Below are 115,343 nucleotides of genomic sequence, written 5' to 3' on the forward strand. Positions count from 1 at the left end.
CTGCAAACCTCTTTAATGGATTTATTTCTCTGCAATCCCATCCAAATGACGAGCCATACGGCTTGTTGGGCTGGTAGCCGACGCCTTCTGATACTCGCTTTAGATGTTTCATAGAGAGCTTGCTCTATCCATTCAAGTTGAATGGCATTAATTACAGACTCATAATTTTTGCCATCTTCAATAGTATCATGAGCTAGAACTAACTCTTCAGCCAACATAGAAAAATCCCCACTAACAAAGTTAGTGGGGATTATCATACGATCCCAGGATCGTTCAAGTCTCTAAACCGATCGGCATTACTCCTTTTAGGGGGATGTTAAGCAGCCATCATCCGCTTTCGGATGACATGTGTACTGTGGAAGCCCCTTCATTCATGGAGGGGAGGACGTCCACGTCTTTGTCGGGCGTTATCATTGATGTTGCCGATAAACCAGACTTTGTATAAATCTCCCCTACTGATGGCTTCGCCACGCCTACTCAGTGCCTCATTAACGAGGGGCTGTCGCCTATCCCAGTATGAAAAACGGCAAAGCGCAGTCGGCAACCACACAAAATACACTCAAAAGGATATGGCTTTGTTGACGCGCTCATTAAATCATATTAATTGATATGATTTAATGAGCGCGCTAGTGTTGGTATTAAATGTGAAACATATAGGAATTTATACATGTTACTAATAAATTCATTAATCAAGGCGGAATATGCTCATTCTATATCAAGAGTGGAAGGTAACAGTGAGTTTGGCTCTAGTGTTCGTGGTGTAAGACACATTCCCAATACAAACATGCCCTTGTCTAATATTTTTGGTGGAAAACCAGAGATATCCTTGCCATTGGGTTGGAAGGGCGAACCTCCTTTTGGTGCGCCAAATATAGAAGGGATGGAATCGGTGGAAACCGATAAATTTGCTGAAGGTGAAAGTCATATCAGCATCATGCAAACCCAAGATGGCCAAAGATTGGTTGCCAAAATTGAACGTTCTGTGGCCGAAGGACATTTGCTACAAGAACTTGAAGCCTACCAGCATATTTATGACGCTGTTGGAAAACACCCCAATCTTGGTAATGTTTATGGTATGGCTATTGTGCCTTACGGTAGTAGAAAAGAAGAAGCCCTGCTGATGGATGAGGTGGACGGACGAAGAGGGTCTGAGACATTCATGATTTTGGCAAACAACTTTAAAAAAGGAAAAATTTCTAGTGAAGAATATTGGGGAACGATAAAGTTTATTGCCCTCAGGCTTCTAGATGTGACTGCTCATCTTAGCAAGGCAGGTATTAGCCACAACGATATCAAGCCTGACAACATTGTGTTTGACAATAAAACAGGAGAACCAATCGTTATCGACTTAGGGTTGCATTCTCGCTTTGGTGAGGAAGTTAAAGGTTTTACCGATTCATTCAAAGCACCAGAACTTCGGGCTTGTAGTACTTCAGCATCAGAAAAAAGCGATGTGTTTTTGGTTGCATCTACTTTACTAAATGGTATTGAAGAGTTCGAACTTAGCTCTGAACGTAAGCCAAATCAAGCGGGTTTTGCTGGTATAAAAACTGCCTACACTCGATTTTTCAACACCACCCTGAACTTAGACCCGCATCTTAGAGCGGATGCTACTTCAGCCAAGCAGCATGAGTTTTTGACAGATGGCATTATTGATGAGAACGCTGCCAAACAAGTTTTGACGGATTCCTTGGCTGAGCAAACGGTACTTACATCTAATAGAAAGTCTCCATTGAAGGAAAAAAATCTTCAAGATGCCTGCAGCACCTTAAGGGAGCATCTGAGTACCATCAGCACAAACAGAATACAACACAATACTGTTTTTTCCGACTTAGTTACATTTTCGACGCTACGGAATAAAGCAGAATCTCAAGGTCTCTCGAGTTCCGGTAAATTTCGTTCACTAGATAATCTGATAACTAAAACGAACAAAGTAGTGGTTGATTACGTAAAACGAAACTTGGTGAATGCTGGCACTAACTCTGGTGAACTATCCATAAAGTTTCAAAACGGCATCGTAACAAAAAGTACGCAATCATTTTTAGTTAATATTGAGAGAGGTCTTCAGACGCCAAGTTCTTTTGCTGATATTCGCTCGTTAGAAAGAGAGCAACAGTTGGTCGAAACTATGTTTACTGTTCTATTAGCATCGACTGAAAAAGACAAAGCACCAATTAGAGCAGAAGTATACTCTTTACTTAATCAGCTTGCTGAAGTGAAAAAGGCACTTTCATCACGAGTTGGTACTTTGAAAGTAGATCAAGCTAATGCAGCAAGTAGTGTAGTGTCTTTACTGGATACCTCACAGGAATGGTTTACACAAGCGAAGAAAGCATTAGAGAATTTCGACAAAGTAACACCTCGTGTTAAATTTGGAGCTAATGAGAGCGTGCAAGCTCATCAGCAGATGGTTTCTGCTCATGCGACGTTGGCGTTACAAGAAGTCTCCAAGTCTATCGGTAAAATCAAACAGTTTGCTCATGATGCAAGGCCGTTGCTCATCGCTTTGGGAGAGCGTCCACTTGCTGATCAAAGCCTGACTTTTCAGCGAGAGAGGCTCCGAGAGGTTGCAACTGTCGCAGAACGATTGAGTCGTTTGGAGTTTGAATGGGTTTAAAAACAGCATCAAACTGACGGCTGTTTAATTGTATTAGGGTCCAATGGAAGAACCGCCAAGAAAGTAAACTACTTTAACATTCATAAGCTTATAAAAACGTCTACTTTTTGATAGGCTAAGTTTACAAATTTTGGGGTTGTTCCATAAGCCCCGTTAAAGAGACAAACGGCTTTTTGTTGTTTGTTGCAGTCTTTATTATTGCCAGATTAGGCGTGCTGTTGAAAAATCAGAAAAGATCTCACCCAAAGTGTTTTGCGCGGAACAGTTGGCTTGAATTGAAAAGTCTTTAATTGCAATTGAAAAACCCGATTAATTTCACACAAAATATGGATATCGATACTGTCCTTTTTCCAGATTAACTCAGTACAAATAGCAACTTCAGGATACAACCAAAAGACTAAAGTAAGTGTGATTTACTTCTTTAGAGGGCCGGATGGCAAACGCTTGAATGATTGCTAACTTGTTATTGTTCGATAAGGAGAGAGATTTATGTGCGACTGCGCGCAAGCAGCGAAAGCCAAGTGGGTTATGAGCAGCGCAAGGAGTATATGGTTAATAAAACTCACTCGCTTCCATGTCTTACCATTAAGACATCAAACTCTTGGCGTTTATCATCAGGGGAGTCTGTGTAAAGATGCCCAGAAGTTATCCATTAGATTATTATTTTGCGATCAAATACTGCCTAATTATCAGTTCAATACACAACTTTTCTTAACTTAATCACATTGATTGACCTAACCCGACATAGGCGGCAGAGATTGGCTGATGCTTGTACGCAAGATAGATAAATTGCGTATATCCTAACTACATAATATTGCTACAAACAGCTCCTTTGGTGAGTGTATGGATGAATATGGTTAGGATGACTCTAGCGATTTGGTTGCCGCTACTTCTATGGAGTGTATTTTTTTCTTCTCAAACTATTGCTCAAAGCCAAGCTGCAAACTCTTCTCCGCTAAAAGTCGCGTACTGCGTCGATTGCGTGCCTTTTCAATATCAAAATGAGCAAGGTGAGGCTTCTGGGCTGATTATCGACTTATGGAAAATTTGGACAGATAAAGTTGGGCAAGAAATAGAATTTGTGCCCTACATTTGGGATGAAACCTTAGCGGCTGTCGGGCGTGGTGAGGCTGATATTCATGCCGGTCTTTATTACAACGAGATCCGAGACGAGTTCTTGGACTATGGCACTTTGTTAGCTCGCACTAGCTCACATATCATATTGAGAAATGATCAACCTTCTTTCGATACGCTCAAAGCGTTAGAAGGGGTTAAAATTGGGGTAATAAAAGGGGACTTTTTAGAAGGCTATCTTAAGCGGAGGTTGCCTGAAGAAAACATCATTACTTATCCTAGCTATCAACAGCTGATTACACAGTTAAAAGCAGGAACCTTAGATGTGTTCTCTGCCGACACCCTAACCGCAACCTATCACCTGCAAAAAGACGGTATTCTTGATCAGTTCAATTTAGAGCCAGCGCATATATTGTTTTCCGATACGTGGAGAGCGGCGGTAGCAGAGGGAAATGCTTCCGTACTGGATATTATTAACCAAGGCTTTGACCTTGTTTCCCAAGAAGAACGCATTGCCAACTTTCAGAAGTGGAACCCGTCTTCTGTCATGCAAGCGAATGGCCGCAGCACTCGATCAACGGCTCCTCAAGAGATTGAAAACGATGAAATAGTGAGAGTATTTATCGCTATCGCCCTGATTTTAGGCCTCTTGATGTTTTCGTTGGCATTCATCTTACCCAAGTTTTTGTCTAATGAATTAATGGCAAAGTATGTAGCATCGCGAGCCTTTACTTATTCAATAATTTCGACAACTTGCGTTATTTCTTGTGTGATTCTATTTCTGGTTTGGCACACCATTGAGCAGAACAGAAAAGTGACACTGCGCAGTGTTGAGCAAGATCTTGTGTTTGTATTAGAGCGAACCAATGACAGTTTAGAGGATTGGGTAAAAGACAGTGAAACCTTGCTACATAGTTTGGGCAAGCACCCCCACCTTGTTTCTCTCACAGAGAGGTTGCTCCAGATACCACAAAACAAGCAAAGTTTGCAGGACTCACAGGCATTAAATGATATTCGAACGTTTTTTGACCAGCATGAGGAGGATTTTGGTAATGTTGGCTTTTTCATTATTAACAAAGACAGAGTCAGCATTGCTTCTAGGCGCGATACCAATTTAGGCACGGAAAATCTCATCGCGATACAGGCTCCTCAGCTACTTGATAGAGCATTTCAAGGAGAAGCGGTGTTTATTCCGCCCATCCTCTCTGACATTGACATTCAATCAGAGAAAATGGGCGAAGTGTCCACCAGACTTGGTGCTTTTAATATGTTTTTCACTGTCCCGATTCAAAATGATAATGGGGACGTGATTGCGGTAATGACACAAAGGTTGTTGCCAGGGGGGAGGTTATCGAAAATCATGCAACATGGCAGTATCGGCCGGTCAGGTGAGAGCTATTTGATTAATCTCGATGGAGGAATGATTACCGAAAGCCGATTTATTGATTCACTGGAAGAGATTGGCTTGTTAACAGCAGGGCAAGATCAAGATACCTTACTGGCACTAAAAGACCCAGGAGGAAACTTGATAGAGGGATTTGTGTCAGCTAGCCCCACTCAAGACCAACCCTTTACACTTATGGCGCAGAGTGTCATGGCGATGGGAAAATCCGCCCAAGGAAAAGTAAACCCTCACATTAAGTCGAATGTTGAAGGTTATAGAGATTATCGAGGCGTGCCGGTTCTTGGCGTTTGGAGCTGGAACCAAAACCTTGGTGTTGGCATAACCACTGAGATAGACAAGTCAGAAGCACTTGAATCTTTCTATCAAATGCGACTTTACCTATTTTCCACTGCGTTTGTAGCGCTGGTGTTAGCGGTAGCATCAAGCATGCTTACTGTGACAATAGGACAGAGAGCCACCAGTTTTATGCGTCGCTCGAATGAAGAGTTGGAGAGTCGCGTTGGTGAACGCACCCTTGCATTAAAAGAAGCAGAGCAACGCTCTCGAACGATCTTCGAGAATACCAAAGATGGTGTGATTGTGATTAATGAACTGGGCACAGTACAAGAATTTAACCCGGCAGCAGAGAGCATTTTTGAATATCAACGAGAAGAGGTTGTGGGGAAAAATATCAAAATGTTAATGGGAGAGCCACATCGAGACAAGCATGATGGCTATTTGAAAAAATACGCCCAAACCAAAGAGGAGCATATTTTAGTTCGCAACACCGAGTTGGAGGGCAGGCGTTCAACCGGAGAAATATTTCCGATCGATCTTGCTGTAAACGAGGCGCTTTCGGCGGGAGAAACCATTTTTGTCGGGATTATACGTGATATTACCGAGCGTAAAGAGGCAGAAAAAGAGTTAAAAGATCGAGAAGAGCGGCTGTGGGATTTGTATGAAAACGCGCCAGTTGCATACGCATCCATCAATCTTGAGGGAGAGTTTGTTAAACATAATAAAGCGTTCTCAGAGCTATTGTGTGTTGAAAGAACGGATATTAAAAATGTCAACTGGCACGATGTTATTTCCCCAGACTTCATCGAGCATAAAACCTTATTTGACAGTGTATGCGATGGTGAAAACCTGTTTTGTCATGAAATCCCAATCGTCCGGCGTGACGGAGAACATATAATTACTGAAGTGTCAGCGCTACCAAGCTTCAATGATAATTCTGAGTTACAAGAAATTAGAATTACCATGACGGATATTACCGACAGAAAGACCGCAGAGGAGGCGTTAAAAGAAGCGAAGAAAACGGCAGAAGAAGCGACTAAAGCAAAATCTGATTTTCTGGCCAATATGTCGCATGAAATTCGCACCCCTATGAATGCCATCATAGGAATGTCTGGGCTCGCTCTAAACACGGATCTAGATAATAAGCAGAGAAACTACATTGAAAAAGTCAATCGTTCAGCAGACAGCTTGCTTGGCATTATCAATGACATCTTGGACTTTTCCAAAATTGAAGCCGGTAAGCTGGACATAGAGTTTATTGATTTCCATTTAGAAGAGGTTATGGACAATCTGGCCAACATAGTGGGCATTCGAGCCGAAGAGAAAGGGCTTGAGCTGTTATTTGACGTTTCAGTGGATGCGCCCACTATGTTAATTGGTGATCCGCTGCGTTTAGGACAGATTCTAACTAACCTTGGCAACAATGCGGTGAAATTTACCGACCAAGGCGAGATCCTTGTATCGGTGACAGTGAAGCAGTTAGACGATGAGTCGGTGACTTTGCACTTTTCTGTCAGGGATACTGGTATCGGAATGACATCTGAGCAACAACAAAAGCTGTTTGAATCGTTTAGCCAAGCAGACACATCGATTACTAGAAAATATGGCGGTACAGGTTTAGGCCTTACCATTTCTCAGAAATTAACTTATATGATGAATGGAGAAATTTGGGTAGAAAGCGAGAGTGGAAAAGGCAGTACGTTTCATTTCACCGCTAGTTTTAAATACCAAAAAAATGTCCCGATTGGCCGAGTGAAACCCGAGCTTCCGGAGCTGAAAGGCCTACATGTATTAGTGGTTGATGATAATGCGACCGCTAGAAAAATCTTCACTGATATTCTTTCCTCATTTGATTTTCATGTAACAGCCTACAGTTCGGGCTCGCAAGCAATAGAGCACTTTGAGCAGGGCCTAAGGAGCGTTGATCTTGTCGTGATGGATTGGCAAATTCCAAATATCGATGGGGTTGAAGTGACAACGCGAATCCATGAAAAACACCCTGATGTGCCAGTTATTTTAGTGACCGCTTTTGGTCGTGACGAGGCACTAGAAGCGTCAAAACGAGCCCGATTTGTACGAGTGCTTAGCAAGCCTATTTCAGCCTCAACCATCCTTGATGCAATCATGGAAGCCTTCGGCCATGATCCTGAAAAACGGGAACATATGCGAGCAGCAGTCGATGATCTTGATGCAGCAACGAAAATTCGCGGAGCTAAGGTCTTGCTCGTTGAAGACAATGATATTAATCAGGAACTGGCAATGGAGCTTTTGTCCTCGGCTGGCGTAGATGCCAAAGTGGCTGAAAATGGGGAAATAGCGTTAGAGATGCTCGATAAAGAAGCGTTTGACGGTGTATTGATGGATTGCCAGATGCCAGTTATGGATGGGTATACTGCAACGAGGCTGCTACGAGAGAAAGAAGAGTTTAAAGATCTTCCCGTTATTGCCCTGACCGCCAATGTGATGTCAGGTGATATAGAAAAAGTCATTAGCGCGGGAATGAATGCTCATATAGGCAAGCCGATTAACGTGCGTGAGCTGTACACAACCATGGCAAACTGGATCACCCCTTCTAACCCAGCAGGAGAAACGAGTATTCAACAAGACTCTAGTGAAGAGGTTAGCAGTTTTGAACCCTTGCCAGATTTACCCGGAATCGATTTGGTGAAGGGATTAGCGATAGCAAACCAAGATCAGAAACTGTATCGGAAACTACTGCTGAAATACAAAGACTCTTACAGCAATTTCGCCGAGACCTTCAATCAATCACTACAATCAGAAGACAGTCAAGAGCCGCAAAGATTAGCCCATACTTTGAAAGGGGTGGCTGGAAACATTGGAGCGACCGCTGTTCAGGCTGCCGCTGAGAAATTAGAGAGTGAATGTAAAACAAATAGCGCGCCGCCTGCAGACGTTTTAGACGCTCTTTTATTAGAGCTGAATAAAACGCTCAGTGGTTTATCAGATCTAGAGCAGGCTTCAACGAATGTGAAGACTGATGGGGAGTTTGACCAAGCAGTTTTCACCGCTTTGATTTCCCAGCTAAGAGAGCTGTTGGAAGACTATGATACGGAAGCCATGGAGATTGTTGATGAGTTAGCGTCAATGCCTTTGGAGCCGCAAATAAATGCCATCGTAAAAAAGATAAGCAATGCGATAAGCGAATATGATTTTGAGCTCGCCTTGTCATTTCTTGAACGATTAAATAGTGATGAATAGCAGGCAATTAGGCGAAATCTATACTTGTGAATACGCTTTTGTGATCACTACAAGAAAGAAAATGGATTTAGGAGTCAGTTATGGATAAACAGATAGTGCTTGTGGTCGACGATACCCCCGACAACATTGATGTGATGAGTGGTATTCTTCGTCCAGACTATAAAGTGAAGGCTGCGCTTAGCGGAGCCAAAGCCTTAAAAATAGCAGCGAGCACGCCTAAACCTGAGATCATCTTGCTTGATGTCATGATGCCAGAAATGGACGGTTATGAAGTTTGCAAAAGGCTAAAGGCAGACTCAATAACAGCAGATATTCCAATTATATTTGTCACTGCAATGAACGCCGAAGAGGATGAAACTTACGGTTTAGAGCTGGGCGCTGTGGACTATATCACTAAGCCTGTTCGACCATCTATTGTCAAAGCTCGTATTAAAACTCAGTTAGCCCTCTATTATCAGAATCGCCATTTAGAAAAAACCGTGCAAGAGAGAACAGAAAGCCTGATAAGCACTCAGTTGGAAATCATTCGAAGGTTAGGTCGAGCGGCCGAGTTTAAAGACAACGAAACGGGCCTTCATGTTATTCGTATGAGCCATTATTCTCGACTGATGGCGGAATCTATGGATGATGTGTCGGAGAAATGGAGTAACTTGGTGTTTAACGCTGCTCCAATGCATGATATTGGAAAAATTGGCATTCCTGATTCGATTTTGCTTAAGCCAGGAAAGCTTGATGACCAAGAGTGGCAGCTAATGCGCAAGCATCCAGAATTTGGCGCGCATATTATCGGTGAGCATGAATCAGAACTTCTTATCATGGCGCGGGAGATTGCTCTGGCTCATCACGAAAAATGGGACGGCTCAGGTTATCCTTATGGATTGAAAGGCGAAGACATCCCACTGTCGGCAAGAATCATTGCCATAGCGGATGTTTTTGACGCATTAACGACTGAAAGGCCCTATAAAAAAGCTTGGTCAGTGAAAGAGGCTGTTGCTTTAATAGATGAAGAATCTGGCAAGCATTTCGATCCTTCGCTCGTCGCTATTTTTCATGAAGTGATGCCAGAAATCCTGGATATAAAAGAGCAGTATGCAGAAGCGCAGCAAGCTGACAATTAGAAGGCGCACGAAAAGTTTTTACCTTCACCTTTGGCTATTTTTGATTGTGCCTGGATAAGATCCCTACCTTGTAATCCATTTTACAAGTGCGAACTTATCGTGAATAGCAATCATCAATTGTTCAGACTCAAGAGTGTTTTCTTTTCAAACTAGTTACATAAGTTTGACCACCAGTTAGTTCATCTACTATTACTTGTCTATTGAGGGAATCAAAGTGATAGCACATGGACCTTATAAAGAAACTATTTTTAGTGGCAGTTGGACTAATTAGCTATTTATCTAGTGTGCGCGCAGATGAATACATCTTTGCTTCATTAGCCAACCATCCTGAACAAACGATTAGCACCAAAATCATAACGCAAATCTATGGTCAACTTGGTTACGACATAGAGGTGACGCCTTTACCTGGGTTGAGAGCTCAAAGCGCTGCCAATTCAGGCAAGGTGGCCGGTGAAGTTGCTCGGATCTGGGAATATGGCGATCAAACACCCAATGTTATTCGTGTTCCAACCGCCTATTATTCTCTTAAAACGGTAGGGTACGCTCTTAGCAACAGTGGAATCAAGGTAAATAATAAAGAAGAGTTAAGCCAGTATAAAGTGGTTATTATTCGAGGGGTTAAGCATACCGCTGGAATAACTCGAGAAATAAAAAAGAGCAGTATTGAAATTGTTGATAGCCCAGAGGCTATGATTCAATCTGTGTCTAGTGGGCAAGCGCAAATTGCACTAACAACCCCTCTACTTGGCAGCATACTTGTCAAACAATTAGGTGAGAATAAGATGGAGCTAGTTGGCCCTTCTCTTGCTCAGCTCGGACTCTATCATTATATCCACAAAGATTATGCTGAACTGGTTCCGATCATTAACAAAAAAATTATTGAGCTAAGAGACAGCGGTGAGCTGGACACCATGATAGCAAAATATGAAGCAGAAGTGCTTAGCAATTGGCCAGAGTGATCTTGCGCTAATGTAGACGATAAACAAAAAAGCCCTAGTCTTTCGACTAGGGCTTAGAATGTGGCGGAGAGATAGGGATTTGAACCCTAGATACGCTATTAACGTATGCCGGTTTTCAAGACCGGTGCTTTCAACCACTCAGCCATCTCTCCGTTGTTGAGGCGCATAATATAGGGGTTAGAACTTGTTGTAAACCCCTAATTTCATTGAATGCTTTAATTATGAGCAGAATGTACAGTCAATCGATTATAAATTACTTAATTAGCCCAAATTAGAGGTGAAGAGTGCAGCCAAAATGCTGCACTCTTCGAGTTTAAGAGGAGGTGCTTGGAGTCATTGATGGCGTTTTGTGCTTTTGATGACTGTATATCACTAAGCTAAACAATGCTGCTGTACTCATGATTTTTATTACTAGTGCTACTTGTGGCCAAACGAGTATCAGTCCTAGGGCGAGCAAGATTGCTCGATACAGCCCTTTTATCTCACCTTCTAAATAGCCTTCGAGCGCACCAACAAAAGCGTAGGTACCCAGTATGGCAAATACGCCTGCTTGGATAACAGACACGGGGTCCCAGCTCACTATGTTGGTATAAGCAATAAGAAGCGGCACCAGATACAAACCTTTGGCTATTTTCCACGCTGTAAATCCTGTTCGCATTGGCGGAGTGCGAGCAATGGTTGCGGCGGCAAAAGCAGTTAAACACACAGGTGGCGTGACATTACTGTCTTGTGATAGCCAGAAAATGATCAGGTGAGCAGAAAGTAGTGCTAGCGTAATGGTTTCGATGCCAAGGCTCTGCTCATACAAGGTTTGCATAAAGTCAGCGGGGACCTGTGCAATTAAGCTGTGCGCCATTTCAAGTGACATAGGTGCGTTGAGTAAATCTACTTTATCGGGAGCGCTCAGCATAAAGATGGCGCTGGCTTTCTGCGGCAACTGTCCTGAGACCATCAGCTCTAAAAGCTGCTTCTCCGCGAGGAGTTGGTAAAGCGCAGGGGCTGACAGTGTGCCGAGCACGATATAAGAGGCAGTGACAGGCAGTCCCATGCCTAAAATCAGTGATGCGAGAGCGATTAAAGTAATCATCACGAGTAAATCACCGCTGGCCCATTGCTGTATCATCAGCGAAAAAGTATTACCTATACCCGTTGTACTTATTACGTTAACCACTAAGCCAATACCGGTTAGCAATACAGCCGTCGTCGCCATATTTTTCGCACCTTGTGCCAGCGCTTCGAATATGGCCTTTGGTCCCATTTTGTGGTGTTTGGACAACCAAGAAGAAACAATCACGGATAGTATCGCGAGCCCTGCGGCGTAGGTTGGCGTGAAGCCTTGAATAAGCAAGACTACCAGTACCACAAGTGGGATGAGGTTGTGCCAGCCAGACAAGAGAACCTGCATAAATGGCTCGCTTTCTGTCGATGTTTTTTGCACGCCGCTGCGTTTTGCTTCAATGCGAACAAAAAACGCGACGGAACAAAAATAAATCACCGCTGGTAGAAGTGATACAAGAATGATATCTCCGTAGGGTACTTGCGTGTAAGAAGCAATAATAAACGCGCCAGCGCCCATGACCGGAGGCATAAGCTGGCCTCCTGTGGACGCGGCGGCTTCTACGCCAGCGGCAAACCGAGCGGGAAAGCCCGCTTTTTTCATCAAAGGGATGGTAATAACCCCAGTAGATACTGTGTTGGCGACACTTGATCCAGACACTGAACCCATTAAGCTTGAGCCCAATACGGCAACAAAACCTGGGCCGCCTATGATTTTTCCAGCGGCAGCCTTAGCCACGGCAATGATGTAATCACCGACCCCAGAGCGGACCAAAAATGCGCCAAATAAGATGAACATAAACACAAATGACCAACTGATGCGCGAAATCGGGCCAAACATACCTTCTGATGAATAGAAGCTGCGATAAAGCAGAGTTTCAGCGCTAAGCCCTGGGAAGTGGAACAAACCTGTGGCCCAGTCTCCCCACCAAACTACATAGCTCAAGCATAGGATGATCAAAACGGGAATAAACCATCCCATAGTCCGGCGTATCAGCTCAGTGATAATCGCGATTGCCAGCAGTGAAAATACCCAGTCGCTGGTGACAAAGTGCATCCCTCTTTCATAGAGCTTGTCTTCGCCAAAAGGAAGATAAAGTACACAGCTCACTATGGCCGCAATAAGAAGCACATCAATCCAAAGCGCAATCTTACTCTGCTTGAGAGAAGGATGAGCGGGGTAGAGTAGAGTACATATTATCGCAAAGCCACCGAAGTGAATGGCTGAAGTCCATAGTTCAGGTAAGCTTGCTGTAAGGTTAAACCAAATGTGGGCTAAGGATAGCGCCACACAAAATAAGGTAATGCACTTACCCACCATGGGTAAGTGGCTGCGGGTGGAAAGTTCAAACTTTTGCAGCTCTTGCTGCATCGAATTAGTGGTGTCCATATTTGCCTCGCTTGGGAATAACCAAAAAGGGCTTAACGAACAATAAGTTCAGGTGAAAGATCTATACCCATTTCACGGTAGTAACGAGCCGCGCCGGGGTGCAAAGGAACAGGTAAACCAGAGGCGCCTCTTTCCAGTGCCATCACTTTCGTCGCTTTATGGATGCCTTGTAAGAAAGGGAGGTTTTCATAAATTGCTTTAGTTAACTGATAGACATCTTCTTCAGAAACATCTTCGCGCACAGCTAAAAAGTTAGGCTGTGCAATGGTTGTGATGACTTTATTGACACCCGGATAAGTGTTGGCAGGAATGTCGTATTTTGACCAAATATTGTATTGCTTATTGGCTTGTTGGATTTGCTCATCGGTAAAGGATAAAATTTGGATGTCGTTACCCAGCGCAGCAAAGGCTTGAGTTACGGCGCCAACAGGGACGCCCGCCGGCGTGTTCATTCCATCAATTGTGCCGTTTTGTAGCGCGCTGGCACTGCCACCATAGCCCATGTAAGCAAGTTTAAATTTTTCAGGGTCAATCGCTAGGCTTTGCATGATTTGTCGGCCGGAGTTTTCTGTACCTGAGCTTTTTTTGCCAATCGAGAACTTTTTATCTTTTAACTTTTCCAGATCTGCCATTGTGCCTGTTGGGGTAAGATCGGACCGAACGATAAAATGTTCAACGTTTTGCCATAACATGGAAACCGAGCGCAGCTGAGTTTGGCTTCCCGCGTTTTCATAAGGTCCTTTACCTTGCCATGCCCAAGCGCCATAAAGTCCCTGAAGAATCGCAAATTGCGCTTGATTATCGTTGAGCAATTTGATGTTTTCACCAGATCCTGCTGAGCTAATCGCTGCTAAAGAGAAGTGTTGCTTTGGGGCAAGTTTGACTTTACTTAAGGTCGCTAGGGCAACACCAACAGGATAGTAAGTGCCCCCTGTGGATGCGGTAGCAAGAATATAACTGCGGTCGTTGGCAAGAGTTGGCTGACTAAGGCCAAAGACTCCAAGGATAATTGCTGTGGTTTTTAGTATGTGTTTCAACATTATGGTCATGCTCCGTATGATTATAATTATCGAAATCAGGGTAGAGCAAACACAATGCCAACTCTTAAACCTTTGTATTTATGATGTTTTTTTATTTTCAGTCACTGAAATGAGCCATTTGTTGCTTGTTTGTTAATTTACTATAAGCAAAAAATGGCTTATCAGTTTGGATAGCCTATGCGCTGACTAAATAGCCTTTGAGGTTTCATTCAATCTATTTGTCTAATAGTTAAGATGAATAGATAAGCCATTTTATGCCGATAGTATCTCGATAATGAAATGACGTAGTTTAGTCAATATAATCACTTCGATTTAATGCGTATTTGAGCATTTTCTGATTGAGTGTGCGTCTGGGTAAATCCAATTCTTGCATTACATCACTAATGCATCCATGGTGACGGTTAAGAGACTCATGCAGAACCTTTTTTTCGAAACTCTGCATTTGAATTGCAAGTGATACCCCTTGCTGCTTGGTTGGGTTTGCTGTTGTAGGTTGGCTGGATAAAATCTCACCAACGGTCACTGAATCATCGAGCGCGAAGCGTATTGCAACATTGCGCAGTTCACGAACATTTCCCGGCCAGTGGTAGCTTAACAGGGCATCTTGGTCTGCGCGACTTGCCCCCCGAGTATTGGAATTTGCTTGCTGGGTAAAGTGGTCAAAAAGTAGCAGGGCATCTTCCTCTCGTTCCTTGAGTGGTGGCAAATAAAGCTGAGCGACATTAAGTCGATAAAATAAGTCTTGGCGAAATTCGGGGTGATTAAGCAGTGGTTGCTTGGCGGCTGAAATAATGCGCAGATTCACATGATGTGACTGATTACTTCCCACGCGCTCTAGCGTATTTTCTTGAATAACTCTCAATACTTTCACTTGCATTGCGGTTGGCATACTCTCTATTTCATCAAAAAATAAAGTGCCTTTATCGGCGAACTCCAGTTTGCCGACTCTTTTTTTTGCTGCACCAGTAAAAGCGCCGATTTCGTGGCCAAATAACTCACTTTCAAACAGAGTTTCAGGGATAGCCCCACAATTGACGGGGACGAAAGCATGTTTGCTGCGAAGGCTATACTGATGCAGACATTGAGCAACTACTTCTTTTCCACATCCTGTATCGCCGTATATGATGACATGGGTATCTATGTTAGCTACCTTGTGAACTTGTTCACGAAGCTCTTTCATTACCGCACTTTGGCCAATAAGTGTTTGCTCCATGCCTTGAAGGTTTTTTAGGTAGCTTTGTCGGCTTTGCCAGTGCTGTGAGCTTTGATAGTGAGTGATAGCTTGAGAAATAGTGTCGGATAAACGCTCTGGCTCAAAAGGTTTTTCGATAAAATCAAACGCCCCCTTTTGCAGCGCTTTCACCGCCATATCCACATCTCCATGACCAGTAATTAATACAATAGGAATCGATGGGTTGACGGCTTTAACCTGTTGCATCAAATCTAAGCCGCTTTGTCCCGGCAAGCGCACATCACTGACGATGGCGCAGAACGAGTTGTCCTTAATGCTACCTAAGGCCGTCTCTGCGGTTTCAAAACTCTGTACATCAAATCCTGCTAAGTCTAACCACTGCTGCGTGGTGTGACGAACTACAGGATCGTCTTCAATTAAGGCGATTTTTTGTTCGGTGACGACTTCCATATGGTCCACTACTGATTTTTTTCTTCACGTTAAGCAAATCTATCGATAACGAAAAGGGCAGATATCGCATTTTAGGTAATCTCTTTGAGGAACCACATTGCCAAGAAAAGCATGAGAGTCATCGGTTGAGTAAAGCGTAAATGGAACACAGATAAAAATATTTGATAATAAACACACTATAAGATGCTGATACACCAATGCTGACTTTGAAATAGATTACCCTAGCATGATGGCTTCATGGACTGAAAAAAGGAATGAGCTTTATGTATGGTCGGAGGCTTTTGGTTGCAGTGATCTTAGTCGGCGTGTTAATGGTGCTGATGCAGACGCTAAGCCAAAAAATTATCTATCAATGGAAAATAGAAACCACACAGAGAAACGCTGAAGACCGTTTTCTTGGTTATATAAAAAGTGTTCGCCGAACCTTGCAGCGCTTTGATTACCTACCATTTTTAGTCACTAAAGATGATACAAGCGTAAGGTATTTAAAAGGCCAAGAAGATCTATACCAAGAGCTGCAAGCACAGTTAATAACGCTTGATAAAGCCGCAAATACGAGAGGCTGGTATCTCCTTAATACCAAGGGTCAAATAAAGCTCTCAAGTGTTGATAATCAGAGATTGAGGAATCATATCGCCAAGCAAGTAACGGAAAAAGTAATGCTTAATAGTGGGGCGGTATCGCATGTCGCAGGCAGCAGTGATTATTTGGTTGCGGCGCCACTTTATGATGGCAGTGAGATCATAGGTGTGATTGTTGTTCAAGCGGATTTGAATATGTTGATTGAGCAGTGGTTTTCTGAAGGAGAGGCTATTTTGGCCCACCAAGCTTCAAGCTCTCTTTTTCTCTCCAGTGATACGCTTTTCTCTTCCTCTTGGTTCGAAGGCTACTTTACTCATGGATCATTTAGTGAATATCAGACCTTGTACGATGGAACGCGGATAGAAATTTGGCAGATAAAGGCTGAGCGGTATTTAGTGCAGAGTGTCCTCTTGGATGACTTAGATTGGCGCCTCGTTTATCTAACTCCTTTAACTTCTCTAAATCAAACGGTACTTTGGACAAGTTGGAGCTTAGTTTTTATTGGTCTGATGATTTTTTTGCTGGTGGTTGTCTCGCGTCAACGCAAACAAAAAATTGCGGCCTACCAAAAAATGCAAGAATGGATCAGAGCCTCTGAGCACAGGTTAAGTCAGATGATCAATAAAACCCATGTTGGTTTGATATTGGTAGATAGCCAAGGCCAGATTAAGGTGATTAATCCTATGGCAAAGCGCTATTTTAGTTTGTCTGAATCCATGATCCGAAATATACGTGTCTGGCAACTGTTTGAAAATGGGAGCTCGGATACGACCATACTGAGTTTACTAAAGAATTTAAACACTCAGTCTTATTTGATTGACCTTAACCAAGTAGAGACCTTAGGCCAACGGAGCGATGGTAGTCTATTTCCGGTTATTTTGTCGGTAAATGCCCTTTCATGGAGTGATGAGCGATTGTATTTATGTACGGTTATTGACATCAGCAAGCGCAAACGGGCAGAACTGGCCCTAAAACAAACTAATCAATTATTGCAGTACAAGGTCGAAGAGCGAACTTTGGAGCTGGAGAGCGCTCATCAAGAACTCGTCGAGTCCAGTAAAATGGCGGCGTTGGGTAGAATGTCCAGTGCGATTGTGCATGAATTCAATCAGCCGCTGACCGGGATGAAAACCTTGTTCTCAACCAATAAGTTGTTACTTGAAAAAGGTGCGTTCGACCAAGTTAAAGACAATACAGTGTTAGCTGTCACCCTAATTGAACGCATGATTTCCATGACTCGCCAGCTTAAATCATTTGCCTTTCAGCGTTTAGAAGCCCCTTCTCCAGTCAACTTTCACGATGCTTTGCAAGAGGTCTTAACAACTTTTCAACCAAAGCTGAAGCATGTTGAATTTAATATTGATATAGAGGCTGGAGTGAATAGTGTTTTAGGAGAAGAAGCTCGATTGCGTCAGGTATTGGGGAATCTATTGTCCAACGCTATAGATGCGGTTGCTGACGTAAGAAGCCCAAGTATTTCTATCCAAGTTATCGACCGAATAGAGCAGGTTGAATTTAAAATCAGTGATAATGGTGTAGGTGTTGATGACGATAAGCTGGAATCTATTTTTGAGCCTTTTTACACCACGAAAAAGATAGGGGAAGGACTTGGCTTAGGCCTTGCCATATCAGCCAATAATACTCGTGATATGCAAGGTAAGTTAATGGCTAGCCGCAATTATCCTAGCGGTATGGTATTTATCTTAACGATGAGTAAAAGCGATAAATAATATTATGTATTTCAGATAGCAAAAAAGAGAGCCTAAGCTCTCTTTTTCTAGGTGTATGGTCGGACTGAGAGGATTTGAACCTCCGACCCCCGACACCCCATGACGGTGCGCTACCAAGCTGCGCTACAGTCCGATGCGATTAATGTACCTATTTTTTTTCTTTAGGTCAAATACTAAGATAAGGATTTAGTTACTTTTCGCATAAAAACGCTGTAATTCAGTTAAACCCTGCATTAGTACCGGTAAAGTAGGGTTTTTATCTTGCAAACGTTGGTAGTTTCCATCGTACAGCTTGTAGTTACCGAACTTGTCGATTACCGTTGTATCTTTGTTGGTTATTAGGGCTAGCTCTCGAGTGCCGCCAGCAAGAATCCATTTTCTAGGGCTTTCATCGAATAAACTTTGTCCACTGCTAAAATCAGAAGGATTAGAGGATACGCCCAGTAAATCCTGTAATAGAGTCACGGACAAATCGAGGTGACTTGTTCTGTGATCATAAATCGCTGGTACTTTACCTGGCCAGTGGATAACCATAGGCACTTGGAGTTGGTAACGGCTGTAGTTACTATTCGAGCCCCAACTGTTGGTTTTTGTCTCGTTAAATTCAGTACCGTGATTTGAGGTTAAAATCACCACTGTCGATTCGCTGATACCGAGTTGCTCTATTTTATCAAATAAAACGCCGAGCTCTTCATCAGCATGGGTGACAGAGGCGTGATATCCGTTTTGCAGTTTATCGAACGTTGAATGGTTACCTTTATCATCATAAGCGCTGAAGTTGTCAACCGTAGTCAGCTCGATAAAGCTGAACCAAGGGGACTTCTTGCGCTGTTCTACCCAATCTGCCCAAGCACTGATTGCTTGCGTATCAGGGGAGCTTGCATCATTAAATGCGATGCCTGTGAAATTGAGACCACGGAAAATAGTTTCGCCATACAGAGCGTCATCAAAGTTATCTCCGCTGAATAGTCCGAAACTGTAGTCTTTATCCAGCAGGGTATCTAAAAGAATAGGTCGAGAGCCTTGCATCTTGATGCTGCTAACATAGCTACTTGGTAGTCCATAAAAGAGACCGAACACACCGAAGGTATCGTTACTTGAGCTGTAATGATTGGTGAAAGACAGATTTTGCTCTGCAAAGTTTGCTGCATTGGGCATCCATTCTGATGTCATCACATCGCCACGCAAATTATTGACGCTCACAATTAAAACGTTTAGAGAGTTAGCTCTGCGGTTAAACTCAAGCTTTTCAAGCGGGTAGCGCACTAGCTCAGCATGTGCTTGATTTTCTTTTAAGCGCTGTAAATACTCTTCTCGGTCAAGCAAACCATGACGTTCCATAAATGACTTAGCCGTCATTGGATAGGAAAGAGGGAAGTTCGCTTTCTGGGCGGTTATCGGATTGTAGAAGTACGCATCCGCCCAGACATAGATGAGATGGCTAGTGATGAAACTAACGAAAAACAGTACTGCGATAGGGCGGCCAATGTGCTTGTGGGATAGTCTGCGCTGTTTTCTCCACACCCATTCAGATAACGCCAGTTGCAGAAGGAAGATCAGTGGCAACACCACGAATAGATGCTGCAAATCAATATTTATCGAACTGCCTTCTTCGTTGAGTAACACTTCCCAAACCACAGGGGTTAGGTGGAGATTTATTTTTTGGTAGGCTTGCGTATCCACAAGCAATACTGTCAGCCCAAAGGTGGCAAAACATACCGCGACTAATCGAAACAATTTTCGAGAGGGGATCAAAAAGGTGAGAGGGAATAGAACCAAAAGATAAAGCGCAAACACAAGAAAGCCAAAGTGACCTACCCATGATATTGCGAGGTAAAATTGACCGAGCAAGGTTTCCGGCCAAGGAGATTCAGTGATATAACGGGTGCCAATGAGCATGGCTGCAATGATATTGAAAAAGGCAAACCAATGCCCCCAACCAACCAGACGCGAAACGCGTTCACCGTATGTGTTTCCGTTATCTACCATGTAATGTTCTATTGTCCGTTTGTTATTCTAGTGAGTGCTTTCTTCAATAGAAGACAACAATGCCTGAGCAAATTTTTCAGCAAGTGCTTTTCTTTGTGAAGTATTAACGTTTTGATTTAAGACATTGGTAGCGATATTACCTGCAATCATTAAAGATAGCTCAGGCCCAGCCCCGTGTTTGTCAAGAACAGTAGCCACCTCTGATAAGATAGTTTCTACTTTGTCATCGCTGTATTTAGATGTGATCGGCATAAAGACTCTAGTGGTGATAGTAAAGCGACTTATGATAACCTACAATGCCCCGCAACTGAAACCTACACGACGATAAAAATTTACTATGAGCCTTCATCTTTCAAATGTAATTTTGCATCAGTTACGAAAAAATGACTCTGACGAACTTATTGTTAACTTTAGAACGGAATGTCTAGAAAACGACACGTCCACTGAAAATTTAGTGGCTGAGCTTCACAGAGTCTTCAATTCCAAAGCAGGCAAAGGCTTTGGTAGTTTTAAATCTGACAGTGAATTTCAAATCTGGTTGCATGAGCTTCGCAAAGGTGGAAGGAACTTCTATGATTTTTCGCAACTTAGTGCAAATCGTCTTAAAAATGAGTTGAGCAAATACCCCTTTGCAGACGAAGGCATATTAGTGGTTGCAGAATATCAGTCACTGGCAACCAATTATCTGTTTGTTGCTATTGTGCCATCCAACCAGAGCCTAAAAGTAACAGAGGGTCTTGATATTAGCGCGACGGATTATTTAGACCTTAGCAAAATGGATATAGCGGCCCGTATTGATTTGACCAGTTACGAGACGGATAAAGAGTCTAACCGTTACTTAGCTTATATAAAGGGGCGTGTCGGCCGTAAAGTGGCTGACTTTTTCTTAGATTTTTTACAAGCAGAAGTCGGGCTAGATACCAAACAACAAAATCAAGTTTTGATGCAAGCAGTTGATGACTTTTGCACTGACTCAAAGCTAGAAAAAGAAGAAGTGATCAGCTACAAAAAACAAGTGGCTGATTATTGCAATGAACAGATCAAAACAGGTGATGAAGTTCAAGTTCGAGAACTATCTGGAGAATTACCCCCGACCCATGAAGGCACCAGCTTTTTAGATTTTACCCAAGAGAGAGGGTATGAGTTAGAAGACAGCTTCCCGGGGGAGCGAACGGCGGTTAGAAAGCTAACAAAATATGTTGGGGCAGGCGGTGGGCTCAATATGAGTTTTGACAGTATGCTACTCGGTGAGCGCATATTTTATGATCCAGAAACCGATACTTTAACCATTAAAGGGACGCCGCCAAACTTGCGCGACCAATTGACTAGAAATCAAGGGTAAGCCGTTACCCTTTTCAGCATTCCTCCCTGCGAAAATAATAGTTAATGGCACTTTTAAATATCTTTAATATGTGCCATTACGATTTATCAACACTTCTCATACAGTTTAGCCATAGAAATCTCGTAGAAACCACTATTTTAGTCTGTTCAATCCCACTGAATTTTCGGTAAGCATGGTCATATTTAAGTCAATTTTCGCTTGCTGATGTGATAATTAACTCATAATGGATAAAAATATAAACATGCATGCGTGCTTTATTGATATGTGTGTTGAATGATATGGTGCAAATATGTAACCTGCCGCGTATATAAAAATTACATTAAACCATTCAATTCATGGATACGGCTTATTCCAACACGGACGCATTTTTTCAAAGTGCAGTAGAAAGTTCTCAGATATTACTGAGGTTAATGGGCATCACATGTTCTCTTCCTACTCAGCAGCAAGGGAAATGTCTAAAAAGCTGGCTAAAAAAAACTTCAGATAAGACAGATGGTCAACTGAGATTAAAAAAACTCAGGGAAGAAAAGCTAACGACTGCCCACCTTCCTCTTGCCTATCAAACCAAGGATGGAAAGTTTGTTGTGCTCGCTCGGCTGTCAGAAGATCAAGCCTTGATCCAAAAGGCGGATGAGTCGACACCTGAGGTGATTTCAAGACAAGACTTAAAACAGCAGTGGGCAGGCCAAATTATTCAGTATCACCAGAGCGGTGGAAAGTTTGATATTAGTTGGTTTATTCCTGAGTTTGTTCGCCACCGAAAGCTATTGGGAGAGGTGCTGTTTTTTTCACTCTTACTGCAACTGTTAGCCCTCATCCTGCCATTATTTTTTCAAGTCATTATGGACAAGGTCCTGGTTCACAATGCGCTATCTACCCTTGACGTGTTAGTTGTGGCGCTACTTGTAGTTGGTTTGTTTGAGGTGATCTTAAAAGGGTTAAGAGAATATTTGTTAGCTCATACGACCACACGAATAGATATACGGCTCGGTGTTAAGTTATTTAAACATTTACTCGGCCTGCCTTTACTTTATTTTAAAAATCGGCATGTGGGAGCCATCGTCACTCGGGTAAGAGAACTAGACAGTATACGCAATCTTCTAACTGGCGCGGCGCTGACGTTATTAGTCGATGCCAGTTTTACCTTTGTATTTATCGGTGTGATGTTCTACCTCTGTGCGCCGTTAACTTGGTTAGTGATCGCAACACTGCCAGTATATGCGTTTATCGCATGGGCAAGCTCAGGCTCTCTTAAACAGCGTATTGAGCACCAGTTCAGCTGCGGCGCTAAAAATACGGGCTTTTTGACCGAGTCGCTTAATGGCGTAGAAACAGTTAAAAGCCTCGCCATCGAGCCTAGATTTGAACGAAAATGGGAAGGGCAAACTCAAGAGCTGGTCGAAGCGAACTTTTCTCGTCAAAGTTATCAAGCGCAAATCAGTCAGTGGGTCACGTTAGTTCAAAAGCTAACGACGGTCGGTGTGCTTTGGATTGGCGCGCAGATGGTTATGTCATTGGAACTGACTATAGGTCAGTTGATTGCGTTTAACATGATGGTGAATCATGTCAGTCAGCCACTGGCCAAGCTAGTTGAGCTTTGGCAGCAATTTATCCAAACGCGAGTTGCTGTCGATAACCTTGGTGAAATGCTCAATTTGCCAGCAGAGCAGGAAATGGGCCGACATGCATCAAATCAGCCGTTTCAGGGTCATATACAGTTTCGCCAAGTATGGTTTCGATACCAGCCTCAATTAGCCCCGGTGTTAAAAGGACTGAGCTTGGACATTCGTCCAGGGGAGTCAATCGGCCTGGTAGGGCCTTCTGGATCAGGAAAAAGTACCATCACTCGCGTGATTCAAAAGCTCTACTTGGCGGAAAAAGGCCATGTTCTGATTGATGGTGTTCCAATTAACCAATGGTCATCACCGGCGCTGAGAAAAAATATTGGTGTGGTGTTACAAGAAAACTACCTATTTCACCGCAGTGTGCGAGAAAACATTGCCATTCGTAGGCCAACAGCCTCTTTTGAGCAGGTAGTTGAAGCTGCAAAGCTTGCAGGTGCTCATGAATTCATTATTAAAATGCCCAAAGGTTATGACACCTTACTAGCAGAGGGCGGCTCCTCTTTATCTGGGGGCCAAAAGCAGCGTATCGCGATCGCCAGAGCTTTGATGACCAAACCAAGAATATTGATCCTAGATGAGGCCACGAGCGCCTTAGATGAAGAATCTCAACAAGTGGTGAATCAAAATATGGCAGCTATTTCGCGTGGCAGAACCGTCATAACGGTCGCGCACCGTTTATCTGCGGTTCAAGGTTGCGACCGTATTGCGGTGATTGAACAAGGTGAAGTCACAGAGCTTGGCACCCATGAGAAATTACTCGATCAAAAAGGATGTTACGCCAGACTCTGGCATATACAGCAATCAAAACAAAAGGAAACTAAAGTGAGTGAGCAAGTGCAATGATAAATATAATAAAAATGGCACTCAAAGCCCAAAAGCGTGAGCTTCAATCGCCAAAACGCCCCCAACATGAATACGAGTTTTTACCTGCTTATCTCGAAGTGATTGAGAAGCCGCCTTCGCCCTGGTCTAGACGTGTTGCGTTTACCATTGCGACATTCTTGCTAGTGACCTTGGTTTGGTCGATTGTTGGCCAGCTCGACATCCATGCAAGCGCGCAAGGCAAAGTTATGGTGTCGAGCCATAGCAAAGTTATACAAGCGTTAGAACAAGGTGAAGTCATAGCGATTAATGTTAGAAATGGTCAGCATGTTCGCAAAGGCGATATTCTCATTCAGCTTAACCCAGCAGGCGCCGATGCGGAGTCGAGCCGATTGGCCGAGCAAAAAATTCGTTATCAGTTGGACAAGTCGAGACTTGAGGCGCTGCTTTCAGACGCTCCACTAGAGCGCTTTAACCCTACACCAGATGCCAATAGTGAGCTGATTGTCATCAGTCGTCAGCATTTGCAAAGTGAGTACACTGAAACGACTCAATTGCTGGAAAAAATTGAAGCTGAGCAGAATGTTAATCGAGCAGAGTTAAAAGCGAATCGCCAAGCCATCGCGGCGCTCAATAAACTTAAACAAAACATCACTACGCGACTCAATGCGCGTCAAGCACTGATGGAAACAAACTCGATTGCTCGGGTTGAGTTATTAGAACAAGAGAGAGAACTATTAGATGTAGAGCGTGATCTGAGTAACTTACAATCTCAAACCGAGGTACTTAGCGCGCAAGCAGCAAGTCTTGTTGAACAAAGAGAGACGCTTATTGCTCAAAAGCGGCTAGAGTATTTTGATGAGCTTAATCAGGTTGATGGTCGAATTGCAGAGCTTGAGCAAGAACTTGTCAAGGCTCGTGAGCGCCAGCGCATTCAGGCGCTTCGCTCTCCAGTAGATGGCGTAGTGCAGCAACTGAGTATTCATACACTTGGTGGGGTGGCATCTCCGGCCGAGCCTTTGATGGTTATCGTGCCAAAGGCTGCTGACCTCGAAGCTGAAGTCAATGTTCTCAATAAAGACATTGGTTTTGTCATGGCTGGCCAAGCGGTAGAAATCAAAATCGATAGCTTCCCCTTCACTAAATACGGCACCATTTCAGGTGAGTTACTGCACGTATCCAAAGATGCGGTAGAAGATGAGCAGCTAGGGTATGTGTTTCCTGCCCGAATTCGTCTCAACAGCAACCAAATTTTAGTTGATGATAAGTGGGTAACACTTGGAGCGGGTATGAGTTTGAGTGCTGAAATTAAAACCGGAACCCGCCGCATTATCGATTACTTGCTAAGCCCTTTGCAGCAGTATCAATCTGAAGCCATGAGGGAGCGTTAATGAACCCTCAACATCATATCCGGCTAACGGGCTTACTATGCCTAGCTTATGTAGCGAAACATTTTGATAAATCGGTGGAAATAAATCATCTGCAGCACAAACTTGGAGAGTCTGTCAGTGAGTTAGATTCGACGCAATTGTGTCGCTGCGCGTTGTGGGTTGGCCTTAAAGCGAAACAAGTCAGTTTGCGATTCGAGCAGCTCAATACCACACCGCTGCCCGCTATTGTTGAGCTTGATAATCAATTTTACGTTTTGCTTAAGGTCACAGATTCGGATGTCACCTTGTATTGCGCTAGAACCAATCAAGTACGACGCTATTCTAATGAGAATTTTCAGGCGATTTGGCAGGGTAATACCTATTTGCTTGCCGACGGAGAGTTAACCACTGCACAGACATCCTTCAGTTTTCGCTGGTTTTTACCTGCCCTTAAAAAGCATGTCATCCAAGCGAGGAAAGTCATTTGGTTGTCACTCTTTATTCAGTTGATTGCGCTTGCAACTCCGATTGTATTTGAAAATGTTATTGACAGGGTATTAGTCAGTCGCAGTGTGTCCAGTTTGCATGTTCTGGGTATCGCCCTGTTGGGCATGGCAATTTTTGAGCCCTTATTTAACTATATGCGCAGCTGGATGTATGCCAATCTTGCCAGCAAGCTTAATGCTGATCTTAGTGCAAGGCTTTATTCGCACTTAATTGCCTTACCTCTGAGCTATTTTGACCGCAGGCAAACAGGGCAAATTACCGCCAGAGTGCGTGAAATGGACCAAATTCGCCAATTTCTCTCCGGCTCTGCGTTGACCATTGTGCTCGACTTGATTTTCATCGGGGCGTTTATTGCGGTCTTATTTGCCTATGCACCGCTGCTGACTTGGGTCGTGCTTGGCTCTTTGGTGTTGTACTTTCTATTTTGGTTAGCTGTGGGGCCAGCTTTGCGCGCAAAAGTCACCAAAGAGTATGAAACAACGGCAGACAATACCGCTTTTTTGACCGAATCAGTAACTGGAATTGAAACGGTCAAAACCAATGCGTTGGAACGCAGTTTTGAAAAGCGTTGGCAAGCTAACTTGGCGAGGCAACTTAAAGCGGGTTTTCGCGCTCGGGTCGTTTCGATTTGGGCGGAGCAAGGTATTGGTTTGATCCAAAAATTTACTGCTGCACTAACGCTTTGGTGGGGGGTAAAACTGGTTTTAGAAGGTGAACTCTCGCCCGGTGAGCTAGTGGCGTTTAACATGTTGGCAAGCCAAGTTACCCAGCCTATTTTACGCTTAGCACAGGTTTGGCAAGATTTTCAACACACCTTAATCTCACTGCGCCGCGTTGGGGATATATTAGATGAGCCTCAAGAGGCGGGCAGTGAAGGCTTAGCCTCGATCCCTCAAATGAAAGGTGAAGTGGTTTTCCATCAAGTTCGTTTTCGTTACGATACAGATTCTCCTGAAGTATTGAAAAATCTCAGCTTGACCATCAAAGCGGGGGAGTTTGTCGGGATCACAGGTCGTTCTGGATGTGGTAAGAGTACTTTAACCAAGTTGTTGCAGCGCTTGTATACGCCAGACTCAGGCCAAGTGCTGGTTGATGGTATGGATCTCGCTATCGCTGATCCCGTTGAGCTAAGACGCAACATGAGTGTCGTGCTTCAAGAAAGCTGCCTATTTGGCGGAACCATTGCCGATAACATAAAGCAATGTGTACCTAATGCTACGGATGGAGAAGTCATTCACGCGGCTAAATTGGCGGGCGCTCATGATTTTATTATCGAGCTATCTGGAGGTTATAGCGCACAGGTAGGAGAAGGGGGCAGTCGCCTTTCTGGTGGGCAAAGGCAAAGAATCGCATTGGCGCGTGCATTAATGACTAACCCCAGAATATTGATCCTAGATGAAGCCACCAGTGCGCTCGATTATGAGTCTGAGGCAGCCATTGTGTCACGCCTACCCGAAATCACCAAAGGCCGAACCGTGATCAGCATAGCGCATCGTTTATCAACATTAGCCCATTGCCATCGGGTGGTGGATATCTATGAGTTAGTAAGGAGCTAAATATTGAATAAGTTAATTATCACGTTTTTTTTTGCTTTTATGGTGTTTTTTTAGTTAAAAACCAAAGTGACAAAAGCTGCTATTTGTTTATGGAAGAACATGAAAAGGAAAATATTGTTTCTCAGCTTGGAGACTACATATTAGGGTCAGACTTTTCTAACATGTCTGTTGATGATTCAAAGCTTCTCATGGCAATTAAGCATAGATACGGAGTAGGTATTGAAAAAAATTTGTTCAAATCCAAAGAATTATTACTTTCAATGGAAGATAAAGGAAGCGATAAAACTAAAGCTGCTAAGTATTATATGCTAGGTACGCAAATGTACTCATGCGAAAATGGCACAGGATCAGAGTTTCTAGCTTTAGCCAACGAATATGGTGATTTGAAATCAACATTCATACTGCCTTTTATTCGGTTTTACGATTCTAAATTCAATATGGATATATCTGAATATGTGAAATCTATTAGAGAGTCGATGTTCCTTGGTAATGACTTCTCAGTGTTCGAGTATATCTATCTTCAAGAAAAATATAACGAGAAAGAAAAGATAGAAGAGTGGGTCTCTGTATTTAATAAATCAACACTATTACATGATTGTGAATTTTATAGATTTATTAAAAATGGTGATGGCTTAGGTGGATTAGCTGTTGATTGGGATATTAAGAAAGATATTCTAAATAGATATTGGAAATATTACTTAAATAAGTGCGAATAAAAAGGAAGAATTAATGTCAACGTCACAGCAACTAGATGTCGCCCTTGATGCATTGGGTGCTATAGGTAATCACACAGAAAATAGAGGATTGACAAAGGAGCTTACTAACGCATGTCAAGCAGTAATGAACGACCCCAGTATTGATAACTATGAAAAGGTTATAAAAGCAATGGAAAATGCTACTACCAAGAAAGGCCAGAGTATGAATGACCTCGTTGGTGCTAGTGGAGTTCCTGGAACGATAATTGAGAGGTTAATGGATGAAATACTTAAGAAAGGCTCAAATTTATTCCAAAAGTATAATAGGACCCACAATCCTTTAGAAAGACTCGAAGATTTTATTAATCAAGATAAGGCTCGGAATAAGCAGCTTTCTGATTATTGTAAAGGCTACGGTGAAAAATACGATGCCCCTCTAGGTGAGCTGACCCCAGCCCCCTCTGCCCCCAGTTCACCTTTGGTATTAGATTTGGATAGTAATGGCATCACGACAACCAGTTTGGAAAACGGCGTTTATTTTGATCATGATGGTGATGGAAAGCGAGAGCGTTCTGCATTTGTAGGGCCGGATGATGGTCTATTAGTATTCGATGCAGATGGTGATGGCTCAATTACATCAGGAAAAGAGTTATTCGGTAATAATACAAAGTTACGAGACGGTACATTTGCGAATAATGGTTTTACAGCACTGAGTCAATACGATGAGAATGATGATGGTCTTATCGATAGCCAAGACGGTATTTTCAGTCAGCTAAACGTTTTCAGGGACCTGAATCAAGATGGTATTAGCCAGAGTGAAGAGCTATGCTCACTAGAACACTATGGTGTCACATCATTAAAACTAACTTATAACGACTCGCAATATGTCGATGATAATGGAAATGAGCACCGGCAACAGTCGTCGTACACCACATCAGACGGTAGCATAAATGATTTAAACGATGTCTGGTTTCAAATGGAAAAGTCAGACTTTATATATTCGGAAATCGTTATTCCTGAAGACATTCTTAAACTTCCCAACATTAACGGTATCGGGTCTCTTCCTTCTCTACATTATGCCATGGCAAAAGATGAATCAGGCCGCCTTAAGTCACTGATAGAAAGCTATCAAATAGGCACTACAGATCAGTCTTCTTCAGAGATGCTTACTGAAATTATGTTTATATGGGCGGGTGTGAGCGGTGACTACACACGTTACCATCAGAGCAAAATTGATATTCGAAAGGTAAAAACCTTGGAAGCCTTTTATGGCTATAAGATTGATAAACCAAGAGGTACTGGAACTCAATATACGAGGCTACTGGAAGGGATATTCGAAAATTTAAAAGGAGAGATTGAGCTGCGGTTGATTGGAATTGAATCCAACTTATTCCAAGAAGTAAAGTGGGTACAAGCGAATTCCTCAGGACAATTGTATGGAGACTTTTCGATCGTGGCTAACTCACTAATTGAACTGGCATCACTACAGACATCAGAATCATTCAAGGAAATCAATCAGTTTTTTGAAACAGTGTCGACGGTAGATGATCTTTATTCTAATAATCAAAAAAACCTTTACTCTTACCTATTTGATTATTTGAATACTAACTTAAATGAGCTTCCTACAGGCTTTGATAAGCTAATTCAAATATCCAAAACAAATGCATCTGTATTTAAAGTTGGAACTAATACAGATGATGAACTAGCGGGTAGTAATACTAATGATTTTATTGCTGGTTTAGAGGGGAACGACATTATTTCTGGAAGCAGCGGGAGTGAAATAATACACGGTGATGCTGGTAACGATACCTTGCATGGTGAAACGGGTAACGATGAGCTGTTTGGTGGTGAAGGTAACGACACGTTAACGGTCTCTTACAGTGGCAATAACACGTTAGATGGTGGTGAAGGCGATGATACGTTGAAGGTAACTCGCACAACGAATGACCGTCATCAACGTAATGTAGCTCAAAACGCAGTGAATCGTTTGATTGGAGGCAAAGGGAGTGACCGACTGGAAGGCAGTTCGGGGTCAGAGACATATGTGTTTGAACGTGGTGATGGACAGGATGTGATTAACGATTTTGACCATTACAGTCGGAGTTCTTCTTCTGGTTTTAATAAGACAGACCGTATTGTGCTGGGCCGAGGGTATCGCGCATTCGGAGTTGAGTGTCCGCAGAGACGGCAATCATATGGTGTTGTTGATAGGCGGACCGGAGTCGGGTGACAGTATTACGATAGAGAACGTGTATACAGATGGGCGCTATTGCATCGAGGAAGTGGTGCTGTCAGATGGGACCAAATTCTCACCTATGACATTACCCGAGTATATGCCGCCAGCGGCAGAGCCTGATTTACTTGTACAGGCCATGAGCGGGTTTGACGTTTCTGACAATGAGATAGCAAACTCCCCTCTCAGCAATATAAACACCGCTGAAAGCTTATTAGTGAGTGCGCCTCAAAGAGCGGTTGCCTAACTTTCATAAAGTGTTAATTGGGGCCACAGTGAGATGTGGCCTTTATTATGGATGGTTAAATAGCTTGAACTCTATGATGAAAATCGGACTAGGTCGAAGAAATCACGACTTTGGCCTGCTATTCTTGCTCATTGCGTATATGCTTGTAATTATGCAATTTATTCGAAGAAGAGCAAGGTATGGAAGGTAAGGCGCTCAAGTTAGCTTGGTTGGTTGTGGCGATCTGGATTTTAGGTATTGCAACATTAATGTTTGCCTATCGCTCAAGCGTAACCACAATGAATCAGGTCAGTGAGCTAAGCAACAGTATTGATGAACTCAAGTATTCTATGTTCCAAGAGCCTTCTTACCGAGCGAGCCAGACTGGAGAGCAAGCGCTTAAACTGCAATTGATACACGCTTTGCGCTTGCAGATGGCGGCGACTTACGAGCAAAATTGGTTAACCCTTGATATGGGGCAGCTGCTTTACACTACCGACCAATTTATAGAGCAGATGAAGACGTTTTTGAATAATGAACTTGAGCTGATTGCGCTGGTTGACCAGATCCAAACACTCCGTGCCAAGTACCAAAAAGATTCCAAACTATCGAATTATTACGCGAAAGTAGGCACGAATGTATTGGCTGCGCTGTTTAGTTCTAGTGAATCAAATCCCAAAGTGTTTAGGGAGCTTGACCAACTCTATGTGCAATCGGACAAGTTACCTGCGCTACAGAAAAAGCATTTACAGCATATGCTCTCGAAAACATCGTCATTGCTGGGTACTTACGCCCAAGGTAATTATGTGATTGAAAAAATCATGAATAATTCAATTTACTCTCAGATCGCCTTGGTAGAACGTGAGTTTCATGATCAGCAAAATCAGTTGGTTATCGGTGGTTTAGTGTTCAGTGGACTGTGTTTACTCGCCTTGTTTGGTGTCAGCTATCGTGTGTCTTCAGTTCAGCCAATACCAAACCAACCCATTGGCGCAAAGCAAGAACCAACACAAACAGACGATCAACGGACCGAAACCCCAAAAGTGGAAATTATAAACCAGAACGAGGCAGTGGCTATGGGTAATGATGAAAAGGGAGTTTATGAGCCCGAAATTGATTTAAAAGCCATGTTGGAATCACTTGGCGATGATTATGAGTCGGTGTGTATGTTGTTGCAAGTATTTGTTGATGATCACACTGGTGATACAGAAAAAATTGCCGAGCTATTGCATGACTCACCAGAAGAGGCATTACGCAAAGCGCATAGTCTCAAAGGGGTGGGTGGTAACCTTGGGGCCAAGAAGCTGCGAGAGGCAGCAGGTAATGTTGAGCAAGCTCTCAAAGACGGCTCGGGCTCAGTTACTGAACTTCTCGCCGAGCTTAAATTACGATTAGATAAAGCCATCGATGAAGCGCAAGAGTTTCTCAATCAGCAACAAACTGGCGGTTAGCGAGAGCGAGTCTAGCTTTTCTCCAATACAATAGTGAAATCACCTGTTGAATAGTCATCAATCAACCTTACCTTGGGCGTGATTGTGTGGCAAAAGGAGAGTACGTCGTTTTTGTCATACGCTTTGAGCAAGGTTGGTTTAAGAAATACATCCTTATTGAGCAAGTTAAAGATGACGACTTCTTTGGCCGCTGCATACATACGGGTAATCATACGCTCTAGGTAATCATTTTGACGCGACTGATAGTTAAGTGAACCACTGGCGATAATAATATCAAGTTTAGGCAATGGTGTGTGGCTAATATCAGCGAGCCGAAAACGGCACTGAGCAGATCCAATACGTTTTTTTGCTCGTTTTAGAAATGGCCAATGTTGATCAATGCCTAGGTAAAAAGCTAAGTGTTTATCTTGGCTGAGGTAGTCGTACAGCTCACCTAATCCACATCCTAAATCCAACACTCGTTTATTTGAGAAATCGGCGCTGTTGGCGATAGCTTTGAATCGTATTATCTGTTCCTTCTTGCTCGACCAGCCCTGCATTTTATAATTTAAGCTGCGCGCATTTAGGCTTTTATTACGATGAAATAGATACACGTTTAATCGATCGAGAATATGCATGATGGCCTTATTTGAGTGTCAGAACATAGTCGTTATGCACAAATATAGTATGAGAAAGACGCACTCTATAAGCCTATATCATGTGGGTAGATGATTGAAATTATTTAATAAGCTGAGTGGATAAAAAAGGGGGGAGGGGAGTTAAAGAACCAGATAAATGCCTGATAGCACTTATCTGGTTATAGGGTGTTAAGCGCTTTGCTTGACTAATTCGCCGCTGTCATTGGTGTGGTTAGCCGTCGCTGTCGGCTCACATTTATCAATAAACCAGCCCATGTATGAGGTCACTATGGTAACCAAAATACACACAAAGCTTAGCCACATGAATGGAGCATAAGATAGGGTCGCGACGCCAAGGATACTCGCCATGTAGATACCATTGTCACTCCAAGGCACCATACCAGAGGTCAGGGTGCCACCAAATTCGGCGTTTCTGGATAGATTTTTACGCTTGAATCCTAGGCGGTCATAGTTTTTGGCACAAATTTTCGGTGTTAGGATCAAAGAGACATACATAGCTGAGCCAAATACGTTACCAAGGAAGGCCGTTCCTATGGTGCTGGTTGCCAGTGAACCTGCGCTTTGTACTCTGCGCTCGAAAAGCTTAGCAATGGTTTCTAGCACGCCGACTTTATCTAGTAAGCCACCAAAGCCGAGACCAAAGACAATCACAGCTACAGAGCCAAGCATTGAAGACATGCCGCCTCGGTTTAAGATGGAATCAATGAAACCGACACCAGATTCAATGTGGAAAGGGGCCCAGGCAGTATTAAAGGCTTGTAAGAAGTCTACATCTTGGATCATGACAGCCCATATTATCCCAAGTAGAGAGCCAAAACTGATCACTGGGAAAGAAGGCATACGCATGGCTAGTAAGCCAAGCACTATGACAACAGGAACGAACGAATAAGGAGTAATGTAAAATTGATTGTCCATTGCTTCGATAACAGACTGAACTTGCGTCATGTCTACATTACCGGCGTAGTGGAAACCAAATACAGTAAACATGATGCCAGTGATGATGTAGCTGATAAGCGCGATAGGCAGCATACCTTTAATATGTTCCATCACTTCAACGTTCGACATGGACGACGCCAGGATAACCGAATCTGACAATGGTGACATTTTATCGCCAAAGTAGCAGCCAGATAGAACAGCACCTGCGGTAATAGGCGCAGGTACACCTAAACCTTGACCTATACCCATCATAGCAATACCAGCGGTTCCTGCTGCGCCCCAAGATGTACCAGTCGCTAATGCAGTTAGCGAACAGATAACCATAGTTGCTAGCAGGAAGATGGAAGGATGAATTGCTTTAAGGCCATAGTAGATAATGGTGGGGACAATACCACCTGAAATCCAAGTGCCGACCAAAGCCCCTACAGCAAGAAGGATTAAGACAGCGCCAAGACCGTTGGAAATACCATTGAGTGCTGCTTTTTCAAGATCTTTATATTGGTGGCCAAGCCTTACGCCGAGCACCATGATCACGAACCAACCTATGTAAAGAGCCAACTGAATCGGCAAGTCGAGTTGGGCTGTGAATGAAAAAGCCATCAGCAAGAATAGACCTAATGCAATGATCACTTGCATTAGACTGGGTAAGCGGGGAGTGAGTTGCGTCATGCAGATCCTCTTATATGTATTATGTCTCATAGGTTCCTTGTGAGTTATTTGGGAACGTATTGAGAGTACTTACTCATTTTTAGTAGGCGAGCACTTTACATTAGCTAGAATAATATTTCGAATAAATACTACTCCGATGTGATTTAAATCTACCAAGACATTTTCATTTGGTTAAATATATTGTAAACCCTTATTGTTTTTATTATTAAATGTAAAATGTTTGTTTCATTTTGGTTTTATTTTTGTGTTTTTTGGCTGAGTGGTGATTGCTTTCGCTTTTGGATTTGAGTTCGAAGAATGTTCTTTATGATCGCCACAGCCTATAAAGTCAGAAAAATAGACACAAATAAATCAAATTTCTCTTGAGATTTTGCTTAGAAAGTTGAAGTATTGAATCGTTTCCTAAATTAATATTGCACACGGAGAGTTGAGAAATGAGAGTAGGTTTAGTCGGTTGGCGCGGCATGGTTGGTTCAGTACTCATGCAACGCATGGTTGAAGAAAACGATTTTGACCATATTGAGCCGGTATTTTACAGCACATCTCAAGTTGGTATTCCCGCTCCTGTGTTTTCGGATCGTCAGCTCGGTTCAGACTCAGGTTTACTGCAAGATGCCTATGATATTGACAGCCTAAAGCAGCTTGATGCTGTTGTGACGTGTCAAGGTGGGAGTTACACAGAGAAAGTGTATCCTGAGCTCAAAAAAGCGGGTTGGAAAGGGTATTGGATTGATGCCGCTTCAACCTTACGTATGGCGTCAGATTCAATCATCACATTAGACCCAGTTAACTACACCCAGATCCAACAAGGTATTCATCAAGGCACTAATACCTTTGTTGGTGGTAACTGTACTGTGAGTTTGATGCTAATGGGTTTAGGTGGACTGTTTGAGAAAGGCTTGGTGGAATGGACCAGCGTGATGACCTATCAAGCGGCTTCTGGCGCAGGTGCTCAGAATATGCGCGAGCTTATTTCTCAAATGGGTGTAATCAATGATTCAGTCAGCTCCGAGCTTGCCAACCCATCAAGTTCCATTCTCGACATTGATAAACGCGTGGCTGACACCATGCGCTGTGAGTCTTTCCCGACCGATAAGTTTGGTGTGCCATTGGCTGGTTCTCTTATCCCTTGGATTGATGTTAAGCGTGATAATGGCCAAAGCAAAGAAGAATGGAAAGCTGGCGTTGAAGCGAACAAAATTCTCGGTTTCCAAGATTCTCCAGTGCCTATTGATGGCACTTGTGTTCGTATCGGGGCGATGCGCTGCCACTCACAGGCGCTGACTATCAAACTGAAGCAAAATCTTCCTATGGACGAGATCGAGGAAATGATTGCGACCCATAACGATTGGGTAAAAGTAATTCCAAATGAGCGTGATATCACTGCTCAAGAGTTAACTCCAGCAAAAGTGACGGGTACTTTATCTATCCCTGTGGGTCGATTGCGTAAAATGGCGATGGGAGATGACTTCCTCAATGCCTTTACCGTGGGCGATCAATTGCTTTGGGGTGCAGCAGAGCCTTTACGTCGCACACTAAGAATTATATTGGCAGAGAAAGCCTAAGTACTAAAAAACTATCAGGGTTGATATTTATCAGCCTTTTTTTATTGGTTAACTATTCGCTTGTCTGGTTCTGCAAGTTCACCGCCGCAATGCTTGCAATGGATTGCATCTGAGTCGTGTCCCGCTCGGCTGCAATTAGGGCACTTAACCAAAGTTTTATGAGCGTTCATCTCTTTGTTTAATTCTGCTGTGATAATACCAGTTGGAACGGCAAGAATTGAGTAGCCCAATAACATGGTGAGAGAGGCCAAAGCTTTACCCAGATGTGTCTGAGGTACAATATCGCCATAACCAACAGTGGTAATAGTGACAATCGCCCAATAAATACTTTTGGGGATACTGGTGAACCCATTGGCTGGCCCTTCAATAACAAATATCAGTGAGCCAAAAATGGTAACGAGTATTCCGACTGTGCTGAAAAAGATCAGGATTTTTCTGCGCGCCATTAAAAGAGAGCGCAGCAAGATATTTGAATCTTGTAGGTAGCGGACCAGTTTTAACACCCTGAAGATTCGCATTACCCGCAGCAAGCGAATCACACCCATAAATGATGCCCCGGGGAAGAAAAAGGCAAGATAAGTGGGCAAAATAGCCAGTAAATCAACCACGCCATAAAAACTTTTCGCATAAGCGCTAGGCTTTGGTGAGCAATATAGCCTGAGGAGATATTCGATACTAAATAAGGCAGTGAAGGCATACTCTAAATATCGCAGCTCCATCTTCCATGGGGAGGCAATGCTTGGCACAGACTCTAGGACAAGCACAGCAAGAGAGGAAAATATGGCGACAATCAGAGCAATATCAAAGGCACGTCCAGCTTTAGTGTGAGTGCCGAAAATGATGATATATAAATAGTGTTTTAATGCGTGACGCGGCATGAGAGAGCTACCTTTTAATCAATAGCATCAATCATACCTTTATCAGTTTCATCAAGCCAACCCGGGGAATAGGTTTCGCAGTCCGTTAGCAATAAATTCAATACCTAAAGCACCAAGGATCAGACCCATAATACGGGTGATAACGTTAATGCCAGTTTGTCCTAAAAATCGAACGATCAGTGGTGCAGAGCGAAACAGTAGCCATGAGCAAAAACAAAATAAACCGACGGTAATACTGATACCTACAGTGTCAATGGCAGTGGGGTAGCGAGCGCCATACACTATGGTGGAGCTGATTGCACCAGGTCCAGCCATAAGAGGCATGGCTAGTGGGACGACTCCGATTTGCTCGCGGCTAACGTACTCCGACTTTTCTTGTTTGTTTTGTTTATCCTCACCCAACTTACCACTCATCATGGAAAACGCGATGCTGAGTAACAAGAGGCCCCCAGCAACGCGAAATGAGTCAAGAGAAATGCTGAACATATCAAGTAGTAGCTGGCCTGCTAATAACGATATGATCAAAATGATGGCCACGGCAAAGTTTGCTGTGGTGGCGGTTTTGTGTTTTTCCTCTGCCGTCATATGACCCGTCAGAGAGACAAAAACCGGCATGATGCCAACAGGGTTCACTGCGGCGACTAGGCCTAAAAAGAATTGTAAAAAAATCGCGAATTCGAATGTCTGCATTGTCTGAGCCTAAGCATAAGAGAAGTTAACTATCTGTAACATGCGGAATATAGTTGAAATTTCATTTGTCCACGAGTGAAAAAAGCTAATTATTGGCAAAAATATCGACCTAGGTGCCTTCTTGGTCTTTTTAGCGCTGATTTGCCTTTATACAGGTTTTAACATTTTGTACATTTCTTGTCACAGCTTCCATCATTGCCGCATTTATATTCGGCCCTGAAATCTCTGTCTGTTGCACGACAATAATGAGTTACATGTAACTAGCACTTTTGAAATTGAAATTTTTTTACAACCCCTTGGCTAGAGATCAGCTAAATTAATGATGCACTGAATGATTTATGTACTTTCTCGCATGATCCGATTATCTACAAGTGTTTGGTTAAACGCTATTTTTTACCTTGTTGCTAAGTAAGTCATCAAAGACTATTTCTGAACTGATCTGAGTCAATTTTTTTCACCACCTGAAATAATATAATCAGTCGTGAAAGCTATTTACTAACAAAGAAAAGCGATGTTAAGCAGTTTATGCGTGCTAAGTGTTGTTAATAAAAAGTTTTTATAATTTGTTAATTTTAGGAGATTCCCTATGCCTGTCACTAATATGGCCGAACTCAATGCAATGGTCGCACGCGTGAAGAAAGCGCAGCAAGAGTTCGCAACATACTCTCAGGAACAAGTCGACAAGATTTTTCGTGCAGCTTCTCTAGCAGCAAACCAAGCACGTATCCCGCTGGCGCAACAAGCGGTGGAAGAATCTGGTATGGGCATCGTTGAAGACAAGGTGATCAAAAACCATTTTGCTTCTGAGTTTATCTACAACAAATACAAGGATGAAAAAACCTGCGGTATTCTTGAACAAGATGACAACCTTGGTACTATGACTATTGCTGAACCAGTCGGCATTATCTGTGGTATTGTGCCAACCACTAACCCAACTTCGACTGCTATATTCAAATCACTCATCTCTCTTAAAACTCGCAACGGCATCATATTTTCTCCTCATCCACGTGCGAAAAACTCAACCAATGACGCGGCTAAACTCGTTTTAGATGCGGCAGTAGCTGCCGGTGCTCCAAAAGACATTATTGGTTGGATTGACCAGCCATCAGTGGAACTGTCGAACGGTTTGATGAAGCATGATGACATTGCGCTTATTCTTGCAACGGGCGGCCCAGGTATGGTGAAAGCTGCCTATTCTTCTGGTAAGCCTGCGATTGGTGTGGGTGCGGGTAATGTACCAGTGGTTATTGATGAAACCGCTGATATTAAACGCGCTGTGGCATCTATATTAATGTCTAAAACGTTTGATAACGGTGTTGTTTGTGCATCAGAGCAAGCAGCGATTGTGGTTGATGAAGTATACGACGAAGTGAAAGCGCGCTTTGCCTCTCACAAAGCTTATGTATTAACCAAAGCCGAAGCAGAGAAAGTACGCAGCGTTCTTCTTATCGAAGGTGCGTTGAATGCTAAGATTGTTGGCCAGCCTGCTCCTGCGATTGCTGAAATGGCCGGTGTTTCTGTTCCAGCAGATACCAAAGTACTTGTCGGCGAAGGCTTAGGTAAGGTGTCTTATGACGATGCTTTTGTTCACGAGAAGCTCTCGCCAACGTTAGGTCTATTCCGTGCAGATAACTTCGAAGATGCGGTTGCTCAGGCTGTGACTATGGTTGAGATTGGCGGTATTGGTCATACATCTGGTCTATACACCAACCAAGACACTAATGCAGATCGTATCCGCTATTTTGGTGACAAGCTGAAAACGGCGCGTATTTTGATCAACATCCCGACGACTCACGGTGGTATTGGTGACTTATACAACTTCAATGTTGCGCCTTCTTTAACGTTAGGCTGTGGTTCTTGGGGTGGTAACTCTATTTCTGAGAATGTCGGTCCTAAGCACTTAATCAACAAGAAAACTGTAGCTAAGCGAGCTGAAAACATGTTGTGGCATAAACTACCTAAGTCTATCTATTTCCGTCGCGGTAGCCTTCCTATTGCCTTGGGTGATTTAGAAGGTAAAAAACGTGCTTTCCTAGTCACAGACCGTTTCCTATTTAACAATGGTTACGCGGATGATGTCGTTAGCCTATTGAAAGCACAAGGAATGGAAGTGCAAACTTTCTTCGATGTAGAAGCGGACCCTACGTTATCTGTGGTAGAGAAAGGCGCTGAAGCCATGAAGGGCTTCCAGCCAGACACCATTATCGCACTCGGTGGTGGTTCACCAATGGACGCGGCGAAGATCATGTGGGTAATGTATGAACACCCAGATACACACTTTGAAGAGCTTGCTATGCGCTTTATGGACATTCGTAAGCGTATCTACAAGTTCCCTAAAATGGGTCAAAAAGCCGAGCTTGTTTGTATCACCACAACGTCTGGTACAGGTTCAGAAGTCACACCGTTTGCGGTGGTAACTGACGATAAAACAGGCGCTAAGTACCCACTAGCGGATTACGAAATTACGCCAAATATGGCAATCGTAGATGCTAACCTAGTCATGAATATGCCTAAATCGCTTACTGCGTTTGGTGGTTATGATGCGGTGACTCACGCTTTAGAAGCTTATGTGTCTGTTCTGGCCAACGAATATTCAGATGGTCAAGCACTGCAAGCACTTAAGATGCTCAAAGAATATCTGCCATCAAGCTATGCAAATGGTGCTAATGATCCTATTGCTCGTGAGAAAGTGCATAACGCTGCAACCATTGCAGGTATTGCTTTTGCGAATGCCTTCTTAGGGGTTTGTCACTCAATGGCACACAAAATTGGAGCTGAGTTCCACTTGCCACATGGTTTGGCTAACGCACTACTGATTTCTAACGTGGTACGTTACAACGCGAACGATAACCCAACCAAGCAGACCGCTTTCTCTCAATACGACCGACCACAAGCACGTCGCCGTTATGCAGAGGTGGCCGATCACCTAGGTTTGAGCCAAGAGGCCGACCGCACTGCTCAGAAGATAGAGCGTTTACTGGCTTGGTTGGATGAGCTAAAAGTAAACCTAGATATCCCAATGTCTATTCAGGCAGCAGGGGTAGCTGAAGCCGACTTTGTGGCCAAACTTGACGAGCTTGCGGTTGAAGCATTTGATGACCAATGTACTGGTGCTAACCCTCGTTACCCGTTGATCAGTGAGCTTAAAGCGGTATTGCTAGATTCTTACTATGGTAAAGCTTTTGTTGAAGGTGAAACCTTCGAAGGTACAACGGTAATTAAGAAAAAAGCCGACCAAAAGGCAGCGCCTAAAGCGAAAAAAAGCAAAACTAACGCATAAGTAGGTATGGGTTATGAAATATGAGATAGGTGTTCGCTAGCACGAACCAACCTAATTAACGGTAAAAAGCAAGCCCCAGATTAAAGTCTGGGGCTTTTTATCATCTATACCTTTTGCCAGTGACTTTTAGCACAAAGTGCCACTGCATCTTTTAAGATCAAAGCTTGACGCTCAAAGAGAGATGATGAGGGGGTACCTTTTTCCTCAATGATGTCCTGACAAAGCTCTGGTGTGATGGGCGAGAGCAGCCAAACAAGCTCGCGCACAAGATTACTTACCACTAGGCAGGTTTGTTTCGCTTTGACTTCGGGTTGCTCTTTGTTAACCAGCCACGGTGCTCTTTGGTGGAAGAAACCATTTAGCTCGGCCAGTACCCAATTTATCTCTTTGGCCACTCGGTGAAGATCACGAGTTTGATAAGCGTTAATAATGTTCTCGAGCACTGGAATGACCTGGTTGATGAAACCAATGCACTCTTTATCAAATATCAGCGATAATGCCAGTGTAGGCGTGCCCTAAGTGTGGCTCTCCGTTGGCGTAAAATATCGGGGTCGTAATAAACTTTGTTTTTGAAGATTTAGATAAATTTAGGTTAAAACTGTAGTTAGTATTCATTGGCCGATCTCCTTGTTTTTCAATGCTAAGGTTGAAAAGAGAGGCCAGATATCACTTGGTTTTACCACCTTCCCAACCGTGTATTAGGGAATGGTGATGCAGTGATTGATAAACTTAGAACACGCAGACCATCCCTCGCAGCATTCGCTGTGAAGGCATGTTCATCATCATGCTTGTGGTTAAAGCGCTGTAGTTGGCTGGAGTAGTTTTAGTGTTCATGGCTCTAAGCTAACAGACTTGTTAACTGTGGGCAATCTTTGCTTGTTAAAATTTAAAAAAGGCTAATTGATAATCAATTAGCCTTGATATAGAAGTAAATGTCGTTGCTTTATAATGGTTTATCTATAAACTGTAGCTATGTTTTTTTTAGTAGTAGATGCTTCTTTAAGCTCAAAGCAGGTAACTCCATTCTGGTTATAAGGTTCTTTCATAAGAATAAATTGGGTACCAGGCTTATAGTTGCGTTCATTTTCTTCTGTATCACCTGCGCCTATGTTGAAAGGTTTACCTTCTATGATATACCTGGCTCGTAACTGACCTTTATTCGCAGGGTCGTCGCTCGAATGATACTTGCCTTTACCAGTAGAAGTGTATCTGTCAGTTATCCCTTTTGTAGTGTTGCATGACATAATGAAGCCTATTTGGAACTGCTCACCTCTTTTTATGGTTCCGATTCCTGAATGTGGGTTATACATGGTCCCTCGGTATTGAGTGCCTTGCTCTCTCTTCTGAACATCAAACATGAATTCTAATACAGTGTCAGGACCTTTTTTTAAGGCGCTGACAGCATAATTTAAGTCTTCTTGTGACGCCATAATGTATGGGGAGTCTTTGTGGCTTCTGTTCCATTCAGCATGTGCTTCGCCTCGAACTGAGGAGGCTGGGGCGAGCTTAGTTTCTAGCCGCAGGCCAAATTGTTTCCTAATACGATTGTTTATTTCTTTTGCACCGACGTTTGTTCCATAAATAGCGGTTAAGCCTTTGCGTGTACCTTCTATCTTATTTAGATCTTTCTTTAGCGTTGAGATTTCCTGGTTTATTGTTTCTAAGCCTTTTTCAATATCTTGTTTTTTAGCTTCGAGTATCGCTGGGGCTTTGCTAAATTTGTCAAAATTTTCTCTCTTTTGTTCGATGAGATCGTCAATTTTAGATGAGTTAATAGTTTCTAGCTTTCCATATCCCCAGTGTTCAAATGCAGAAGTAAGATTCTTTCGAGCTTGTTCTGCCTCTTTTGTATGTCGTTTACCGTGAAGAAGTCTCATACATGTGTCGTTATTCTTAAATCTACTTTTGCTCTCGCCGCGAAACTCCCAATTACCGTTAACCTTTTTTAGCCTTACTGTACCTTGATAATCTTTAATATCATCTCTAACTTTACAAATTGATTTATAATCTCTAAGCAGAGTCTTCGCGGTAGCAATATCCTTTTCAATTTTTGAGATATTCTTTACCAGTAAATCACGGTTTTTTTCTTTAGTGTTTATAGTTGCACCTATCTTATGCAAACTAAGCCTAAGGCTAGCTAATGTGCTATTGCTCATTGAAAGTATTCCAGTGTCTTTAAGTGATATATTTAACGTTTGTTGCACTAATCCTAGACGAAAGAAATCTCAAGTTAGTAATGAAAACTTTGGAATTATCTGGGGAGAGTATGTAAGCAATAGAACGGGGTTAGAGCTAAAGTAACTGAAGTAATTCAGTTTTTGGGCTTTAGACAATTACTTGGAAGACAAAATAAAGGGTTAGCACTAATGCTAACCCCTATGATTATTTTTCCTCTTCTGGGAGCTTGACGTTGAGCTCTAGGACGGAAATATCATCGTCTTTATGCTCAAAAGATAAATCGACCATGGATGGATCAATGGCAACGTATTTCGCAATGACTTTTAGAATATCTTCTTTAAGTTGCGGTAAGTAGGACGGTGCTGGGTCACCTTGACTGCGACGCTCCGCGACAATAATCTGCAAGCGCTCTTTGGCTAAATTGGCAGAAGTTTTCTTCTGTGGTCGGAAAAATTCAAGTAATGACATTTAGCCTCCAAATAGTCGCTTGAAGATACCTTTCTTCTGCTCAGTTAAAAAGCGGAAGTCGATCTGAGAGCCTAATAGGCGCTCTACAGTATCATCATAGGCCATTCCTGCGTCTGTCTCATTATCGAATATGACAGGTACACCTTTGTTTGAAGCGTTAAGCACCGCTTGGCTTTCTGGAATCACCCCAAGCAGAGAGATATGCAGAATTTCTTCTACATCTTCGACACTCAACATATCACCTTGCGTCACTCGTGCAGGGTTATAGCGAGTTAGCAGAAGGTGCTGCTTCACAGGCTCCAGCCCTTCTTCAGCGCGGCGAGATTTAGAGTCAAGAATACCCAGAATCCGGTCTGAATCTCGCACAGAAGAGACTTCAGGGTTGGTTGTGACAATGGCTTCGTCTGCAAAATAGAGTGCCATCAAGGCACCTTGCTCTATACCCGCAGGAGAGTCACAAATGATAAAGTCAAAGCCCATTTCATCGAGTTCATCAAATACACGGCGGACTCCGTCTTTGGTTAACGCGTCTTTATCACGAGTTTGAGAAGCAGGTAGGATAAACAAATTATCGGTGCGTTTGTCCTTGATGAGCGCTTGATTGAGAGTGGCTTCACCATTAATTACATTAACAAAATCGTAAACTACGCGGCGCTCGCAGCCCATAATTAAATCTAGATTTCTAAGACCGATATCAAAATCGATAACCGCGGTTTTTTTACCTTTCAGAGCGAGACCCGAAGCAATTGCAGCGCTTGATGTAGTTTTGCCTACACCACCTTTACCTGATGTGACAACAATAATGCGTGCCATTATTTGTTCCTTATTTTCTTAAACTGTTAACGACTCGAATTTAAGCGAGTCGTTTTCTAAACTGAACATAACTTTTTTTTGCCAATATTCGTCTGCGAACTGCTCTGTGAGCCAATAGTGGCCAGCTATTGACATCAATTCAGCATTAAGTTTGTCGCAGATGATGACAGCGCCTGTATTACCGCTAGCGCCTGCAATGGCGCGGCCACGCAATGTGCCATGAATATGGATTGAACCATCTGCAATGACTTCCGCTCCTTCGCTGACATGACTTAACACCACTAAATCACTGTCTTTGGCATAAATTTGTTGGCCTGAGCGTACTGGCGTACGGACGATTTTGGTTGGCGCCATAGTTGCGGGCGCTTGAGAAGGCGACTTACTGGCGGACATAATCGCAAACTCAGCGTCAGATGCGAAGTTTTGTGTACGTTTGTCTCGGCAGCCAGTCACGCCTACTGGAATCATACCTGCTTGGGCAATGCCATTTTTGAGCCGTGGAAAATCAATATCGCCTGCCACTTTTGAAATGTTAATGACAACAGGTGCCTGCGCAAAAAAAGCCGGAGCTTGCTCGACCTTATCGCTGAGAAACCGAATTGTATTTTCTACATGGTTATCAGAAAGGTGTAAAACTGATAGAGTAAAGCTACTTCCTTTCAGATCGGGTGAATTCGACATCTTATTTGAGGACCTCTTAGGGCGTTGCCTGAGACTAGGGGTATCATGTTATATTCCCGCACAAAGCACAGCAAGAACTCTTGTGCTCAATTGGTTGTTTTGCTCTCAAAATTAGCGAAACATTGACGTTATATACATTCAAATAGAAAAAGGCTTTTCATGCTTTGTGCAATTTACAAAAGTTCTAAAAAAGAAGGCGCATATTTATATCTTCCAAAGAAAGGGGATTTTTCACAAGTCCCTGACACATTGATGCAAATGTTTGGCAAACCTACCATGGTAATGATGGTGAATTTGGACGGACGAGAGTTGGCTCAAGTCGATATCGATAAAGTGACTCAGTCTCTTAAAGATGATGGCTTTTTTCTTCAAGTGCCACCGCCGCCAAAGAATCTACTAGATGAATACAAACAACAAAAGGCGCGCCGACAACCAGACTAATTTCTCTCATCTATAATAGGGAAGTTGCCGGCGAATCATAATGTTGCTCAAGGAGGGCAATGTGAAGAAATTATTGTCAGTCATACTAGGTGCGACGATTGCAAGTTCAGTATGGGCAAGCGATCAGAGTTTTGAACAATACGTCGAAGGGTTAAAAAATGAAGCGCGAAGCAAAGGCATCTCGGAGCAGACGATTAATGCTGCCTTTGCGAATGTGGCATACAAACCTCGGGCGGTGACTGCTGACCGTAACCAACCAGAAAAGCGCTTAACCTTGGATGAATACATTCCCAAAGCGGTGCCAGATTGGAAAGTCAAACAAGCGAAAGAGCTGTATGAGAAACACAAAAAATCGCTCTATAAGGTAGGTGAACAATATGGTGTTCAGCCTCGTTTTATCGTCGCGCTTTGGGGTATCGAGAGTAACTTTGGCACCTTTACTGGTAACTACAGTGTGATTGATGCCTTATCGACCATGGCTTATGACGGCCGCCGAGAGGAGTTTTTCCGCAAAGAAACCATGGCTGCACTGACGATTTTAGATGAAGGGCATATTAAGCCGGAAGATATGAAAGGCTCATGGGCAGGCGCTATGGGTCAGTGCCAGTTTATGCCAAGTTCTTTCCTTTCTTATGCTGCTGATGGTAGTGGAGATGGTAAGAAAGATATTTGGGAGAATGAAGCAGATGTATTCGCTTCTGCGGCTAATTATTTGAGCCAATTTGGCTGGACAAATGAGCACACTTGGGGGCGTCAAGTTAAGCTGCCCAAAGGTTTTGACACCAGTATTCAAGGGCGCAGTGAAGAGAAAGGGAAGTATTTACAGGAATGGAGCCGACTTGGGGTGACTCGCTATGACGGACGGCCATTACCTAAATTAGATGAGGATATCAAGGCATGGTTGATCGCGCCAGATGATGCAAATGGGCGTGTTTACTTGGTTTACAATAACTACAACGTACTGATGAAGTGGAATCGATCGTATTATTTTGCTTTGGCGGTGAGTCATCTCGCTGATAGAATTGTGCTTTAGATGTTAATGCAGGAGCTCTTTAGGGCTCCTTTTTCAATTTTGGGGACTTCGTGTTAGCCGATCGCGCCGCGCAGATGATAGTGTTTGCAACACTATTGACGCATAAAAATTTTACTCAAGCAGCAAAAAGCCTTGGTTTTTCTGTTTCTCATGTCAGTAAGCAGCTTGCTTTGTTGGAGGATTCGTTAGGCGTAAAACTTGTTCAACGTACGACGAGAACCTTCACCCCAACAGCCGAAGGCGAGCAGTTTTTCCTCCATTGTCAGAAAGTATTGCAAGCGGTCACTGATGCTCAACAGGAAGTCGAGGTGCAAAAGGATGAGGTTGCGGGTTTGATTAGAATTGGCCTGTCTCAATCTTTTGCGACACTTCATATACTCCCCACTATTGACGAACTGCGTATTCAGCATCCTAATTTACAAGTTGAGTTACACCTATTCGATAATCGGATAGACATGCTCCAAGACGGGTTAGACCTCTGGATCACTAACAATGAAATCTTACCAGAAGGTTATGTTGCGCAGCGGTTGGCTGACAGTCAGTTTGTCGTGGCCGCTTCGCCTGAATATTTGATTAAGCATACGAGCCCAATACACCCTAATGATTTGGTTGACCATAACTGTATTATCTATCGAAGCTGGGAAAGAGATTACACCTCTTGGCTGTTTTCCAAACAGAGTGAACAGCTTACCGTTAAGGTATCAGGAAATTATTCGGTTGATTTGGCCAGTGCGGTTCGAGATGCCGCCGTAGCTGGTTGGGGAGTGGCATACCTAGCCACTTATCTCATTGGTGATGAGTTTAAACAGGGCAAGCTTATCCAGCTGCTTCCTGATTGGACACCTAATCAAAACATGCCATTTTACGCGGTTTATCCGAGCCGCCGTCATTTGTCTCCCAAGATCACCGCCGTGATCGATTTTATCAAACATAAGATAGGTTCTCCCTGTTATTGGGATGAACAATTACTCCCTTATATCCATCGTTCATAGTGATATTATTATCCTTATTTAGATAAACATATTTTCCATATGGAAAATAAAGCCAAGAGGCAAACGTTTATCTTTATATAAAACAAACAGTTAATTTAAGTGTTAGGTTTTTTGATATTTCGCAAAATCTGAGTATTAACATCTCGAGTTTGCATCTTATATTTTACTCAATATCATCCGGCGCCATTCTCTGTACTCTTTCGTCGGATATTGTTATGAACTCGATCCTAGGAATCTTCGCCATCCTTGCTATCGCTTGGCTTTTGTCTACTGATAGAAAAAATATAAACCTTAGAACTGTGTCACTGGCCTTTGTTCTTCAGGTCACTTTTGCATTATTAGTGCTGTATGTACCCGCAGGTAAAGAAGCACTTAATAGTGTGACCCAAGCGGTATCTAATCTAATTAACTACGGACAGGAAGGAATTGCTTTTCTGTTTGGTGGCCTTGCAACGGGTGGTTTTACATTTGCCATTAATGTCTTGTGCATAATTATCTTTTTCTCTGCCCTTATTTCAGGGCTTTACCATATTGGCCTAATGCCGAAAGTGATCAATATTATTGGTGGTGGGCTGCAAAGGCTTTTGTCTATTGGCCGCGCAGAATCGCTGTCTGCAACAGCCAATATTTTTGTAGGTATGATTGAAGCGCCTTTGGTTGTTAAACCCTACTTGCGTTATATGTCAGACTCGCAGTTTTTTGCTGTGATGACAGGTGGCCTTGCTTCTGTTGCTGGTGGTACTTTGGTTGGCTACGCATCTTTGGGCGTGGATCTTAATTTTCTTATCGCAGCGGCATTTATGTCTGCGCCAGCAGGTTTGTTGATGGCTAAAATCTTGGTGCCCGAAACTCAGCAAATTAGCCCAGATATGGAGCTTGAAAATGTCGACTTGCCACGCGCGACTAATGTGGTTGAGGCGATGGCAGATGGAGCCATGTCAGGACTTAAAATTGCTGTGGCAGTAGGCGCAACTCTACTTGCGTTTGTGAGTGTCATCGCGATGCTCAATGGTATCTTGGGTTGGTTTGGCGGCCTTATAGGAATGGAGCTGAGCTTTGAGCTTGTGCTTGGCTACTTATTTGCGCCGATTGCTTGGCTCTTAGGTATTCCATGGAATGAAGTCATCACAGCAGGATCGCTTATTGGTACTAAAGTCGTGGTTAATGAGTTTGTGGCATTTATCCAATTAATGGAAGTACAAGACCAACTGAGTGAACATTCACAGGCAATTGTTATTTTTGCTTTGTGTGGCTTTGCGAACATTTCAACTATGGCCATGCTGATCGGTGGGTTGGGTAGTTTAGTGCCTGAGCGTCGGAGCTTTATTTCAAAATACGGCTTTAAGGCCATTGCAGCAGGTGTGTTAGCTAACTTAATGAGCGCAGCCGTTGCGGGTGTGGTTCTCGGGTTATAAGACATTAAAAAGCCGCTTGGAAACAAGCGGCTTTTTTAGGTAAGTGCTTCAAGCTGGGTAATGTTGTTGATGGCTTCTTGATTAGTTGTGCCACAAACAACAGGGCAAGGCTTAAATTCATGGCAAACTTTAGGTCGCTCTGGACGGCCAAACAAGTTACATAAATTATCTTTATTGAGTTGAATACAGCGAGTTCCCGCAGGTTTGCCATTTGGCATACCCGGTATGGGAGAAGAAATACTCGGCGCGATACAACAGGCTCCACAGCCTAATCGGCAATCCATACAGTGATCCTCGATGAAATTGAAGGCGCAGTCTAGCAAAAATTGACCTTAGAAGCATATTTGTATGTTTAAACACGCTTTTAAATTTAACTCTGTCAGGTGGTAAGCCGCATCATTTATCCGGGGTGAAACCTCAATAGATCATTTTACTTTCTATTATTAATAAATTTGTTAATTATTCATTTGTTCCACTAAACTTTAGGGTTAGGGGAACGCCAGTCGTGTTCGAATTCAGTATAACTTGGGACAGCAGTACGATGAGCAGCAGTAGCTTTTGGACCAAACCTTTAGGCATCGCCGTCATGGTGCTAGGATTGTGCGGCGTGGTAATGATTGGTATTGGGGTTCATTCCATTGTTGACCACCAAAGTAAGCAGGCCCGTAAAGAATTACTGGGTACTTGGCGCGAAGCCAATGTTGCGAGTTATTCTGCAAACCGACTCAAAGTAGCCAATGAAGGTGTGTATTGGAATGGCGATCTTATCAGTACTCATTTTTCTTTCGATGGTGCTACGCTCGAATTCAAACACGGCAACAAAAGACAAGAGTACTATCTCGATCGTTTAAAAGGCACTTTGGTTCACATCAATGGTAATTACAAAGCCCAGTATTTAAAGCAAGGGTATCACGGTCAATACACCCAAGGGCGAAATTGAATTTTACCTGCCATTTTTACCTCCAAGCTTGCACTTTATCTGCCATAACGGTATAAAGCCCTCCCTTTGTCCGATATCTAAATAATGTTTATGAGCCTGCCATTTTGGGAAAGTAAATCTCTCGAGCAAATGACCGAACAAGAGTGGGAAGCACTTTGTGACGGTTGCGGTAAGTGTTGCCTACATAAACTCATGGATGAAGACACAGAAGAAATCTATTACACCAATGTGGCTTGTAGTTGGCTAAACAGTAAAACGTGTTCGTGTAAAGATTACCCCAACCGTTTCTCATCAGGTGAAGAGTGCACTAAGCTAACTCGTGATGATATCGATGATTTTACTTGGCTACCCCACACCTGCGCCTACCGCCTGCTAGCAGAAAAACAGCCTCTTCCAGAGTGGCACCCACTGATTACTGGTTCCAAATCCGCCATGCACGCCGCCGGAGAAAGCGTGCGCAACAAGGTGGTTTATGAAATTGAAGTAGTGAATTGGGAGGACCATATTTTGAACTTACCTGATAGACTGAACCCTCAAGAATAACTTTACGCTCACATTCAGCGGTAATTATCCGAGTGTTTTGCTTACATTTAACAAAGTGTTTAGAAGTATTGACCACTTATTAGTTTTAAACCTTTATTGATTTTTATCATATTTAACCAAGGCCGACTATACTTTAACGTAGGCGATTGTTCCTCTATGGTGTCGTTTATTATCGGTTGGACAGGTGTGTTGTGTATGAAAAAAGTGGGAAGACGTGCTTTCTGGACGACATGCAGTCTTGTAGGACGCGGTAAATCGTCTACGATCAGGCGATACCAAAGAGGTAGTGTGCTTATTGAACTGAGTCTAGTTGCTTCTTTCTTTTTCTTGTTATTTTTTACCATAGTAGATCTTTCTGTATACAACCACGTCAAACTTACTATGCAAAATGCTGTCCGTGAGGGAGCACGTTATGCAGTTACTGGACGTGCTGATCTGGATCCAGAAGGAAATGGAAATCGAGAGGCAGCGGTAACAACAATGATTTCAAATGCTTCCAATGGTTATTTAGGTAAGGTTATGAATGAACATGAGGGTATTCGTGTAGAAGATATTGATGGTAATCCGTTATCTGGTTTTGGTGCATCTGGAGAGATAATTGCTATACACCTTGATTGTGAGTGGGCGTCTTTTAGCCCTCTAGTTTACCCGTTCGTTGATGGTGGCAAGTATTCCTTCACTGTAAGTACTGCCATGAAAAATGAGTCATTTTAAAGGTAGTGAATCATGAAATACAATGTTCGGCAAACCGGATTTGCCGCAGTAGAGATGGCTATGGTTACGCCCTTTATGCTATTACTTGTTGGTGGAATTATTGAAATTTCACAATTTTTCCAGGCAAACAGTATTTTAACAGGTGTAACTCGAGAAGGTGCAAACCTAGTATCAAGAACAAGTGCTACTGCTCCCGACGATATTATGAATTTAGTATCTAGAACTACCGGAAGCCTCGATCTGTCCGAAGATGGTGTTATGTATATAACACTGGTAACAGGACAAGAAGATGATGCTCCATATGTTAGCGAACAATATCGCTGGAGCGGTTCAGGTCTAGATCATACCAGTTCTGCTTGGGGTCAATGCTCTAGCTGGACAAATCATCAATGTAATATTGATTCTCCCCTACCTACTTTGAGTGATTTCCCGATATCTCTCAGTCCAAACGAATCTGTATACGTCGTGGAAGTTCATTATCAATACTCTCCATTATCGAGTCTGTTCATTAAGAGTGGATTTGTTGTTAGTGATATCACATATTTGTAGCGCATAGGAGGTAGATATTGTGTTTAAAAGTCAATCTACCAGAATGAGAAGATGCAGGGGACTCGTCGCTATTATTTCTGTTATTGCTGCTCCTTTTTTGATGCTCGCAACAGGATTAGCTATCGATTCGGGGAGGGCTTATTTAGTAAAAGCTAAATTATTTGCAGCTGTTGATGCCGCAGGTATTGCTGCGGCTAGAGCTGTATCTGAAGGGGAGACTTCAGCGCAAGAAGCTGCGGCGAAGATGTTTGTTGCAAACCTTCCGGATGGCTACCACAGCAGTACATCAACAGGTCCAACTATTTTATTTAACTACGATTCTTTTGGTAACATTACAATAGATTTGTCTGCTTCTGCACAAGTAAGCACAACGTTTTTAGGTTTGTTTGGTCATAAAACGTTAACTTTAAATGCAACCGCACAAACTGTGCGTCGCCCCGTCGACTTGGTTTTGGTCGTAGACAACACAACTTCGTTACGATTGGGGACGATTGGCGATGTAACTGATGATGTGGTAGAACGGTCGAAAGATTTTATTTCTAATTTTAATGAGAGTTTTGATCGTATCTCAATAGTAAAATATGCTTTCGGTGCTGAAACGCCAGTTGCTTTCCAAGCGTCTAGGGGGCACTCTCGTTCTGCTCTCGAATCTGCGATAGACGCGTTTGATTTTGGTAGTTTGTCTAATCCACAATACACCAACTCTTCTGAAGGAATGTATTTAGCTTTGAATGCTCTTCGAAATGTTGAGAATCCTGCTAACTTAAAAGTCATCGTTTTTTTTACCGATGGTGCTCCCAATACATTCGCATCAGAGTTTGATTTTACCAGTACTAGTACTGATTATACTGGAGCTATTCGGTCGAGTGACCAGTCAAGTGGTACTCCAAACGGTTTATGGAGACACGATGCGATAGCAACTCAATTGTCAGGAACGGGTTATCAGGGAAGTGGCATTGATGATAGAATTGCTTCTTTACCGGATTATTATACCCCACATGATACGGATGATAGTGAGTTTAAAGTATTAAATCCTGATCATCCATATAGACCTGTATACCAGTATAGCCCCTCATCAAATTCAGCTAATGACCTATACACCCGAGTGAACCGCGTTGCTCGCAATTTAGTCGAGGACATGGCTGAAGCTGCTCGAAATGAAGGTATTTATGTATTTACTTTAGGCCTTGGTTCCTCTTTGACTTCAGTAGCTGGTCCAGATAGTGAAATTGGTGAGGATTTGCTCTTAAGAATGGCTAATGATCCAAGGCTTTTAGATGACTCTGATTTAGCAAGTGATTATCGCGTAGGACAGCTTGAAGGTGTTTATTGCCATGCTGTAAACGAACAAGCGCTCGGCCCTTGTTTTGATGAAATGTTAAATGTTATTGTTAGACTAACTTTGTAGAGTACTGGATACTAGTTAGATCTATTACCTTTGACTGCTTTGAAGTATTAATATCAAATTTTATTTATTAAAAAGTAAGTACTCTAACTGGAAAGGTATTGGATATTTTCTCTACAGCGCACTGATTTGGCATTCTAGAAAATAAAAATGGGTGTCTCTGGCATAGATGCGGGTATAGAATAGGATAACTTTGGTTTTATTCTACAAACTTTTATTTGCTTATTCAAACGGTGATAGACATGAGTTTATCACCGTCTTTTTTCCTGCGTCTGTCTATATGTTTTGAGTGTATCCACTCAAATTTAGAAGTAATGGAACAGGGGAGGTTCGTGCATTAAAAAGCTTTGGTGGGAGATGTTCCAAGCGTAAGCGCCCGCCAAAGTGAACACCACATAATCCCCGATGTCGATGCGCTCTATGACTTGATTGCGCGCTAGGACATCTTTAGGTGTACACAACTGACCGACCAAAGTCGCTGTTGTGTGGCCGATTGGGTTTGAAATCTCTGGACGCTGCTGATTATGCAAAACCACAAAAGGATGGTCATGGCTTTGGGCAGCGGGTGTACGAAAATGGTGAGTACCGCCGCGTGCTATGACGAAGTTTTCGCCAAGGTTTTGCTTGATATCCAGTACTTCCATTACGTAGTAGCCACAAGGCGCTGAGATATAACGTCCGCATTCGAAACGTAATAGCCAATTTTGCATCTGCTCCTTGGCAATCAAAAACTCCAACTTGTCGCAAAACTCTTCCCATGGAAAGTGCTGCTGAGGGTCTTGGTAATTGATGCCCATACCACCACCAAGGTTGATGGTGAGTTCATCGAGTGTGTATTTCTGTTTCCAGCCTTTTACAACTTGAAAATACCTTTCCATCAAAGCTAAATGACGGTTTACATCCAACTGATGTGACATTAAGTGGAAGTGAAAGCCTTTTAATTGGATTAATGGATAATCACGCAACAACATGATGGCGTTATCTAGCTCGGCTTCATCTAGACCAAATGGTGTTGGTTTGCCTCCCATGGCCAATTTGCTGAGGGTGATATCGCCAATGTCGATGTTCATGCGCAGAAAAATAGATGCGCTTTGGTTTAGTTTCTGAGTTAAGGCACCAATACGTTGCAATTCGGTGATACTTTCCACATGAATCGCATCCACATCCAGTTCGATAGCTTGTTCTAATTCGCTCGGCATTTTGCCAGGGCCACCAAAGATCAGAGGCTTGTTAAGTCGCTGCTGATGAAGGTGATTTAGCTCACCGCTGGACGCCGCTTCAAAGCCGTCAACGTAAGGTGCTAAAGTACGTAATATCGGCTCAGACGGATTCGCTTTGGCCGCATAAAACAACTCAACGTTTTTGGGCAGCACGTGACGCATCCCTTTGATGTGATTTTCAAGTGCGTTAAGAACATAGAGATAAGCACACAGTGGTTGCTGTTGCTTGGCCATTTGCTCTATCTGTTGTTCAATGTGTGAAGGAAGTTGCAACGAATTAATCATGGCTTTCACCTTTGTTTCGAGTCGTCCATGGTGCTAACACTTGGGTATAGCTCGACTCTTTGTCAGCGTTTTGCATCAATCGAGTAGTAAAATTGTTTTTACTTGGGAAATATCCGCCATCGAGCAGTGATTCTAGTTCTGGCTGCTTGCCGTTGATCGACTGCCAGCAAATGATGGCGTCCCTCAATATACTCCACAATGATGGAATATTTTCGTATTGGTTTTCCTTTGCTTTTTGCTTTAACTGGGTAACGGATTTACTTACGGTAATAATCCTAAATTTCATGGAGTTCCCTAAATTTCAAAACGTTATTGTCGTATGCTCACGACTAGCTTTCAAATGGACTCTTTCGAGCCTGAAGGAAAGAATGTTTTATAATTTATTGTTTAGTTTTTTGTGTACAAATCGCCACTATAGATAAAAAACAAATATTGTAAATGCAAATGAGAGTTGTTTTCATTATTTTTAGTAATAGTCATGTAAACACAAACGGAATAAACAGTGAACATAAGGTTGATTTGTGCCCATTGACTTACTCCATTGGAGGAACCTTGGCTATAGTGGCACAAGTAGCCGTTTTGCAAGAAAAAATCACATGTGGAACCTTGTAAGTGATTGGTCATCAATACCAAGGATATGCGGAGTATATGCCTCAATAGGGGACTAAAACGGGTATGGGTTGATTAGATTTTCCAAAAGCGGTCTCTGTGGTAGCAGAAATGGAAGACAAAGGAGTAGCAAGTTTAGTAGATACTCCGGAGGTGTTAAAAAAGGGGAAATTGTAGAGGAAGGCTCGCCTGACGAGGTGATGACGCAGACATTACTTAATGATGTTTTTGACCTAAAAGCCAATGTGTTTCGAGATCCTGTCTCCAATACACCTATGTGTGTAGCGATTTAGCAAGCTTACATATTGAAATCGTTATAGTTCCCCTTTATTTATATGTCGTGTAAATTATTGTTTTTACTATGGTTTTTATCCCCCTTGTTATTAAATCTTCAGGTTGGTAAAACGTTTATGTAGCCAACCTTTAATTCTTCAGTAATGATTCTCCAACTCGTTAAACGGTCGGATAATATAAGATTTATCAACCATATCGTTCCGCGCAGCCATATGGTAAATTTGTAATTGATATGTTTGATTTTTATTAGTTGGAGCTATCAAGCCGATGTTTTACGCGAGATGTTTTTTGTTGTGGTTCGCGCTACTTCCCCATGTGGTTTTTGCTTTAGGTAATACCAATAATGAGTCTTTTAGCAAGGCCAAACGTTTAATGCAGCAGGAAGTTTTTGTTGGAGATTCATATCAGCGCACTCTGTACTGTGATGCACCGTTTAATTTGAACAAATATGTATCGCTTCCAGAGGGGTTTAAGACAGATAAATACCGTGGGCGATTAAACAAATGGGAAGCAGAGCATATTGTGCCCGCAGAAAACTTTGGGCGAGCTTTCTCTGCATGGCGAGATGGTCATCCTGGTTGTATAAACAGCAAGGGTAAAGCGTTTAAAGGTCGCAACTGTGCATCGAAGGTAAGCAAAGATTATCGTTTAATGCAGGCTGACCTGTTCAACTTATATCCTGCAATTGGTAGCGTTAATGCGCAAAGACAAAATTATAACTTTGTAATGCTGCCTGAAGAAGCATCAAGCTTTGGCAGTTGTGATATGAGAATCACAACCCGAAAAGTACAACCTCCCGAAAAGGCGAGGGGAAGAATAGCGAGAGCTTATCTTTATATGGAAGCGGTTTATCCTATTTACCAAATGAGCCGTTCTCAACGCAGCTTAATGAAGGCTTGGGATAAGCAATACCCAGTGACTCAAGTTGAATGTGAAATAGGCAAGCGAATAAGTGCTGTTCAGCACTCATCTAACCCGATACTTGAGCAGAGATGCCCAGTATAAATAAAATAACCACCTCTGATAGAGAGGTGGTTTTTAGGCGATTAAATTTCTTACCAAGATAGTTAGAAAGGACTTTCAATCAGGTAGTCAAAGTTAGGACTTTGGTTACCCGCTGCATCAAACCCGTAGACACATACTTTAAGTGGTACAGATTGGATACGGATAGGGTTTCTTCTGTATTGAATATAGCGAGCTTCATCACAGTCAATCTCGTCAGGTTTGCCCCAGGCTAACCAGTAATCAGAGTACTCGGGGACCATAAAAATAGGCTCAAAACCAATCGGTGTCACATTAAGTACTGGCTTGGTTGTTGGAGGAGTATTATCAACCTGAACTTGAACTACGCTTGGCGCACTGGCGTCATCATTTTCCCCTATGATGCAGTATTGATGAACACCTTCTTTACTGATGTCAATTTTGGTTTCGCTGAAGTTGACTTGACTCACTTCTATTGGAGCGCTGTAACCTGAGAGATCTTGGCAAGTTTGATTATTATCAGATAATAAGATGTTCTTATAGCGAATCTTACTGTCACTGTTAATGGTGAACTTCCAATCTTGGTATCTAGAGTTTTCCCCGCTGAAGATATAAGGATAGTTAGCGATACTAATGTCGCTGGGCTTAGGCAATGGGCAAGCGGAATTGTCTAATGAGAAAGTTCCGTTTGAATTGAAGCATTGGCTCAGATCTTTAATAGGAACGACGTAGTTTTTGTTCTTTTTAACGTGTGCACCTTCATCATCAACCGCGCAAGGGTTGCCGTTATAGCAAGTTTTTCCTACGGCAGTATTTGTGGTTGTGTTAATCAGTCCGACTATGGTTTGATTGTTATCGAACACTGGCGAACCTGAGCTTCCTGGAGAGATACCTTGGCAGTTATTTTCGTTAAAGTCATACCAATGCCAGTAGCCTTCAACCACATCAAATGTATTCCCAGATTCACAATATGACAGTTGCAATGCGTTGACATCCATAGGCACACCCGCAATGGTGATCTCAGCCTCTGGAGGCAGTGACTCTTGAGAAATACGATACGGAGTTAAGCCTTGAGCAATGAGCTGAGCGACGGTTTGGTCGGATGATAATACCGAGATATCTAAGCCTTTCATCGTTGAGTATAAGACTTTGTTAATACCTACAGAAATGGTTTCTCCTGCATCAATCGAATCTTGAAAGTAATTAAACTTGGCAGTGTAATTTACCGATTTTTCAATCGTTATATCATTACCTGATGATGAACTAAAAGCATTTTGGCTACAGTGTCCATTTGAAAGAAAGGTTGCTGGAGCGTTTAGATTATCTCCAAATTGAACAAAAGAAACAGTGCAAGTCATATTGCCGCTGAGTTTACCAACAGAGCGATAGAACGCATTTTCGCCACTTTCCGGTAGTTCAGTATTTTGGGTTGCCGAAGCAAAGGGGGAAGTAAGACAGAGCGTGGCGATATAAAATACAGGTATAGTGTGTTTCATTAATAAGCCTCAATTATTGACGTTGTTATGGGTGCACAAATCCATGAATATGCGATGGACGCATTTTCATTGCTGAACCCTTGTTATTTTTTTGTGTAATAGGTTTGTCGATCGTTAGTGGGTGAATTTATTTAAAGTGCATATGAGTGCTGATTTCCTCCTGATTTTTAATAACTTCAAATAAGAAACTAGGTTGTATTTACCTTTGATCTTTTCACGCATCCAATCAACAGGTTTGCTGTTGAGTATTGGAACAGATCCAGTCTTTCTCGGGTTAAATTGAATGTGCGAGATGATGCCTGTCTAGATAACTGAGGGACAGTTTTGGCCAAAAGAGATATGTAGAGTTATGTGTCGAGGCTCACCTTAGACTGAGCCTCGACGACTCAAACTAGACCATCTCTTTACCTTCTTTTTTGGCTTTGCACATGTCTTTGTAGAGGCTGACACACAAAAGTATCATGATGCCCAGTGCCATGAGAGGCCAAACTAGAACATACAGAGTTAATGCTAGGCTTGACATTGGGGGGCTCCTTCGATTGCTTGGGTTTTATTTTTAGAGTCGTTAAAGGAAACAACATCCTTACCTATACTCGTAAAATCAAAGTGTTCTTTTGATCTTAAACTTAAAATCACGCAGGTTAGCGTACTGGCTCCGTAAGCAGTCATCGAGCTCAACAACACCGGATAGTGGCGTAATGCATCCAATGCAAAAGGCGTAATGGCAATAAAGGCGATCCCACCAAGTATGCAAGCTGCTTTAAAACCAAAGAAGCCAAAAACCATCAAACCAATGACGACGCCTCCTCCTGCCGATGCGACCCATTCGAAAAACAATGCTGCTAGACCTTGTAGCCCAACAATTTCAAAACGCGTGATAACGAACATTCCAAAGCCGGCGATGGCTGCGCTGGTAAAGGCTAAGTTATTTACTCTATCCCAGTACAGGCTGGCGATGACGGGGAAAACGATGGCTCCCCATAGCGCGCCAACAAAGACAAGCATGGTAAGTATGTCGAACTTTAAGCATGCTAGTAACATGGCCAAAAAGGTAGCGCTGACCATAGTTAAACGGCCTATAAATAGCATGGTTTTGGGTTTGACTTTCCCTCGAGACAGGTGCTTTCCATAGATATCTGTCATCACAAGTGCTGAGAGAGCGGAAAGATCCGAATCCGCTGTTGAGGATAGAGAACCAATCACCATAATGAAAAATAATCCAACCAAAAATGGAGATAGGTAAGTTGCTGCCATTTGTGGGATCAGGTTGTTATAATTGCCGTCTTGAGGAGTAATGCCGGCGAGTAGAGCAAGAAATCCCAGCATACCCAAACCAATCACAATTGAACCGTAGCCTAGAGTAGCGGTAACAAATGTCTGTTTAAGTAAGTCCTCTCTCACTGCAAACAGCCGCTGGGCTATGGTTTGATTACCGATAGCATAGGCTAATACAGCAACAAAGTATGGTGCCCCTTGTTCTAGTATGGCAGTTTGCGAATAGAAGCTAGATTGCTCAGCAGTGAGTAATGACATGCCTGATTCAAACAAAGTGCTACCACCAAGTTTGAAAAAGATAATAGGTATGATGATCACAGCGGCAAAAATCATAGCGATAACTTGACCAAAATCTGTTGTCACTGACGATCTAAAGCCAGACCAAATGGTATAGCTAAGCACTCCAAGGCCAGCAATGATAACGCCATGAACAAAGCTCAGCGGGGATAATATCTCCAAGAGTGCGCCTGCTGCAGTGAAATTCACGGTCAGGCTGATAAGGCTTCCTACGATATTTGAACCTGCCATGATCATTTGGCTCGAGCTTCCATGTCGAGCATGCATGATTTCGGCAAGAGTGTGAGCTTTAGGGGCAATTTGTCTGAACCTTTTACCAAATGGGTAAATAAAGAAAATCATCAATGCTCCCCAAAAACCATAATGAAGAGCACCCGATAAGCCATATTTATAGCCAGAAGTGGCTGCGGCGTAAAAGGAAGCGGCCCATATCCAAGTGGCAGTCATACTCGCTGCTGCCATACCGAATCCTATTGAATTATTCGATACCATATAGCCATCAACGTTTTCTTCTTTTCTGGCTAAGGTGAGTGATATTAAAAACGTTAGGCCGTAGAAGCACAGCAGTAGCAGCAACGCTGTCTGGGTCGACATTTGATACATCTATTCTCCTTACTTCTCTCTCATAAAGAAGCATCAGGTTAGAAAAGTGAGTTTTATATTTCACTAAGCGTTTATCTAGAAACCAGTACTTTTAGTGCATCATTCTCTTCTGCATTAATAAAGGTATCGTAGGCTTTATCAAATTCACCCATTGGGAAGTGGTGCGTGCAAAGTTTTTCTGGGTGCAGGTGGCCAGCCTGAATTTGTTTGATAAGAGTAGGAACTGAGTAAGTATGTACAAGGCCAGCTGTCATGGTGAAATTACGTTTCCACATATCTTCTAGGTTGATAGTCGCAGATTTTCCATGAACACCCAGTACAGCGATATTACCGCCAGGGCATACTAGCTGTTGTGACATATCCCAACCTGCAGGAATTCCTATTGCTTCAATCACAACATCTACGCCGACACCGTCGGTAATATCTAGTATTTGATCAACGGCGGTATTTTCAGAGTTATTGATTGCATGAGTTGCCCCAAGTTTTTGGGCTGCTTCTAATCGATGAGGGTTATTATCGATAGCGTATATTTTGCTAGGTGAGAAAAATTGAGCTGTCATTAAAGCCGCTAAACCAACAGGGCCACAGCCTATAATAGCTAAGGTATCGGCAGGTTTTAGCTTTCCATCTAAGACTCCAACTTCGTATCCAGTAGGGAATATATCACTTAAAAGAACGAGTGATTCGTTGGCAATATTTTCTGGTGCATGAAATAGGCTGTTATCACCATAGGGTACTCTGACATATTCTGCGTGACATCCATCGATTTCATTTCCTAGCATCCAGCCGCCATTTATACACTGACCAAACTGAGACTTTTGACACATAGAGCAGCTACCACACGATGTGGTACAGGAAATAACAACTCGATCGCCTGGCTTGAATTTTTTTATATGGCTTCCGCATTCTTCGACAATACCCACGCCCTCATGCCCGAGAATGGTATCACTTTTGAAAGTCGGAACAGTCCCGCGAAGAATCTGGAGGTCAGTGCCACAGATAGTAGTGCTCTCGATTTTAACAATAATGTCATCTTCATTAATTAAATTTGGTTTAGGTCTTTCTTGAAGAGAGTGATTGCCTTGAGCGTCCATAACATAAGCTTTCATTTTACTTCACCTTTTCGATAATGAAACTAGCCAAACTATTAGAATTGCTTTGTAATTATATTTAAAGCGGCAATAAAGTTATTTATAACTATAATTTTCCTTGTTATTAAAATATCTTAATATAGCTGTGTTTTTTCGGATTATTGCATAGGAAAAATAAAAGTAAACGTTTGCTGTATAATAAAGCATGCTGGTCATACCAGTTGATTTTTTTGTTGTATTTAAATGTTTTTTTATGTTTTTCTTAGTGTTATTTGGATTAGCTATTCATGTGTTTGTCTTGAAGCTAGTCAATTTTAATTATGTGTTTTTTATTGACTTTCTTACATGGTGTTTTTGGTAACAAATATTATGTTACAGTTCAATAATGTTAACTAGAATAATATATAAGTTCCCATTCTATAAATATTGACTCTATAATTTTTTGTATCAATGAAAATTAGATAAGGGGTAGAGTATGTTTACTAAGCAACTGGTGTTACGGACGATTGATGGTTGTATTCTTAGTACGAAAAGCACCAGAAAGAAAACCCTTGGTTTACCCAAACTTCGAAGTGATATTGTCAAGCTCACCGATTTGAAGAAAATTAAAGATGTTTTGGTCGAAGCGATCAATGAAGAAGCTCCGACAGATCTTAAACCAGCTGACACTGCCTGTAAGTATTGGGTAAATCGCCATTCTTCATACACATTTAGGCTATTCGATAAGGATACGAATACCAAAAAAGCGCTTAAATCTCTCGTCGATGAATATGGGGTATATTTTAATAGCGATCTTGGTAACTCTAAAGTTTATGAGAAAGCTCTGCCGCCAACCAAGCCACTAATGTTAGGTAAAACAACGTCCATTAGTAAGACGACAGTGACCAACATGAAACAAGCTTCAAGGCGCGGAGATAAACAAATCGTCTTTTTAGGCCATGGTGAAACGACTCTTAACACGCATATCCAAATTCCCCAAGGTACGAGTGTTCATTTTTATACTTATGATCAGGCGTTTTTACGAGATGTAGATGTTAGAGCGATTGCATGTCCAGAAGTTTGGGGAAGACACAAGGTGCCCACTGTACGTGAAGTTGCAGGCCCCGGGATGACCATTAAAGAGCACTATATTGGAGAGCTTGATCATCAGGGGCTTGGAGGACACATTGATAATCCCGCTTTCTTGGGTGGTGTTATGTTCACCGGTATTCGTTCACTTTCATCGCTTCTTGTTCCGAATATGGGTGTGGTGCATTTTGCAGCGTGTCGCGCACACCCGACGGATGACATGATTGCTTTTAATAAGGGAGGAGGTGTCAATGCGGACAGTATTGAGCCCCAACAAAGGCGTGACTCAGTCATTGAGAATCTAATGAAAGTGGGTGGTTTGCCAGACCACTAAGCATAGAAAGAGCGCTTAAAGCGCTCTTTTTGATTTTTTGGTCCTGATCGAATTACTTGAGTAGAGAGTTATCATTCATTTATAGCTGTTCAAAGAAAGTAATGCTTGGTTCTTTTGTTAGCAGTCCATCTAAATTATCTAGCAAGTTTAAGAAATGTGGTTCTCTACAGTGAGCATCAAATGCGGCTTGATCGATAAATTGCTCTTGAAACATAAATATCGATGGGTTTCCTTTCTCTTGCAGCAAAGTGTAGCGAATACAGCCCACTTCATTTTGTGTGGGCTGAACCATATCAAGCAACAGTTGCTTCAGAGTGTCTTCTTGGTCGGGTTTTGCTTCAAAAGTGGCGGTTAAGTGAATCATTTTTTTACCTATTATTGGTATCTTCCGTTACGTTGCAGAAATTCGATCTTGTATCCATCAGGATCGGTAATGAAAAATAGTGTAGCTAAAACTCTATCTTGGTGATGAATCGTTTTAATATCAGACGGCAGGATATCTAATTGTTTTAGCTCACTATGAGTTTGTTGGATATTATCGACCGACACGGCAATATGACCGTAACCAGAGCCATGTGTATAGGTGAGTTGGACATCATGATTATGTGTCAGCTCAAGCTCGAACCCGGTTTCAGGGTTTGCCAAATAAGTTAATGTGTAGTCGTCAAAAACCAATTGTTCTTTGATGTGTAAAGCAAGAGCTTTGTGGTAAAAATCAACCGAAGTACTTAGGTCACTTACTCTTATCATAGTGTGGATAAGCTTAGCCATTTTTTCCTCCTCTTCACGTGAGGTAATAGAATAAACAGGTTTATGTGAGTGTTGGTAGTACTCCAGTACGACATTAACTATTTTGTTAGGGTATTTGGAGCTGCTGATATATGTTGCTCATCACGTTTTCTGGTTGGCGTAGGTAAATAAGGCAGGCGCACCTAAGTAAGGAAGTAAAGTTTTTGACTTGATCGTTATACACCAGTGCCTCTAAATAAATTGTACTGATGAATTTTGGCAATGTCATACCTTGGAGCTGAGCGATTTCTTCAAGAATGTGCCAGAAACTTGCTTCGAGCTTGATACTGGTTGCATGACCATCAATACGAATTGATTTAGCGACAATTTGGTAGCTTTCCTGAGGTTGGTGAGAGAAAAGTTCACACATAAATTTTTAATTGAGATTGGACGAAGTAGCTTTCTAACTTAGCTTTTCGTTCCAGTCAATACAGCATGAAAAATAAACGCCCAGTTGGGCGTTTATTATATTCAACTACTTTACCTGGGTCTTGATGTATTCACCAAGCTCGGAGTGGTGCATGATTTTCGATACAGGGATAATCGCCTCAGCAGGTCCCCAAGCAAATACGTTTACTGGCGTGTGAGTATGGGTTCCTGTTCCCCACACAATGTTTTGACTGATGGCTTGTTCCCTTGCTAGGACATTTCCACGGTCGTTGTATGGAAAAAAGGCATCAAAATCATTGATTGCTGGTATGTTTTCAGCAGATAGGTACGAGTGGCCAGCTAGGCGATATGGATTGGGTTTATTGGCTAAAACCTTTTCTGCTTGAGCAGAAGTGATAGGAAACTTCGTATTGGTATTCACAATCTCGGCAAACTTGACGGCGGTTTGCTGGCTTTTATCCAATTGTTCAAACTCACTGACCATGCCATAGTAGCTCTTCTTTTGTTGATACAGTTTATCAAGCAGCTCAAATGACCCGAAGTTAAAGTTTGGGGCATAATCTTTATTTGAGAATGCCTCGCCCTCGCGTTTTTGTGGTTTAGGAAGGTTTTTAGAAGAATAACTGAAACCAAAGGAGCCCGTTTCATGATCGGCTGTGACGATAACAAGAGTGTCGTTACGACCTTTTGCCCATTGATAAACCGTGTTAATAGCCTCATCAAATTTAAGCATTTCATGCAGCATATTGCCCGCATCATTGCTGTGTGCAGCCCAATCTATTTGTCCGCCTTCAACCATTAGAAAGAAACCATCTTTATCTTTTGACAGTACTTCTAAAGCTTTGCTAGTCATTTCCTTCAAGCTAGGCTGAGTACGTTTGGGATCATCTTTATTGGCGCTGTATGTAATGCCATCGTCCATTCCTGAGTACGAAAATAGTCCGAGCAATTTTTCATTCGATGAGGTTTTCATCGCTTGTCGATTGAATACTAATTGGTAGCCATTTTGCTGCGCTTCAGTTAGAAGGTTACGTTCGTCTTTGCGTTTGGACTTGAGGTAGATATCACCTTGAGTCAGCTCTTTCAGCTGGTTGTACACTTCGCCTTTGTCATTCGTTGATTGTGGAATCCAGTGTCTAAGTCCCCCTGATAGCATTACATCGGCACCTGTCTCCAGCATATCTGTGGCAATTTCATTCTCTAGAGAGCGATGAGCTTGATGAGCAGCGAAAGATGCTGGTGTTGCATGGGTTAGGCGAGTGTCTGAGACAAGTCCTGTTGCTTTGCCTAAACTTTTTGCCTTTTCTAATACAGTTTGGACATGGTTGCCCTGTGCATCGATGCCAATGACTTCAGAGCCAGTATGGACCCCTGTAGAGAGCATGGTTGCAGAACATGCAGAATCAACCACGATAGCATCTTCTGGGTGAGTTAATGAGGAGCCAATCACGCCCTCTTGAGCAAGTTGGAATAGTGCTGTTGGTTGTCCTTTGTATATCGAATTTGGCGCTCTGTTTGCGTAGGTTTCAAGTAAACCCACTTGTTGAGGGCCCATACCGTCGCCAATCATTAAGATAACGTTTTTAATTTCTGCAGAAACTAGGTTACAAGAAAAGGCAGAAGTGACCATTGCTGTGAAAATAGGTTTGGTAAAATGTTTCATGGTGGTCCTATTGATGCTGTGATTTTATTGACCCACTTTACATTGATTAATCCTATGATCAACAGGCTTAATTTTATGTTTATTCTTTGTGTTGGATTTGAGAAGCGTTTGATTTACTGAGGGTTAAGGCGCGGTGCATGTTGTATTGGTGGTAACTGGTCGGTTATTGGAGTACACAGGTCTGACTCGCACCAGATAGAGTGCGGATCTAATGATTACTCATCAGAGCTTGCCTGTTTTGATTACATTTTCTTTATTACACCAGTGCTAGAAGAAATCCACCAACCGTTGCCGCTGCGGAAAGATATTGCCCCGCTGAGTAGGCACCATCTTCTTCTTTTTCTATTTCATCGGGTTTGTCGATACCTAGAGCTCCGTGAGTAAACGATTCGACTTTATCTCCAACAGTTTTGTTCTCTTTTTCAGCTGCTTTGGATTCTTTGTCTAGCTCTTGTAAAGCCGCCAGCAGTGCTTTTCCTTCTTCTGAAAGTGTGACTTTGTTCTGCTCTACCTTAAGCGGTGCCGAGCTTTGGCTCAACTCGCTTTGATTCGCTTGAGGCTTGACCTGCTGGGTAGGGGGCAGCTTGGCTGGCTCCATTCCTACTGGTGTCATAGCGATCTCCTTACATCATCCTCAGGGTTAATATCGGCCGTTCAAAGGAAAACTTGTGCAAAAAATACCGTATTTGCCTGAAATCTATCCAAGCACAAAGTATGCCGATAATAATGATAGACGATAAAGAATAGATAAAAGAGTTAAGAAAGGGGAAGTGTAGGCTGATTTCGATATTTATGAATCAGCCATACGCCAGAAGGAAAAGCTGTGATTATAGGCAAACTAAGTCATCATTTCTCTTATTTAAATGCTTGGATTCCTTTAGCCAATTTTCCTCTTTTATATATCGGTAAGGAAAGGGGAGTACTTCAAGCTGATAATCCTGACTGTTTGAGATAACCTCGTCATTGGGCGTAATAACCACGACTTTTAAGTTGGGTTGACGTGCCACTATAGAAGCTTTTATTCCCAGCCCTTTCTCGATATGAAACTTCCCGCCAATATGAAGAACTTGTGCTTTGGGGTTAAACTGCAAATAGTCTGTGATGCTTTCAGCCATGGTTTCATCCCAAGTGATTTGCGCTTCGTAGTATCGCTCTGCTTTTTCATTCACACCATGGTGCATGGAAGCCATAAATTTATCTTTATACAGACTTGGCTGTGTATTTACATGAGTAGCGACTGTAGCGCGTTGCTCTGGGTTGAGCTTATCTAGGTATGATATGCCTTGCTTGCCGATACAACGAACAATATTTTTCGGGGCATTAGCAGCAATAATATCGAGTTGACGAGCTTTGGCGAGTTCAACTATCGGACGGTAATCACTTTCGTAGTTGGGCCAAGCATTTGCTTCCCTTATTAGAGTCTGCTCACCTATTTCGCCATTTAGGTATTGTTCAATAACAGGTTGTGAATCTCGTGAGAACTGCTCCATGGATAGGGCAGTTGTTCGTTCTTGAGCGGATAGAGTGTTGAACAAATCGGTTTGAAAATGATGAATACCGCTATGGGAATGCAGCTCTCCCACCAGAATCACATCGGCTTCAAGGATATCTTGAGGAAGCTTATGCAAAGAAATAGGGATAGCACTTGGGGAGAAAAGTTGGTAGTCGTAGAAAGTCTCAGTTTGCTTTGGCGATGAAGTCGAGCAAGCCGTTAGACTCAAGGAGACCAAAGCTAAGCTAATGAATTTATACATATGCTTTTTCGAAAGAAGGTGATAATTACGGTTTATCTATACTACCAATAGCTACTAGTGTTTACGATAGATTCGGATAATAAAATCGGCCTCGCATTCAAATGACTCCTCAGATGCCAATGACTGGCGGAGTGTTGAGTCGGCTTTCCATGCGAAGGGTGTCATTTGTAAAAGAGTATCTGCGTCGCCATTTTCTAACGTCATAACATAATTTAATGCTACCTGTTGCTCTAGCTCAAAGCCATCGAGTTCCTCGGGACTCTCATCATGCAGATTAACGGTTTCATACAGCTTTTCTCGCAGTTGGTACAAGTGCCGCGCACCAGGAGTTACGGTAACCACAATACCGCCAGAGCAAAGAACACGCTCGAGTTCGCTGGGGCTGCACGGTGCATAGATTCTGAGAACTGCATCAAGGCATTTATCTTCAAAAGGTAGGCGTGCACTCGATGCCACGCTGAATTGGCAATTTGGATAGCGTTTTGAAGCATAACGAATAGCAACTTTCGATATATCAAGGCCATAAGTAACAGCGTTAGGGTGCTGATTCTTTAGTTGGCATGAAACTCCATTGGTGTAATAGCCTTCGCCACAACCTATATCGAGTAGCTTGTGCTGAGAGTTTTTTAAATACTGCGCGCAGATTTGCGCAACCTTACTCTGCATGGGCTGATAATAGCCTCTTTCTAAAAAATGGCGACGTGCCTGCATCATCTCTTTGTTGTCGCCGGGGTCTTTTGACCGTTTGTGTTGAACCGGCATTAGGTTGACGTAGCCTTCTTTGGCAATATCAAATGAGTGATTATTTTCACAACGATAAGAGCGTTCGGTGAGAGTCAGACTGTGTTCGCAAAGAGGACAAGAATAAGACATAACAATTTCGCATTGGAGTAATTGTGATGGATTTTAACAGGAAGATAGGGTTCAAACCATGACAATAGTGTAGCCACATACATAGAGATATGTGGCTTGAGTTCAAGCAATAGATAGCTTTGTTGAGAGTTGGTGACTTTCCCCAGGTTGTAGCTCTTTACCTTGCTCTAGGCTTGATGCGTGAAGGCTCGATTCGATGCACATCATGGTAAGATAACCATGGTCAGCCATGTCGTATAAATCTGTTGACCCTTGTTGCCAAGGGTTCCATAGTACAGCTGAATTATGGCCTTGGTTTTCAATAACTAATCCTCTGTTGTAACCCGCATCCTTAAGGCATATTTTTTTGTTGGGGTGAGTATATACCCTATCAATGGTCTCGGTTAACTGCAGTGGATCATGACCTGTACAGCGAGCTTGACCTTGTAGGTTATCCTTATACTCAGAACCCGCTCCTGTGATTATGGCATCGCGAATATCACTCACATTAAGATAGCTATGAAGAGCAGCTGAAAACCTCCATGGTTTTACATCTGCATTGGAGACACTCAAAGTAAGGTTTAGCTCTTCTCCAACTTCGATGATAAGTCGAGCGTCAAATTGAAATGGCCATATCTCCAGACTTTTCTCTGAGGGACTCAACCCAAGCTCGATAACTACTCCGTGATCGTTTTCCCTATGTTGTAGTAATGACCACTCGGTTGTTCTTGCAAAGCCATGAGAAGGGGAAGCAATCCGACCAAACCATGGCCAGCACACAGGAATACCCCCACGGAGTGCTGTTTTACCGTCAAAAATTGCTCTTTCACTCATCCAGATGAGATCTTTTTGCCCCGTGGGTTTATACGAGACAATATGTCCGCCATGCAGCGCGATACCAGCGGTCGCTTTGTCATGGATTACCCGGATGATTTTTACTTGGTCTACTTCGACGATAGTGATGTTGTTCGTTAATACGGTTATAGGTGGAAGCGTGTTTAAATCCATGTCTAGGTTTCCTCTGCCAGCGCGGAAGGTAGATATAGTACTTATTACTCGGTTTTATCTATGCATGTTTTGCTTTAAATGCAAAAAAGGCGACTCAGTGGCCGCCTTTATCATAAAGCTATAAATTAATCGCGTTACTTAGAAATGTGTGCGATTAGATCGAGAACTTTGTTTGAGTAGCCGATTTCGTTATCGTACCAAGATACAACTTTAACAAACTTGTCAGTAAGAGCGATGCCCGCTTTTGCATCGAATACTGAAGTTTGCACTTCACCGATAAAGTCTTGAGAAACGACTGCGTCTTCAGTGTAACCTAGAACGCCTTTTAGCTCACCTTCAGAAGCTTCTTTCATTGCTGCACAAACAGCTTCGTAAGATGCACCTTCTTTCAGGTTTACAGTTAGGTCAACAACAGAAACGTTAGCTGTAGGTACGCGGAATGCCATACCAGTTAGTTTGCCATTTAGCTCAGGAAGTACAACACCTACGGCTTTAGCTGCACCTGTTGAAGATGGAATGATGTTTTGAGAAGCACCACGACCACCGCGCCAGTCTTTTGCTGAAGGGCCATCTACTGTTTTTTGAGTTGCTGTAGTCGCGTGTACTGTTGTCATTAGACCAGACTCAATACCGAATTTGTCATTAAGAACTTTTGCGATAGGAGCGAGACAGTTTGTTGTACATGAAGCGTTAGAAACTATGTCTTGGCCTGCGTAAGAAGCATGGTTAACGCCCATAACGAACATAGGTGTCGCATCTTTAGAAGGGCCAGTTAGAACTACCTTTTTTGCACCTGCAGTAATGTGCTGACGCGCAGTTTCGTCTGTTAGGAAGATACCAGTTGCTTCAGCGACAACATCAACACCAATTTCATCCCACTTAAGCTCAGTTGGGTTGCGCTCTGCAGTAACACGTACCGTCTTACCGTTTACAATTAAGTTACCGCCTTCAACTTCAACAGTACCATTGAAACGGCCGTGAGTTGAATCGTACTTAAGCATGTACGCCATGTATTCTACATCGATTAGGTCGTTGATACCCACAACTTCGATGTCGTTGCGCTCTTGTGCTGCACGAAATACGAAACGACCGATACGGCCAAAACCGTTAATACCTACTTTGATAGTCATTATAGTTGCTCCACAACTTAATTTCTGATTAAAGATAACTGGTAGTAAAATTACAGAATCCAGTCAAAATCTGCAACAGATAATCGGACTTAACTTGTTTAAAGTCAAAAAAAAGCGTCGCTTTTTTTCATAACAAGTATTATTTGACTATCTTTTGAGCGGATTGTGGGTTTTTTTCTTAACCAGTTGACATAAGATAGCTTGGATGCGTTCATCGATGGTGAGTGTCTAACCATCCTTTCACGGTTCTAAAGTATGTGCTACAAACACTCACTAGCGCAAGTTTTTACAACGATAAAGTCAACGAGTTGAATCCTTTTTCGAGGGAGAAATAAAATTGGAACAGGCAAAAGAAAAAATTAACAAACCTGATGAATACTGGCGTGACAGGTTGTCTGATGAAGAATATCGAGTATGTCGCATGCAAGGTACTGAAGCACCGTTCTCCGGCAAATTACTGCATAATAAAGACACTGGGGTATATCAATGTACCTGCTGCGATAGTGCCTTGTTTCAGTCAGATAATAAATATGACTCTGGGTGTGGTTGGCCAAGTTTCGATGCGCCGATTAACGACCAAGCTATTCGCTATATAGAAGATTTGAGTCACGGAATGGTAAGGACAGAAATTCGTTGTGCAGTATGTGATAGCCATTTGGGGCATGTTTTCCCTGATGGGCCTGCTACTACAGGTGAGCGATTTTGTGTTAACTCAGTGTCGTTAATTTTCAACAAATCAGAACAAAGCGGTGAATAAATCACCGCTACTTGTTCCATTCTTTCAGTTGAACTTGGGCATCATACTGCGTTTGTATTTGCCACTATCAAGCGCACTTTTGATATCATCTGCAATGTCATCAAGCTGATCATATTTATCTTCACTAAACCCGTAGAGTAATTTCATTTCTTGTGTTGAGGCGATAACAGGGACTTCAAACGCACTGGCAACCATGGCCCAAACGTAAGCCTGCTCTTTTTGATTTAGCTGGTAATTGATACTGGCAAGTGATTTGAATATGTCCGTATTAAGGTTATCTCCATCGCTCAGCTCAAGAGACTTGTTGAGCAGTTTAATGGTTTTTTCTAAGTCGCGACTGGTGTAGAAAGTCGCAAGGGCGTACTGCATTTCTGCTGTCTCTAAGGCAGGTTTCCCTTCAAGCTGTAAGAAGCTTCTACGTGCACTTTCATCGCCGGTCTGACTCCACAAGAAATATAGAGCATCAGGGGATGAGGACTTTCTAATCTCTTCCACAAGAGTCTCGAGGTCTTCACCTGCATTGACCAGTGCATTGAAACGCTTTCTTCGCAAATCTGCTTGATCTATGGTTTGAATCTGTGAAGCGAGCTCTATGCATTTTTTATATTCTGCGGTTAACGCATACTCTTTGATTAACATCACATCTGATGGATTTCGGAATGAGTCATATCTATGCCAGATGAGCTTAGTACGTGGTAGTTTGCACTGACCATCATTTTGATTCATTCTCTCGCAGCGAAGTTTTGGGTTGTCCTTACAAAGCTGATCAGTATTTCTTCTATTTTCGAAACATCCAGTGACAGCAGCAGCTAGAACAACTATTACGAATAATTTTAATGGCTTCATATTTATAATTGCTTGTGATCCGTTACACTTATCTCAGCACGTAATCTTGACTCAGATCGCTTGCTGGTTATGTTTTTCTCATATTAGTTACAACTTAAGGATAGACCATGGACGCAGAGCAGTTAGTTAATGCGATTACACCAGAAGCATATGAGCGTCTTTTGTATGCTGTTGAAACAGGTAAATGGCCTGAGGGTACACCACTTTCTCAGCAGCAACGAGACTCATGTATGCAAGCTGTGATGTTGTATCAGTCAAAGCACAACTCAGAAGCTCAGCATATGACAGTTGCCAAAGGTGGTGAGGTGAGTTTCAAATCAAAGTCTGAGCTAAAAAAACAGTTTGCTGATGATCAAGATGACATTTTGAGGGTTAACCCTAATCAAGCCTAGCATTCGCTCTGATGTGATAGAAGGCTCTTCGCCTTCTATCTGAGGAGATTTCTTGTTATTGATAATTAACCGCAGCACTTTTTGTATTTTTTACCACTACCACAGGTACAGGGGTCATTTCGGCCTACTTTGCTATTAGCCGATTTATCTAATGAAGGGCTGTTCGGGAAAGTACCATCTATGTAAAACCAGAGATCATTTTCTCTTATAAAGCGTGAGCGCTCTTCAAGGCAGTGTTTGATACCTTGCTCTGTAAAGTAAGCTTTAAAGGTAACGAACCCTTCTTGGGCATGGACTCCATCTTCGACCTTGACGACCTCCAGCTCACACCATTCACTTTCCACCGATTGTTGAATCGCCTCTCTTTGCATTTGTGCTTCGCAACTTGGGTGATAGGTTGCAACAACATAATCGACCAAGTGTTTAACATGAGCACTGTAGCGAGAACGCATCAGCTGCTCTGGCGTTTTGGCCTTAGCATGATCATTATGAATAGGTTCACAGCAATTCGCATAGTCTTTATTTGTGCCGCAAGGACAAGTATCCATGTTAGCTCCGGTAGTGCGTTGTATTATCGAAATGAGGAAAACATAAGGACTTATGTCTAAGGTTTTTGATGAAAAGATCTTTGTTCAAGAGCATAGCCCTCTTTGCTAAAGACAAGCACCGAGCCTTGACTGTACCAATCACCAAGCACAATCCGGGTTCTTTGGTTTTCTATGGTGCCGAATTTATGGATACTGGGTCTATGAGTATGCCCATGAATCATCAGTTCGACTTGGTACCTGTCTAGTACAGACTCGACTTCAGATTGGGTTACATCCATGATTTCTAATGGTTTGTGTTGCTTGTCTGAACGAATGTCAGTTTGTACTTTTTTGACAATCTTTTTTTTGATAAACATCGGAATAAGATTGAATAGCCATTGTAGCCAAGGTTTATGCACTATGTCGCGAAATTTGAGATACTGTATGTCTTGGGTGCACAATGTATCTCCATGCAATATAACGGCTTTCTTACCATAGAGATCAATGACAGTCTCATCTCCCAGAAGTGAAATCCCTGTATCAGCCGCGAAGCGTTTACCGATAAGAAAGTCTCGATTACCTTGGGTGAAATAGCAGTCTACCCCAGTGGATGTAAGACGTTTGAACTCTTCACGAATTTGATTAGCAAACTCTGAGCGGTCGTCATCACCTATCCAAAAATCAAACAAGTCACCCAAAACATATAGGGTATCGGCGTGAATAGCCTCATCACGCATAAAGCGAACGAAACAATCGGTAATTTCAGGTAGAGATGGAGACAGGTGAAGATCGGAAATAAATAATTTGGTCATAGTTACATGTCAACCAGAATACGTGGAAAGGGAGAGTTATATACTCTCCCTCACCGTACTTACTCTTCTATAGTCGTGCCAGTGATTAATACATCATCAAGCGGTACGTCTTGGTGCATACCATAAGAACCTGTGCTGACTTCTTTAATCTTGTTAACGATGTCCATACCTTCGGTCACTTCGGCAAAAACGCAGTAGCCCCAACCATCCATGCTTTCGCTACGAAAATCTAAGAAGGTATTGTTGCTTACATTGATGAAAAATTGAGAACTTGCTGAGTGCGGCTCCATGGTACGAGCCATCGCTAGGGTGCCCACTTTATTGCTCAAGCCATTATTAGCTTCGTTTTTAATCGGAGCACGCGTTTCTTTCTCACGTAGGCCAGACTCCATGCCACCACCTTGGATCATGAAACCATCAATAACACGGTGAAAGAGTGTGTTGTCATAAAAACCATCACGGCAGTATTGCAAAAAGTTAGCACAGGTTTCAGGTGCTTTGTCTTCGTTTAGTTCAACTTTAATGTCACCAAAATTAGTGTGAAGGGTGATCATGATGATGTCCTTAGTTTTCATTTTTGACTTAAAGTGTGAATTCTATATGAAGTTTCACTAATTTTGTATGTGAATAATGGAGGTATTAGAGGATTAGTGGCTTTAATCGTACTTTTTTCAACATTTGAGGGATGATCTCTAAGCATGCATATTGTTATACTGAGGTACTATTTCATATTCACAATAATTAGATAGAGATCATGTTAAAGATATACAACACACTCACGAGACAAAAAGAGGAATTTACACCAATTAATGCCAACAAAATTGGAATGTATGTCTGTGGGGTCACCATCTATGATCTCTGTCATATTGGTCACGGGCGCACTTTTGTCTCTTTTGACGTTGTGTCTCGCTATTTGCGTTATCTTGGTTATGATCTGACGTTTGTCCGCAACATTACGGACATTGATGACAAGATCATTAAGCGCGCGAATGAAAACGGTGAAAGCTGCGAATCGTTGACTGAGCGCTTAATTGGCGAAATGCATGCCGATTTTGATGCGCTCAATATGAAACGCCCAGACATTGAGCCGCGCGCAACAGAGTATATTGACGAAATCATTGCATTGGTTGAAAAGCTCATTCAGCGAGGGTTTGCTTATGTGGCTGACAACGGCGATGTTATGTTTGAAGTCGCGAAATTTGATGAGTACGGTAAGCTGTCAAAACAAGATTTAGACCAGCTACAAGCGGGTGCTCGGGTAGACGTAGAAACAGCTAAACGTAGTCCACTTGATTTTGTGGTTTGGAAAATGTCAAAGCCAGGTGAACCAACTTGGGAATCGCCTTGGGGCGCGGGTCGTCCAGGTTGGCATATCGAGTGTTCTGCCATGAATTCTTCCATTCTCGGTAATCACTTTGATATTCATGGTGGAGGCTCTGATCTCCAGTTCCCACACCACGAAAATGAGATTGCACAGTCATGCTGTGCGCATGACACTCAATATGTTAACACTTGGATGCACAGCGGTATGGTGATGGTCGACAAAGAAAAGATGTCGAAATCACTTGGCAACTTCTTCACGATTCGTGATGTGCTGGGTCATTATGATGCAGAGACTGTGCGTTACTTTTTGATGTCAGGACATTATCGCAGTCAACTTAATTACAGTGAAGAAAACCTGAATCAAGCAAGAGCTTCTTTGGAACGTCTGTATACTTCTTTGCGTGGTTTGGACTTAACTGTGTCATCCGCTGGTGGTGAGGAATATGTTAAGCGTTATACCGACGCGATGAATGACGATTTCAATACGCCAGAAGCATACTCAGTATTGTTTGATATGGCACGTGATATCAACCGAATAAAAAATGACAATCTCGAGCAGGCGAGTGCCTTGGGTTCATTGATGCGAGAGCTTGCCGACATTATCGGTATCTTACATCAAGAGCCGGAAGCCTTTTTAAAAGGGCAAGCAGGCGATGATAGTGAAGCCACTGAAATCGAGGCACTTATTAAACTTCGTAATGATTCGCGAGCAGCAAAAGATTGGGCGAATGCCGATCTTGCTCGTGACAAGTTGACTGCTATGGGGATTGTGCTTGAAGATGGCGCCTCAGGCACGACTTGGCGTCGTAAATAGCGAATATTTTTAGGGCTGTTGATTCAGCCCTTTTTCTTTCTATCCACAAGTTTAGGGTAATCAACCAGTGGCTCAGATGTATTTCTACTACTCGGCAATGAATGCGGGTAAATCCACCACACTTCTTCAATCATCATTTAACTATCAAGAGCGAGGGATGACTCCTCTTATATACACAGCGGCTTTGGATGACAGGTATGGGATTGGTAAAGTGAGCTCTCGTATAGGCTTGCAGTCTGACGCGCAACTATTTCGAACTGATACGAATCTCTATCAAGAAATCGCTGCTCTGGATGAGGTTCAGAAGCGTCATTGTATCCTCGTTGATGAATGTCAGTTTTTATCAAAGCAGCAGGTCTACCAGCTAACAGAAGTGGTTGATAAGCTTAATATACCAGTGCTTTGTTATGGTTTGAGAACAGACTTTTTGGGAGAATTGTTTGAAGGCAGTAAGTATTTGTTGTCATGGGCTGATAAGTTGATTGAACTCAAAACTATTTGTCACTGTGGTCGTAAAGCTAATATGGTTATTCGAACCGATGAAAATGGCAATGCGATAGCACAGGGGGATCAGGTTGCTATCGGTGGCAATGATAGATATGTCTCGGTTTGCCGACAGCATTACAAAGAGGCCCTAGGTAAATAGCCTATAGTATCGAATACAACAAAAAACGGAGCACTAGGCTCCGTTTTTTGTTGTATTCGATAATCTGAGATTAACGAGCACGGAAGACGATACGGCCTTTTGATAGGTCGTAAGGAGTCATCTCAACAGTAACTTTATCACCAGTAAGGATACGGATGTAGTTTTTACGCATTTTACCGGAGATGTGAGCTGTAACTACGTGACCGTTTTCTAGCTCAACACGGAACATTGTGTTTGGAAGAGTATCAAGGACAGTGCCTTGCATCTCAATAACGTCTTCTTTAGCCATTTAATCCTCTTTTAGAAATGGATAATTTCCGCCAGCATTATGCCAACTAAAATGAAATCAATAAATTTGGGACGTATTCTACCCTTGCCAACGCTGATTTACTAGCCTTTGATTGCGTTGAAAACGGACTTTATAATTCATTGCGGGGCATTCGTCGATTTGATAGCCAAGATAGAGCCATTGTTTTCCCTGTTGCTGACAGTCTTTTATTTGGAACAATACTGCTAGTGTTCCTAGGGATAATGGGTAGTGAGGGTCAAAAAAGGTGTAAAAAGCACTGATGGAATTGGATAAGATATCTGTTACTGCTACTGCAACTAACTTATCTTGATCATAGATATGTAAATATTGCGTATTCAGCCATTTACAGTGGGAGAAGTGAACAAATTCATTTTGTTTTGGTGGATACATGGTTCCACCTTTGTGACGCGCTTCAATATAGCTTGAATATAATTCGAACCAACCAGGTATCATTTCGTCTCTCAGTTCCCATGAAAGGTGCTTAGCTTTGTTAAGCAAGCGCTTTTGACTCTTTGAAAGCTCGATATCTGGTACAGATAATCTGATGGGTTGACACGCTTGGCACTGGTCACAATGTGGCTTGTAAATGGTATCGCCACTACGACGAAAACCATTGGCCAACAACACTTCATAACCCGAAGCCGTGTGCATGGTCGGATCGAGAGCGACGGCTACACGTTCTTGTTTATCGGCAAGATAGCTGCACTGATGACTATCGGTTAATCCTATACGAATTTGTTGCAGGTCAGAACTCATGGATTCTCCTCTGAAGACAACTTAATCCACTGCGGCTTATAACTGCTCGCAACAAGTTTTTCCTGTTTTAATGATAGCAGGCTTTGTATAAATTCTTCTCGCTCTAACTCCATTGCTCCAAGAGACTTGAGGTGTTTATTCATTACCTGACAATCGATTAGCTTTCCTCGCATCGCCGTAAAATGTTGACAGAAATACCAAAGCGCAATTTTTGAGGCGTTAGTTTTGAGGCTAAACATAGACTCTCCACAAAATACCTGCCCGATTGAAATACCGTATAATCCACCGATTATTTTGTTATTCTGCCATACCTCCACAGAATGGCAGTGGCCCATAGTCGCAAGCTTTTTATAGGCGATCTGCATGTCATTAGTCAGCCATGTTTCATCGGCAGAACGCGTCGAAGCACATTGCTCAATGACAGTTTCTGTTGCCATATTAATACTGACTTGATATTCATTCTTTCTTTGAAATTTTTTAAGACTTTTAGAAGGTTTGAATGTCTTAGGATCAAAGACAGCTCGTGGTGATGGACTCCACCAAAGTATTGGGTCGTTTTCGCTATACCATGGAAAAATGCCATGTTGGTAGGCCAGAAGTAAACGATCAGGTGTTAAGTCTCCTCCATAAGCGAGCAGTCCATTAGGATCATGAAGCGCTTCATGTGGGGAGGGGAACCATAGGTTATCACTATCGAGTTCAGTTAGATAAATGGCCATAATATAGGAGAATTATGATGAGAAAATGGCTTTTGATTTTATTCATTTTACCACTCTTTGCCAATGCAGCTTATGAGAGAAATAAGGCTAGACCTGTCAATGAGGTTGTCTTTGGAAGTATAGACTCTGTGCGATATTTGACTCAGCAGGATGTCGTAAAGGCAGAATCGTCGGGTTGGGAGACTCTACTGGGCGCAGTTGTAGGAGGTATTGTTGGTAACCAATTTGGTGGTGGAACAGGCAAGCAGGTGGCGACAGCAGTTGGAGCTGTTGCCGGTGCAGGAGTTGCACATAATATGGCAAACCAAGAATACAAAGTGGAATACAAGTTGGTTGAATTACTGATTAAAACAGACAAGGGTAAGCTTATTGATGTCATTCAAGATGTCGACAATAGCATGCTGTTTGAACGCGGTGACAAAGTACGCATACTGTATTTTGACAATGGAGTTAGGGTAGACAAAGAGTATTGATTTGCTTGCAGTTAACTCGTTAAACCAAAAAAATATCGACACTAATTGTGACTTTGGTCTGGTTTTAGATGTCAATTTTGGTTACGCTGCCGTTACTAATAATTTTCAGTGCTTGCATAATCAAGGAATCTCAGAATTAAATGGAAAGCCTTACGTTACAACCCATCAGTAAAGTTCATGGCGAAGTGAACTTGCCAGGCTCTAAAAGTGTTTCAAATCGCGCACTACTGCTTGCTGCTTTAGCGCAAGGGACAACTCGTTTGACTAACCTTCTCGACAGCGATGATATTCGTCACATGTTGAACGCGCTGACTAAGCTCGGAGTGAATTACACGCTCTCGCAAGATAAGACAGTGTGCGAAGTTGAAGGTCGAGGCAAGCCATTCGACTCCAAAGACGTATTAGAGCTGTTTCTTGGCAATGCAGGGACGGCGATGCGTCCTCTTGCAGCGGCTCTTTGCTTGGGAACGGGCGAGTATGTTTTAACAGGCGAGCCACGCATGAAAGAGAGACCCATAGGTCACTTAGTGCAAGCGCTTCGACAAGCTGGTGCAAAGGTAGAGTATTTAGAGAATGAGGATTATCCGCCGCTAAAGATTAAAGGGACAGGTCTAAACGGGGGCGTGATTGAAATAGATGGTTCGATATCAAGCCAATTTTTAACCGCATTTTTGATGTCTGCACCCATGGCAAAGGAAGATATTACCATTAGGATCATTGGTGACTTGGTTTCTATACCCTATATCGACATTACTCTACACATCATGTCACAGTTTGGTGTTCAGGTAGAAAATCATAATTATCAGGAATTTACCATTCGCCACGGGCAGTCTTATGTTTCTCCTGGTGAGTTTCTTGTTGAGGGTGATGCTTCGTCGGCTTCTTACTTTTTGGCAGCAGCAGCAATCAAAGGGGGGGAAATAAAAGTCACGGGTATTGGTCGCAACAGCATTCAAGGTGATATCCAGTTTGCCGATGCGCTAGAGAAGATGGGAGCTGATATTGAGTGGGGCGATGATTATGTCATCTCTCGAGTAGGCGAACTAAAAGCGATTGATATGGACTTTAACCATATTCCTGATGCTGCCATGACTATTGCAACCGCTGCTTTGTTTGCTGAAGGAACGACAGCAATTCGCAACGTCTATAACTGGCGAGTTAAAGAAACCGATCGTTTGGCAGCTATGGCGACAGAATTACGCAAAGTCGGAGCAGAAGTTGAAGAGGGCGAAGATTATATTGTGGTGACGCCTCCAAATCAGCTCTTTCATGCGAAGATCGATACTTATGACGATCACAGGATGGCAATGTGTTTTTCTCTTGTAGCACTTAGCGATACGCCTGTTACGATTAACGATCCGAAATGTACCTCAAAAACTTTTCCGGATTATTTTGACAAGCTTTCTTCACTCAGTGTTTAAAGCACATCAGCCCTGAAGATTATTTGGGGCTGCATAATATTGCAACTAATATGTTGTAAGAATCTAGCTTTGTCTCAATGTAAAGTCATTAGATAAGTGAAGAGTAAGATATTTCAGTATATTGAAAGCTGATGGTGAGTTTGGTGTGGGTAAACCATTTGTGTCGAGAAAACATTGGCCCTTAAAAACGAGGACACCATCTTTTTCCTCAACTTCATCTGCTCTCATACCAGCAATGTAATTGTCGTGCGCTTGAATCAGATGATTGGCAATCAATAAAAGTTCGAATTTTGAAATGACTTTTCTCTGGTTCATCTATTATTACTCATGCTCTATTGCTATCTGTAGATAGAGAAGAGTGTATATGAAGTTGCATTTTTAGCCTTTGAGGTAGATCAACCAAGGCAACTAGTGCAATGGCTCTTATTTTGTGAGCGGTGGCAAAATTTTCTCGCTTGTATTAGCAGAAGTATCCAAGCCGCGGCTAGTATGTGGGGCCTTTTGAAGAGGTGAGTTGTGATTCGATGAATTGTCGACCACTTAGTCGTGGATTTCAAAAAAGATATTGATCTTCTGGATTTCTCACTCGATAGTAAAAAAGAATTAACATTTTAAGTATGCCGTGCGTTATGAGGCCGGGTCATATAAAGGACACTTGAGTCAATATGGGTAAGTCACTCGTTATTGTGGAGTCGCCAGCTAAGGCTAAAACCATCAATAAGTATTTAGGTAAGGACTTTATTGTAAAGTCCAGCGTGGGTCATGTGCGAGACCTACCTACGGCTGGTCAAAGTACTGGTCAAAAAGCAGCGGCAATCTCTACCAAAGGTTTGAGTGCGGAAGAAAAAGCTCGGATCAAAAAAGAAAAAGATCGTAAGGCGCTGATTAAAAAAATGGGTATCGACCCGTTTAACGGCTGGGAGCCTAACTATCAGATCTTACCGGGTAAAGAGAAAGTTGTTGCTGAGTTACAAAAATTAGCTAAGGATGCTGATAGTGTTTATCTCGCAACCGATTTGGACCGTGAGGGAGAGGCTATCGCTTGGCACCTTCGCGAGATCATCGGTGGGGATGGAGAGCGATACAAACGAGTAGTCTTTAACGAAATCACCAAAAACGCGATTCAGCAGGCTTTTGAAACACCTGGTGAGTTGAACATGGATGGTGTGAATGCTCAACAAGCTCGACGCTTCATGGACCGTGTTGTTGGTTTTATGGTCTCGCCGCTACTTTGGAAAAAAGTGGCACGTGGATTGTCTGCTGGGCGAGTACAATCCGTTGCTGTTAAGCTGCTTGTTGAACGAGAAAGAGAAATTAATGCTTTTATCCCAGAGGAATTCTGGGATATCCACGCAGATACTAAGACGGCAGATAAATCAGATTTTCGTCTTCAGGTAGCGCAAAAAGGCGGTGTAGCCTTTAAGCCAGAAAATGAGGCGCAAGCTCAGTCAGCTATATCAGTATTGGAAAATGCAGCTTATGAGGTTTGTAAGCGAGAGGACAGACCTACATCGAGCAAGCCTTCTGCACCTTTCATTACGTCGACCATGCAACAAGCGGCGAGTACACGTCTTGGTTATGGTGTGAAAAAAACCATGATGCTTGCCCAGCGCCTGTATGAAGCTGGTTATATTACTTATATGCGAACTGACTCGACAAATTTAAGCTCTGAGGCAGTCGAAGCTGCGCGCCAGTTTATTACAGACGAGTTTGGTGAACCATACTTGCCTGCTAAGCCAAATGTTTACGGAAGTAAGCAGGGAGCTCAGGAAGCGCATGAGGCAATACGTCCTTCAGATGTGTCAGTTAAGGCAGATGATTTGTCTGGTATGGAGGCTGATGCACACAAGCTTTACTCTCTAATATGGAATCAGTTTGTCGCTTGTCAAATGACACCAGCGAAATATGATTCTACAACAGTAAGTGTTAAAGCAGCCGAATATACTCTAAAGGCAAAAGGCCGAATTCTAAAGTTTGATGGATGGACTCGTGTTCAACGTCCGCTTGGAAAAAATGAAGACCAAATTCTTCCACCGGTACAAGTTGGCGACAAAATTGACTTGGTTAGCTTAGATCCCAAGCAACATTTTACCAAGCCACCTGCAAGATTTACCGAAGCCGCTTTAGTTAAAGAGCTTGAGAAGCGAGGAATAGGTCGCCCATCAACATATGCATCCATCATTTCTACCATTCAGGACCGTGGCTATGTGAAAGTAGATCAGCGTAGATTTTATGCTGAAAAAATGGGTGAGATTGTTACCGATCGTTTAGATGATAGCTTCCATGAGTTGATGAACTACGAGTTTACCTCTCGTATGGAAGAAAAGCTTGACCAAATCGCTGATGGAGAGGCTAACTGGAAGAAAGTGCTAGATAACTTTTTCGGTGACTTTTCGGGGGAGTTGGAAAAAGCAGAGTTGGATGAACAAGATGGCGGTATGAGACCGAACCATATTGTTTACACCGATATTGAGTGTCCAACATGTTCGCGAGAAATGGGCATTCGCACCGCTTCTACGGGTGTATTCTTAGGCTGTTCAGGCTATGCATTACCACCTAAAGAACGCTGTAAAACCACAATAAACCTAGGCGATGAAGAAGGCATAATCAACGTACTTGAAGAAGACGTTGAGACAGCTGCACTGCGTGCTAAAAAACGCTGTCCTATCTGTGAAACAGCGATGGATGCTTACTTAATCGACGACAAGCGTAAGCTACATGTTTGTGGTAATAATCCAAATTGTGAAGGTTATGTCGTAGAACACGGTGAGTTTACTGTAAAAGGTTACGATGGACCTGTAGTCGACTGCGATAAGTGTGGCAGTGATATGGTGCTGAAAAACGGGCGTTTTGGTAAGTACATGGATTGCACAAGTGAGTCATGTAAAAACACTCGTAAGATCCTTAAAAATGGTGAGGTAGCACCACCGAAAGAAGATCCAGTTCATTTTCCAGAGCTTCCATGTGAAAACTCAGATGCTTACTTTGTTCTAAGAGACGGTGCATCAGGGCTGTTTCTTGCTGCGAGTACTTTCCCTAAATCTCGTGAAACTCGCGCTCCACTAGTGGAAGAGTTGGTTAGGTTTAAAGATCGTATCTCTCCTAAGTTTCACTACTTAACTACCGCTCCAGAGAAGGATCCTGACGGGCGTTCTATGGTAGTTCGATTCAGCCGTAAATCGAAGGAGAATTACGTACGGTCAGAGATAGACGGTAAACCATCCGGATACACAGCTTTGTTCGTCGACGGTAAGTGGGAAATCACAGATAAGCGTAAAAAGTCAGTGAAGTAACGCTAAACAAAATGCACACGCCAAAGCAGCCACATTATGTGGCTGCTTTTTTATTGTTACAAAGTGAGCATCCAAGGATTTAAGGCTAGAGGTTGATCATACTCTGCGCGCCAACGCTCGGAGTATGACATGTTTTGAATTGTAAATTTATGGAAATGGGGTAAGTTATAGTAAACTGAGTGCATATTTCGTGACGCTTGAACATGATGTAATCGATGTACAGGGGCATAGATGCTGACTTATTTCGTATGTTTGTTCGGTGGCAAGTTTGTCAATTGAAAGATAGCGATAAACTTTGGAATGGGTACTTGTCCAAAGTATACGAGCATGGAGAGTATAGAATGGCTGGTGTGTTAGGAATGATCCTCGCGGGTGGAGAAGGCTCCCGTCTTCGCCCATTGACTGAACCTCGTAGCAAGCCTGCAGTACCATTTGGTGGAAGCTACCGCCTTATTGATTTTGCCCTGAATAATTTTGTTAATGCGGATTTAATGCGTATTTATGTATTAACGCAGTTCAAATCTCAATCGCTGTTTCATCATCTAAAAAAAGGTTGGAATATTAGTGGTATAACCGATCGATTTATTGATCCTATTCCTGCTCAAATGAGAACAGGGAAACGTTGGTATGAAGGCACTGCGGATGCAATATACCAAAACTTACGCTTTATGGAGTTAGCAGAACCGGAGCAAGTGTGTATTTTTGGTTCTGATCACATCTATAAAATGGATATTAAACAGGTTCTCGATTTTCATAAACAGAAACACGCTTCACTGACAGTCTCCGCACTTCGAGTCCCTCTCTCTGAGGCTTCAAGCTTCGGAGTGATTGAAATAGACGAAGACAATCGGATGATTGGTTTCGAAGAAAAGCCCACTTATCCTAAGTCTATACCTGGGGACCCAGAGCATGCGCTGGTTTCAATGGGTAACTATATATTTGAAGCTCAGCCTCTGTTCGCTGAGTTGATAGAAGATGCTGATAACCCAAGCTCTTCTCATGATTTTGGTAAGGATATTATTCCTAAAATGTTCCCTCGTGGAGATGTTTTTGTCTATGACTTTAGCCAGAATCGAATTCCTGGCGAGAAAGAAGCGGTTTATTGGCGAGATGTTGGGACGATTGATTCCTACTGGCAGGCTCATATGGATCTGCTGAAGAAAGATGCACCTTTTTCTCTCTATAACCGCAGTTGGCCACTGCATACCTTTTATCCCGCTTTACCACCTGCTACTTTCAGTGACTCTGACAATAGGCGAGTGCAAATCATAGATAGTTTAGTGTGCAACGGAAGCTATGTAAGGTGCTCACGGATAGAGAAATCTGTATTAGGTTTTCGGAGTAATATAGCTTCTGCTTGTGATATTAGCGAAAGTATCTTGATGGGTGATGTCAAGGTCGGTGAAGGCTGTGTGCTTCGTCGTGTCATCATAGATAAAAATGTGGATATTGCTCCTGACACCCGAATAGGCGTAGACCTAGAACAAGACAAGAAACGATTCCATGTTTCAGATGATGGTATTGTTGTTATTCCGAAAGGAGCGCGAGTTGGTTACTAGTAATTTGTCGGTTCTTTATGTTGCATCAGAAGTAGAAGGTTTAATCAAAAGTGGTGGTTTAGCGGATGTGGCAAGGGCTTTACCTGAGTCTCTAGTCGCTGTAGACCTGGACGTACGAATTACTTTACCAGCCTATCAACAAATCTCTCAGCTTGACGAAGCACAAGTCATATTAGACTCTCAACTCGAGCATTGGCCACGCACTGAATACAGGGTTTTGAAATTAAATGTATCAAACCTAGATGTCTATGCTATTGATTGTCCTAAGTATTTTAATCGCCCCGAAATGTATGCGGTAAGCAATCAAGCTTACAGTGACAATGGTGAGCGTTTTGCATTTTTTAGTGCAGCTTGCCTTGATATGTTACCTAAGCTGGGCTTTCGGCCAGATATCGTTCATGCCAATGACTGGCACACGGGGTTTGTACCCTACCTTCTAAAATACCGTTATAGGGAAATTAAGTTTTACTCTGAGATGAAGAGTGTCATCACGGTACACAACGCTGTATTCAAGGGCGTTTTTAGTTATGACGATCTTCTTTGCTTACCGGAGATGCAGACAAGGTATGCCCCTGATGCGGCGGTGAGTTCGACCCATGTCACAATGCTCAGGGCTGGGGTCATGACAGCTGACAAAATCACTGCAGTGAGTCCAACTTATGCAGAGGAGCTTAAGACTGAACTGGGTAGTCATGGAATGTCGAAGGAATTTAAATCGCGTGAGGAGGATTTAGTCGGCATTTTAAATGGTTGTGATTACTCTGTTTGGAGCCCCGTCACGGATCCTTACTTACCGGTCAGCTATCAAGCTAATCATGAGAGTATGACGAAAGGCAAACAAGCATGTAAACGTGCTTTACAAATCAAATTGGGGTTAGAGTGTACAGATATTGCAGTGTACGGAATGGTTTGCCGTTTAACCAACCAGAAGGGTATTCAGTATTTATTACCCATACTCGAGCGGTTCCTAAAGTATAAAGTACAGTTTGTTATGGTTGGCACAGGTGATCCAGAATTAGCGAGTAAGCTTATCGAGATTGAAATCAAGCATAGTGATCGATTTAAGTTTGTCGAGGCTTATAGCGAGGAACTTGCACACCTTATAGAAGCTGGCTCGGATGTATTTGTGATGCCATCAGAGTTTGAGCCTTGTGGATTAAATCAAATTTATAGTATGTCGTATGGCACTCTGCCTATTGTTCGAGGAGTAGGTGGGCTTAAAGATACAGTTCTTGATTATGCGTCAGATCCTAAGATTGCGACTGGTTTTATTTTTCATCAGCCTACATCGCGTGACTTGTTGCTAACACTGCAAGAATCCCTATTGCTCTATGAGCAGCAGCGTGACGAATTTAGCCGTGTTCAGCTTAATGCAATGAAGCAAAATTTCAGCTGGAGTATTGCCGCTGATCACTATTTGAGCTTATATAAAAGTATAGTGAATGAGTCGTATGGCTTAGCTATGTGCACAGCCTGATATCTGACATATTAATTGATTTTTTAGGAGTTATGAATGGTTTCATTTGTGATATATTGCACGGAATTGAATTTGTAATCGGATTTAATCTGAGCTATGACTCAAGAGCTACTTTTTCATAAGACCTATCTACATCCCACAAGTGATGAATGGGTTGTGTTCGTTCATGGAGCTGGAGGAAGCTCCTCTATCTGGTTCAAGCAAATTAAGGCTTATCGACAACACTTTAATTTGTTATTGGTCGATCTCCGCGGACATGGCCAGTCACGTCCGCTTATCAAAGATCTCATCTCAAATCGCTATACGTTTAAGTCAGTGACTGCAGATATACTTAAAGTTTTAGATCATCTAAAAATAGGATCGGCGCATTTTGTCGGTATGTCGCTCGGGACCATCATAGTAAGAAATTTAGCTGAAATGTCAGCAGATAGAGTTAAGTCTATGGTTTTAGGTGGTGCTGTCACCAGACTGAATACTCGTTCTCAGATACTGGCAAAATTGGGTAACTTATTTAAACACATAGTTCCATACATATGGTTGTATAGTCTATTCGCCTATATTGTTATGCCTCAAAAGGCGCAGAAAGAATCTCGTCATTTGTTTATTCGAGAAGCAAAAAAGCTTTGCCAGAAGGAGTTTAAACGTTGGTTTATTTTAACGACAGACGTGAATCCTCTTATGCGTTACTTTAAAGATAAAGAGTTACCTATTCCGACTCTCTACTTGATGGGAGAATTGGATTACATGTTTCTGACTCCTGTCAAAGAGATGGTTGCTGTCCATGACAGAAGTACTTTATTTGAGATCCCAAATTGTGGCCATGTATGCAATATTGAGCGTCCTGAAGTTTTTAACCAATATTCTATAGAGTTTATTCAAAGACTTTCACACCAATGATAGGTCTAGTCATTGCTATGATTGAATGATTTAAAAGTAAGTTCACCGTTTTATAGGATTGCTGATGATCTTCTGATGTAATCAACCTGCCAATATCTAGCGCAGCCCTCGTAAAGTTCACCGCCTAGTTAATTTTCTTTGATATGGTACCCATTTCTTCTTAATAATCAGATTTTTATATTTATTTTCTTGCATTTATACTAATTTTTGTTTTATCAATAGATGTGAGTGTTATTCGTTTGGCTTTATAAAACTGAAATTAAATCCTTTTATATCATATGTTTATATTTGAAGTGTAATTAAATTAACATATGTGTATATGATTTCTACTGAATGACCTATACATTCTAACTTATTGTTTATTAGAGGTTCTTAGTTACCCTGATGTACTAAAGTAGCGGTTGTACTTATTCATCATGCTTTTCTTGCTACTTGCTCTGGCTTTGAGTGAGTGTTTTTAATCTTCATTTATAGTTGGGTGGACTTACCTTATGCATCAATCTAAGTGTTTCATTGATTCAAAGTACCTATTAACACTGATAAAAGTGGCGAAATATCGTAGTGTAACCGCTGCTGCTGAGTCACTTTTTATGACTCAGCCTGCGGTATCTCAGCAAATAAAAAAAATTGAAAGTACAGTAGGTGTTGAAGTCTTTGATAGAAGGGGTGGTTTTGAGCTGACTCAACATGGAAAAATTCTTTTAGAGCATGCTAAAAAGATGCTAAGCATGAATGAAAGCTTATTTGAGCAGTTAAAGAGCGTTAACTTAGGTCGTCGACTTGATATTGCGGTGGAAGATGTATTTTGCCCTAGAGTCATCGAATGTATTTTGAAAGAGTTTAAAGCCTTGGATTATCGAGAACTTTCTTTTACCAGCTTCAGTCTTGAACACTGTCCTCCAGTGGAAGAATATGACCTTATATTTACGACAGAAAGGCTGCCGAAAGGTCGAGGGACATCTCATCACTTGGACACGGTTAGTCATAGTATTGTGCGTTCTAAAACTTGTTCTAGTTCTCCAACAAGAGTCGTCTTTTCAAGCACTTTGACTAAGTCATATGTCAGAAATGTACTCATGGATCATAAAATCCCACTGGATAATATTACTTATTGGCACGCTACGAGTTCTTCAACCCTCATAAATAGTGAGCTTGAATTACCCGGCACTGTGGTCGTATGCCCTGACTGGTCTGTGACAAGTGAAGGGTATGTAAAAACTCCCCTATCTCAGCTAATCAATATGTACGTGTGGAGTAGTGATAATGGAGTAACTAAAATTGCCTCATCTGATGTTCCAACACGCGCACTTCATCTACGTAAATAAGCTGAGTAACTGGCACTGAAGGTCAAAAATGTCGATTTTTAGTGTTAGTTACTTTTGTTCAATGTGATTGTTGATTTTTTGTTATGATATAACATATCATGTTTGGCGATGGTATTGATGGTGGTTACTTAACTTTTTTGATGTTAGGTATCCCATCTAATTGGGAAGTTCGTTTATAAATGGGGAGAGTTCATGCTTCAGGTTATGAAAACATCAACGGAATTAACAATGCCTATAGCGGAATCGCCAAGTGTATTGAGTGAAATATATCGAGATGAGCATAACATTGCTGTATGGGAACGAGACCTTCCTAATAAACTGATTCATGGTATCAAGCATATGTTGATTCATGAATCTAATTTGGCGTTAGTTCAAACAGTTACGTCTAGTAATGTAGACGACTGGATAATGCATAAGTTATCAAACCATGAATGTGCAGAGCCACTTGCTAAAGATATTGCGTTAATCGTTGATATGTTCTGTTGTTTGTTTGATTTGGGTGAAGCAGGGTTAAGACTCACTAGTATAAATAAACCTATGTGTCCAAAATTTCACGTTGATCATGTCCCTTGCCGTTTAGTTTCAACTTATACCGGTACTGCCACAGAATGGCATGGAAACGATGGTTTGGACCGCAGCAAATTGGGTGCCGGTAGCTTGGGGAAACCCGATCACTTGTCTGGTTTATATAGTGAACAGTCGGCAATAAACAGATTGTCTACTGGAGATGTAGCTTTGTTGAAGGGAAGTGGCTGGGAGGGGAATGAAAGTTGTGGTTTGGTACATCGTTCACCTCAGAACCTTAATCAAGAACCTAGACTCCTACTGACATTAGATATGGTTTAATCAGATAGTGACTTTCTTTTAGCAAATTAAAGAGTTTTATAAAGCCTTTCATTATACACTATCAACAGACTTCAACTTTCTTGAGGTGAGCTTATATAATTCCGGAAAGGTTTTATGTCAAAAATGAAATGATTAAATTCTTTCATGTTTAAAGATTATTTTTTTTCAACCTGAATTAAATTAATAAAGGTTCATGAACACAGTTTTATTTTTATTATGTCTATATAATCCTCTGATAGGATTTACTATGGATATGATAATGGAAGTCAACTCAAGTTTTTCACCCTCTGCTAGTACCAGAATGAATCGCTCAGAAAAAAGTTCGCATCAGCCGTCTTTTAATATTAAAAGAATATTTAACTGCTGTTTGCCTGAGCAAGAGTTAAACTCAAATGAAGAACACTTAAACAACTTGGAATATGGTGTTTTTGATAAGCCTAAGGTCGCTCATACTATCCAAGTTTTTACTCATAATAATGCGAACCAAACAATGAGTAGCGATATGTGTGAGTCGATTCTTACTAGTACATCAGATATTGTTTTTATATCTACGGAAGAAATGAAGAATCTTTCAGGAGTAATGAGAGAGACTATTAATGGGTCTAAGTATGTGATTGTCTATAATAGCGCCCAAAAAATGCTGACAGTCACCAAACCTAAAGAGCTGTTTTCCTTGTTCACCAATCCTGCATCAACCGCCCAGATTACACTGGTTAAAAAAGGGATAGCAGCACCTATTATTATTGACAAGTTAAATTATAGGGACGTGATTAATAATCCAAATAAAGGTGGAACTATCACTATACAAAGCATTGGTAGCATGAAAGTTGCCATGGTAAATATTCATCTTGACTCAAGAGATCAAGATGAAAGAAAAAAAGAAATAAGTGATTTGTTATGCAAAATTAATAATAAACATACTGACATAGATCATATTATTATTGCTGGTGACTTTAATACTCGAAATAGAAAAGTTGATGGGCGAATAGTTAGAGCATTGCAAGATAAAGAAAGTTTTAGATCTGAGCTGGGAGTTCTTCCTCAATATGAAATCACCTTGCCAATGATATCCTCACAGGAGAATACATATAAGTGGGAAGCAGGCTTAAATGCTGAGGCCAAGCAAGGCTCCAAAAGACAGAAAAACGGAGAAATGCAAACCGGGTACCTTGATGGCGTTGTCATTCTTACGCCAAAAGGCAAGATTAAAGATGAGACACTAAAGAAAAGTATAATCGTACCTGAGGGTAACTCTATTGTTGGACCTTCATATGGCAGTGATCATCGCTCAGTTAGTGCGAAGTTCGCAATAGAGAAGATACGTTCGTCCTAAAACATTGAAGCGAAAAAGAATAAAGCGCCTTTAAGGCGCTTTATTCATAGAAGTGAGATTCGTCTCTATTGATCTCGCTACATTTCCAACACAGCCCAAATTGCTGCTCATTGAGCTCTCCACATTGGGTGCACTGCCATTTTAAACCTGATAGTGTTTTTTGTGTATACTGTTCGATTATTGACAGCGCTTGTTCATGTTGACTGATATCCAAAAGCCAAACACAGGGTAAGGTACTATCATCGAAAGGAAGCTCTCCTTGTAGCCCTACGATTCCATCTCCTCTGACTTGGCAATGTATTCGCTGTGATTTTAGAAGTTCACAGACAATATGAACTTCTATTACATTAGCGGTTGAGAAAATTTTCAAAATTAACTCTCATTTTGAGTTTGTGTCGCTCCTTTGAATTTTCCCATCACCCATTTAGTGACTACTGGGAATAACCCAAGTAAAGCAAATGATAGTAACACAGGAACAGATACGATACCCGATAGGCTTTCTATTTGTGCCAATTGTGTGCCTGCGTTGAGATAAACCGCTGTACCCGGCAGCATTCCCAATTGGCTTACTAGGTAAAAACGAGCAGTAGATATTGGTGTTAGCCCCATTAGAAGGTTTATTAGGAAGAAGGGAAACACAGGTATTAGGCGAAGCGAAAATAAATAGAATGCCCCATCTCTAGCCACTCCGTCATTGATTGCTTTTAATTTGTCGCCAAACTTGGTTTGCACCCAATCGCGAAGTAAAAAACGACTGCTGAGAAAGGCGAGCGTCGCACCTATGGTGCTTGCAAAAGAGACAAGTAAAAGACTGGCCCAAAAGCCGAATAAAGCCGCACCCAGAAGCGTCACAACGGCAGCGCCTGGAATGGAGAAAGCAGTAATGGCGACATAGGCTAGAAAATAACTAATAGCAGCTAGTGCAAAGTTGTTATTTATAAACTCAGATAGCGAGGCTTGTTGCGCTTTAGCATTTTCTAAAGTGAGATATTGACCAAAGTTAATGCCAAGAAACACAATCAATCCGACGAGCAGAACTCCTAACACGAGTTTTTTATTCATAGAGGCTTCCTAAATATGAGTAAAGGGATATGAAAATAAGAACAGTTGAAAAGAAGTAAAATTTCAAACAGAAAATAAAAAAGCCAACCTAGTTGGCTGACTTGGTTTCAAAGCATGTTGTGATTAGCTATTAAGAAGGCTTTCTAACTCCGCTCTGCGAGTAGTAGGAATAACTGACCAATGTTTACCTTTTATTGCGCCTTCTAAAGCCCAGAGCAACTCAATTGACACCTCCGCAGAGTGCGTTGCCTGAATCGCCTTAAACGCCTTTACTGACCCTACTTGTTCTAAATTTTCGACGCTATTGATTCCGGCTTTCTTTAACATACGTTCTGTTGCCAGTCGAAGATTGGGTAAATCTTTAAGTCGAGTCGGCCTAGCTTTAGCTTGTGTCGTCTTTTCTTTCTTGGCCACTTCCAGAGAGCGATAGGCTAAAGAAACCGCTCGCTCTTCACAAGATGCAATGTCATCAGTTAACGCAAAGTATTTTGTAACGACGGGGAACCCACGTTTTTTATATACGTACGGCGTTAAGCCCTCAGTTTTAAATTGATTGGCTAGTTTGTCATCGGCACGGATGTGTAGCTTATCGTTAACGACTAATGCGAACATTATGTCGTCTGCGAAGATGCCGAATCCGCCGAACATTGAGCGCGATTTTATCTGACCAAGCTGATCAAAAAGTCGCATCGATTCTTTAAGTATTGGTTTATCCATGCTGTTTTATCTCGGTGTATATTTTATTATACGCCACCAAAGTCAGGTCCGAGAGATTAGCAAAATAATGCAGGTAAAATGTTGATAAAGAAGTCATACATTTTTTAGAACAAACACATTTGGTTACCGAAACATCAAATCACCAGTCCATGTATTGTTTTAAACGGTATGATAGTTTGCATTTTTGCCCATCGGCAACTCCGCTACCTTTCAGTTCCCTGAGTCAGGCCGGAAGCTTTGCGTCCCACTCTTTCGAGATGGTTTGCCCTGTTCGTGGCATTAGTCGAACGATTCAAGAATAAATAAGATTTGAGGTAAGTATCACATCATGATTGTATAAGTGTGATGCTGCTCCAAATATTTTGTGTTAAAATGATAGATTCGGCTAATAGTTTAACTTATCAGCCGATTTGTATTCATTCACTTAGATTGTAAACCGTATCACGAACCACAATCTCTGGGTGCATTTCGAAAACACGCTTATCATGCTCTTTATCTTTGATACGTTCCAAAAGAATTTCAAACGCATTTTTACCCACGCGACGTTTAGGTTGATGCACAGTAGTAAGTGGTGGAGAGAAGTATTCAGCGAGCTCTATATTGTCATAGCCAATAACTGAAATCTGTTCAGGTATTTGAATTCCTTTTTGCTGCAGTCTGCTCATTAGACCAAGAGCCATAGTATCATTGAAACAAAAGACAGCCGTTGGTTTGTTATCCATTACGACAATTTTATCTGCGGCTAGCACGGCAGTGTCGCATTCGAAGTTGCCTTCGAGAATCCAGTCCTCGTTAATTTTTAGGTTAGCTTCACTCATTGCTCTGCGAAAACCTTGTATACGTTCTTGGCACGCTGCTTTCTCAAAGTGTCCACTAAGACATGCGATATCTTTATGACCGTGATCAATTAGGAATTTTGTTGCTAGATAGCCGCCTTCTTCGGAGTTATCGATTATTTTATCGGCTTGAGAACTTTCTGGCCCCCAGTCCATGATGACTTTAGGAATATCCTTTTGGCGGTCAAGCATTTCACTGAGTTCTTCGGTTAGGTCGGAACACATTACCAGAATACCATCAACACGTTTTTCGGCGAGCATACGTATATAATCGCGTTGCTTCTCATATATGCCACCAGTGTTACATAGTATGAGAGTGTAGCCTTGGCGGTAGCAATAGCTCTCTACACCATCGATGACTTCAGAAAAGAAAAGATTAGTAGATTGAGTGACAAGCATGCCAATAGTACGGGTACTGTTACACTTTAGGCTTCTCGCTACAGCGCTTGGAGCGTAGTTTAATTCAGTCACTGCCTCCATCACTTTTTCTTGAGTTGCTTCAGCAACAAAGCGCGTTTTATTTATTACATGAGAAACTGTCGTTGTAGATACGCCGGCTAAGCGTGCTACGTCTTTGATAGTGGCCATAAGGTTCTGTCCTGTCGATGACTGCCGTGAACTTGCATCAAAAATTTGTGTAAGTGGGCAGTAAGTATCAGAAACACAAAAACCGCCCTATTTAGCGGTTTATCTCTAGTTCTGTCAGTTTTTATCGTTTTCGTTCTCGATTTTATATCGCAAAGGCTTTAAGGGCAAACAAAAACCTAAATCCTAGTAGGCTTTCCATCACATATTTGTGTCTAATTACTCACATTTTAGATATGAGTAATCCTGTTTGATAAACGCAAGCGTGACTTCTGTCACTGACGCATAAAAGCCGAAGTTATCCAGTTTCTGACACTTATCGACAAATAATGGGATCCAAGAGAGAAGGTGGGTTTCAATAAATTGTAATTGTTCTTGCATCGAAGTTTCCATCTCCTTTGGCTGCATTGGTTTGTTGGAGCAAATGATTAGGTGACCGAGAAAGTCTAATTCTACAGCAATGTGATCAGCTGGCTCATTAAGGTTTTTATTCACCTCTATTTGATACTGGTACATTAAGTTTTCCATTTCTGTGGCAGGTTGGCCATTGAGCAGTCCTGAATCGCCAATATAAATAGATGCGTAGGGTAGGGCAGAATCTTTATCAGATTTAAGAAATATATTACAAAAGTCAGCCGCTAGTTCGAGTTGGGCATTGTCCCTGCCAAGCACACGATTAAGCGCATCTATTAGTTTGTTTATATATGGCCTTAATTGCTCATTCTGCCCAAGTGCTGTTAGGAAGGAGCGAACATGGGGGGAATGGTACTCTTCAAGAATCTCAGCAGAAAGTTCTTTGGCGAACAAACTTGATAACCACCAATAGATTTCGGCGCGTTTCTCATTTAAGGATTTGAGGTCGTCCATTAGATAATATTCTCCACAGCTATGTAAGCTATCTGTGATAAAACTTAGGTTACCCATAAAATATCAGTTCGATGTAATTTAGGTTGTTTCAAATCAAAAAAAGAGTGCATATGCAGTTATAACCGACACAAATACTAGAATTATGACAGCTTATGAATAGAATACGAGTCAATAGGTTAGGCGTATGTAGTGGTGTAAATGGGTTATCACGTATTAATTGTCGAAGATGACGCAGTGACTCGTAGTAAATTGGTTGGCTATTTTCAGCATGAAGGTTATCAAGTACTTGAAGCTGAAAATGGTGAAGAGATGCGCGAATTAATAAGAAGCAGCAGTATTGACTTAGTGCTACTGGATATTAATCTGCCAGGTGAAGATGGACTTTTGCTGACTCGTGAACTTAGAAGCCAGTCAGATATAGGGATCATTTTAGTGACTGGGCGTACTGAGAACATAGATAAGATCGTTGGCCTGGAAATGGGAGCTGATGACTATGTGACCAAACCCTTTGAATTGAGAGAGTTAGTAGTTCGAGTCAAAAATTTACTCTGGCGCATAGGCTCTGCTCGCCAAGCTAAACCGGCTGCAAGCGCTAATAAGTTAGTTCGTTTTGCGCACTGGACATTCGATATACCAAGGCGTTCTCTAACAAAAGAAGGTAAGCCTGTGAAACTGACTAAGGCAGAGTATGAGTTGTTGGTGGCGCTATCTTCTTATCCCAATCAGGTACTGAGTCGTGAGAAAATTCTTAATATGATCAGCCACAGGGTTGCAGCACCTAATGACCGCACGATAGACGTTCTCATTAGACGGATGAGAGCCAAAATGGAATGTGATCCCAAAAACCCTCAGCTATTCGTTACAGTTCATGGTGAAGGTTATATGTTCGCAGGAGAATAAAATAAAGAGTATACCGAGACATGCTCGGTATACAAAGAATGTTAGGCGTCGCCATCAGATACAGGGTTATCAGATGCTATTCCTGCCTTGTGGTCATTGTTTGAAGCCCAGTCGCGCAGAGTTTGCCATATCAATCCGAGCGTTTCATGCCAGTAAATTTCAGTTTGTTCGAGGTAAACTGCTTTGGGCGAATATTTGGCCCAGACTTGTTCTACATTGCGTTGAGCGAGATAGTTAGTTGGTGCTGGATAGGGCTTTAATCCTGCAGAGTAAAACTCATTTAGCGCTCTTCTCATATGACTCGCTGATGTCACAATAACGAGCTTTTTCCGTTTTACAAATGCTGCGGCTTGCCGAGCCTCTTCCCACGTATCTCTCGCTGTTTCCAACAGAATAATATCGGATTTGGCAACGCCTAAGGCTAGCGCTACTTTTGCCATCATCCTAGCGTTGCTGACATCAGATCCACCAGCATACCCAGATAAAATCAATTTTGAACCGGGATACATTCTCATCACTCTTATGCCTTCGGAAAGTCGCATTAGGCCAGTTCGGCTGAGTTCGGAAGTCGGGGGAATCTTATCGTCTACCACATGCCCACTACCAAGAACCATAACGTAATCTATCGTGTCATCTACTGGAAAGAATGCGGTATATTGACGTTCTAGGGGGAGAAGAAGCCTTGATGCAATAGGCTGAAAAGAGATCAGAAAAATACCGACAAAGGAAAAGAGAACGACAAAACACCCAGTTTTTTGCTTTCGAGTAAACATAATGAGTGTCAGGCCTACAATCCCGATCATCAGCATGAGTGGTAAAGGCATTAACAGTGATGACACCACTTTTTTAAGCTCAAACATACTTAAATAGTCCGAAAAAACACCAATTGGTTTTAATTTAAGAGAATCTTTCTTTATATCTGCTTTCTATGTGACAAAATAGCAGAATGACACGACATAATAACTTAACCTACCGTGACTGAAGATCGCAATTTCGACGACATCGCGCACAAGTTTGCAAAAAATATCTACGGGTCCGATAAAGGTGAAATACGCCAAGTGATTGTTTGGGAAGAACTTGAACAATTACTTTCCGACATTAATGGTAGCAGGAAAAGTCTCTCTGTGCTCGATGCTGGTGGAGGATTAGCGCAAATTTCTCAAAAGCTAGCTAAACTCGGACATCGAATTACTTTGTGTGATATATCTTCGGAAATGCTGCAATTAGCTCGCCAGGAGATTGAAAAAAACGGATTGCTTAAGCAGTATCGTTTGGTTCATTCCCCCGTGCAGAGCATAGGAAAGCATCTCCAAGAATCTGTTGATGTATTGATGTTCCATGCTGTGATGGAATGGTTAGTCGATCCACAAGCAGCTCTACAATACTTGCTGAATAAAGTAAAACCTGGTGGCGCTGCATCCATCATGTTCTATAACCATCACGGGTTGGTTTATAAGAATGTTGTGTGCGGTAATATCCCACATGTATTGGATGGTATGCCGCATCGAAAGAGGTTTAAATTGCAGCCACAGAGAGGACTCAAACCAGAGGAAGTGTATCAATGGATAGAGACGTCTGGTTTTGAGATTTGTGGTAAAGCCGGTATCCGATGTTTTAGTGATTACATTGGAAACAGGGAATACATGGGTGATTTCCAACCACAAGACGTAGTGGCGCTTGAAAGAAAGTTATGTCGTCAGGAACCTTATCTATCAATGGGTCGCTACATACACGTATGGGCAAAAAAGAACAGGAATGATAATGGGTGAGATACTTGCCAATACTGCTGCTGAACAGCCAATTGATGAACTTGTCGGGTGGGTAAAGCAGCACGACTTTTCATTAAACTTGACGACCGAGCGTTTAGCTTTCCTGATTGCAGTCGCTGTGTTGAGTAATGAAAGGTTTGACGAAGAGTTGGGTGAAGGCGAATTGCATGATGCTTTTGCCATTGTCACTCGTTTGTTTGAATCCACAGGTGAAGCGACCGCATTTAGAGCCAACAATGCGATTAATGACATGGTAAAGCAGAGGTTAATAAGTCGCTTTACTAGCGAAATTAACGATGGTGCCAGTATTTATCGACTCTCACCATTGGCGGTTGGAGTGACTGACTACTATCTTCGCCATCGAGAGTTTTCTAAGTTGCGTCTTTCAATTCAGCTATCCTTGGTTGCTGATGAAATGTCAAAGGCGATTGAAGCAGCACAGAAAGGTGGAACGCCTGCTCATTGGAAGAAGAATGTATTTGGTGTCTTGAAATATTCTGTCGGTGAAATTTTTGATCAAATTGATCTCAACCAGCGAGTGATGGATGAGCAGCAGCAGGCAGTCAAAATTCAAATTGCTGAGCTGCTTAACAAAGATTGGCGCGAAGCCATCAATAATTGCGAAGCTTTACTTTCTGAAACCTCAAACACTCTGCGCGAGCTCCAAGACACCCTACAAGCGGCCAGTGATGAATTGCAAACTCAGATCTTAGACATTCAAGAGATTGTTTATGGGCAAGAATCGTTGCAGTTTATTGAAGAGGCGTTATTTGTATTACAAATGAAACTGGACCGGATAACCAGTTGGGGGCAGCAGGCGATTGACTTATGGATCGGCTACGACAGGCACGTGCACAAGTTTATCAGGACTGCGATTGATATGGATAAAAATCGTGCTTTCAGCACGCGTTTGCGTCAGTCAATCAAAGATTATGATGAGTCTCCTTGGTTTCTTACTTACGCCGATGCAGAAAGGTTGGTTGACCTTAGGGACGAAGCCCTAGTGTTGAGAGATGATGAAGTTACAGGTCAAGTTCCTTTGGAAGTGGAATATGAAGAATATCAAAAAGTAAATAATGAATTGTCTGAACGCATCAGTAGCATGCTAAAAATCCACAAAGAGCAGGGAACACCAATCCACTTAGGTGTCGTATTGAAAGATTACCTAGCCCAACACCCCAGAACCCACCATTTTGATTTAGCACGTATTGTCATTGACCAAGCAGTACGCCTCGGCTATTCCGAGTCCGATTATCAGGCGATTCAGCCTGATTGGCACGCGATCAACCAATACGGTGCAAAGGTACAAGCAAATGTCATCGACAGATACTAATGATTACATGCCAGAGAAACTGGCCAAAGCGATTTCAAATCCCTTATTTCCAATGCTAGATAGCTTATTGCGCTCTGGCAGACACATATCAACCGATGACCTCGACAATCACGCCCTGTTGTCTGATTTTGAAGTTGAATTATCTTCGTTCTACCAGCGTTACAACACTGAGCTTATCAAAGCACCTGAAGGTTTTTTCTATCTTCGTCCTCGCTCTACTTCTCTTATCAATAGAAGCGTCTTGTCTGAGTTAGATATGTTGGTTGGTAAGGTGTTGTGTTTCTTATACCTAAGCCCTGAGCGATTGGCTCATGAGGGTATTTTTACTAACCAAGAGCTTTATGAAGAGTTATTAGCCCTATCTGATGAGAAGAAACTCATGAAGCTAGTGACCAACAGAGCGACAGGCTCAGATTTAGATAAAGAGAAGCTGTTTGACAAGGTACGAACATCTCTTCGTCGCCTAAGGCGCCTTGGCATGATCATCAATATCGGTGAAACGGGCAAATTTAGTATTAGTGAATCTGTTTTTCGCTTTGGCGCTGATGTCCGTGTCGGTGATGATATTCGCGAGGCTCAACTGCGTTTGATTCGAGATGGTGAAGCCGTGGTCCATACCAAAGAACCAAGTCAAGTGAGTTTATTGACAGAAAAAAATGAAGAGTCTTATCAGTTAGACAATGTAGAAGAAGGTGACGCATGATTGAAAGAGGTAAATATCGATCTCTGACCATGGTCAATTGGAACGGCTTTTTTGCCAGAACATTTGATATCGACGGTTTGGTAACCACTTTGTCAGGTGGTAATGGTGCGGGTAAATCAACCACAATGGCTGCTTTTATTACCGCACTCATTCCGGATCAAACCTTACTGCATTTTCGCAACACAACAGAAGCAGGCAGTAGTCAATCTTCTCGAGATAAGGGGTTGTATGGTAAATTGCAGCCTGGCGCCTGCTACGCTGCTTTGGATGTAGTCAACTCACGTAATCAACGTTTGCTTTTTGCTGTTAAGTTGCAGCAAGTAGCTGGCCGAGATAAGAAAGTTGATATCAAACCTTTTGTGATTCAAGGATTACCTAGTCACGTCAAGCCAACCGATATCTTGATTGAAAGTGTTTCCGATACCCAAGCTCGGGTGCGTCAAATTAATGAGATCAAGCAATGTATCACTGACTATGAGGGGGTGCAGCTTAAAGTATTTAACTCGATTGTCGACTATCACGCTCAGATGTTCGAGTTTGGTGTGATCCCCAAAAAATTGCGCAACTCCGGCGATCGTTCGAAATTTTATCGATTGATTGAAGCGTCACTCTATGGTGGTATTTCTAGTGCAATTACACGCTCGCTGCGTGACTACTTGTTACCTCAAAATGGCGGGGTTAAAAAAGCCTTCCAAGATATGGAGTCGGCACTGCGAGAAAATCGCATGACACTTGAGGCTATCAAAACAACGCAAGCTGACCGAGATTTATTTAAACACCTCATTACTGAGTCGACTAACTATGTTGCTGCTGACTATATGCGCCATGCTAATGAACGTCGCAGCAAATTAGAACAAACTCTCTCATTTCGAGCCGAGCTGTTCGGCTCTCGAGAAACTTTGGTTGAACAAAACAATTTACTCAACCGAGTTCAACAAGAGCTTGAGCTTTTAATTGAGACGGAATCGGGCTTAGAGCAAGATTATCAGGCGGCTTCTGATCATCTGCAATTGGTACAAAATGCTCTTCGTCAGCAAGAAAAAATTGAACGCTATCAAGAGGACTTGCTAGAGCTCAGTGAGCGCCTTGAAGAGCAGATGATGGTGGTGGAAGAGGCTCAAGAACGTGTTCTCATCATCGAAGAGCAGGCTTCCATTGCTGAAGAAGAAGTGGATAGCTTAAAAACTCAGCTTGCCGATTATCAACAAGCACTAGATGTTCAGCAAACACGAGCGCTTCAATATCAGCAAGCGGTTCAAGCGTTAGAAAAAGCTAAGTTGTTACTTGGGGATGATGTACTTACCGCCGACAGCGCTCAAGCTGTTGTCTCTCACCTTAAAGAGCAAGAATCTGAGAACACCACCTCCTTACTTGCTGTCAAACACAAGCTCGATATGTCATCGGCTGCGGTTGAGCAATTTGAATTAGCTTTGCAACTGGTTAGAAAAATTTTGGGTGCTGGCGTAGAACGTAAAGAGGCTTCTACGCTTTCTAAGCAGCTCATCAATCAAGCTAGAGATGCGGAGCAAATCATTGGTAACGAAAAGCAGTGGTACGCGCAGCATCGCGACTTGGAGCGTCGTCTCAGTCAGCAACAACAGGCTAAGGAAGCGCTTGATACCTATCATAAACAGTACCATATCCAATTGACGGACGAATCCAGACTCGAACAAGAGCGTGAGGCAAAGTTGGCGCACGTCGAGTCTTTGGAACTTGAGTTGGAAACGTTGCGTGAGAGTCGAACTGACAAACGTCGTAGTGAGCAAGATCTGTCGGCTGAGATCAAACGTTTAGAAGAGATTGCTCCTCCTTGGATCGCAGCTCATGATGCTTTAGAAAGTCTTAAAGAGCAAAGTGGCGCGGACCTATACGATAAGCAAGCGGTTATGTCGCATATGCAAATCGTTTTGGAGCAAGAAAAGCGGCAGACATTAGAGAAAGAAAAACTAGGTGAGCGTCGAGTTCAACTGGACAATGAGATTGAAAGGCTTGCATCGCCAGGTGGATCAAATGATCCGCGTTTGAAAGGGCTAGCGGACACACTAGGCGGTGTATTGTTATCAGAAATCTATGATGATATCACCATTGATGATGCGCCCTATTTTAGTGCCATGTATGGCCCTTCGCGACATGCGATTGTTGTTTCAGATCTGACTGATATTGAAACAAAACTTGTTGAACTTGATGACTGCCCTGAAGACCTTTATATCATTGAAGGTGACATTGATGCCTTTGATGATAGCTCGTTTGATGCAGAAGAGTTACAAGGTGCAGTTTGTGTTCGTATGAACGATCGACAAATGCGCTATTCGCGTCTGCCGGAGATTCCGTTGTTTGGCAGAGCAGCCCGAGAGCAGCGCTTGGAAATATTGCGTGATGAACGAGAGGAAGTCGTTGAGCAACATGCCAAAGCCGCATTCGATTCACAGAAATTGCAGCGTCTATATCAAACGTTTAACCAATTTGTCGCACAGCATATTCAGGTAGCCTTTGAATCTGATCCAGAACAAGCTTTGGCTGCAGTTCGCGATAAGCGCAACCAAATTGTACGAGATTTGACAGACTTAGATGCGAAGGTTCAACAAAATAGCGCCAAGCTAGTCTCGAGCAAACAAGCGCTTACTTTGCTTGATAAATTAGCACCCGTCATGGTGTTAATTGAAGATGAATCATTGGCATCACGTTTTGAAGACCTTGAAGAAAAAATGGCTCAATTGGCCGACGCCAAGAGCTTTTTAACCAGTCATGCCAAGTCGATCGACCAACTGCAAAAAGTCGCTTCTGCTCTTGAGGTCGATCCGGAAGAATTTGAAGCCCTTGAAGCGGAGTACCAAGCGCAAGATTCTCAGTTACAGGAGCTCAAAAAGCGTATTTTCGCCGTATCTGATCTTGTTGAGCGTCGTCATCATTTTGCCTACTCGGACTCCATCGAATTACTCGATAGAAGTAGTGAATTAAGCGAACAACTTAAAACTAAGCTTGTTCAAGCAGAGCGGCAACGCACGCGTGCTCGTGATGAGTTGAAGCAGTCACAGGGTCAAATGAACCAATACCACCAGGTTCTGGCATCATTAAAGAGTTCTCATCAAGCGAAACAAGAAACGGTACACGAGTTTAAGCAAGAGCTTCAAGAGTTTGGTGTTCACGCTGACGAAGGTGCTAAAGAGCGGGCGATTCGTCGTCGTGACGAGTTGCAAGAACGTATGCACACCTCACGCAGCCGCAAAACTGAACTAGAAAAAACGATCACATCAACTGAATTAGAAATGAAGGGGCTAGCAAAGCGCCTTAAAAAAGTTCAAAAGGACTATGTTGAGTTTCGAACTTTCGTTGTGGCAGCCAAGGCTGGTTGGTGCTCCGTATTGCGCTTAGCTCGTGAAAATGACGTAGAACGTCGATTACATAAGCGTGAACTGGCCTATTTGTCGGCAGATGAGCTTCGTTCTATGTCGGACAAATCACTTGGTGCTTTGCGCCTTGCCGTTGCCGATAATGATGACCTACGCGATGCCCTTCGTCTGTCAGAAGACAATGCCCGTCCAGAGCGTAAAGTGCTTTTTTACATTGCTGTTTATCAACATTTGCGAGAGCGAATTCGCCAAGACATTATTCGTACGGACGATCCAGTTGAAGCGATTGAAGAGATGGAAGTTGAATTAGCTAGGTTAACCGAAGAGCTCACTCAGCGTGAAAACCGCTTGGCGATTAGCTCTGAATCGGTCGCCAGTATTATTAAGAAAACCATTCAGCGGGAGCAAAACCGTATTCGTATGCTCAACCAAGGGCTATCGAACATCGCGTTTGGACAAGTTAAAGGTGTGCGCCTGAACGTCAAAATTCGCGAGAGTCATGAAGTTTTACTCAATGGGTTAGCGTTGCAACAAGAGCAACACAAGGATCTGTTTGAAACGAATCGACATACATTTTCTGAGGCAATGGCAAAGCTATTCCAGCGCGTTAACCCTCATGTTGATATGGGACAACGTAGCCCGCAAGTATTAGGCGAGGAACTGCTAGATTACCGCAATTATCTAGAATTGAGTGTTGAAGTTTGCCGTAGTTCTGATGGTTGGTTACAAGCTGAATCGGGTGCTCTTTCTACTGGTGAAGCAATAGGCACGGGCCAATCTATCTTGCTTATGGTTGTTCAAAGTTGGGAAGAAGAATCGAGACGTCTGCGGAGCAAAGATATTGTGCCATGTCGTTTACTATTTTTGGATGAAGCAGCGCGTTTGGACGCTAAATCTATCTCCACGTTATTTGAACTGTGTGATCGCTTGGATATGCAGCTGCTTATTGCTGCCCCAGAAAATATCAGTCCGGAAAAAGGGACGACCTATAAATTGGTTCGTAAGGTGTTTAAAGATCACGAGCATGTTCATGTCGTTGGTTTACGAGGTTTCGCTCAACCTGAACAGGGAGAAGAAACTGAAGAAGCGCTCATTGAGTAACGGTTATACCCGAGTCAAACAAAGCTGCTCAGTAGAGCAGCTTTTTTTCGTTTATAAACTTAGCTAGAACTGTGCGGATGAACCAAATTGTTTCGCTGCGTAGGCAACTCTTTCGCTAGCATCTGGGTAGACTCTCGGTGCTCCCAAGTTTTCTATATGATGTAAGCGAGGCAGTAGACCGGCACCATTTGCAATTTGAATAGCGAGCCCAGGCCGAGCATTGAGTTCCAGAACCATGGGGCCTTCTTCTTTATCAAGTACCATGTCTGTCCCCATATAACCCAGTCCAGTCATCTCCCAAGCACTGGATGCAAGGGTTAATAAACGCTCCCAATGTGGCACCTGTAACGTCGAGAGATCTTTGTTTGTATCTGGGTGGTGAGTGATAGGATGATCGAATTGAACAGCTCTAATCGCTTTGCCTGTGGCAATATCAATACCTACACCTACGGCACCTTGGTGAAGGTTTGCTTTGCCATCAGATGCTGCGGTCGAACACCTCATCATAGCCATCACTGGGTAGCCTTTAAATACGATGATACGAACATCGGGCACACCTTCGTAGCTAAAGCCACTAAAACAGTCATCGAATTTAATCAGGTTTTCAACAACGGCAACATCGTTTTTCCCCCCAAGTGAGAATAGGCCAGCTAATGCGTTGCTTACATGCCTTTCAACATCTTGTTTGTTGATCGATGCGCCAGAGGGCTTAGTATAGGCTCCATTTTGGTGAGATGTGACTACTAAGATACCCTTACCACCACTTCCCTGAGCTGGTTTAATAACAAAACCAGGCCAATCTTTAACCATGTTGTGGATGTTCTTAACTTCCGCTTGATGGCTGATAACACCGATCAGCTCAGGTGTAGTAGCCCCATGCTGCTGAGCAATAATCTTAGTCTTAAGTTTGTCATCGACCAAAGGGTATTTAGAGCGATCGTTGTACCGACCTATATAGCTATGGTTGCGTTGGTTCATACCCATAATACCATTGGAGCGTAATTTATTAGGTGACGTAAACTGCGAAGTTAATCGTGACAGCATAGTTTAGTCCTCCGCTAATGGTTTAAAGCGCCTTAGCTCGGTTAGGCGATACCCTGTGTATGTTCCAAGTAGCAAGATACCGGCTAATACAATCAGCTGAAGACCAATAAAGTTAAACGTCAGATGCTGAATGTATGAATTGGTCATAGCAAGGTAAACAAGCGTCGCAGTGGCAAGCGAACCACCACCTTGAAGAATCACTTCCTTAGCGCCTTCTTCTTCCCATAGAATCGACATACGTTCAATGGTCCACGAAAGAATAATCATCGGGAAGAAAGTAATCGAGAGACCTTCGGTTAAGCCGATCTTAAACGCCACAACCGTGAATACGGAAATAATCATGATTACGGTGATAATAACGGCAGATATTCTGGCGACGAGTAATAAGTTTAGCCTAGAGAGGTAGCTGCGGATAATCAACCCTGTACCCACGATCAATAAAAATCCGACGATTCCTGTTAGCAATTGGGTTTGTACGAAAGCGACTGCTATCAGCACAGGCATGAAAGTTCCTGATGTTTTTAGTCCAATAATCACGCGCAGGAATACCACAATGAGTGCGCCAATAGGAATAAGCATGATGGTCTTAAACATAGCTTGTTCTTCAAGTGGTAAACTGTGAATGGAGAAGTTAAGCAGGCCATCCGCTTCGACTTTATTTAGTGTCGCTTGCTTGGGTGAGACATCTTGAGCAATCATCGAAAAATGAACCTGACTATTTTGCCCACCGACGATATCTAGGAGCGATACGTTTGACTCATCCCAGACTAATATATTGTCATCAATGGCTTGGGTAGCATTTTGGGGATTAAATAGGACCCATTCACTGCCATCCCAGACTTGGTTCATCAGCTCAATAGTTTGACGGCGGCGGCCGTCCTCTAATTCGATAACACCAACAATTTTGCTCGGAACTTTGGCATAGGCGAGAACTTTATCAACGGCTGACACCTTGTCCATTTTATTAAGCAGTAGTCCTGCATTTTGACTGTCTGAATCGTTGAGGATTTTAATCAGTTCTCTGGTGAAAGTAACATCGTCCGCTGAACTCTTATTGGCTCGCTCTATAATGGATATAGCGGCAGCTTCGGTAGGTCCATCAAAGGTTGGTGAAATGATTTTCGTTGTAGGTGCTTGTGTTTTTACTTTTGCTTGAGGGTCAACAAGAAATTGGGCTTTATAATATATCGTTTGGGCTCCAGCAGCCTGTCGGATTGACCATTCAGCGCGGCGCCCTGACTCAGACTTTATGTAGGATACACCATAACCAGAAGATGAAGAGGATTCGTTGATCAAAGTAAAGCCATTTTGTGTGTGAGGAATGGCTAACGAGGCTTTAACGGGTTTAGATTGAGCGTTAAATTCAACACGAGCTTCTATATCCCAGATCTGGCGAGTTTCACCGGGAGTCCAAGGGACACCATATGTTTGGTGACGAAACATACTCAGAGCAATACCTGCCACTATGAGTAAGGCGACAGATATATAAAAGGGGACTTTAGACGTCATAAGCTACCTTATTTTTTTTGTTCAAGTTCCGTTTGAATGTATTTTTTACTTACATCCACCACTGCAATGTCTCGGATGAAATCTCGACCTAGCAACACAGGATGGATCATTTGGGAGCGATCTGCCAAAGTAAACTGTGTCTTTTCGTGAATCTTGCCCAATCTAACCCACAATTCAACCACAGGACGCCGTTCTAGTTGACAATTTGTCGCCTGACGTATCTTTGCATAACGAATAATGGGGGCTTCAATCCAATTGTTATCATCCAATGGTGTTATACCATCGGAGAGATGAAAGCGTATCCAATTTTTACCATTACGTTCAAACTCTTCGACATCGACAGCATTCAGAGATGATGTTTCTGAACCAGTGTCGATACGAGCATCAAATTTCTGCTCTACAGAGCCGATGATAACTTTTTCAATTTCACCGAGCATCAATGCTTGGGTCGAATGAGCTTGGGTCTTTGTAGACGCTGACGGTATGTTGTCTACTCGTGGTTTGCCTGCATCGATTAGCGTTTGTTGTCTGAGTTTTCGAACTTCAGAGCTAAGTGAGTCAACTTTTGCTGTTAGAGTGGAAATTTGATTATCTTTATCAGACATCTGCGCATGTATTTGGTCAAATCTTTGCGCGGAATTGGTTTCGGAAGCTTGGATCGCAGCCAAGGTTTCTTGATGATATTGTTCACTGTTAGTAAGAGTACAACCGGAAACAAGTGTTATAGCAATTACCGGAGCCAATTTGGTTAACATTAAAAATCCTAATAATAGGTTAAAGTGTTCTGATTAGTTTAAAGATTAAAACTGCCAATACTCGCAGAGTGAAACTACCATGGTTTCACTGCAATGAGTTGTTTTCTTTCCTATATGAAAGAGTTGTATTCATCAGAAGATTCTAAATCTTTTCAATCTTTAGATTAAGGGGGAGACAGACTCGAAAGGTTAAGAGTCTGTCAAAAATTGTCTTAGTGAGGTTTTTTCGCGACAAGAGTAGCGCGACGAGGAGCAGGATGACCTTCTATGGTTCTACTTGGATCCTTGGGATCAAGATAATCAGGTAGCGAATTGTGCGTCATCCATGAGGTAGTGCGTTGCTCATCGGTCGTTGTAATATTTTCTTCGGCGATAGTCACACTTTCAAAGCCGACCTGTTCCAACCAAACTTTGAGAGCTTTTGCTGAGGGAAAAAAGTATACATTACGCATTTGTGCGTATCGATCTGTTGGGACGAGCACAGAGGTTTCATCGCCTTCAATAACCAGAGTTTCAAGTACCAACTCTCCTCCGGCAACAAGTTGGTCCTTGAGCTGAATGAGGTGATCAAGCGGTGAGCGACGGTGATATAGAACACCCATGCTAAACACAGTGTCGAAGGCCTCTAGTTTGGGGAGCTGCTCGATTCCAAGTGGCAAAAGGTGGGCGCCCTGATGATCCCCCATGAGTTTACGTACCGCCTCAAATTGTACAAGGAACAAATGGGAAGGATCGATTCCTACGCATAGGCGGGCGCCTTCTCCTAGCATTCGCCACATATGATAGCCGTTACCGCAGCCTACATCGAGAACGTTGCGATCTTTCAGGGGTGAGATATGAGGTAGAACCCGGTCCCACTTCCAGTCGCTTCGCCATTCTGTATCAATATGAATACCATGTAGGTGATACGGACCTTTACGCCATGGATGGAAAGTGCGCAATAGATTTTCTAGCTTCTTAACCTCACCCGATTCCAAAGGCGTATCGTTGGACAGGGTGACTGAATTTTTTATATCGATTTGGTCAGGAGAACCAACAGGGATTTTATTAAGGGCTTTGAGCCAGCGACCAAAATCACCATGTTCTGAATTTTGCCAATCTGTAAGCTGCTGTGGCAAGACATTAAGCCATGGCTGAAGGCGAGTATCGGTTGCAATTAACTTATAAAAATTGGCAAAGTTAAACATAATATTTCACTGATAATAGAGTTGAGAATGTTTGTGTAAATGTAAGGAGTAAGTGCAATGTTTGACTATTTTATCGCAAACATTGAACCAAAATTAAAGCACTGAAACCAAACATCGAAGCTACTAAAGCCAATCTTTGCGAAACGCTCTTTATGTGCGTTTTTGGAGTCAGGGCGCATGATGTTTTCTATCGCACTGCGCTTTTGGCTAATTTCGAGTTCGCTGTAGCCATTGGCACGTTTAAAATCGTGATGTAAGTCGACAAGGAGCTCATTGGATACGGTATCTTCAAAGACAAATTTCTCTGAGATAATCAAAATTCCGCCGGGACGCAAACCCTTGTATATGTTCTCCAGTAGCGCATAGCGATCGTCAGCTGATAAAAACTGCAGCGTAAAGTTAAGTACGACTACTGAGGCATTATCGATTTCAATATCTCGAATATCGGCTTCTATGACATTTACGGGAGTATCACTGCGGTAAGCGTTGAGGTGGAGTTTGCAGCGCTCAACCATAGCTGAAGAGTTATCGACCGCAATAATTTGGCATCCTTCTTGGGTGATGTTTCGACGCATGGATAGCGTCGCTGCACCCAGTGAGCACCCTAAATCATAAATATTGGAATAAGGTTTAACAAAGCGCTCTGCTAACATGCCGATTGCTGAGATAATATTGCTATAGCCGGGGACAGAGCGCTGAATCATATCGGGGAATACTTCTGCGACACGTTCATCAAAGGTAAAATCCCCAATTTTATCGATTGGTGTCGAAAAGATAGTATCAGGATTACTCTTAGGGTTCATAACAGCTTCTCTCAACTAAAGGCTTATCAGCCTCACAGTCCTACAGATTTAAAAAACGGCACATTTTATGTGAATTTTCGTCTCCTGTCATGTTTCAAGCGTTGTACCTCATGACTAGCTGACTTTCACACAAGCTAGATTATTGTCGAGATAAGCCATTATTGACTAACAAGAGTGCATTGAGTCTGCAGCTAAAACATTTGTATCTGTTTGTTTTCTTTATAGGCAGGGAAACAATTAAGGTCTGGCAGTGTTACTTTCTCCTGTAGCTGTCGATAAAGATTTGCGGCCAACTCAGGCGCAACGATATTATCTGCTGTGTGGATCATCAAATAAGGTTGTCTGCCTTGATTTACCCAGTCTGTAAGTTTGGATAGCCAAGGGACAAAAAAATCATAATTACTGCTTTCTAATGGGTGACCGATAAACCTCACCATAGGATTGCTGGCTGTAGCCAGTGCGTGAACCGGAACCTTAGGTTTTTTCTTTTGTGCATCGATAATGGCGTCGTTATCAGGTTTTGCGGCAAATACAGGTCGACTGTCCATTATAATTCGATCGTATTTTTGTTCCACTAGCCAAGCGTTGAGTGAGCGTTCCGCATCGCCTTTCAAGAAAAAAGCCGGATGCCTGACTTCTATGCCAATGGGAAACTCTTTAGGAAATTGGGCACAAAATTGTTTAAGTTGGCTCAAATTTTCGGGGCCAAAGGCCGCTGGCAACTGAATTGTCCATTGTCCTATTCGATGATGTAATGGTTCCATGATGGATATAAAATCGCGCAATTCCTCTTTGCAACCGCGCAACATCTGCTGATGTGTGATGTTTTTGGGTAACTTAAAGGTAAAGCGGAACTCGTCATGTGTTGATGCGTGCCAGTTACGGATTGTTGATGTATTGGGTGTCGCATAAAATGTGGTGTTACCTTCTACCGTATGAAAGACGCTGGCGTATTTTTCTAATCGCTCATTGGGCTTTGTGCCACTGCCGTAAAAAGTTTGCTGCCAATTATTATGAGACCACATAGTGAGTCCGAGTCTGACTGGATAAGCATTCATATCTATATTTCGAATAATGATTGATGAGAATTTTGCCGAATCACCCTGAATAAGGCTATAATCAGCGCCAATTTTTCGTATTGCTATTGTTTTAGCCCTCTATTGGCGCAAAAAGCACCAATAGATGATAAATCGCAATAAGTTGTGCGTTGAGTAGTCGATTTTCAGACACTTTCAGCGTATAAATGGAGCTTTGCACTATCGGTAAAGTTATCACCGATGGGTAGTAATTAACATACTAAAAGAGATTGGGAAATTCATTATGCGTACCCATTACTGTGGTCACTTGAACAAGTCCCTCGCAGGACAAACTGTAGAACTTTGCGGTTGGGTTAATCGTCGCCGCGATTTAGGTGGACTAATTTTCATTGATATGCGAGATCGTGAAGGCATTGTTCAGGTAGTGGTGGATCCAGATATGGCAGATGCGTATGAAGTGGCCAATACACTTCGTAATGAGTTCTGTATCAAGCTTACCGGTGAAGTTCGAGTCCGTCCGGATAGTCAGGTCAACAAAGACATGGCGACCGGGGAAGTCGAAGTTATTGCTAAAGGTTTAGACATTATAAACCGCGCCGATGTTCTTCCTTTAGACTTCAATCAGAAAAATACAGAAGAGCAACGCCTTAAGTACCGTTACTTAGACTTACGTCGTCCAGAAATGAGTGACCGTATTAAGCTGCGAGCAAAAGCGTCTAGCTTCGTGCGTCGATTCTTAGATGAAAATGGTTTTCTTGACATTGAGACACCAGTACTCACCAAAGCGACCCCTGAAGGTGCTCGTGACTATTTAGTTCCAAGTCGTGTTCATAAAGGTAGCTTTTACGCGCTACCTCAATCTCCGCAGCTTTTTAAACAGTTGCTAATGATGTCTGGTTTTGATCGTTATTATCAGATTGTTAAGTGTTTCCGCGATGAAGACTTGCGTGCTGATCGTCAGCCAGAGTTTACTCAGATCGATATTGAAACCTCATTTATGACGGCAGATGAGGTCAGAGCCACCACAGAGAAAATGGTTCGTGATATGTGGCAAGAGCTGCTTGATGTTGATTTGGGTGATTTCCCAGTAATGCCTTTTGCTGAAGCAATGCGCCGCTTTGGTTCAGATAAGCCTGATTTGCGTAACCCACTAGAGCTAGTTGACGTTGCTGACCTAGTTAAAGATGTTGAATTCAAAGTTTTCTCTGGTCCAGCTAATGATGAGAAAGGCCGTGTTGCTGTTATTCGAGTTCCAGGTGGTGCTTCGTTAACTCGTAAGCAAATCGATGGTTATGGTGAGTTCGTTGGAATCTATGGTGCCAAAGGCCTAGCGTGGATGAAGGTGAATGATCGCGCTGGAGGTATGGATGGAATTCAGTCACCTGTTGCTAAATTCTTGAACCAAGAAGTAATTGAAGGCATCTTAGATCGCACCCAAGCTCAATCTGGCGATATTATTTTGTTTGGTGCAGACAAAGCGAACACGGTATCGGAAGCAATGGGAGCTCTTCGTCTCAAGTTGGGTAAAGACCTAGAGCTTACCGATGAATCGGCGTGGGCACCACTATGGGTTGTGGACTTCCCAATGTTTGAGGAAGACGATGAAGGTAACCTCCATGCCATGCATCACCCATTCACGTCACCGCTGGGCGTTAATGCTCAAGAACTGAAAGCGAACCCAGCATCAGCCAATTCTAATGCCTATGATATGGTGATTAACGGCTATGAAGTGGGTGGTGGCTCTGTACGTATTCATAACGCTGAAATGCAGGCGGCAGTCTTTGATATTTTGGGTATTGAAGCTGAAGAGCAGCAGCAGAAGTTTGGTTTCTTACTGGATGCGCTTAAGTTTGGTACTCCGCCACATGCAGGTTTAGCTTTTGGCCTTGACCGCTTAGTCATGCTTTTGTGCGGAACTGAGAACATCCGCGATGTGATTGCTTTTCCAAAGACAACGGCGGCAGCTTGTTTGTTGACGGATGCGCCAAGTCTGGCTAACCCTGCTGCATTGGAAGAGCTAGCGATTGCAGTGACGGTTGCAAAAGAGAAAAACGACGCTTAGTCAATATATTCCAATAGTTTTTACTGTCCCAAAGAAAAAGGCGCTTCGATGAAGCGCCTTTTTATATACTTACCTTTTTCCATTCCCCAGGCTTTAGATCGCCAAGGCTAAATTCTCCCATTGAATAGCGAATAAGACGTAAAGTAGGGTGTCCAATATGGGCTGTCATTCTTCTTACTTGGCGATTACGACCTTCAATTATGGTGATCGCTAGCCATGTCGTTGGGATATTGGCCCGAAAACGAACTGGAGGATTACGAGGCCAAACATCGGGCTGCGGGATGACTTCTATCTGTGCGGGAAGTGTCATTCCGTCTTTTAGTTCGACGCCTTTACGCAGTTTGTCTAAGTCTTTTTCTTCTGGTTCGCCATCCACTTGTACCCAATAGGTTTTGGTAGATTTTGATTTCGGTTGGGTAAGCTTGGCTTGCAGTATGCCATCATTTGTTAGCACCATTAGTCCTTCACTGTCACGATCTAATCGACCCGCTGCGTATACCTCTTTGACTGAGATATAGTCGGCCAGCGTCTTTCGGCCTTGACCATCAGTAAACTGGCTAAGAGTGTCAAAAGGCTTGTTAAAGAGAATAATAGTGCGGTTTTTAGGTGTAACTGGCTGAGTATTGCGTTTGGCTTTATTCTTGGCAGGGGCTGAACGGGATTTGTTTTGCCAGTCTCTCTTTGAGTGTTTAAAACCTGATTTACTAGGGTGACGATTGGTTTTAGAAGACTCACGTTGAGAGCGTGATGACATGTTAACTACCTTGCAAAATTGTGAATGAAGTGTGGGTGAAAATTTTAAACTTAGCTGTTTTAAGCTATCATGTGCGCGCCCGAAGACAGGATTGAAACCGCAAAACGATAGACTATCGTACCAATTTTGTTTAATTATAACGTATTGTTCTCACGGATCTTACGCTAAAACTAGACGTAAGGAAAAGACAAAAGAGACAACAAAGCCGTTTGTAAGTGACTTACATACGGATACATCAACCAAAGCCGTCTACTGACGCGCTTTGCAAGAACGGATAGGGAAATTTCATGCCTACAGAAAAACCTACAATTATTTACACTATCACAGACGAAGCCCCAGCTTTAGCAACGTATTCACTATTGCCTATTATTCAGTCATTTACTGCTTCTTCTGGTATTGAAGTTGAGACTCGTGATATCTCTCTTGCCGGTCGTATTCTTGCAAACTTTCCTAAGTATTTAACAGAGCAGCAGCGTATTAACGATGCGTTGACTGAGCTTGGTGAACTGGCTAAGACGCCAGAGGCGAATATCATTAAACTGCCTAACATTTCAGCTTCTATCCCACAGTTGCAAGCCGCAATCAAAGAGTTACAAGCGAAAGGTTACAGCTTGCCTAATTACCCAGAAGAGCCAAATACGCAAGAAGAAAAAAACATTAAGGCGACGTACGACAAGATTAAAGGTAGTGCCGTAAACCCAGTGCTTCGTGAAGGTAATTCAGATCGCCGTGCCCCTTTATCTGTCAAGAACTACGCGAAGAAAAACCCACATTCAATGGGTGCTTGGGCTAAAGACTCAAAGTCCCACGTTTCTAGTATGTCTGGGAACGATTTCTTTGGCAGTGAAAAGTCGCACACAGTCAATGGTGCAACGCAAGTTAAGATCGAATTTACCTCCAAGAATGGCCAAGTCAAAGAGCTGAAAGCACCTTTCGCGATACAAGATAAAGAAATTATCGATTGCTCTGTAATGAACAAGAAAGCTCTGGTTGAGTTTTTCGAAGCAGAAATCGAAGATGCCAAAAAACAGGGCGTTTTACTGTCGCTGCACATGAAAGCAACCATGATGAAAGTATCTGATCCTGTTATTTTTGGTCATGCGGTTCGCGTATATTACAAAGAGGTATTTGCCAAATACGGGGATGTATTTGAGCAATTAGGCGTTGACGTAAACAACGGTATTGGTGATGTTTATGCGAAAATAACCTCCCTTCCTGCTGATCAAAAAGCAGAAATTGAAGCCGCAATTCAAGACGTTTATCGTACCCAGCCTCCGCTGGCTATGGTTGACTCTGACCGTGGTATCACCAACTTGCATGTACCGAGCGATATCATTGTCGATGCGTCAATGCCAGCTATGCTTCGTTCGTCTGGACAAATGTGGGGTCCAGATGGAAAGCAAAACGATACCAAAGCGATGATCCCAGATCGTAGCTACGCCAGTATTTATCAAGCAGTTATTGATTTCTGTAAGGAAAATGGTGCGTTTGATCCAACTACAATGGGTAGTGTACCCAATGTGGGCTTAATGGCTCAAAAAGCAGAAGAGTATGGCTCGCATGATAAAACATTTATTCTTGACCAAGCTGGTACGATAAAAGTGGTAGATTCTGCAGGAGCTGTTTTACTTGAGCAAATAGTGGAAGAAGGTGATATTTTCCGCATGTGCCAGGTAAAAGATGCACCTATTCAAGATTGGGTAAAACTGGCGGTGACGCGCGCTCGTGCAACAGGATCCCCAGCAGTATTCTGGCTAGATAAAAATCGAGCGCATGATGCTCAACTTATCGAGAAGGTGAACGCCTATCTACCGCAGCATGATACTTCTGGTCTAGACATCAAAATATTAGCTCCACTTGAAGCGTGTAAGTTTTCTCTGGAGCGAATTAAACTTGGCCTAGATACTATCTCTGTAACAGGTAACGTTCTACGTGATTACTTGACTGATCTATTCCCTATATTGGAGCTAGGTACATCAGCTAAAATGTTGTCTATTGTGCCTCTGATGAATGGTGGTGGTTTGTTTGAGACGGGAGCTGGAGGTTCAGCGCCTAAGCACGTACAGCAAGTGGAGAAAGAAAACCATTTAAGATGGGATTCATTGGGTGAGTTTTTAGCGTTAGCGGCTTCGTTGGAGCACCTCAGTACAGTAACGGGTAATGCCAAAGCTAAGGTACTCGCGGATGCTCTAGATCTCGCAACGGGTGAGTTCTTGGATAATAATAAGTCACCATCGAGAAAAGTGGGTGAGTTAGACAACCGTGGTAGCCATTATTACCTTGCTACATACTGGGCACAGGCGCTTGCTAAACAAACGTCTGACGTCTCACTAGCAGAAGAGTTCGCTCCAATTGCTCAAGCCCTGTCTTCGAAAGAGGCAGATATTGTAGCTGAGTTAAATGGTGCACAGGGTAAAGCGGGCGAGTTGGGAGGCTATTATGCTCCAGAGTTTGATAAAGCCGCAAAACTCATGCGTCCAAGTGAAACACTAAATGCCATTATTAATGGTTAATATTGTTTTGTAAATTTGAAACCGCCGAATTAGCGGCGG

General features: G+C 42.5%; 98 protein-coding genes, 2 tRNA genes, 2 pseudogenes and 1 riboswitch. Of the genes and pseudogenes, 47 read left to right on the top strand and 55 right to left on the bottom strand.

Features of this window, described 5'->3' with window-relative positions:
* Positions 1-218, bottom strand: a 218-nt coding sequence (locus DPF90_RS14490) for a transposase domain-containing protein (protein ID WP_205395164.1), incomplete at its 3' end; no start/stop codon positions are given.
* Positions 219-667: 449 nt separating this feature from the next.
* Between DPF90_RS14490 and DPF90_RS14495 the strand changes: the two genes are divergently transcribed.
* From DPF90_RS14495 to DPF90_RS14515, 4 genes are all read left to right on the top strand, one after another.
* On the top strand, positions 668-2,617 hold the full coding sequence (locus DPF90_RS14495) for a protein kinase domain-containing protein (RefSeq protein ID WP_114787056.1): 1,950 nt from the start codon (positions 668-670) through the stop codon (positions 2,615-2,617).
* Positions 2,618-3,470: 853 nt separating this feature from the next.
* Positions 3,471-8,591, top strand: coding sequence for a response regulator (locus DPF90_RS14505; protein ID WP_162814040.1), 5,121 nt, complete (start codon positions 3,471-3,473; stop codon positions 8,589-8,591).
* 80 nt (positions 8,592-8,671) lie between these two features.
* The gene (locus DPF90_RS14510; protein WP_114787059.1) at positions 8,672-9,709 is read left to right on the top strand and encodes a response regulator; all 1,038 of its coding nucleotides are present in this window, start codon (positions 8,672-8,674) and stop codon (positions 9,707-9,709) included.
* Between the two features lie 251 nt (positions 9,710-9,960).
* Positions 9,961-10,668 carry a substrate-binding periplasmic protein gene (locus DPF90_RS14515; RefSeq protein ID WP_162814041.1) on the top strand — a complete coding sequence of 236 codons (708 nt, stop codon included), beginning with the start codon at positions 9,961-9,963 and terminating at the stop codon, positions 10,666-10,668.
* A gap of 61 nt (positions 10,669-10,729) precedes the next feature.
* Here DPF90_RS14515 and DPF90_RS14520 read toward each other — a convergent pair.
* The 4 genes from DPF90_RS14520 to DPF90_RS14535 form a co-directional block, all read right to left on the bottom strand.
* Positions 10,730-10,820: transfer RNA gene (locus DPF90_RS14520), tRNA-Ser, on the bottom strand.
* 161 nt (positions 10,821-10,981) lie between these two features.
* Entirely contained in the window at positions 10,982-13,114 is a 2,133-nt protein-coding gene (locus DPF90_RS14525; RefSeq protein WP_240314525.1) for a TRAP transporter permease, read from the bottom strand.
* Between the two features lie 32 nt (positions 13,115-13,146).
* Entirely contained in the window at positions 13,147-14,163 is a 1,017-nt protein-coding gene (locus DPF90_RS14530) for a TAXI family TRAP transporter solute-binding subunit (protein WP_420855770.1), read from the bottom strand.
* Positions 14,164-14,443: 280 nt separating this feature from the next.
* On the bottom strand, positions 14,444-15,796 hold the full coding sequence (locus DPF90_RS14535) for a sigma-54-dependent transcriptional regulator (RefSeq protein ID WP_114787061.1): 1,353 nt from the start codon (positions 15,794-15,796) through the stop codon (positions 14,444-14,446).
* Between the two features lie 263 nt (positions 15,797-16,059).
* Here DPF90_RS14535 and DPF90_RS14540 point away from each other — a divergent pair, with 263 nt between their 5' ends.
* The gene (locus DPF90_RS14540; protein ID WP_114787062.1) at positions 16,060-18,108 is read left to right on the top strand and encodes a PAS domain-containing sensor histidine kinase; all 2,049 of its coding nucleotides are present in this window, start codon (positions 16,060-16,062) and stop codon (positions 18,106-18,108) included.
* Positions 18,109-18,164: 56 nt separating this feature from the next.
* Here DPF90_RS14540 and DPF90_RS14545 read toward each other — a convergent pair.
* The 3 genes from DPF90_RS14545 to DPF90_RS14555 all read right to left on the bottom strand — a co-directional run bounded on the left by DPF90_RS14545 (position 18,165) and on the right by DPF90_RS14555 (position 20,349).
* Positions 18,165-18,241, bottom strand: a tRNA-Pro gene (locus tag DPF90_RS14545).
* Between the two features lie 53 nt (positions 18,242-18,294).
* A complete protein-coding gene (locus DPF90_RS14550; protein ID WP_114787063.1) occupies positions 18,295-20,097 on the bottom strand; it encodes a DUF3413 domain-containing protein in 1,803 nt (600 codons plus the stop codon).
* A 27-nt stretch (positions 20,098-20,124) separates the two neighbouring features.
* A complete protein-coding gene (locus DPF90_RS14555) occupies positions 20,125-20,349 on the bottom strand; it encodes a YejL family protein (RefSeq protein WP_114787064.1) in 225 nt (74 codons plus the stop codon).
* An 85-nt stretch (positions 20,350-20,434) separates the two neighbouring features.
* Between DPF90_RS14555 and yejK the strand changes: the two genes are divergently transcribed.
* From yejK to DPF90_RS14595, 8 genes are all read left to right on the top strand, one after another.
* The gene (gene yejK, locus DPF90_RS14560; RefSeq protein WP_114787065.1) at positions 20,435-21,439 is read left to right on the top strand and encodes a nucleoid-associated protein YejK; all 1,005 of its coding nucleotides are present in this window, start codon (positions 20,435-20,437) and stop codon (positions 21,437-21,439) included.
* A 335-nt stretch (positions 21,440-21,774) separates the two neighbouring features.
* Positions 21,775-23,907, top strand: a complete 2,133-nt coding sequence (locus DPF90_RS14565; protein WP_205395197.1) for a peptidase domain-containing ABC transporter — start codon at positions 21,775-21,777, stop codon at positions 23,905-23,907.
* Complete coding sequence (locus DPF90_RS14570) at positions 23,904-25,277, top strand: HlyD family type I secretion periplasmic adaptor subunit (RefSeq protein WP_114787067.1); 1,374 nt, start codon at positions 23,904-23,906, stop codon at positions 25,275-25,277. The genes DPF90_RS14565 and DPF90_RS14570 overlap by 4 nt, the downstream gene beginning before the upstream one ends.
* The gene (locus tag DPF90_RS14575) at positions 25,277-27,319 is read left to right on the top strand and encodes a type I secretion system permease/ATPase (protein ID WP_114787068.1); all 2,043 of its coding nucleotides are present in this window, start codon (positions 25,277-25,279) and stop codon (positions 27,317-27,319) included. Before DPF90_RS14570 ends, DPF90_RS14575 begins: the two co-directional genes overlap by 1 nt.
* An 89-nt stretch (positions 27,320-27,408) precedes the next feature.
* Positions 27,409-28,035, top strand: a complete 627-nt coding sequence (locus tag DPF90_RS14580) for a hypothetical protein (protein ID WP_114787069.1) — start codon at positions 27,409-27,411, stop codon at positions 28,033-28,035.
* Between the two features lie 13 nt (positions 28,036-28,048).
* Complete coding sequence (locus tag DPF90_RS14585) at positions 28,049-30,244, top strand: calcium-binding protein (RefSeq protein WP_114787070.1); 2,196 nt, start codon at positions 28,049-28,051, stop codon at positions 30,242-30,244.
* Entirely contained in the window at positions 30,210-30,494 is a 285-nt protein-coding gene (locus tag DPF90_RS14590; RefSeq protein WP_114787071.1) for a calcium-binding protein, read from the top strand. Before DPF90_RS14585 ends, DPF90_RS14590 begins: the two co-directional genes overlap by 35 nt.
* A 179-nt stretch (positions 30,495-30,673) precedes the next feature.
* Positions 30,674-31,924 (top strand): Hpt domain-containing protein, encoded by a 1,251-nt coding sequence (locus DPF90_RS14595; RefSeq protein ID WP_114787072.1) that lies wholly within the window; start codon positions 30,674-30,676, stop codon positions 31,922-31,924.
* An 11-nt stretch (positions 31,925-31,935) separates the two neighbouring features.
* On the opposite strand, the gene DPF90_RS14600 is transcribed toward DPF90_RS14595, so the two are convergent.
* Positions 31,936-32,541 carry a class I SAM-dependent methyltransferase gene (locus DPF90_RS14600; protein WP_240314526.1) on the bottom strand — a complete coding sequence of 202 codons (606 nt, stop codon included), beginning with the start codon at positions 32,539-32,541 and terminating at the stop codon, positions 31,936-31,938.
* Positions 32,542-32,730: 189 nt separating this feature from the next.
* Positions 32,731-34,167: a Na+/H+ antiporter NhaC gene (gene nhaC / locus DPF90_RS14605; RefSeq protein WP_114787073.1), complete on the bottom strand. Its 1,437-nt coding sequence runs from the start codon at positions 34,165-34,167 to the stop codon at positions 32,731-32,733.
* Positions 34,168-34,601: 434 nt separating this feature from the next.
* Here nhaC and asd point away from each other — a divergent pair, with 434 nt between their 5' ends.
* Positions 34,602-35,732, top strand: a complete 1,131-nt coding sequence (asd, locus tag DPF90_RS14610; RefSeq protein ID WP_114787074.1) for an aspartate-semialdehyde dehydrogenase — start codon at positions 34,602-34,604, stop codon at positions 35,730-35,732.
* A 41-nt stretch (positions 35,733-35,773) separates the two neighbouring features.
* Here the strand turns inward: asd and DPF90_RS14615 are convergent, their stop codons facing one another.
* Positions 35,774-36,610 (bottom strand): ion transporter, encoded by an 837-nt coding sequence (locus tag DPF90_RS14615; RefSeq protein WP_114787075.1) that lies wholly within the window; start codon positions 36,608-36,610, stop codon positions 35,774-35,776.
* A gap of 51 nt (positions 36,611-36,661) precedes the next feature.
* Entirely contained in the window at positions 36,662-37,300 is a 639-nt protein-coding gene (locus tag DPF90_RS14620) for a YchE family NAAT transporter (RefSeq protein ID WP_114787076.1), read from the bottom strand.
* A 586-nt stretch (positions 37,301-37,886) separates the two neighbouring features.
* Between DPF90_RS14620 and adhE the strand changes: the two genes are divergently transcribed.
* A complete protein-coding gene (adhE, locus tag DPF90_RS14625; RefSeq protein WP_114787077.1) occupies positions 37,887-40,580 on the top strand; it encodes a bifunctional acetaldehyde-CoA/alcohol dehydrogenase in 2,694 nt (897 codons plus the stop codon).
* Positions 40,581-40,684: 104 nt separating this feature from the next.
* On the opposite strand, the gene DPF90_RS14630 is transcribed toward adhE, so the two are convergent.
* The 6 genes from DPF90_RS14630 to minC all read right to left on the bottom strand — a co-directional run bounded on the left by DPF90_RS14630 (position 40,685) and on the right by minC (position 44,720).
* On the bottom strand, positions 40,685-41,023 hold the full coding sequence (locus DPF90_RS14630) for a hypothetical protein (RefSeq protein WP_114787078.1): 339 nt from the start codon (positions 41,021-41,023) through the stop codon (positions 40,685-40,687).
* 37 nt (positions 41,024-41,060) lie between these two features.
* Positions 41,061-41,195: a class I tRNA ligase family protein gene (locus tag DPF90_RS20630; RefSeq protein WP_114787079.1), complete on the bottom strand. Its 135-nt coding sequence runs from the start codon at positions 41,193-41,195 to the stop codon at positions 41,061-41,063.
* A 338-nt stretch (positions 41,196-41,533) separates the two neighbouring features.
* Positions 41,534-42,736: a hypothetical protein gene (locus tag DPF90_RS14640; RefSeq protein ID WP_114787080.1), complete on the bottom strand. Its 1,203-nt coding sequence runs from the start codon at positions 42,734-42,736 to the stop codon at positions 41,534-41,536.
* A 226-nt stretch (positions 42,737-42,962) separates the two neighbouring features.
* Positions 42,963-43,226 carry a cell division topological specificity factor MinE gene (minE, locus tag DPF90_RS14645; protein ID WP_114787081.1) on the bottom strand — a complete coding sequence of 88 codons (264 nt, stop codon included), beginning with the start codon at positions 43,224-43,226 and terminating at the stop codon, positions 42,963-42,965.
* Positions 43,227-44,039, bottom strand: a complete 813-nt coding sequence (minD, locus tag DPF90_RS14650) for a septum site-determining protein MinD (RefSeq protein WP_114787082.1) — start codon at positions 44,037-44,039, stop codon at positions 43,227-43,229.
* A gap of 18 nt (positions 44,040-44,057) precedes the next feature.
* A complete protein-coding gene (gene minC / locus DPF90_RS14655) occupies positions 44,058-44,720 on the bottom strand; it encodes a septum site-determining protein MinC (RefSeq protein ID WP_114787083.1) in 663 nt (220 codons plus the stop codon).
* Positions 44,721-44,879: 159 nt separating this feature from the next.
* Between minC and DPF90_RS14660 the strand changes: the two genes are divergently transcribed.
* From DPF90_RS14660 to DPF90_RS14675, 4 genes are all read left to right on the top strand, one after another.
* Complete coding sequence (locus DPF90_RS14660) at positions 44,880-45,161, top strand: YcgL domain-containing protein (protein WP_114787084.1); 282 nt, start codon at positions 44,880-44,882, stop codon at positions 45,159-45,161.
* 61 nt (positions 45,162-45,222) lie between these two features.
* On the top strand, positions 45,223-46,194 hold the full coding sequence (locus DPF90_RS14665) for a lytic murein transglycosylase (protein WP_114787085.1): 972 nt from the start codon (positions 45,223-45,225) through the stop codon (positions 46,192-46,194).
* Between the two features lie 50 nt (positions 46,195-46,244).
* Complete coding sequence (locus DPF90_RS14670; protein WP_114787086.1) at positions 46,245-47,186, top strand: LysR family transcriptional regulator; 942 nt, start codon at positions 46,245-46,247, stop codon at positions 47,184-47,186.
* A 215-nt stretch (positions 47,187-47,401) separates the two neighbouring features.
* Positions 47,402-48,601: a NupC/NupG family nucleoside CNT transporter gene (locus tag DPF90_RS14675; RefSeq protein ID WP_114787087.1), complete on the top strand. Its 1,200-nt coding sequence runs from the start codon at positions 47,402-47,404 to the stop codon at positions 48,599-48,601.
* A 35-nt stretch (positions 48,602-48,636) separates the two neighbouring features.
* Here the strand turns inward: DPF90_RS14675 and DPF90_RS14680 are convergent, their stop codons facing one another.
* Positions 48,637-48,885: a YkgJ family cysteine cluster protein gene (locus DPF90_RS14680; protein ID WP_114787088.1), complete on the bottom strand. Its 249-nt coding sequence runs from the start codon at positions 48,883-48,885 to the stop codon at positions 48,637-48,639.
* A gap of 257 nt (positions 48,886-49,142) precedes the next feature.
* Between DPF90_RS14680 and DPF90_RS14685 the strand changes: the two genes are divergently transcribed.
* From DPF90_RS14685 to DPF90_RS14705, 5 genes are all read left to right on the top strand, one after another.
* A complete protein-coding gene (locus tag DPF90_RS14685) occupies positions 49,143-49,541 on the top strand; it encodes a DUF2850 domain-containing protein (protein WP_114787089.1) in 399 nt (132 codons plus the stop codon).
* A 90-nt stretch (positions 49,542-49,631) separates the two neighbouring features.
* A complete protein-coding gene (locus tag DPF90_RS14690) occupies positions 49,632-50,084 on the top strand; it encodes a YcgN family cysteine cluster protein (protein WP_114787179.1) in 453 nt (150 codons plus the stop codon).
* Positions 50,085-50,279: 195 nt separating this feature from the next.
* Positions 50,280-50,798, top strand: a complete 519-nt coding sequence (locus DPF90_RS14695; protein ID WP_114787180.1) for a TadE/TadG family type IV pilus assembly protein — start codon at positions 50,280-50,282, stop codon at positions 50,796-50,798.
* A gap of 12 nt (positions 50,799-50,810) precedes the next feature.
* A complete protein-coding gene (locus DPF90_RS14700; RefSeq protein WP_114787090.1) occupies positions 50,811-51,347 on the top strand; it encodes a TadE/TadG family type IV pilus assembly protein in 537 nt (178 codons plus the stop codon).
* 19 nt (positions 51,348-51,366) lie between these two features.
* Positions 51,367-52,755, top strand: a complete 1,389-nt coding sequence (locus tag DPF90_RS14705; RefSeq protein ID WP_240314527.1) for a TadE/TadG family type IV pilus assembly protein — start codon at positions 51,367-51,369, stop codon at positions 52,753-52,755.
* Between the two features lie 302 nt (positions 52,756-53,057).
* On the opposite strand, the gene DPF90_RS14710 is transcribed toward DPF90_RS14705, so the two are convergent.
* Both DPF90_RS14710 and DPF90_RS14715 read right to left on the bottom strand, forming a co-directional pair.
* Positions 53,058-54,257: a type III PLP-dependent enzyme gene (locus DPF90_RS14710; protein WP_114787092.1), complete on the bottom strand. Its 1,200-nt coding sequence runs from the start codon at positions 54,255-54,257 to the stop codon at positions 53,058-53,060.
* Positions 54,250-54,459, bottom strand: a pseudogene (locus DPF90_RS14715) (siderophore biosynthesis protein PvsD); the annotation flags it as partial. The pseudogene DPF90_RS14715 and the gene DPF90_RS14710, both read right to left, overlap by 8 nt.
* A gap of 577 nt (positions 54,460-55,036) precedes the next feature.
* Between DPF90_RS14715 and DPF90_RS20560 the strand changes: the two are divergent.
* A pseudogene (locus DPF90_RS20560) lies at positions 55,037-55,159 on the top strand (ferric citrate ABC transporter ATP-binding protein FecE); the annotation flags it as partial.
* A gap of 268 nt (positions 55,160-55,427) precedes the next feature.
* Positions 55,428-56,165, top strand: coding sequence for an endonuclease (locus DPF90_RS14725; RefSeq protein WP_114787093.1), 738 nt, complete (start codon positions 55,428-55,430; stop codon positions 56,163-56,165).
* Between the two features lie 62 nt (positions 56,166-56,227).
* Here DPF90_RS14725 and DPF90_RS14730 read toward each other — a convergent pair whose 3' ends face one another.
* The 4 genes from DPF90_RS14730 to DPF90_RS14740 form a co-directional block, all read right to left on the bottom strand.
* Positions 56,228-57,637: a trypsin-like serine peptidase gene (locus DPF90_RS14730; protein WP_114787094.1), complete on the bottom strand. Its 1,410-nt coding sequence runs from the start codon at positions 57,635-57,637 to the stop codon at positions 56,228-56,230.
* A gap of 391 nt (positions 57,638-58,028) precedes the next feature.
* Positions 58,029-58,160, bottom strand: coding sequence for a putative transporter small subunit (locus DPF90_RS20480; RefSeq protein ID WP_240314528.1), 132 nt, complete (start codon positions 58,158-58,160; stop codon positions 58,029-58,031).
* The gene (locus tag DPF90_RS14735) at positions 58,148-59,812 is read right to left on the bottom strand and encodes a sodium:solute symporter family protein (RefSeq protein ID WP_114787095.1); all 1,665 of its coding nucleotides are present in this window, start codon (positions 59,810-59,812) and stop codon (positions 58,148-58,150) included. Before DPF90_RS14735 ends, DPF90_RS20480 begins: the two co-directional genes overlap by 13 nt.
* Before the next feature lie 71 nt (positions 59,813-59,883).
* Positions 59,884-60,921: an alcohol dehydrogenase catalytic domain-containing protein gene (locus DPF90_RS14740; protein WP_114787096.1), complete on the bottom strand. Its 1,038-nt coding sequence runs from the start codon at positions 60,919-60,921 to the stop codon at positions 59,884-59,886.
* Positions 60,922-61,378: 457 nt separating this feature from the next.
* Here DPF90_RS14740 and DPF90_RS14745 point away from each other — a divergent pair, with 457 nt between their 5' ends.
* Positions 61,379-62,305, top strand: coding sequence for a putative adhesin (locus tag DPF90_RS14745; RefSeq protein WP_114787097.1), 927 nt, complete (start codon positions 61,379-61,381; stop codon positions 62,303-62,305).
* A 79-nt stretch (positions 62,306-62,384) separates the two neighbouring features.
* Here DPF90_RS14745 and DPF90_RS14750 read toward each other — a convergent pair whose 3' ends face one another.
* The 9 genes from DPF90_RS14750 to gap form a co-directional block, all read right to left on the bottom strand.
* Positions 62,385-62,669, bottom strand: coding sequence for a putative quinol monooxygenase (locus DPF90_RS14750; RefSeq protein ID WP_114787098.1), 285 nt, complete (start codon positions 62,667-62,669; stop codon positions 62,385-62,387).
* An 11-nt stretch (positions 62,670-62,680) separates the two neighbouring features.
* A complete protein-coding gene (locus DPF90_RS14755) occupies positions 62,681-63,076 on the bottom strand; it encodes a VOC family protein (protein WP_114787099.1) in 396 nt (131 codons plus the stop codon).
* Between the two features lie 85 nt (positions 63,077-63,161).
* Positions 63,162-63,464 carry a ribbon-helix-helix domain-containing protein gene (locus DPF90_RS14760; protein WP_114787100.1) on the bottom strand — a complete coding sequence of 101 codons (303 nt, stop codon included), beginning with the start codon at positions 63,462-63,464 and terminating at the stop codon, positions 63,162-63,164.
* A 105-nt stretch (positions 63,465-63,569) separates the two neighbouring features.
* Positions 63,570-65,147 carry an alkaline phosphatase gene (locus tag DPF90_RS14765; RefSeq protein WP_114787101.1) on the bottom strand — a complete coding sequence of 526 codons (1,578 nt, stop codon included), beginning with the start codon at positions 65,145-65,147 and terminating at the stop codon, positions 63,570-63,572.
* 256 nt (positions 65,148-65,403) lie between these two features.
* Positions 65,404-65,760 (bottom strand): hypothetical protein, encoded by a 357-nt coding sequence (locus tag DPF90_RS14770; RefSeq protein WP_114787102.1) that lies wholly within the window; start codon positions 65,758-65,760, stop codon positions 65,404-65,406.
* Between the two features lie 214 nt (positions 65,761-65,974).
* A complete protein-coding gene (locus DPF90_RS14775; RefSeq protein WP_114787103.1) occupies positions 65,975-66,901 on the bottom strand; it encodes a ChaN family lipoprotein in 927 nt (308 codons plus the stop codon).
* Between the two features lie 54 nt (positions 66,902-66,955).
* Entirely contained in the window at positions 66,956-67,774 is an 819-nt protein-coding gene (rlmA, locus tag DPF90_RS14780) for a 23S rRNA (guanine(745)-N(1))-methyltransferase (RefSeq protein WP_114787104.1), read from the bottom strand.
* A 102-nt stretch (positions 67,775-67,876) separates the two neighbouring features.
* Positions 67,877-68,761, bottom strand: a complete 885-nt coding sequence (locus DPF90_RS14785; protein WP_114787105.1) for a D-hexose-6-phosphate mutarotase — start codon at positions 68,759-68,761, stop codon at positions 67,877-67,879.
* A gap of 134 nt (positions 68,762-68,895) precedes the next feature.
* Positions 68,896-69,891: a type I glyceraldehyde-3-phosphate dehydrogenase gene (gene gap, locus DPF90_RS14790; RefSeq protein WP_114787106.1), complete on the bottom strand. Its 996-nt coding sequence runs from the start codon at positions 69,889-69,891 to the stop codon at positions 68,896-68,898.
* Positions 69,892-70,228: 337 nt separating this feature from the next.
* Here gap and msrB point away from each other — a divergent pair, with 337 nt between their 5' ends.
* Positions 70,229-70,648, top strand: coding sequence for a peptide-methionine (R)-S-oxide reductase MsrB (msrB, locus tag DPF90_RS14795; RefSeq protein ID WP_114787107.1), 420 nt, complete (start codon positions 70,229-70,231; stop codon positions 70,646-70,648).
* Between the two features lie 24 nt (positions 70,649-70,672).
* Here msrB and DPF90_RS14800 read toward each other — a convergent pair whose 3' ends face one another.
* The gene (locus tag DPF90_RS14800; protein WP_114787108.1) at positions 70,673-71,494 is read right to left on the bottom strand and encodes a DUF2989 domain-containing protein; all 822 of its coding nucleotides are present in this window, start codon (positions 71,492-71,494) and stop codon (positions 70,673-70,675) included.
* A 107-nt stretch (positions 71,495-71,601) separates the two neighbouring features.
* On the opposite strand from DPF90_RS14800, the gene DPF90_RS14805 reads away from it, so the two are divergent.
* Positions 71,602-71,886, top strand: coding sequence for a YeaC family protein (locus DPF90_RS14805; protein ID WP_114787109.1), 285 nt, complete (start codon positions 71,602-71,604; stop codon positions 71,884-71,886).
* A gap of 65 nt (positions 71,887-71,951) precedes the next feature.
* Here the strand turns inward: DPF90_RS14805 and DPF90_RS14810 are convergent, their stop codons facing one another.
* From DPF90_RS14810 to DPF90_RS14820, 3 genes are read right to left on the bottom strand one after another with little or no spacing between them, the layout of a single operon-like run.
* Entirely contained in the window at positions 71,952-72,434 is a 483-nt protein-coding gene (locus DPF90_RS14810) for a YchJ family protein (protein ID WP_114787110.1), read from the bottom strand.
* A gap of 56 nt (positions 72,435-72,490) precedes the next feature.
* On the bottom strand, positions 72,491-73,225 hold the full coding sequence (lpxH, locus tag DPF90_RS14815; RefSeq protein WP_114787111.1) for a UDP-2,3-diacylglucosamine diphosphatase: 735 nt from the start codon (positions 73,223-73,225) through the stop codon (positions 72,491-72,493).
* Positions 73,226-73,284: 59 nt separating this feature from the next.
* Positions 73,285-73,779, bottom strand: a complete 495-nt coding sequence (locus DPF90_RS14820; RefSeq protein WP_114787112.1) for a peptidylprolyl isomerase — start codon at positions 73,777-73,779, stop codon at positions 73,285-73,287.
* Positions 73,780-73,979: 200 nt separating this feature from the next.
* Between DPF90_RS14820 and cysS the strand changes: the two genes are divergently transcribed.
* On the top strand, positions 73,980-75,362 hold the full coding sequence (cysS, locus tag DPF90_RS14825; protein ID WP_114787113.1) for a cysteine--tRNA ligase: 1,383 nt from the start codon (positions 73,980-73,982) through the stop codon (positions 75,360-75,362).
* A gap of 67 nt (positions 75,363-75,429) precedes the next feature.
* Positions 75,430-76,008: a thymidine kinase gene (locus DPF90_RS14830; RefSeq protein ID WP_114787114.1), complete on the top strand. Its 579-nt coding sequence runs from the start codon at positions 75,430-75,432 to the stop codon at positions 76,006-76,008.
* A gap of 70 nt (positions 76,009-76,078) precedes the next feature.
* Here DPF90_RS14830 and infA read toward each other — a convergent pair whose 3' ends face one another.
* The 3 genes from infA to aat form a co-directional block, all read right to left on the bottom strand.
* Positions 76,079-76,297, bottom strand: coding sequence for a translation initiation factor IF-1 (gene infA / locus DPF90_RS14835; protein ID WP_001040192.1), 219 nt, complete (start codon positions 76,295-76,297; stop codon positions 76,079-76,081).
* 78 nt (positions 76,298-76,375) lie between these two features.
* The gene (locus DPF90_RS14840; RefSeq protein ID WP_114787115.1) at positions 76,376-77,074 is read right to left on the bottom strand and encodes an arginyltransferase; all 699 of its coding nucleotides are present in this window, start codon (positions 77,072-77,074) and stop codon (positions 76,376-76,378) included.
* On the bottom strand, positions 77,071-77,793 hold the full coding sequence (gene aat / locus DPF90_RS14845; protein ID WP_114787116.1) for a leucyl/phenylalanyl-tRNA--protein transferase: 723 nt from the start codon (positions 77,791-77,793) through the stop codon (positions 77,071-77,073). Before aat ends, DPF90_RS14840 begins: the two co-directional genes overlap by 4 nt.
* A gap of 17 nt (positions 77,794-77,810) precedes the next feature.
* Between aat and DPF90_RS14850 the strand changes: the two genes are divergently transcribed.
* On the top strand, positions 77,811-78,266 hold the full coding sequence (locus DPF90_RS14850) for an outer membrane lipoprotein (protein WP_114787117.1): 456 nt from the start codon (positions 77,811-77,813) through the stop codon (positions 78,264-78,266).
* A gap of 140 nt (positions 78,267-78,406) precedes the next feature.
* On the top strand, positions 78,407-79,687 hold the full coding sequence (aroA, locus tag DPF90_RS14855; protein WP_114787118.1) for a 3-phosphoshikimate 1-carboxyvinyltransferase: 1,281 nt from the start codon (positions 78,407-78,409) through the stop codon (positions 79,685-79,687).
* 63 nt (positions 79,688-79,750) lie between these two features.
* On the opposite strand, the gene DPF90_RS14860 is transcribed toward aroA, so the two are convergent.
* On the bottom strand, positions 79,751-80,002 hold the full coding sequence (locus DPF90_RS14860) for a DUF2498 family protein (protein WP_114787119.1): 252 nt from the start codon (positions 80,000-80,002) through the stop codon (positions 79,751-79,753).
* Between the two features lie 350 nt (positions 80,003-80,352).
* Between DPF90_RS14860 and topA the strand changes: the two genes are divergently transcribed.
* From topA to DPF90_RS14895, 7 genes are all read left to right on the top strand, one after another.
* Entirely contained in the window at positions 80,353-82,980 is a 2,628-nt protein-coding gene (gene topA / locus DPF90_RS14865) for a type I DNA topoisomerase (protein WP_114787120.1), read from the top strand.
* Positions 82,981-83,321: 341 nt separating this feature from the next.
* Positions 83,322-84,539: a glucose-1-phosphate adenylyltransferase gene (glgC, locus tag DPF90_RS14870; protein ID WP_114787181.1), complete on the top strand. Its 1,218-nt coding sequence runs from the start codon at positions 83,322-83,324 to the stop codon at positions 84,537-84,539.
* The gene (gene glgA / locus DPF90_RS14875) at positions 84,529-86,016 is read left to right on the top strand and encodes a glycogen synthase GlgA (protein WP_114787121.1); all 1,488 of its coding nucleotides are present in this window, start codon (positions 84,529-84,531) and stop codon (positions 86,014-86,016) included. The genes glgC and glgA overlap by 11 nt, the downstream gene beginning before the upstream one ends.
* A gap of 96 nt (positions 86,017-86,112) precedes the next feature.
* Complete coding sequence (locus DPF90_RS14880; protein ID WP_114787122.1) at positions 86,113-86,913, top strand: alpha/beta fold hydrolase; 801 nt, start codon at positions 86,113-86,115, stop codon at positions 86,911-86,913.
* Between the two features lie 491 nt (positions 86,914-87,404).
* Positions 87,405-88,238, top strand: a complete 834-nt coding sequence (locus DPF90_RS14885) for a LysR family transcriptional regulator (RefSeq protein WP_114787123.1) — start codon at positions 87,405-87,407, stop codon at positions 88,236-88,238.
* 192 nt (positions 88,239-88,430) lie between these two features.
* Positions 88,431-89,084: a DUF1826 domain-containing protein gene (locus DPF90_RS14890; RefSeq protein ID WP_114787124.1), complete on the top strand. Its 654-nt coding sequence runs from the start codon at positions 88,431-88,433 to the stop codon at positions 89,082-89,084.
* A 247-nt stretch (positions 89,085-89,331) separates the two neighbouring features.
* Positions 89,332-90,417: an endonuclease/exonuclease/phosphatase family protein gene (locus DPF90_RS14895; protein ID WP_114787125.1), complete on the top strand. Its 1,086-nt coding sequence runs from the start codon at positions 89,332-89,334 to the stop codon at positions 90,415-90,417.
* A 40-nt stretch (positions 90,418-90,457) separates the two neighbouring features.
* Here DPF90_RS14895 and DPF90_RS14900 read toward each other — a convergent pair whose 3' ends face one another.
* The 5 genes from DPF90_RS14900 to torD form a co-directional block, all read right to left on the bottom strand.
* Positions 90,458-90,787 (bottom strand): putative signal transducing protein, encoded by a 330-nt coding sequence (locus DPF90_RS14900; protein WP_114787126.1) that lies wholly within the window; start codon positions 90,785-90,787, stop codon positions 90,458-90,460.
* Between the two features lie 2 nt (positions 90,788-90,789).
* Positions 90,790-91,479 carry a TVP38/TMEM64 family protein gene (locus tag DPF90_RS14905; protein WP_114787127.1) on the bottom strand — a complete coding sequence of 230 codons (690 nt, stop codon included), beginning with the start codon at positions 91,477-91,479 and terminating at the stop codon, positions 90,790-90,792.
* 123 nt (positions 91,480-91,602) lie between these two features.
* Positions 91,603-92,196, bottom strand: a complete 594-nt coding sequence (locus DPF90_RS14910; RefSeq protein ID WP_114787128.1) for a TfoX/Sxy family DNA transformation protein — start codon at positions 92,194-92,196, stop codon at positions 91,603-91,605.
* A gap of 190 nt (positions 92,197-92,386) precedes the next feature.
* Positions 92,387-92,473, bottom strand: a riboswitch (cyclic di-GMP riboswitch).
* A gap of 139 nt (positions 92,474-92,612) precedes the next feature.
* A complete protein-coding gene (purR, locus tag DPF90_RS14915) occupies positions 92,613-93,620 on the bottom strand; it encodes an HTH-type transcriptional repressor PurR (protein ID WP_114787129.1) in 1,008 nt (335 codons plus the stop codon).
* A 216-nt stretch (positions 93,621-93,836) separates the two neighbouring features.
* Entirely contained in the window at positions 93,837-94,484 is a 648-nt protein-coding gene (torD, locus tag DPF90_RS14920) for a molecular chaperone TorD (protein ID WP_114787130.1), read from the bottom strand.
* 198 nt (positions 94,485-94,682) lie between these two features.
* Between torD and torR the strand changes: the two genes are divergently transcribed.
* A complete protein-coding gene (gene torR, locus DPF90_RS14925; RefSeq protein ID WP_114787131.1) occupies positions 94,683-95,384 on the top strand; it encodes a two-component system response regulator TorR in 702 nt (233 codons plus the stop codon).
* Positions 95,385-95,425: 41 nt separating this feature from the next.
* Here the strand turns inward: torR and elyC are convergent, their stop codons facing one another.
* Positions 95,426-96,244 (bottom strand): envelope biogenesis factor ElyC, encoded by an 819-nt coding sequence (gene elyC / locus DPF90_RS14930; protein WP_114787132.1) that lies wholly within the window; start codon positions 96,242-96,244, stop codon positions 95,426-95,428.
* A 114-nt stretch (positions 96,245-96,358) separates the two neighbouring features.
* On the opposite strand from elyC, the gene cmoM reads away from it, so the two are divergent.
* The 4 genes from cmoM to mukB are packed head-to-tail and all read left to right on the top strand — an operon-like array spanning position 96,359 to position 103,640.
* Positions 96,359-97,153: a tRNA uridine 5-oxyacetic acid(34) methyltransferase CmoM gene (cmoM, locus tag DPF90_RS14935; RefSeq protein WP_114787133.1), complete on the top strand. Its 795-nt coding sequence runs from the start codon at positions 96,359-96,361 to the stop codon at positions 97,151-97,153.
* Entirely contained in the window at positions 97,146-98,486 is a 1,341-nt protein-coding gene (gene mukF / locus DPF90_RS14940) for a chromosome partition protein MukF (protein ID WP_114787134.1), read from the top strand. The genes cmoM and mukF overlap by 8 nt, the downstream gene beginning before the upstream one ends.
* Positions 98,467-99,189 (top strand): chromosome partition protein MukE, encoded by a 723-nt coding sequence (gene mukE / locus DPF90_RS14945; RefSeq protein ID WP_114787135.1) that lies wholly within the window; start codon positions 98,467-98,469, stop codon positions 99,187-99,189. The genes mukF and mukE overlap by 20 nt, the downstream gene beginning before the upstream one ends.
* Complete coding sequence (gene mukB, locus DPF90_RS14950) at positions 99,186-103,640, top strand: chromosome partition protein MukB (protein WP_114787136.1); 4,455 nt, start codon at positions 99,186-99,188, stop codon at positions 103,638-103,640. The genes mukE and mukB overlap by 4 nt, the downstream gene beginning before the upstream one ends.
* Positions 103,641-103,703: 63 nt before the next feature.
* Here mukB and DPF90_RS14955 read toward each other — a convergent pair whose 3' ends face one another.
* From DPF90_RS14955 to DPF90_RS14980, 6 genes are all read right to left on the bottom strand, one after another.
* Positions 103,704-104,684, bottom strand: coding sequence for an alpha-L-glutamate ligase-like protein (locus DPF90_RS14955; RefSeq protein WP_114787137.1), 981 nt, complete (start codon positions 104,682-104,684; stop codon positions 103,704-103,706).
* Between the two features lie 3 nt (positions 104,685-104,687).
* Positions 104,688-106,193 (bottom strand): inactive transglutaminase family protein, encoded by a 1,506-nt coding sequence (locus tag DPF90_RS14960; RefSeq protein ID WP_114787138.1) that lies wholly within the window; start codon positions 106,191-106,193, stop codon positions 104,688-104,690.
* A gap of 8 nt (positions 106,194-106,201) precedes the next feature.
* Positions 106,202-106,948 (bottom strand): putative ATP-dependent zinc protease, encoded by a 747-nt coding sequence (locus tag DPF90_RS14965; protein ID WP_114787139.1) that lies wholly within the window; start codon positions 106,946-106,948, stop codon positions 106,202-106,204.
* Between the two features lie 212 nt (positions 106,949-107,160).
* Positions 107,161-108,135 (bottom strand): tRNA 5-methoxyuridine(34)/uridine 5-oxyacetic acid(34) synthase CmoB, encoded by a 975-nt coding sequence (cmoB, locus tag DPF90_RS14970; RefSeq protein ID WP_114787140.1) that lies wholly within the window; start codon positions 108,133-108,135, stop codon positions 107,161-107,163.
* Between the two features lie 65 nt (positions 108,136-108,200).
* Positions 108,201-108,938, bottom strand: coding sequence for a carboxy-S-adenosyl-L-methionine synthase CmoA (cmoA, locus tag DPF90_RS14975; protein ID WP_114787141.1), 738 nt, complete (start codon positions 108,936-108,938; stop codon positions 108,201-108,203).
* 191 nt (positions 108,939-109,129) lie between these two features.
* Positions 109,130-109,996, bottom strand: coding sequence for a DUF72 domain-containing protein (locus DPF90_RS14980; protein ID WP_114787142.1), 867 nt, complete (start codon positions 109,994-109,996; stop codon positions 109,130-109,132).
* A 262-nt stretch (positions 109,997-110,258) separates the two neighbouring features.
* Here DPF90_RS14980 and aspS point away from each other — a divergent pair, with 262 nt between their 5' ends.
* Complete coding sequence (gene aspS / locus DPF90_RS14985) at positions 110,259-112,037, top strand: aspartate--tRNA ligase (protein WP_114787143.1); 1,779 nt, start codon at positions 110,259-110,261, stop codon at positions 112,035-112,037.
* 61 nt (positions 112,038-112,098) lie between these two features.
* Here aspS and DPF90_RS14990 read toward each other — a convergent pair whose 3' ends face one another.
* A complete protein-coding gene (locus DPF90_RS14990; protein ID WP_114787144.1) occupies positions 112,099-112,791 on the bottom strand; it encodes a pseudouridine synthase in 693 nt (230 codons plus the stop codon).
* A gap of 287 nt (positions 112,792-113,078) precedes the next feature.
* On the opposite strand from DPF90_RS14990, the gene DPF90_RS14995 reads away from it, so the two are divergent.
* On the top strand, positions 113,079-115,304 hold the full coding sequence (locus DPF90_RS14995) for an NADP-dependent isocitrate dehydrogenase (protein ID WP_114787145.1): 2,226 nt from the start codon (positions 113,079-113,081) through the stop codon (positions 115,302-115,304).
* The last annotated feature ends 39 nt before the right edge of the window (positions 115,305-115,343 follow it).

It is taken from the genome of Vibrio tetraodonis, assembly GCF_003350295.1.
Lineage (GTDB): Bacteria > Pseudomonadota > Gammaproteobacteria > Enterobacterales > Vibrionaceae > Vibrio > Vibrio tetraodonis.

Bases quoted from the DNA above. Each gene is read 5' to 3' on its own strand.
- DPF90_RS14570 (WP_114787067.1), top strand. From the start codon at position 23,904: ATGATAAATATAATAAAAATGGCACTCAAAGCCCAAAAGCGTGAGCTT.
- purR (WP_114787129.1), bottom strand. From the start codon at position 93,620: ATGGCCACTATCAAAGACGTAGCACGCTTAGCCGGCGTATCTACAACG.
- DPF90_RS14555 (WP_114787064.1), bottom strand. From the start codon at position 20,349: ATGCCGATCACATCTAAATACAGCGATGACAAAGTAGAAACTATCTTA.
- DPF90_RS14525 (WP_240314525.1), bottom strand. From the start codon at position 13,114: ATGGACACCACTAATTCGATGCAGCAAGAGCTGCAAAAGTTTGAACTT.
- DPF90_RS14535 (WP_114787061.1), bottom strand. From the start codon at position 15,796: ATGGAAGTCGTCACCGAACAAAAAATCGCCTTAATTGAAGACGATCCT.
- DPF90_RS14735 (WP_114787095.1), bottom strand. From the start codon at position 59,812: ATGTATCAAATGTCGACCCAGACAGCGTTGCTGCTACTGCTGTGCTTC.
- DPF90_RS14960 (WP_114787138.1), bottom strand. From the start codon at position 106,193: ATGACGTCTAAAGTCCCCTTTTATATATCTGTCGCCTTACTCATAGTG.
- DPF90_RS14730 (WP_114787094.1), bottom strand. From the start codon at position 57,637: ATGAAACACACTATACCTGTATTTTATATCGCCACGCTCTGTCTTACT.
- mukF (WP_114787134.1), top strand. From the start codon at position 97,146: ATGGGTGAGATACTTGCCAATACTGCTGCTGAACAGCCAATTGATGAA.
- DPF90_RS14565 (WP_205395197.1), top strand. From the start codon at position 21,775: ATGGATACGGCTTATTCCAACACGGACGCATTTTTTCAAAGTGCAGTA.
- DPF90_RS14620 (WP_114787076.1), bottom strand. From the start codon at position 37,300: ATGCAGACATTCGAATTCGCGATTTTTTTACAATTCTTTTTAGGCCTA.
- DPF90_RS14600 (WP_240314526.1), bottom strand. From the start codon at position 32,541: ATGCATATTCTCGATCGATTAAACGTGTATCTATTTCATCGTAATAAA.
- torD (WP_114787130.1), bottom strand. From the start codon at position 94,484: ATGGACGACCTCAAATCCTTAAATGAGAAACGCGCCGAAATCTATTGG.
- DPF90_RS20630 (WP_114787079.1), bottom strand. From the start codon at position 41,195: ATGAATACTAACTACAGTTTTAACCTAAATTTATCTAAATCTTCAAAA.
- glgC (WP_114787181.1), top strand. From the start codon at position 83,322: ATGGCTGGTGTGTTAGGAATGATCCTCGCGGGTGGAGAAGGCTCCCGT.
- DPF90_RS14905 (WP_114787127.1), bottom strand. From the start codon at position 91,479: ATGAATAAAAAACTCGTGTTAGGAGTTCTGCTCGTCGGATTGATTGTG.
- DPF90_RS14595 (WP_114787072.1), top strand. From the start codon at position 30,674: ATGGAAGGTAAGGCGCTCAAGTTAGCTTGGTTGGTTGTGGCGATCTGG.
- DPF90_RS14585 (WP_114787070.1), top strand. From the start codon at position 28,049: ATGTCAACGTCACAGCAACTAGATGTCGCCCTTGATGCATTGGGTGCT.
- DPF90_RS14785 (WP_114787105.1), bottom strand. From the start codon at position 68,761: ATGGATTTAAACACGCTTCCACCTATAACCGTATTAACGAACAACATC.
- DPF90_RS14740 (WP_114787096.1), bottom strand. From the start codon at position 60,921: ATGAAAGCTTATGTTATGGACGCTCAAGGCAATCACTCTCTTCAAGAA.
- torR (WP_114787131.1), top strand. From the start codon at position 94,683: ATGGGTTATCACGTATTAATTGTCGAAGATGACGCAGTGACTCGTAGT.
- DPF90_RS14675 (WP_114787087.1), top strand. From the start codon at position 47,402: ATGAACTCGATCCTAGGAATCTTCGCCATCCTTGCTATCGCTTGGCTT.
- DPF90_RS14495 (WP_114787056.1), top strand. From the start codon at position 668: ATGTTACTAATAAATTCATTAATCAAGGCGGAATATGCTCATTCTATA.
- lpxH (WP_114787111.1), bottom strand. From the start codon at position 73,225: ATGACCAAATTATTTATTTCCGATCTTCACCTGTCTCCATCTCTACCT.
- asd (WP_114787074.1), top strand. From the start codon at position 34,602: ATGAGAGTAGGTTTAGTCGGTTGGCGCGGCATGGTTGGTTCAGTACTC.
- cmoB (WP_114787140.1), bottom strand. From the start codon at position 108,135: ATGTTTAACTTTGCCAATTTTTATAAGTTAATTGCAACCGATACTCGC.
- DPF90_RS14660 (WP_114787084.1), top strand. From the start codon at position 44,880: ATGCTTTGTGCAATTTACAAAAGTTCTAAAAAAGAAGGCGCATATTTA.
- nhaC (WP_114787073.1), bottom strand. From the start codon at position 34,167: ATGACGCAACTCACTCCCCGCTTACCCAGTCTAATGCAAGTGATCATT.
- DPF90_RS14750 (WP_114787098.1), bottom strand. From the start codon at position 62,669: ATGATTCACTTAACCGCCACTTTTGAAGCAAAACCCGACCAAGAAGAC.
- DPF90_RS14685 (WP_114787089.1), top strand. From the start codon at position 49,143: ATGAGCAGCAGTAGCTTTTGGACCAAACCTTTAGGCATCGCCGTCATG.
- DPF90_RS14880 (WP_114787122.1), top strand. From the start codon at position 86,113: ATGACTCAAGAGCTACTTTTTCATAAGACCTATCTACATCCCACAAGT.
- infA (WP_001040192.1), bottom strand. From the start codon at position 76,297: ATGGCTAAAGAAGACGTTATTGAGATGCAAGGCACTGTCCTTGATACT.
- DPF90_RS14810 (WP_114787110.1), bottom strand. From the start codon at position 72,434: ATGGATACTTGTCCTTGCGGCACAAATAAAGACTATGCGAATTGCTGT.
- DPF90_RS14990 (WP_114787144.1), bottom strand. From the start codon at position 112,791: ATGTCATCACGCTCTCAACGTGAGTCTTCTAAAACCAATCGTCACCCT.
- DPF90_RS14580 (WP_114787069.1), top strand. From the start codon at position 27,409: ATGGAAGAACATGAAAAGGAAAATATTGTTTCTCAGCTTGGAGACTAC.
- DPF90_RS14910 (WP_114787128.1), bottom strand. From the start codon at position 92,196: ATGGATAAACCAATACTTAAAGAATCGATGCGACTTTTTGATCAGCTT.
- DPF90_RS14695 (WP_114787180.1), top strand. From the start codon at position 50,280: ATGAAAAAAGTGGGAAGACGTGCTTTCTGGACGACATGCAGTCTTGTA.
- gap (WP_114787106.1), bottom strand. From the start codon at position 69,891: ATGACTATCAAAGTAGGTATTAACGGTTTTGGCCGTATCGGTCGTTTC.
- mukB (WP_114787136.1), top strand. From the start codon at position 99,186: ATGATTGAAAGAGGTAAATATCGATCTCTGACCATGGTCAATTGGAAC.
- cmoA (WP_114787141.1), bottom strand. From the start codon at position 108,938: ATGAACCCTAAGAGTAATCCTGATACTATCTTTTCGACACCAATCGAT.
- DPF90_RS14725 (WP_114787093.1), top strand. From the start codon at position 55,428: ATGTTTTACGCGAGATGTTTTTTGTTGTGGTTCGCGCTACTTCCCCAT.
- mukE (WP_114787135.1), top strand. From the start codon at position 98,467: ATGTCATCGACAGATACTAATGATTACATGCCAGAGAAACTGGCCAAA.
- DPF90_RS14765 (WP_114787101.1), bottom strand. From the start codon at position 65,147: ATGAAACATTTTACCAAACCTATTTTCACAGCAATGGTCACTTCTGCC.
- DPF90_RS14955 (WP_114787137.1), bottom strand. From the start codon at position 104,684: ATGCTGTCACGATTAACTTCGCAGTTTACGTCACCTAATAAATTACGC.
- DPF90_RS14590 (WP_114787071.1), top strand. From the start codon at position 30,210: ATGGTGTTGTTGATAGGCGGACCGGAGTCGGGTGACAGTATTACGATA.
- DPF90_RS14770 (WP_114787102.1), bottom strand. From the start codon at position 65,760: ATGACACCAGTAGGAATGGAGCCAGCCAAGCTGCCCCCTACCCAGCAG.
- DPF90_RS14860 (WP_114787119.1), bottom strand. From the start codon at position 80,002: ATGAACCAGAGAAAAGTCATTTCAAAATTCGAACTTTTATTGATTGCC.
- DPF90_RS14755 (WP_114787099.1), bottom strand. From the start codon at position 63,076: ATGGCTAAGCTTATCCACACTATGATAAGAGTAAGTGACCTAAGTACT.
- DPF90_RS14710 (WP_114787092.1), bottom strand. From the start codon at position 54,257: ATGATTAATTCGTTGCAACTTCCTTCACACATTGAACAACAGATAGAG.
- minD (WP_114787082.1), bottom strand. From the start codon at position 44,039: ATGGCACGCATTATTGTTGTCACATCAGGTAAAGGTGGTGTAGGCAAA.
- DPF90_RS14505 (WP_162814040.1), top strand. From the start codon at position 3,471: ATGGTTAGGATGACTCTAGCGATTTGGTTGCCGCTACTTCTATGGAGT.
- DPF90_RS14800 (WP_114787108.1), bottom strand. From the start codon at position 71,494: ATGAAGCCATTAAAATTATTCGTAATAGTTGTTCTAGCTGCTGCTGTC.
- DPF90_RS14540 (WP_114787062.1), top strand. From the start codon at position 16,060: ATGTATGGTCGGAGGCTTTTGGTTGCAGTGATCTTAGTCGGCGTGTTA.
- DPF90_RS14890 (WP_114787124.1), top strand. From the start codon at position 88,431: ATGCTTCAGGTTATGAAAACATCAACGGAATTAACAATGCCTATAGCG.
- cysS (WP_114787113.1), top strand. From the start codon at position 73,980: ATGTTAAAGATATACAACACACTCACGAGACAAAAAGAGGAATTTACA.
- DPF90_RS14615 (WP_114787075.1), bottom strand. From the start codon at position 36,610: ATGCCGCGTCACGCATTAAAACACTATTTATATATCATCATTTTCGGC.
- DPF90_RS14700 (WP_114787090.1), top strand. From the start codon at position 50,811: ATGAAATACAATGTTCGGCAAACCGGATTTGCCGCAGTAGAGATGGCT.
- aat (WP_114787116.1), bottom strand. From the start codon at position 77,793: ATGGCCATTTATCTAACTGAACTCGATAGTGATAACCTATGGTTCCCC.
- DPF90_RS20480 (WP_240314528.1), bottom strand. From the start codon at position 58,160: ATGTCAAGCCTAGCATTAACTCTGTATGTTCTAGTTTGGCCTCTCATG.
- DPF90_RS14885 (WP_114787123.1), top strand. From the start codon at position 87,405: ATGCATCAATCTAAGTGTTTCATTGATTCAAAGTACCTATTAACACTG.
- DPF90_RS14575 (WP_114787068.1), top strand. From the start codon at position 25,277: ATGAACCCTCAACATCATATCCGGCTAACGGGCTTACTATGCCTAGCT.
- elyC (WP_114787132.1), bottom strand. From the start codon at position 96,244: ATGTTTGAGCTTAAAAAAGTGGTGTCATCACTGTTAATGCCTTTACCA.
- minE (WP_114787081.1), bottom strand. From the start codon at position 43,226: ATGTCATTACTTGAATTTTTCCGACCACAGAAGAAAACTTCTGCCAAT.
- yejK (WP_114787065.1), top strand. From the start codon at position 20,435: ATGAGCCTTCATCTTTCAAATGTAATTTTGCATCAGTTACGAAAAAAT.
- DPF90_RS14840 (WP_114787115.1), bottom strand. From the start codon at position 77,074: ATGAGTTCTGACCTGCAACAAATTCGTATAGGATTAACCGATAGTCAT.
- rlmA (WP_114787104.1), bottom strand. From the start codon at position 67,774: ATGTCTTATTCTTGTCCTCTTTGCGAACACAGTCTGACTCTCACCGAA.
- DPF90_RS14805 (WP_114787109.1), top strand. From the start codon at position 71,602: ATGGACGCAGAGCAGTTAGTTAATGCGATTACACCAGAAGCATATGAG.
- DPF90_RS14775 (WP_114787103.1), bottom strand. From the start codon at position 66,901: ATGTATAAATTCATTAGCTTAGCTTTGGTCTCCTTGAGTCTAACGGCT.
- DPF90_RS14745 (WP_114787097.1), top strand. From the start codon at position 61,379: ATGTTTACTAAGCAACTGGTGTTACGGACGATTGATGGTTGTATTCTT.
- DPF90_RS14640 (WP_114787080.1), bottom strand. From the start codon at position 42,736: ATGAGCAATAGCACATTAGCTAGCCTTAGGCTTAGTTTGCATAAGATA.
- topA (WP_114787120.1), top strand. From the start codon at position 80,353: ATGGGTAAGTCACTCGTTATTGTGGAGTCGCCAGCTAAGGCTAAAACC.
- adhE (WP_114787077.1), top strand. From the start codon at position 37,887: ATGCCTGTCACTAATATGGCCGAACTCAATGCAATGGTCGCACGCGTG.
- DPF90_RS14550 (WP_114787063.1), bottom strand. From the start codon at position 20,097: ATGGTAGATAACGGAAACACATACGGTGAACGCGTTTCGCGTCTGGTT.
- DPF90_RS14510 (WP_114787059.1), top strand. From the start codon at position 8,672: ATGGATAAACAGATAGTGCTTGTGGTCGACGATACCCCCGACAACATT.
- DPF90_RS14895 (WP_114787125.1), top strand. From the start codon at position 89,332: ATGGATATGATAATGGAAGTCAACTCAAGTTTTTCACCCTCTGCTAGT.
- DPF90_RS14820 (WP_114787112.1), bottom strand. From the start codon at position 73,779: ATGATCACCCTTCACACTAATTTTGGTGACATTAAAGTTGAACTAAAC.
- DPF90_RS14530 (WP_420855770.1), bottom strand. From the start codon at position 14,163: ATGACCATAATGTTGAAACACATACTAAAAACCACAGCAATTATCCTT.
- DPF90_RS14995 (WP_114787145.1), top strand. From the start codon at position 113,079: ATGCCTACAGAAAAACCTACAATTATTTACACTATCACAGACGAAGCC.
- DPF90_RS14980 (WP_114787142.1), bottom strand. From the start codon at position 109,996: ATGAATGCTTATCCAGTCAGACTCGGACTCACTATGTGGTCTCATAAT.
- aroA (WP_114787118.1), top strand. From the start codon at position 78,407: ATGGAAAGCCTTACGTTACAACCCATCAGTAAAGTTCATGGCGAAGTG.
- DPF90_RS14680 (WP_114787088.1), bottom strand. From the start codon at position 48,885: ATGGATTGCCGATTAGGCTGTGGAGCCTGTTGTATCGCGCCGAGTATT.
- minC (WP_114787083.1), bottom strand. From the start codon at position 44,720: ATGTCGAATTCACCCGATCTGAAAGGAAGTAGCTTTACTCTATCAGTT.
- aspS (WP_114787143.1), top strand. From the start codon at position 110,259: ATGCGTACCCATTACTGTGGTCACTTGAACAAGTCCCTCGCAGGACAA.
- DPF90_RS14690 (WP_114787179.1), top strand. From the start codon at position 49,632: ATGAGCCTGCCATTTTGGGAAAGTAAATCTCTCGAGCAAATGACCGAA.
- DPF90_RS14760 (WP_114787100.1), bottom strand. From the start codon at position 63,464: ATGTGTGAACTTTTCTCTCACCAACCTCAGGAAAGCTACCAAATTGTC.
- DPF90_RS14965 (WP_114787139.1), bottom strand. From the start codon at position 106,948: ATGTTAACCAAATTGGCTCCGGTAATTGCTATAACACTTGTTTCCGGT.
- DPF90_RS14850 (WP_114787117.1), top strand. From the start codon at position 77,811: ATGAGAAAATGGCTTTTGATTTTATTCATTTTACCACTCTTTGCCAAT.